The organism is Phenylobacterium sp. GW823-FHT02A09 (assembly GCF_058797775.1).
The window spans coordinates 274,968-386,390 of record NZ_JBXAJZ010000004.1; the positions used below are offsets into that span (position 1 = coordinate 274,968).

At 69.1% G+C, this 111,423-nt stretch carries 104 protein-coding genes (2 of these 104 running past the window's edge); 52 read left to right on the forward strand and 52 right to left on the reverse strand.

Annotated elements, in window-relative coordinates; genetic code table 11:
- The 6 genes from AC1Q87_RS17950 to AC1Q87_RS17975 all read right to left on the reverse strand — a co-directional run.
- A protein-coding gene (locus tag AC1Q87_RS17950; RefSeq protein WP_492610196.1) for a DUF2336 domain-containing protein crosses the window boundary here: on the reverse strand, positions 1-971 show its 5' portion. The gene continues 127 nt to the left of window position 1, outside the view; the window shows 971 of its 1,098 coding nt (coding positions 1-971); it begins with the start codon at positions 969-971; its stop codon lies beyond the left edge, outside the window.
- Between the two features lie 13 nt (positions 972-984).
- A complete protein-coding gene (locus tag AC1Q87_RS17955; protein ID WP_492610197.1) occupies positions 985-1,722 on the reverse strand; it encodes a hypothetical protein in 738 nt (245 codons plus the stop codon).
- A 49-nt stretch (positions 1,723-1,771) separates the two neighbouring features.
- Positions 1,772-2,530 (reverse strand): ABC transporter permease, encoded by a 759-nt coding sequence (locus tag AC1Q87_RS17960; protein ID WP_492610198.1) that lies wholly within the window; start codon positions 2,528-2,530, stop codon positions 1,772-1,774.
- Positions 2,527-3,273, reverse strand: coding sequence for an ABC transporter ATP-binding protein (locus tag AC1Q87_RS17965; protein WP_492610199.1), 747 nt, complete (start codon positions 3,271-3,273; stop codon positions 2,527-2,529). Before AC1Q87_RS17965 ends, AC1Q87_RS17960 begins: the two co-directional genes overlap by 4 nt.
- Complete coding sequence (locus AC1Q87_RS17970; RefSeq protein ID WP_492610200.1) at positions 3,270-4,280, reverse strand: ABC transporter substrate-binding protein; 1,011 nt, start codon at positions 4,278-4,280, stop codon at positions 3,270-3,272. The genes AC1Q87_RS17965 and AC1Q87_RS17970 overlap by 4 nt, the downstream gene beginning before the upstream one ends.
- Before the next feature lie 74 nt (positions 4,281-4,354).
- Positions 4,355-6,424, reverse strand: a complete 2,070-nt coding sequence (locus AC1Q87_RS17975) for an ATP-binding protein (RefSeq protein WP_492610201.1) — start codon at positions 6,422-6,424, stop codon at positions 4,355-4,357.
- A gap of 600 nt (positions 6,425-7,024) precedes the next feature.
- On the opposite strand from AC1Q87_RS17975, the gene AC1Q87_RS17980 reads away from it, so the two are divergent.
- Complete coding sequence (locus AC1Q87_RS17980) at positions 7,025-8,095, forward strand: SPOR domain-containing protein (RefSeq protein ID WP_492610202.1); 1,071 nt, start codon at positions 7,025-7,027, stop codon at positions 8,093-8,095.
- On the opposite strand, the gene AC1Q87_RS17985 is transcribed toward AC1Q87_RS17980, so the two are convergent.
- Together AC1Q87_RS17985 and pbpC are read right to left on the reverse strand one after the other, a co-directional pair.
- Complete coding sequence (locus tag AC1Q87_RS17985) at positions 8,092-9,891, reverse strand: ABC-F family ATP-binding cassette domain-containing protein (protein ID WP_492610203.1); 1,800 nt, start codon at positions 9,889-9,891, stop codon at positions 8,092-8,094. The two genes, AC1Q87_RS17980 and AC1Q87_RS17985, sit on opposite strands and share 4 nt — an antisense overlap.
- Positions 9,892-9,933: 42 nt before the next feature.
- Entirely contained in the window at positions 9,934-12,036 is a 2,103-nt protein-coding gene (gene pbpC / locus AC1Q87_RS17990) for a multimodular transpeptidase-transglycosylase PbpC (RefSeq protein ID WP_492610204.1), read from the reverse strand.
- Between the two features lie 47 nt (positions 12,037-12,083).
- On the opposite strand from pbpC, the gene AC1Q87_RS17995 reads away from it, so the two are divergent.
- From AC1Q87_RS17995 to AC1Q87_RS18075, 17 genes are all read left to right on the forward strand, one after another.
- A complete protein-coding gene (locus tag AC1Q87_RS17995) occupies positions 12,084-12,548 on the forward strand; it encodes a YcgN family cysteine cluster protein (RefSeq protein ID WP_492610205.1) in 465 nt (154 codons plus the stop codon).
- A gap of 112 nt (positions 12,549-12,660) precedes the next feature.
- Entirely contained in the window at positions 12,661-13,578 is a 918-nt protein-coding gene (locus AC1Q87_RS18000; RefSeq protein WP_492610206.1) for a DnaJ C-terminal domain-containing protein, read from the forward strand.
- Positions 13,579-13,670: 92 nt separating this feature from the next.
- On the forward strand, positions 13,671-13,997 hold the full coding sequence (locus tag AC1Q87_RS18005) for a PepSY domain-containing protein (protein WP_492610207.1): 327 nt from the start codon (positions 13,671-13,673) through the stop codon (positions 13,995-13,997).
- An 8-nt stretch (positions 13,998-14,005) separates the two neighbouring features.
- Entirely contained in the window at positions 14,006-14,698 is a 693-nt protein-coding gene (locus AC1Q87_RS18010) for a response regulator transcription factor (protein WP_056015905.1), read from the forward strand.
- A gap of 2 nt (positions 14,699-14,700) precedes the next feature.
- On the forward strand, positions 14,701-16,083 hold the full coding sequence (locus AC1Q87_RS18015; protein WP_492610615.1) for a sensor histidine kinase: 1,383 nt from the start codon (positions 14,701-14,703) through the stop codon (positions 16,081-16,083).
- Between the two features lie 90 nt (positions 16,084-16,173).
- Positions 16,174-17,568, forward strand: coding sequence for a hypothetical protein (locus tag AC1Q87_RS18020; RefSeq protein ID WP_492610208.1), 1,395 nt, complete (start codon positions 16,174-16,176; stop codon positions 17,566-17,568).
- 72 nt (positions 17,569-17,640) lie between these two features.
- Complete coding sequence (ccmI, locus tag AC1Q87_RS18025; protein ID WP_492610209.1) at positions 17,641-18,717, forward strand: c-type cytochrome biogenesis protein CcmI; 1,077 nt, start codon at positions 17,641-17,643, stop codon at positions 18,715-18,717.
- Entirely contained in the window at positions 18,714-19,211 is a 498-nt protein-coding gene (gene ccmE / locus AC1Q87_RS18030; protein WP_492610210.1) for a cytochrome c maturation protein CcmE, read from the forward strand. Before ccmI ends, ccmE begins: the two co-directional genes overlap by 4 nt.
- Positions 19,208-21,184, forward strand: coding sequence for a heme lyase CcmF/NrfE family subunit (locus AC1Q87_RS18035; RefSeq protein WP_492610616.1), 1,977 nt, complete (start codon positions 19,208-19,210; stop codon positions 21,182-21,184). Before ccmE ends, AC1Q87_RS18035 begins: the two co-directional genes overlap by 4 nt.
- On the forward strand, positions 21,181-21,618 hold the full coding sequence (locus AC1Q87_RS18040; RefSeq protein ID WP_492610211.1) for a cytochrome c-type biogenesis protein: 438 nt from the start codon (positions 21,181-21,183) through the stop codon (positions 21,616-21,618). The genes AC1Q87_RS18035 and AC1Q87_RS18040 overlap by 4 nt, the downstream gene beginning before the upstream one ends.
- A 160-nt stretch (positions 21,619-21,778) precedes the next feature.
- On the forward strand, positions 21,779-23,386 hold the full coding sequence (locus tag AC1Q87_RS18045) for a Do family serine endopeptidase (protein ID WP_492610212.1): 1,608 nt from the start codon (positions 21,779-21,781) through the stop codon (positions 23,384-23,386).
- 27 nt (positions 23,387-23,413) lie between these two features.
- Entirely contained in the window at positions 23,414-24,085 is a 672-nt protein-coding gene (locus tag AC1Q87_RS18050) for a response regulator transcription factor (RefSeq protein WP_183774580.1), read from the forward strand.
- 15 nt (positions 24,086-24,100) lie between these two features.
- The gene (locus AC1Q87_RS18055) at positions 24,101-25,513 is read left to right on the forward strand and encodes a sensor histidine kinase (RefSeq protein WP_492610213.1); all 1,413 of its coding nucleotides are present in this window, start codon (positions 24,101-24,103) and stop codon (positions 25,511-25,513) included.
- Positions 25,514-25,567: 54 nt separating this feature from the next.
- Positions 25,568-28,459 (forward strand): bifunctional [glutamine synthetase] adenylyltransferase/[glutamine synthetase]-adenylyl-L-tyrosine phosphorylase, encoded by a 2,892-nt coding sequence (locus tag AC1Q87_RS18060; protein ID WP_492610214.1) that lies wholly within the window; start codon positions 25,568-25,570, stop codon positions 28,457-28,459.
- A 129-nt stretch (positions 28,460-28,588) separates the two neighbouring features.
- Complete coding sequence (locus tag AC1Q87_RS18065) at positions 28,589-29,131, forward strand: RNA polymerase sigma factor (protein WP_492610215.1); 543 nt, start codon at positions 28,589-28,591, stop codon at positions 29,129-29,131.
- A gap of 4 nt (positions 29,132-29,135) precedes the next feature.
- Positions 29,136-29,561, forward strand: a complete 426-nt coding sequence (locus AC1Q87_RS18070; protein WP_492610216.1) for a hypothetical protein — start codon at positions 29,136-29,138, stop codon at positions 29,559-29,561.
- The gene (locus AC1Q87_RS18075) at positions 29,562-30,041 is read left to right on the forward strand and encodes a periplasmic heavy metal sensor (RefSeq protein WP_492610217.1); all 480 of its coding nucleotides are present in this window, start codon (positions 29,562-29,564) and stop codon (positions 30,039-30,041) included.
- On the opposite strand, the gene AC1Q87_RS18080 is transcribed toward AC1Q87_RS18075, so the two are convergent.
- From AC1Q87_RS18080 to pepN, 3 genes are all read right to left on the reverse strand, one after another.
- On the reverse strand, positions 30,038-32,572 hold the full coding sequence (locus AC1Q87_RS18080; RefSeq protein WP_492610218.1) for a sensor histidine kinase: 2,535 nt from the start codon (positions 32,570-32,572) through the stop codon (positions 30,038-30,040). The two genes, AC1Q87_RS18075 and AC1Q87_RS18080, sit on opposite strands and share 4 nt — an antisense overlap.
- Before the next feature lie 89 nt (positions 32,573-32,661).
- Positions 32,662-33,162: a response regulator gene (locus tag AC1Q87_RS18085; RefSeq protein WP_492610219.1), complete on the reverse strand. Its 501-nt coding sequence runs from the start codon at positions 33,160-33,162 to the stop codon at positions 32,662-32,664.
- A gap of 85 nt (positions 33,163-33,247) precedes the next feature.
- A complete protein-coding gene (gene pepN, locus AC1Q87_RS18090; RefSeq protein WP_492610220.1) occupies positions 33,248-35,866 on the reverse strand; it encodes an aminopeptidase N in 2,619 nt (872 codons plus the stop codon).
- 123 nt (positions 35,867-35,989) lie between these two features.
- On the opposite strand from pepN, the gene AC1Q87_RS18095 reads away from it, so the two are divergent.
- Positions 35,990-36,637: an OmpW/AlkL family protein gene (locus AC1Q87_RS18095; protein ID WP_492610221.1), complete on the forward strand. Its 648-nt coding sequence runs from the start codon at positions 35,990-35,992 to the stop codon at positions 36,635-36,637.
- Here the strand turns inward: AC1Q87_RS18095 and AC1Q87_RS18100 are convergent.
- Together AC1Q87_RS18100 and AC1Q87_RS18105 are read right to left on the reverse strand one after the other, a co-directional pair.
- Positions 36,634-37,635 carry a helix-turn-helix transcriptional regulator gene (locus AC1Q87_RS18100; RefSeq protein WP_492610222.1) on the reverse strand — a complete coding sequence of 334 codons (1,002 nt, stop codon included), beginning with the start codon at positions 37,633-37,635 and terminating at the stop codon, positions 36,634-36,636. The two genes, AC1Q87_RS18095 and AC1Q87_RS18100, sit on opposite strands and share 4 nt — an antisense overlap.
- 265 nt (positions 37,636-37,900) lie before the next feature.
- Positions 37,901-38,470: a hypothetical protein gene (locus AC1Q87_RS18105; RefSeq protein WP_492610223.1), complete on the reverse strand. Its 570-nt coding sequence runs from the start codon at positions 38,468-38,470 to the stop codon at positions 37,901-37,903.
- Between the two features lie 143 nt (positions 38,471-38,613).
- Between AC1Q87_RS18105 and AC1Q87_RS18110 the strand changes: the two genes are divergently transcribed.
- Together AC1Q87_RS18110 and AC1Q87_RS18115 are read left to right on the forward strand one after the other, a co-directional pair.
- Positions 38,614-39,735: an acyl-CoA dehydrogenase family protein gene (locus AC1Q87_RS18110; protein ID WP_492610224.1), complete on the forward strand. Its 1,122-nt coding sequence runs from the start codon at positions 38,614-38,616 to the stop codon at positions 39,733-39,735.
- Positions 39,736-39,749: 14 nt separating this feature from the next.
- The gene (locus tag AC1Q87_RS18115; RefSeq protein WP_492610225.1) at positions 39,750-40,979 is read left to right on the forward strand and encodes an acyl-CoA dehydrogenase family protein; all 1,230 of its coding nucleotides are present in this window, start codon (positions 39,750-39,752) and stop codon (positions 40,977-40,979) included.
- A gap of 79 nt (positions 40,980-41,058) precedes the next feature.
- Here AC1Q87_RS18115 and AC1Q87_RS18120 read toward each other — a convergent pair whose 3' ends face one another.
- Positions 41,059-42,195 (reverse strand): glycosyltransferase, encoded by a 1,137-nt coding sequence (locus tag AC1Q87_RS18120; protein WP_492610226.1) that lies wholly within the window; start codon positions 42,193-42,195, stop codon positions 41,059-41,061.
- A 214-nt stretch (positions 42,196-42,409) separates the two neighbouring features.
- A complete protein-coding gene (locus AC1Q87_RS18125) occupies positions 42,410-44,170 on the reverse strand; it encodes a vWA domain-containing protein (protein ID WP_492610227.1) in 1,761 nt (586 codons plus the stop codon).
- Positions 44,171-44,403: 233 nt separating this feature from the next.
- Here AC1Q87_RS18125 and AC1Q87_RS18130 point away from each other — a divergent pair, with 233 nt between their 5' ends.
- Positions 44,404-46,572 carry a TonB-dependent receptor domain-containing protein gene (locus AC1Q87_RS18130; protein ID WP_492610228.1) on the forward strand — a complete coding sequence of 723 codons (2,169 nt, stop codon included), beginning with the start codon at positions 44,404-44,406 and terminating at the stop codon, positions 46,570-46,572.
- 69 nt (positions 46,573-46,641) lie between these two features.
- Here AC1Q87_RS18130 and AC1Q87_RS18135 read toward each other — a convergent pair whose 3' ends face one another.
- Positions 46,642-46,824: a CsbD family protein gene (locus AC1Q87_RS18135; RefSeq protein WP_492610229.1), complete on the reverse strand. Its 183-nt coding sequence runs from the start codon at positions 46,822-46,824 to the stop codon at positions 46,642-46,644.
- Positions 46,825-46,880: 56 nt separating this feature from the next.
- Positions 46,881-47,468: a TetR/AcrR family transcriptional regulator gene (locus tag AC1Q87_RS18140; protein WP_492610230.1), complete on the reverse strand. Its 588-nt coding sequence runs from the start codon at positions 47,466-47,468 to the stop codon at positions 46,881-46,883.
- A gap of 93 nt (positions 47,469-47,561) precedes the next feature.
- Between AC1Q87_RS18140 and AC1Q87_RS18145 the strand changes: the two genes are divergently transcribed.
- Positions 47,562-47,921 carry a DUF8200 family protein gene (locus tag AC1Q87_RS18145; protein ID WP_492610231.1) on the forward strand — a complete coding sequence of 120 codons (360 nt, stop codon included), beginning with the start codon at positions 47,562-47,564 and terminating at the stop codon, positions 47,919-47,921.
- Positions 47,922-47,988: 67 nt separating this feature from the next.
- Here AC1Q87_RS18145 and AC1Q87_RS18150 read toward each other — a convergent pair whose 3' ends face one another.
- A complete protein-coding gene (locus AC1Q87_RS18150) occupies positions 47,989-48,432 on the reverse strand; it encodes a hypothetical protein (RefSeq protein WP_492610232.1) in 444 nt (147 codons plus the stop codon).
- 172 nt (positions 48,433-48,604) lie between these two features.
- Here AC1Q87_RS18150 and ettA point away from each other — a divergent pair, with 172 nt between their 5' ends.
- Positions 48,605-50,272, forward strand: coding sequence for an energy-dependent translational throttle protein EttA (ettA, locus tag AC1Q87_RS18155; protein ID WP_492610233.1), 1,668 nt, complete (start codon positions 48,605-48,607; stop codon positions 50,270-50,272).
- A gap of 112 nt (positions 50,273-50,384) precedes the next feature.
- Positions 50,385-51,656 carry a calcium-binding protein gene (locus AC1Q87_RS18160; RefSeq protein ID WP_492610234.1) on the forward strand — a complete coding sequence of 424 codons (1,272 nt, stop codon included), beginning with the start codon at positions 50,385-50,387 and terminating at the stop codon, positions 51,654-51,656.
- Here AC1Q87_RS18160 and ygiD read toward each other — a convergent pair.
- The 3 genes from ygiD to AC1Q87_RS18175 are packed head-to-tail and all read right to left on the reverse strand — an operon-like array spanning position 51,653 to position 54,206.
- A complete protein-coding gene (gene ygiD / locus AC1Q87_RS18165; RefSeq protein WP_492610235.1) occupies positions 51,653-52,444 on the reverse strand; it encodes a 4,5-DOPA-extradiol-dioxygenase in 792 nt (263 codons plus the stop codon). The two genes, AC1Q87_RS18160 and ygiD, sit on opposite strands and share 4 nt — an antisense overlap.
- Before the next feature lie 35 nt (positions 52,445-52,479).
- Positions 52,480-53,697: an MFS transporter gene (locus AC1Q87_RS18170; RefSeq protein WP_492610236.1), complete on the reverse strand. Its 1,218-nt coding sequence runs from the start codon at positions 53,695-53,697 to the stop codon at positions 52,480-52,482.
- Entirely contained in the window at positions 53,694-54,206 is a 513-nt protein-coding gene (locus tag AC1Q87_RS18175; protein ID WP_492610237.1) for a P-loop NTPase family protein, read from the reverse strand. Before AC1Q87_RS18175 ends, AC1Q87_RS18170 begins: the two co-directional genes overlap by 4 nt.
- A gap of 51 nt (positions 54,207-54,257) precedes the next feature.
- Between AC1Q87_RS18175 and AC1Q87_RS18180 the strand changes: the two genes are divergently transcribed.
- From AC1Q87_RS18180 to AC1Q87_RS18240, 13 genes are all read left to right on the forward strand, one after another.
- On the forward strand, positions 54,258-55,193 hold the full coding sequence (locus AC1Q87_RS18180) for a 2-hydroxyacid dehydrogenase (RefSeq protein ID WP_492610238.1): 936 nt from the start codon (positions 54,258-54,260) through the stop codon (positions 55,191-55,193).
- Positions 55,194-55,291: 98 nt separating this feature from the next.
- Positions 55,292-56,263: an ArsR/SmtB family transcription factor gene (locus AC1Q87_RS18185; protein ID WP_492610239.1), complete on the forward strand. Its 972-nt coding sequence runs from the start codon at positions 55,292-55,294 to the stop codon at positions 56,261-56,263.
- Positions 56,260-57,192: a methylenetetrahydrofolate reductase [NAD(P)H] gene (gene metF, locus AC1Q87_RS18190; RefSeq protein ID WP_492610240.1), complete on the forward strand. Its 933-nt coding sequence runs from the start codon at positions 56,260-56,262 to the stop codon at positions 57,190-57,192. The genes AC1Q87_RS18185 and metF overlap by 4 nt, the downstream gene beginning before the upstream one ends.
- Complete coding sequence (gene bla / locus AC1Q87_RS18195; protein WP_492610241.1) at positions 57,189-58,049, forward strand: subclass B3 metallo-beta-lactamase; 861 nt, start codon at positions 57,189-57,191, stop codon at positions 58,047-58,049. The genes metF and bla overlap by 4 nt, the downstream gene beginning before the upstream one ends.
- Positions 58,046-59,107, forward strand: a complete 1,062-nt coding sequence (locus tag AC1Q87_RS18200) for a homocysteine S-methyltransferase family protein (protein ID WP_492610242.1) — start codon at positions 58,046-58,048, stop codon at positions 59,105-59,107. Before bla ends, AC1Q87_RS18200 begins: the two co-directional genes overlap by 4 nt.
- A 175-nt stretch (positions 59,108-59,282) precedes the next feature.
- The gene (metH, locus tag AC1Q87_RS18205) at positions 59,283-61,943 is read left to right on the forward strand and encodes a methionine synthase (RefSeq protein ID WP_492610243.1); all 2,661 of its coding nucleotides are present in this window, start codon (positions 59,283-59,285) and stop codon (positions 61,941-61,943) included.
- 225 nt (positions 61,944-62,168) lie between these two features.
- The gene (locus tag AC1Q87_RS18210; RefSeq protein WP_492610244.1) at positions 62,169-64,649 is read left to right on the forward strand and encodes a helicase C-terminal domain-containing protein; all 2,481 of its coding nucleotides are present in this window, start codon (positions 62,169-62,171) and stop codon (positions 64,647-64,649) included.
- 84 nt (positions 64,650-64,733) lie between these two features.
- Positions 64,734-65,144, forward strand: coding sequence for a very short patch repair endonuclease (locus AC1Q87_RS18215; RefSeq protein WP_492610245.1), 411 nt, complete (start codon positions 64,734-64,736; stop codon positions 65,142-65,144).
- Positions 65,145-65,237: 93 nt separating this feature from the next.
- Complete coding sequence (locus AC1Q87_RS18220) at positions 65,238-66,572, forward strand: DNA cytosine methyltransferase (protein WP_492610246.1); 1,335 nt, start codon at positions 65,238-65,240, stop codon at positions 66,570-66,572.
- The gene (locus tag AC1Q87_RS18225; protein WP_492610247.1) at positions 66,569-67,384 is read left to right on the forward strand and encodes a hypothetical protein; all 816 of its coding nucleotides are present in this window, start codon (positions 66,569-66,571) and stop codon (positions 67,382-67,384) included. The genes AC1Q87_RS18220 and AC1Q87_RS18225 overlap by 4 nt, the downstream gene beginning before the upstream one ends.
- A gap of 231 nt (positions 67,385-67,615) precedes the next feature.
- Complete coding sequence (locus AC1Q87_RS18230; RefSeq protein ID WP_492610248.1) at positions 67,616-68,320, forward strand: terminase small subunit-like protein; 705 nt, start codon at positions 67,616-67,618, stop codon at positions 68,318-68,320.
- A gap of 443 nt (positions 68,321-68,763) precedes the next feature.
- Positions 68,764-69,534 carry a TIM barrel protein gene (locus tag AC1Q87_RS18235; protein ID WP_492610249.1) on the forward strand — a complete coding sequence of 257 codons (771 nt, stop codon included), beginning with the start codon at positions 68,764-68,766 and terminating at the stop codon, positions 69,532-69,534.
- A gap of 9 nt (positions 69,535-69,543) precedes the next feature.
- Complete coding sequence (locus AC1Q87_RS18240) at positions 69,544-71,205, forward strand: GMC oxidoreductase (protein WP_492610250.1); 1,662 nt, start codon at positions 69,544-69,546, stop codon at positions 71,203-71,205.
- Here the strand turns inward: AC1Q87_RS18240 and AC1Q87_RS18245 are convergent.
- The 3 genes from AC1Q87_RS18245 to AC1Q87_RS18255 all read right to left on the reverse strand — a co-directional run bounded on the left by AC1Q87_RS18245 (position 71,202) and on the right by AC1Q87_RS18255 (position 72,936).
- Positions 71,202-71,807 (reverse strand): peptidylprolyl isomerase, encoded by a 606-nt coding sequence (locus tag AC1Q87_RS18245; RefSeq protein WP_492610251.1) that lies wholly within the window; start codon positions 71,805-71,807, stop codon positions 71,202-71,204. The two genes, AC1Q87_RS18240 and AC1Q87_RS18245, sit on opposite strands and share 4 nt — an antisense overlap.
- A gap of 34 nt (positions 71,808-71,841) precedes the next feature.
- Positions 71,842-72,288, reverse strand: a complete 447-nt coding sequence (locus AC1Q87_RS18250) for a c-type cytochrome (protein ID WP_492610252.1) — start codon at positions 72,286-72,288, stop codon at positions 71,842-71,844.
- A gap of 75 nt (positions 72,289-72,363) precedes the next feature.
- A complete protein-coding gene (locus AC1Q87_RS18255) occupies positions 72,364-72,936 on the reverse strand; it encodes a CAP domain-containing protein (RefSeq protein ID WP_492610253.1) in 573 nt (190 codons plus the stop codon).
- Positions 72,937-73,082: 146 nt separating this feature from the next.
- Between AC1Q87_RS18255 and AC1Q87_RS18260 the strand changes: the two genes are divergently transcribed.
- Positions 73,083-73,736, forward strand: coding sequence for a glutathione S-transferase family protein (locus AC1Q87_RS18260; protein WP_492610254.1), 654 nt, complete (start codon positions 73,083-73,085; stop codon positions 73,734-73,736).
- Here AC1Q87_RS18260 and AC1Q87_RS18265 read toward each other — a convergent pair.
- From AC1Q87_RS18265 to AC1Q87_RS18300, 8 genes are all read right to left on the reverse strand, one after another.
- Positions 73,733-74,410 (reverse strand): nitroreductase, encoded by a 678-nt coding sequence (locus AC1Q87_RS18265; RefSeq protein WP_492610255.1) that lies wholly within the window; start codon positions 74,408-74,410, stop codon positions 73,733-73,735. The two genes, AC1Q87_RS18260 and AC1Q87_RS18265, sit on opposite strands and share 4 nt — an antisense overlap.
- 84 nt (positions 74,411-74,494) lie before the next feature.
- Complete coding sequence (locus AC1Q87_RS18270) at positions 74,495-75,523, reverse strand: NAD-dependent epimerase/dehydratase family protein (protein WP_492610256.1); 1,029 nt, start codon at positions 75,521-75,523, stop codon at positions 74,495-74,497.
- 24 nt (positions 75,524-75,547) lie between these two features.
- On the reverse strand, positions 75,548-76,114 hold the full coding sequence (locus AC1Q87_RS18275; RefSeq protein WP_492610257.1) for a TetR/AcrR family transcriptional regulator: 567 nt from the start codon (positions 76,112-76,114) through the stop codon (positions 75,548-75,550).
- Between the two features lie 94 nt (positions 76,115-76,208).
- Complete coding sequence (locus AC1Q87_RS18280; RefSeq protein WP_492610258.1) at positions 76,209-76,382, reverse strand: hypothetical protein; 174 nt, start codon at positions 76,380-76,382, stop codon at positions 76,209-76,211.
- 10 nt (positions 76,383-76,392) lie between these two features.
- Positions 76,393-76,764, reverse strand: coding sequence for a hypothetical protein (locus tag AC1Q87_RS18285; RefSeq protein ID WP_492610259.1), 372 nt, complete (start codon positions 76,762-76,764; stop codon positions 76,393-76,395).
- A 96-nt stretch (positions 76,765-76,860) separates the two neighbouring features.
- Positions 76,861-79,464 carry an AMP-binding protein gene (locus tag AC1Q87_RS18290; RefSeq protein WP_492610260.1) on the reverse strand — a complete coding sequence of 868 codons (2,604 nt, stop codon included), beginning with the start codon at positions 79,462-79,464 and terminating at the stop codon, positions 76,861-76,863.
- 154 nt (positions 79,465-79,618) lie between these two features.
- A complete protein-coding gene (katG, locus tag AC1Q87_RS18295) occupies positions 79,619-81,814 on the reverse strand; it encodes a catalase/peroxidase HPI (RefSeq protein ID WP_492610261.1) in 2,196 nt (731 codons plus the stop codon).
- Between the two features lie 166 nt (positions 81,815-81,980).
- Complete coding sequence (locus AC1Q87_RS18300; RefSeq protein WP_492610262.1) at positions 81,981-83,324, reverse strand: pyridoxal phosphate-dependent aminotransferase; 1,344 nt, start codon at positions 83,322-83,324, stop codon at positions 81,981-81,983.
- A gap of 168 nt (positions 83,325-83,492) precedes the next feature.
- On the opposite strand from AC1Q87_RS18300, the gene AC1Q87_RS18305 reads away from it, so the two are divergent.
- A complete protein-coding gene (locus AC1Q87_RS18305) occupies positions 83,493-84,311 on the forward strand; it encodes a MipA/OmpV family protein (protein WP_492610263.1) in 819 nt (272 codons plus the stop codon).
- Positions 84,312-84,368: 57 nt separating this feature from the next.
- On the opposite strand, the gene AC1Q87_RS18310 is transcribed toward AC1Q87_RS18305, so the two are convergent.
- From AC1Q87_RS18310 to AC1Q87_RS18320, 3 genes are all read right to left on the reverse strand, one after another.
- On the reverse strand, positions 84,369-84,530 hold the full coding sequence (locus AC1Q87_RS18310; RefSeq protein ID WP_492610264.1) for a hypothetical protein: 162 nt from the start codon (positions 84,528-84,530) through the stop codon (positions 84,369-84,371).
- 54 nt (positions 84,531-84,584) lie between these two features.
- Positions 84,585-85,997 carry an aldehyde dehydrogenase family protein gene (locus AC1Q87_RS18315; RefSeq protein ID WP_492610265.1) on the reverse strand — a complete coding sequence of 471 codons (1,413 nt, stop codon included), beginning with the start codon at positions 85,995-85,997 and terminating at the stop codon, positions 84,585-84,587.
- Positions 85,998-86,066: 69 nt separating this feature from the next.
- A complete protein-coding gene (locus AC1Q87_RS18320) occupies positions 86,067-87,995 on the reverse strand; it encodes a pyrroloquinoline quinone-dependent dehydrogenase (RefSeq protein ID WP_492610266.1) in 1,929 nt (642 codons plus the stop codon).
- A 187-nt stretch (positions 87,996-88,182) separates the two neighbouring features.
- Between AC1Q87_RS18320 and AC1Q87_RS18325 the strand changes: the two genes are divergently transcribed.
- From AC1Q87_RS18325 to AC1Q87_RS18335, 3 genes are read left to right on the forward strand one after another with little or no spacing between them, the layout of a single operon-like run.
- Complete coding sequence (locus AC1Q87_RS18325) at positions 88,183-88,947, forward strand: DUF2092 domain-containing protein (protein WP_492610267.1); 765 nt, start codon at positions 88,183-88,185, stop codon at positions 88,945-88,947.
- Positions 88,948-88,959: 12 nt separating this feature from the next.
- The gene (locus AC1Q87_RS18330; protein ID WP_492610268.1) at positions 88,960-89,736 is read left to right on the forward strand and encodes a hypothetical protein; all 777 of its coding nucleotides are present in this window, start codon (positions 88,960-88,962) and stop codon (positions 89,734-89,736) included.
- Positions 89,737-89,747: 11 nt separating this feature from the next.
- On the forward strand, positions 89,748-90,914 hold the full coding sequence (locus AC1Q87_RS18335) for an amidohydrolase family protein (RefSeq protein WP_492610269.1): 1,167 nt from the start codon (positions 89,748-89,750) through the stop codon (positions 90,912-90,914).
- On the opposite strand, the gene AC1Q87_RS18340 is transcribed toward AC1Q87_RS18335, so the two are convergent.
- The 10 genes from AC1Q87_RS18340 to AC1Q87_RS18385 all read right to left on the reverse strand — a co-directional run bounded on the left by AC1Q87_RS18340 (position 90,889) and on the right by AC1Q87_RS18385 (position 102,138).
- Positions 90,889-92,394 (reverse strand): hypothetical protein, encoded by a 1,506-nt coding sequence (locus AC1Q87_RS18340; RefSeq protein ID WP_492610270.1) that lies wholly within the window; start codon positions 92,392-92,394, stop codon positions 90,889-90,891. The two genes, AC1Q87_RS18335 and AC1Q87_RS18340, sit on opposite strands and share 26 nt — an antisense overlap.
- Positions 92,395-92,457: 63 nt before the next feature.
- Positions 92,458-93,492: a glutaminase A gene (glsA, locus tag AC1Q87_RS18345; RefSeq protein WP_492610271.1), complete on the reverse strand. Its 1,035-nt coding sequence runs from the start codon at positions 93,490-93,492 to the stop codon at positions 92,458-92,460.
- Between the two features lie 17 nt (positions 93,493-93,509).
- On the reverse strand, positions 93,510-94,706 hold the full coding sequence (locus AC1Q87_RS18350) for a DcaP family trimeric outer membrane transporter (protein ID WP_492610272.1): 1,197 nt from the start codon (positions 94,704-94,706) through the stop codon (positions 93,510-93,512).
- A 154-nt stretch (positions 94,707-94,860) separates the two neighbouring features.
- A complete protein-coding gene (locus AC1Q87_RS18355) occupies positions 94,861-95,244 on the reverse strand; it encodes a DUF202 domain-containing protein (RefSeq protein ID WP_492610273.1) in 384 nt (127 codons plus the stop codon).
- 54 nt (positions 95,245-95,298) lie between these two features.
- Entirely contained in the window at positions 95,299-96,723 is a 1,425-nt protein-coding gene (locus AC1Q87_RS18360; protein ID WP_492610274.1) for an OprO/OprP family phosphate-selective porin, read from the reverse strand.
- A 133-nt stretch (positions 96,724-96,856) separates the two neighbouring features.
- Entirely contained in the window at positions 96,857-97,783 is a 927-nt protein-coding gene (locus tag AC1Q87_RS18365) for a transporter (protein WP_492610275.1), read from the reverse strand.
- 5 nt (positions 97,784-97,788) lie between these two features.
- Positions 97,789-99,213, reverse strand: a complete 1,425-nt coding sequence (locus AC1Q87_RS18370) for a dihydrolipoyl dehydrogenase family protein (protein WP_492610276.1) — start codon at positions 99,211-99,213, stop codon at positions 97,789-97,791.
- Complete coding sequence (locus tag AC1Q87_RS18375) at positions 99,210-100,553, reverse strand: Dyp-type peroxidase (protein ID WP_492610277.1); 1,344 nt, start codon at positions 100,551-100,553, stop codon at positions 99,210-99,212. Before AC1Q87_RS18375 ends, AC1Q87_RS18370 begins: the two co-directional genes overlap by 4 nt.
- 7 nt (positions 100,554-100,560) lie before the next feature.
- Positions 100,561-101,571, reverse strand: a complete 1,011-nt coding sequence (locus AC1Q87_RS18380) for a hypothetical protein (protein WP_492610278.1) — start codon at positions 101,569-101,571, stop codon at positions 100,561-100,563.
- A 12-nt stretch (positions 101,572-101,583) separates the two neighbouring features.
- Entirely contained in the window at positions 101,584-102,138 is a 555-nt protein-coding gene (locus tag AC1Q87_RS18385) for a hypothetical protein (protein WP_492610279.1), read from the reverse strand.
- A 256-nt stretch (positions 102,139-102,394) separates the two neighbouring features.
- Here AC1Q87_RS18385 and AC1Q87_RS18390 point away from each other — a divergent pair, with 256 nt between their 5' ends.
- The 5 genes from AC1Q87_RS18390 (at position 102,395) to AC1Q87_RS18410 (ending at position 105,857) form a co-directional block, all read left to right on the forward strand.
- Positions 102,395-102,850, forward strand: a complete 456-nt coding sequence (locus tag AC1Q87_RS18390; protein WP_492610280.1) for a surface-adhesin E family protein — start codon at positions 102,395-102,397, stop codon at positions 102,848-102,850.
- A gap of 90 nt (positions 102,851-102,940) precedes the next feature.
- Positions 102,941-103,927 carry a helix-turn-helix domain-containing protein gene (locus tag AC1Q87_RS18395; RefSeq protein WP_492610281.1) on the forward strand — a complete coding sequence of 329 codons (987 nt, stop codon included), beginning with the start codon at positions 102,941-102,943 and terminating at the stop codon, positions 103,925-103,927.
- A 14-nt stretch (positions 103,928-103,941) separates the two neighbouring features.
- Entirely contained in the window at positions 103,942-105,183 is a 1,242-nt protein-coding gene (locus AC1Q87_RS18400; RefSeq protein ID WP_492610282.1) for a metal-dependent hydrolase family protein, read from the forward strand.
- 5 nt (positions 105,184-105,188) lie between these two features.
- Positions 105,189-105,488 carry an antibiotic biosynthesis monooxygenase family protein gene (locus AC1Q87_RS18405; protein WP_492610283.1) on the forward strand — a complete coding sequence of 100 codons (300 nt, stop codon included), beginning with the start codon at positions 105,189-105,191 and terminating at the stop codon, positions 105,486-105,488.
- A gap of 39 nt (positions 105,489-105,527) precedes the next feature.
- On the forward strand, positions 105,528-105,857 hold the full coding sequence (locus AC1Q87_RS18410) for a hypothetical protein (protein ID WP_492610284.1): 330 nt from the start codon (positions 105,528-105,530) through the stop codon (positions 105,855-105,857).
- A gap of 39 nt (positions 105,858-105,896) precedes the next feature.
- Here the strand turns inward: AC1Q87_RS18410 and AC1Q87_RS18415 are convergent, their stop codons facing one another.
- Positions 105,897-106,211, reverse strand: a complete 315-nt coding sequence (locus AC1Q87_RS18415) for a hypothetical protein (RefSeq protein WP_492610285.1) — start codon at positions 106,209-106,211, stop codon at positions 105,897-105,899.
- An 89-nt stretch (positions 106,212-106,300) separates the two neighbouring features.
- On the opposite strand from AC1Q87_RS18415, the gene AC1Q87_RS18420 reads away from it, so the two are divergent.
- A complete protein-coding gene (locus AC1Q87_RS18420) occupies positions 106,301-106,687 on the forward strand; it encodes a hypothetical protein (protein ID WP_492610286.1) in 387 nt (128 codons plus the stop codon).
- Here AC1Q87_RS18420 and AC1Q87_RS18425 read toward each other — a convergent pair.
- Positions 106,684-107,106 (reverse strand): hypothetical protein, encoded by a 423-nt coding sequence (locus AC1Q87_RS18425; RefSeq protein WP_492610287.1) that lies wholly within the window; start codon positions 107,104-107,106, stop codon positions 106,684-106,686. The genes AC1Q87_RS18420 and AC1Q87_RS18425 overlap by 4 nt on opposite strands.
- Positions 107,107-107,196: 90 nt before the next feature.
- On the reverse strand, positions 107,197-107,415 hold the full coding sequence (locus AC1Q87_RS18430; protein WP_492610288.1) for a hypothetical protein: 219 nt from the start codon (positions 107,413-107,415) through the stop codon (positions 107,197-107,199).
- A gap of 286 nt (positions 107,416-107,701) precedes the next feature.
- Between AC1Q87_RS18430 and AC1Q87_RS18435 the strand changes: the two genes are divergently transcribed.
- On the forward strand, positions 107,702-108,112 hold the full coding sequence (locus AC1Q87_RS18435; protein ID WP_492610289.1) for a hypothetical protein: 411 nt from the start codon (positions 107,702-107,704) through the stop codon (positions 108,110-108,112).
- Here AC1Q87_RS18435 and AC1Q87_RS18440 read toward each other — a convergent pair.
- Positions 108,109-109,038 (reverse strand): LysR substrate-binding domain-containing protein, encoded by a 930-nt coding sequence (locus tag AC1Q87_RS18440; protein ID WP_492610290.1) that lies wholly within the window; start codon positions 109,036-109,038, stop codon positions 108,109-108,111. The genes AC1Q87_RS18435 and AC1Q87_RS18440 overlap by 4 nt on opposite strands.
- A gap of 99 nt (positions 109,039-109,137) precedes the next feature.
- Here AC1Q87_RS18440 and AC1Q87_RS18445 point away from each other — a divergent pair, with 99 nt between their 5' ends.
- On the forward strand, positions 109,138-109,314 hold the full coding sequence (locus tag AC1Q87_RS18445; RefSeq protein WP_492610291.1) for a hypothetical protein: 177 nt from the start codon (positions 109,138-109,140) through the stop codon (positions 109,312-109,314).
- Positions 109,315-109,376: 62 nt separating this feature from the next.
- Here AC1Q87_RS18445 and AC1Q87_RS18450 read toward each other — a convergent pair whose 3' ends face one another.
- Both AC1Q87_RS18450 and AC1Q87_RS18455 read right to left on the reverse strand, forming a co-directional pair.
- Positions 109,377-109,631, reverse strand: coding sequence for a DUF3297 family protein (locus AC1Q87_RS18450; RefSeq protein WP_492610292.1), 255 nt, complete (start codon positions 109,629-109,631; stop codon positions 109,377-109,379).
- Between the two features lie 32 nt (positions 109,632-109,663).
- The gene (locus AC1Q87_RS18455; RefSeq protein ID WP_492610293.1) at positions 109,664-110,581 is read right to left on the reverse strand and encodes an HAD family hydrolase; all 918 of its coding nucleotides are present in this window, start codon (positions 110,579-110,581) and stop codon (positions 109,664-109,666) included.
- A 165-nt stretch (positions 110,582-110,746) separates the two neighbouring features.
- Here AC1Q87_RS18455 and AC1Q87_RS18460 point away from each other — a divergent pair, with 165 nt between their 5' ends.
- Entirely contained in the window at positions 110,747-111,133 is a 387-nt protein-coding gene (locus AC1Q87_RS18460; protein ID WP_492610294.1) for a hypothetical protein, read from the forward strand.
- A 5-nt stretch (positions 111,134-111,138) separates the two neighbouring features.
- Here the strand turns inward: AC1Q87_RS18460 and AC1Q87_RS18465 are convergent, their stop codons facing one another.
- A protein-coding gene (locus AC1Q87_RS18465; protein ID WP_492610295.1) for an aminotransferase-like domain-containing protein crosses the window boundary here: on the reverse strand, positions 111,139-111,423 show its 3' end. The gene runs 1,089 nt beyond the window's last position; only the last 285 of its 1,374 coding nucleotides appear in the window; its start codon lies off the right edge, out of view — the gene reads right to left on this strand; it ends in the stop codon at positions 111,139-111,141.

Below are 111,423 nucleotides of genomic sequence, written 5' to 3' on the forward strand. Positions count from 1 at the left end.
TCGCGGTCGAGGATCAGCACCGCGAAGGTCAGGTAGAGCGAGCGCTCGAACCCGGCCGCCTTGCAGACAATCGACAGGGCGTCGAGTTCGCGACGTTCCAGGATCCGGCGGGCGGTGTGGAAGTCGATGTCGGCCAGTTCGCTCAGCGCCACCAGGAACTTGGTGGTCTCCCGTGCGCGCAGGAAGCCGGCGAGCACCTGGGGCGTGATCGCCGCGCGCAGCCGCAGGACGCGGATCTGCTTTTCGGCTTCGGCATAGTCGGAGGGCAGGGCCCCGTCGCGGAACGCCAGCTGCTTGCGGCCGGCGGCGAGGGCGGCGTCCAGCTGGGCCGGATCGACAGCCTCGTTGCGGGCCAGGATTTCGCCGCGCAGCCGGGCCTCGACCACGAAATACATCTCGTTCAGCAGGTCGACAGGCAGCGACTTCCGGGTGACCACCGCCTCATGCAGCGCCGGGTTTTCGACCGCGCGGTCGACCACCATTTCCTGGACCTCGCGCGACATCGCCGCGCCTTCGTTGGCCAGCAGCACGCCCAGGGTGGCGTCGTCGCCCCGCTCGACGATGGCCTCGGACACCGCCTCGGACACGGTCGGCCGCTGCGAGATGGCGCGCAGATGGTCCTGGCCGCGGGTTCGGGCCACTGACAGCAGGTCGTCGTCGGTCAACGCCCGGGAGTTCTCCAGCACCGGCCGGGCGACGTCGATCGAGACGTCGCGGGCCAGGTCGCGCAGCAGCCCCCGCGGCGGGCTGGCGGCGGTCGACATGCGCGCCGCCAGTTCGCCGCGCACGGCCTCTTCCATCTCGCCGGCCAGCTGGCTGAGCACGTCGTCGAACAGCTCGAGCTCCTCGCCGCCGCGCACGTCGTCGCTGGTGAAGAACAGGTCCGTGACCCCGCGCAGCAGCTCGCGCCGGCGCTCGCTGGATGGCTCCTTGGCCATCTCGATCAGGTCGTGAAGCTTGCTGCGGGCCATGTAAGCGTCTTCTTCAGAAGGCGCCCGGACGGGCGTCCGGCGCATCGTCGTCGTCGGTCTTGGCGCTCGGCGGCGCGTCGGGCGGTCCGATCAGCACATAGCGCCCGCCGGCCGGCGGTTCGGGAATCGCGTCCGGGGTCATGCCGTAGCCGCGGTGCACCGAGTAGAGCCGGGGCGCGCCGGCCATGCCGGGCTGGACCATGGCGGCCACCCGTTGCGGCTGGGCCTGCGGTCGGGCCTGCTGCGATTGCGATTGCGATTGCGATTGCGGTTGCGGTTGAGCTTGCGCCGCGGCTGCGGGCTGAGACCATCGCTGCTGCTGCTGCTGCTGCTGCTGCTGCTGCTGCTGCTGCTGCGGCGGCGAGAAGCGCGTTGGTTGCGCGGGGGGCGGCGTGTAGATGCTCGCCGCCGGCTGCACCTTGGCTTGCACTGGAGGCTGCTGCACTTGGACTTGCACTGGCGGCTGCTGAGCGCCGGTGGCGCGCGCCTGCAGCGGCAGCGGAACCTGCGGCTGGAAGGGGGCGTAGGTCGGCTGCTGGCGATAGGGGGCCGGCGACTGCGGCAACGTCACGCCCGCGGTCTGGACGACGGCCTGCTTGTTCGCCCAGCTTAGCGCGCGGCCTTGATAGGCCTCCGCAGAGACCTGGTTGAGGCGGGCGGCGGGGGCCGGCCCATAGCGGTCGCCGGCGGTCTGAGCCGCGGCGGTCAGCGGGCAGGCGAGGCCGACGACGATGGCGAGAACGGCGCGCATGGCGTCAGCGTTAACCGCAAGCCGCTTAAAGCTCGCCTAACGGCTGAGCTTAACGCCCGCGCCACCATGTCAGCCCGACGCGCTCGGCGCGGTCGAGCAGCGCGTGCAGCGCCACCCCCATCAGCCCCAGCACCACCAGGGCCGCGATCATCCGCGCGGTCTGCAGCTTGTTGCCGGCGTCGAGGATCTGCCAGGCCAGGCCCCGCACGCCGCCCGACCCGGCGCCGAACTCGGCGACCACCGCCCCGATGATCGCCAGGCCGGCGCCGACCTTGTGGCCTTCGAGCAGGAACGGCACAGCCGAGGGCAGGCGCAGCCGCATGACCCGCTGCCATCGGCCGGCCCCATAGAGGTCGAACAGGCGCTCGAGGTCCGGATCGGCCGCCCGCAGGCCGGTCACTGCGCCGGAGAAGATCGGGAAGAACGCCACCAGCACCGCCAGGGCGATGATCGCGCGCTCGGGATGGTCGATGCCGGCCCAGATCAGCACCAACGGCGCGATGGCCACGACCGGGGTCACCTGCAGCACGGACGCCAGCGGCCGCACGGCGGCCTCCAGCAGCGGATTGAGGCCCACGATCACCGCCAGGCCGACGGCGATCAGGCTGGCGACGACGAGGGCGATCAGCGCGGTGGACAGCGTGACCCAGGCCGCGGCCGCCAGACTGGGCAGGTTCTCGACCAGAGCGATCGCGACGCCGGACGGCGGCGGCAGGAAGTAGGCCGGAATCCCCATCGCCCGCACGGCGATCTCCCAGGCCGCCAGCAGCGCGGCGACGAGCGCCAGGGGAGCGAGAATGCGGCTCATCGGGCCGCCTCCATGCCTTGGGCCAGCAGTCCTGACACCTGCTCCACCGCGGCGCGGAAGACTTCCGAGGTGCGGAAGCCCTGGGGGCGCGGCAGCGGCGCGTCGATCTTGGCGACGCCAGCGAGGCGCCCCGGGCCGCGGGTCAGCACCGCCACGCGGTCGGCCATGTAGACGGCCTCCTCGACGTTGTGCGTCACGAAGACGATCGCCGGTCGCGAGGCGTCCCACAGGCTCAGCACGTCATCGGCCAGGGTGCGGCGGGTGATCTCGTCCAGGGCGGCGAAGGGTTCATCCAGCAGCAGCAGGCGCGGTTCGGTGACCATGGCGCGGGCCAGCGAAGCGCGCATCGCCATGCCGCCCGACAGCGTCGCCGGCCGCGCGGTCTCGGCGCCCGACAGCCCCACGCGCCCCAGCGCTTCGCGTGAGCGCCGACGGGCCTCCTCGGTCGGGGTCCCGCTCAGCTCGAGCGGCAGCGCGACGTTCGCCTGCGCCGTCAGCCAGGGGGCCAGCGTGGGGGCCTGGAACACCACCGCGGTCTCGCCGCGGCCGGGCGTGCGCTCGAGCGTGCCGCGCGTGGGGCCCTCCAGACCGGCCAGCAGCCGCAGCGCCGTGGACTTGCCGCATCCCGACGGCCCGACCAACGCCAGGATCTCGCCGGTCTCCACGCTCAAGTCGATCGGACCCAGCGCCCGACCGCGCCCCGGATAGTCGACCTCGACGTCCTTCAGCGCCGCGAGGGTCACTTCGCGGCCGGCGTCACGAACTGCAGCGTGTAGGCGCTCTTGAAGTCCATGTCCTTGGGATAGACCCCCTGGCTGGACGCGACGTTGAAGAACTCGGCCCAGCGGGCGTCGGTCATGACGCCGACGCCGCCGGCCTGAGCGTCGCCCGAGTCGACGATGCCGTACGACTTCAGCTTCTCGCGGGCCTGGTCGAGGACGTCCTGGGTCATTTCCGGGTTGTCCTTGCGGATCAGCGCGTCGCCGGGCGCGGCGTCGCCGTAGAGATAGCTCTTCCAACCGGCGGCCGAGCCCTCGACGAAGGCTTTCACGGCGGCCGGGTTCTTGGCGATCAGGCTGTCGGGAACCATCACCATGGTCGCGTAGCCAGGATAGCCTTCGTCGGCGAGCAGGAAGACCTTGGGCTTCAGGCCGGCCTGCTTCTCGATGGTGTAGGGCTCGGAGGTGACGTAGCCCTGCTGAACGACGCGCTTGTCGGCCAGGAACGGCGCGGCGTTGAAGGTGTACTTGCGCACCTGGTCGTCGGTGAAGCCGTACTTCGACTTCAGCCACACCCAGAAGGCGGTGACCGAGGCGTCCGACAGCAGGATCGGGCGGCCCTTGAGGTCGGCGATCTTTTCCAGGCCCTGGTCGGGATGAGCGATCAGGACCTGCGGGTCCTTTTGCATCATCGCCGCGACGGCCTTCACCGGGATCTTTTCCTTGGCGAGGTTCATGACAATGAAGCTGTTGGAGCCCATGCCCGCCTCGACCGCGCCGGAGGCCAGCAGTTGCGGCACGTTCACGCCCGGACCGCCCTGGACGATCTGCACGTCCAGGCCGCGCTTGGCGTACTCGCCGGTCGCCACGGCCTGATAGAAGCCGCCCTGTTCGGCCTGGGCGCGCCAGTCGGTTGCGAAACGGATGGTGGTGCGCCCGTCAGGGGCCTTGGCCGCCTCGTCCTTCTGGCTCGGAGAACAGGCGCAGACGAGGGCCGCGAGCGCGGCGGCGGCGAGGCGCAGGAGTTTCATCGACTTCCCCAACTTTCAGCGCGGGGAGCCTAAGCGCAGGCGCGCGCCGTTCCAAGGCCGCGCGACGCTAAAGTTCAGGCCGCGGCGACGCCGCTGATTTCGCCCAGCCAGCGGGTGAGGACGTCGTGCAGGGCCTGGATCTGGATGGGCTTGCCGACCGCTGCGTTCATGCCGGCGCGCAGGCAGGCGGCTTCCATCTCCGGCATCACGTCGGCGCTCATAGCGATGATCGGCACCCCGGCGCAGACGCCGCCCAGGGCGCGGATGGCGCGCGTCGCCTCCAGTCCGTCCATGCGCGGCATGTGTACGTCCATGAGGATCAGGTCGCAGCCGCTGGTCTGAGCGGCGGCCACCGCCTCCTCGCCGTTTTCCGCCAGGATCACCTCGCAGCCGAGCAGGCCGAGGACAGTGGCGCCGAGCTCGCGGTTCATCGGATGGTCGTCGACCAGCAGCACGCGGGCGGCGAGCGGGGCGGCGCTCTGCGCCTCGGCGACTTCGCGCACTGCGCCGGCCGCGCGTGGGGCCGGGAGTTCGAACCAGAAGGTCGCGCCGGCGCCTGGTTTGCTCTCGACGCCGATCTTGCCGCCCATAAGTTCAGTCAGGCCGCGGCAGATCGCCAGGCCCAGACCGGTGCCGCCGTGGGTGCGGCTGACCGAGGAGTCGCCCTGGCTGAAGCGCTTGAACAGCCGCACGGCCTGTTCCGAGGGGACGCCGGGGCCGGTGTCGGTGACGCGAAAGCGCAACAGCAGGCCATCGGCCGTCTCGATAGCCTGGAGGTCGAGCCGCACGCGCCCCTGGTCGGTGAACTTGATGGCGTTGGAGAGCAGGTTGAGCAGGATCTGCCGCACCCGCAGGTCGTCGAGCATCACCGGCGCCTCGACCGGGCCGATGAAGCCGAGCTGAAGATCCAGGCCCTTGCGGCGGGCGGCCTCGGCGACGATGGCCAGGGCGTCCTGGGCGACGCTGCGCGGATTGACCGGCGCGGGCGACAGTTCGACCTCGCCGGCCTCGACTTTCGAGAAGTCGAGGATGTCGTTGACGACGGTCAGCAGCGAGGCGCCGGCGCGGTCGATCAGCGCCAGCTGGCGGCGGGCCGGTTCGGGCAGGTCGTCGCGCTTGAGCAGCACCTCGGTGAAGCCGACGATCGAGCTCATCGGGGTACGGATTTCGTGGCTCATGGTGGCCAGGAATTCGGTCTTCGCCTGACCGGCCGCCATGGCGCGGCCCTGGGCGGCGCGGGCGATGCGCGTGCGGCTGGCCCAGAGCCGCTTCATCCGCTTCTGGTCGGCGATCACCATCGCGGTGGCCAGGCTGGTGAAGAAGTTGATGGCGATCAGGAACTGCAAGCTGCGCGTGCGTTCGGCCAGGCTCCAGGTCGCGCCGTTGATCGGCGCGGGCAGGGTGACGATCAGGCTGGAGAGGACGACGGCCATGATCATCGCGCCGACCGCCGCGCCGCGCGGTCCAAGCCGGAAGGCGAGCAGGGCCATGAGCGGGAAGAGCAGCAGCGACAGCGGGAAACGCACGGGGAGGAGCGTGACGAAGCTCATCGCCGCGACCAGGCTGTAGAGGCAGAGCTGTTCGGCCGGCGACCGGCGGAAGTCGCGGATCATGTCCGGGCGCACGACCATCAGGCAGGCCGGCAGCATGATCGCCATGCCCAGGGCGTGGCCGTAGAACCAGCCAGATAGCACCGTGTTGAAGCTGCGGCCGTACAGCGTGAAGACGTCGGCGGCGAGGATTGCGGTCAGGCCGGTGGCCGGGGCGACGGCCAGCAGCAGCAGGCGCGTCACCCGGGCCATGCTGGTCAGCCGCATGGTCTCGCCGCAGAATTTTCGCGCCAGCCAGGCGGTGGCGGCGGCTTCGCCGATGGTCAGCGCCGGAAACGTGGCTGCGGCCACCGGCGGATTGCCGACGACCAAGTTGTAGGCGAACTGCACGGCGAAGCAGGCGAAGGCGGCGGCCAAGCCCCAGCGCCGCGGCAGCAACAGGAAGCCCGCCGCCAGAATGCCGCCGGCCAGCCAGATCGTGGCGATGCCGCCGCCCTCGCGGGTCAGGTTCAGGCTGAACGCCATGCTCGCGCCGTAGGCCACAGCCACGCCGCTGGCGAGCGCCAGATTGTAGAACCAGGTCCGAGCCGTCATGGGTTTCCCGCGCGTCTCGGCGATGCTGCGCCCGCTGTGGACACCAAACGCTTAAGGCGTGGGCGGAACGGGACGGTATGTCGCAGGCGCCCGGAAAATGGGCGAGGTCGATAGCAAGAGGGCGACGCTGCGGTCACCCGCAGCATCGCCCCCTCATCCAGATCCCCTGGGATCCATGCCTCGAGCTCGACCCCGGGACGACGTGGCGTGGGGGTTCCCCACCGGGTTCCGTCGTTGTCCAGGCGCCGTCTGGAGGAGGGGTTCCAGGTCGCCCTGGTTCCTATCCTCGCCGTCCGCCCGCTCGGCGAACCGGTCCCCCGTTCGCCCGCGCCGCAGCTCCCCTCGGCCTCTTGACGGTCTCACCGGCGTTGCCGTGACGCAACTTCCGCGCGCTGCGGGCCTGTGCGCGACCTTGGGTGAAATGGTTAACAAGTTGTGCGCAACCTGGGAGTCGACGTGCGCCCGGCCCTTTCCGGAGCAAGGGTTGCTCGACGGTCCACAGAATTGGGCTGCGGAAGGCGCCCTAGCGCTAACCCTGTTGCCGGACGACGAACTATGCGACCTCCTGCAGGTCGAGGTTGCGAAGCAAGGAGCGGTTCGGTGCACGCGCGGTTCGGATGGGGAGTGACGCTGGCGGCGCTGGCGCTGGCCCAGGGCGCGCACGCCGACATGAGCGATGGCGCGCTCAACCCGCGCGAACGCCGCGCGGTCGCCGCCAGCGGTCTCCCGGCGGCCTCGGTGGTCTATGCCAAGTCCGACCTCGTGGTGGCGATCCGCAACCGCGGGACGCCGAGCGACGGCGGCGGCGTGTTCGAAGGCGTCGTCCTGCAAGGGGAGGTCATCTCGGACGAGGCCGAGCGCGTGATCGGCTACCGCTCCATGCGCTCGACCGTGAACGTCGATTGCGTGCGACGTCGGGACATGGTGGTCAAGATGACCGTCTTCACCGAACCGCAGGCCAAGGGCGTGGCGATCAACCGCCATGTTCCCGGCGGCTGGGTGCAGCCCTCGCCGGACGCCTACCTGGCGCAGGTGATCCGCGCGGTCTGCGGACCGGCGCCGCAGATCGCCGCGGCGCCCCCCGTGTCGGAAAAGCCCGTCCCCTCCAAGCCCGCGCCGAAGGCCGCGCCGGCCAAATCCGCCAAGCCTGCGAAGAGCGCGCCGGCGGCGGTCGTCGAGGTTCCGCCAAGCCCGCCGGCCGGACCGCCGGTTCCCAGCGAAGAGGCGCCGATGCGCACGGCGGTCGAGGCGCGCCGGATTCGGCCCGCGAGCGCGGCGCTCGCGGCCGTGCCGGCGACTCCGCCCGTAGCGGCCGCATCGGCGGAAGCGGCGTCGCGGCCGGCGCTCGACCTGCGCCCCTTGACCCCGGCGGCGGTGCGCGAAGGGAGCGCCCGGCCCGCGCCGACCCCGGCTCGCGCAACGGCCCCGGCTTCAAAGCCCAAGACCGCCGGCAAGGTCGCCGTGCAGATCGCCGCCGCAGCCAGCGAGCCGCAGGCGCGCGAGGCCCTGGCCAAGATCAAGGGCAAGGTGACGCCGCCGCTCGCCAGCGCCGTGCGCAGCGTCGTGGTCGACGGTAAGACCTTCCATCGGGCGCTGGTGACCGGGTTCCAGACCCGGGCTGAAGCTCAGGCGTTCTGCAACGGCCTCAAGGGCGACTGCTTCATCCGCTAGCGGGCCAGGGCCTCGCGGCGCTCTTCCAGCTCCAGCCACTCTTCCTCGGACGCGGAGAGCTCTTGTCGCGCGGCCTCCAGGGCGGCGTTGAGCTTGGCGAATCCGGCCGGATCGCGGGTGTAGAGGTTCGGATCGGCCATGTCGGCTTCGAGCTTGGCGATCTTGCCGGGCAGGGCGGCGATGGCCGCGTCCAGTTCCTGCAGACGGCGCTGGTCCTTGTAGGACAGCTTGCTGGGCTTCGGCGGCTCGGCGCGCGGGGCGGCCGGCTTCGGCGCGGCGGGCGCCTGGGCCGCGCCATCGGCGACGGATTTGAAGAAGCCCGGGTTCTGCGAGAGGAAGTCCTGCCAGCCGCCGGGGGTCTCGACGACCTTGCCGTGACCGTCGAGCGCGATGGTCGAGGTCGCCAAGCGGTCGACGAAGTCGCGGTCGTGGCTGACCAGGATCAGGGTGCCCTCGTAGTCGGCCAGCAGGTCCTCCAGCAGGTCCAGCGTGTCCATGTCGAGGTCGTTGGTCGGCTCGTCCAGCACCAGCAGGTTGGCGGGCGTGGCCAGGGCGCGGGCAAGCAGCAGGCGGTTGCGCTCGCCGCCCGACAGACTGCGGACCGGTTGGCGCAGCTGGTTGTCGGTGAACAGGAACTCCTTGGCGTAGGCCGCCACGTGCTTGGGCTGCCCGCGAACCATGACCTGGTCGCCGCCCAGCGGCGTCAGCACGTCGCGCAGCGTCATCTCGGGCTTCAGATCGACGCGGCCCTGATCGATGTAGGCGATCTCCAGGTTCACCCCGAGGTTCACCGAGCCGGTGTCGGGCGGCAGTTCGCCCAGCAGCAGCTTGACCAGGGTGGTCTTGCCTGCGCCGTTCGGCCCGACGATGGCGACGCGGTCGCCGCGCAGGATTCGGGTCGAGAAATCCTTGACCAGGGTGCGGTCGCCGAACGCCTTGGCGATGTTCTTGACCTCGGCGACGCGCTGGCCCGAAAGGCCCGACGAGGCCAGGCCCATCGAGAGGTCGCCGCGCACCTCGCGCATGCGCTCGACCTTGGTCTTGCGCAGCTCCATCAGCGCCCGGCGGCGGCCCTCGTTGCGAGCCCGGCGGCCGGTGACGCCCCGGCGCAGCCAGTATTCTTCCTTCTCCAGCTGCTTATCGAGCCGGCGGCCCTCTTCGGCTTCGGCGGCCAGGATGCGCTCGACCCACTCGTCGAAGGCGGCGAACCCCTTTTCAAGACGGCGGACGCGGCGGTGTTCCAGCCAGAAGCAGCGGTTGGTGACGCGCTCCAGGAAGGCGCGGTCGTGGCTGACGATGACGAGCGCCGACCGCGTGGCGGCGAGTTCCGCCTCCAGCGTCTCGATCGCCAGGATGTCGAGGTGGTTGGTCGGCTCGTCCAGCAGGATGACGTCCGGCTCTTCGGCGAAGGCGCGGGCGAGCGCGGTGCGGCGGATCTCGCCTCCCGACAGGCCCTTGGCGGGCTTGGCCGGGTCGATGCCGAACAGCTCGAGCGCCGCTTCGCCGCGGTGCGGCTCGGCCCCGCCGGCGATCACGTAGTCGAGCAGCGTCTCGCCGACGATGTCCGGCTCCTGCGGCACGTAGGCGATGCGGATCGACGGCTGGACCGTGCGCTCGCCCTCGTCGGCGGCGATCAGGCCGGCCAGGATCTTCAGCAGCGTCGACTTGCCCGCGCCGTTGCGGCCGACCAGGCAGGCGCGCGAGCGCGGCTCGACGGCAAGGTCGACGCCGTCGAACAGCATCTTCGGACCGTCGGCGAGGCGGACGTCCTTGAGGGCGAGAACGGGGGGCTTCATGGGCGCCTGCACATATAGGGAGCCGCGCGCCGAGGCGACCCCTCAGTTCGGCGCAGGCTCGATGTCCGGCTCGACGACGTCCGGTATCGGCAATTGCGGGATCGGCTGCGGCGGCGGGGCGACGTCGCGCTCGGTCGTCTCGAAATCGTAGGCCAGGCCCTCGTAGAAGCCGTTGCGGGGGTCGTCCTCGTACACCGGCTCGGGGTCGGGCAGCAGCCATTCGAACTCGCGGCTCGGCAGGTTCATGTGGGCCGTGACCATGTAATCCTTCCAGATGGCGGCGGCGACCTGGCCGCCCGTCACCTGGTTCATGGGCCGGTCGTCGTCGTTGCCGACCCAGACCCCGGCGACATAATCCGGCGTGAAACCGATGAACCAGGCGTCGCGGAAGTTCTGGCTGGTCCCCGTCTTGCCCGCCGCCGGCCGCCCGAAGTTGGCCCGCGTCCCGGTCCCGTTAGTCACCACCTTCTGCATCATCTTCACCATCATGCTGGCCCAGTGGATGTCGTAGGCCGGCACGGGCGACGAGGTCTGGTGGGTGTAGATCACCTGACCGTCGGCGGCCTGGATCTGCGCCACGATGTACGGCCGCAGTCGGTTCCCGCCCGTCTGGAAGACCTGGTAGGCCGAGGTCATCTCGATGAGCGGCACCTCGTAGGCGCCCAGCGACACCGAGAGGTTCGGGTTCGGCGGCAGGGTGCTGATGCCGAAACGACCGGCCAGATTGGCGATCGCAGCCGGGCCGACTTCCTGGCCGAGCTGGACGGCCACGGTGTTGAGCGAGCGGGCGAGGGCGGACTCGACAGTCACGGTTCCCGCGTACTTGCCGCCGTAGTTCTTGGGCTCCCAGTCGCCGATCTTCACGGGCTCGTCGACGCGAGTGTCGGTGGGCAGCACGCCCTTTTCCAGCGCCGCAGCGTAGATGAACGGTTTGAAGCTGGAGCCTGGCTGGCGCTTGGCCTGGACGGCGCGGTTGAAGACGCTCTTGGTGTAGTCGACGCCGCCGACCATGGTCCGGATCGCGCCGGTCGAATCCAGGGCGATCATCGCGCCCTGGCTGGCGCCGCTGGACTTGCCGTCGACCTCGATGATCCGCCGCAGCACCTGGGCGCCGGCCGACTGCAGGCGCGGATCGATGGTCAAGGTCACGTTGAGGTCCGGCGAGTTCTCGCCGACCATCCGCAGCACCTCAGCCTGGGCGTAATCGATGAGGTAGCCGTTGTCGCCTTCGTTGGCCAAGGCGGTGGCGGCGAGCTTCGGAGGCGCGGCTAGGGCGGCGCGCATCTCGGCCTCGCTGATCCAGTTCTCGCCGCGCATCCGCTCGAGCACCAGACGCTGGCGTTGCAGCGCCTTGTCCATGTTGCGGTGGAGCGCCATCCGCGACGGGGCCTTGGGCAGCGAGGCCAGCAGCGCGGCTTCCGAGAGGTTCAGCTGCGTGGCGGGCTTGCCGAAATAGGTGCGCGAGGCGCCGTCGAGGCCAAAGGTGTTGGCTCCGAAGTAGATGCGGTCGAGATAGAGCTCGAGCACCTCGTCCTTGGTCAGCATCTGCTCCAGCTTGTAGGCGAGCGCCGCCTCCTGGATCTTGCGCTTCAGGTTCTGCTCGGGGCTGAGGAACATGCCCTTGGCGAGCTGCTGGGTGATGGTCGAGCCGCCTTCGACGACGCGGCCGGCCTTCTGGTTGGCGCGCGCGGCCCGGGCGATGGCCCAGGGATCGACAGCGCCATGCTGGTAGAAGCGCCGGTCCTCGGCCGCCAGGAACGCCTTGGGGACATAGTCGGGCAGGGCCGCCAGCCGCACGTTCTCGCCGTACTGCGGGCCGCGCGAGGCGATGAACTGGCCGTTCATGTCATAGAACTTGATCGCCGGCGCCCGGGTGGTGGCGTAGATTTCCTGGCGGGTCGGGACCTGCGGCAGGTCCTGCAGGTAGGTCTTGTTGATATGGTTCCAGGCCACGCCGGCGGCGATCAGGCCGGCGACGACCAGCACCAGCATCGCGACGGCGGTCCACTTGAGCACCGCCCACAACAGCGACCGCCCGCCACGCTTGCCTTTAGGCGACGAACCGGTCAGGTCAGCCTCAGGCGGCTCCCGGCGCTGGCCGAAAGGCGTCTTTGCGCGGTTAGGGTCGTTGTTGTCGTCGGTCACGGGTAATCTGGGGCGGCTGAATTTGGATTGTGTAGGGCGCCTGTAGCATGGCTTCGAGGCCTTTCTGGGAAACGAAGTCCCTCGAGCAGATGACGGTGCGCGAGTGGGAGAGCCTGTGCGACGGCTGCGGGCTCTGCTGTCTGGTGCGCTTCGAGGACGAGGACACCGGCGAGGTCTTTCCCACCCGGGTGCACTGCAAGCTCTTCGACTCCGAGCGCTGCACGTGCACGAACTATCCCGAGCGCAAGAAGTACGTGCCCGACTGCATCAAGTTGACGCCGCAAAACATCGACGCGCTGCAGTGGATGCCGCTCAGCTGCGCCTATCGTCGCATCAACGAAGGACGAGGCCTGGCGTCGTGGCACCCGCTCGTGTCGGGCGATCCGGAGAGCGTGCACACGGCCGGCGTTTCGATCCGTGGCGAAACCATCAGCGAGGAAACGTTGGAGGATCCGGAGGACGCCATCCAATATGCGGCGTGGGATCTTCTGGAGGAGCGCGGCGGAGACTAGTTGCGGCTCCCTGGTTGTGGTAAATATGTCACAATGAGGCTTGCGCCGTCCGCCAAACGGCCTAATTGAGTGCCCCGTAGTTATCTCCCCGAAGTTTTGAGAGGTCCCTTCCTTGGCGCGCGACCCCTATCAGGAGCTGGGCGTCTCTCGCGGCGCGAGCGCTGACGAGATCCGCAAGGCGTTCCGAAAGCTCGCCAAGCAGCACCACCCTGACACCAACCCCGGCGACAAGGCCGCCGAAGAGCGCTTCAAGCAGGTCAGCGCCGCCTTCGACATCCTGGGCGACGCCGAGAAGCGCAAGAAGTTCGACGCCGGCGAGATCGACGCCGATGGCCGCGAGACCATGCGCGGCTTCGGCGGCGGCGGGGGGCCGTTCGGCCAGCAAGGCAGCCCGTGGGGCGGCCAGGGCCGCTACTCCGAGACCATGGAGGGCGGCGACCTCGGCGACCTGTTCAGCGAGATCCTCGGTCGGCGCGGGGGCGGCGGAGGCGGCTTCGGCGGGTTCTCCCAACGCGGCTCCGACGTACGGGCCAAGCTGGAGATCGACCTGGAGGAGGCGATCCACGGCGCCAAGAAGCGCATCGCCTTCTCGGACGCCCGAACGATCGACGTCACCATTCCGAAGGGCGCCGAAGAAGGCCAGACCCTGCGCCTGAAAGGCCAGGGCTCGCCGGGCCGCGGCGGACCGGGCGACGCGTTCATCGAACTGGTCATGCGGCCGCACCCGATCTTCCGCCGTGAGGGCGAGGCGTTGGTGATGGATCTTCTGGTCTCGATCCCCGACGCGGTGCTCGGCGGCAAGGTCGAGGCCCGCACGCCGGACGGCGCGGTCACCCTGACCATTCCGAAGGGCGCCAACAGCGGCCAGTCGCTGCGTTTGAAGGGCAAGGGGCTGTCGGACAGCCGGGGCAAGCGTGGCGATCTGCTGGCGCGCATCGTACTGATGCTGCCGGACAAGCCGGACCAGGAGCTCGAAAGCTTCGCCGAGCGTTGGCGAAAAGAGCGTCCGTACACGCCCAAGAAGAAGTAGTTTTCGCCGCCGCCAGTGACAGCGTCGGCGCGGGCCTTCATAAACCCCGTATTCAGGCCCGGTTCAGTGATCTGGATCTAATGCTGCGGTTCATGAAACGCCTCCTTGTCATCGCCGCGTTGCTGGTCGCCGCACCCGCGGCCGCCCAGCCGTACCCTGACTACGGCCGCCCGTCCTATGGCGGCAGGCATGATCAGGATGCGGCCCGCGACGCGGTGCGCGGCGGGCGGCAGGTGCCGCTGTCGCAGGTGATCGCCAACATCGCTTCGCGCACGCCGGGCCGTCAGCTCAACACGACCCAAGGCGACGCGGGCGGACGCCCCGCCTACTTCGTGCAGTGGCAGACCAACGACGGCCGCGTGATCATCTTCGTGGTCGACGCTCAGAGCGGCCAGATCATCTCGCGCCAGGGCGGCTAAGGAGTTCCATGCGTATTCTATTGGTCGAGGACGATCCGGACCTGTCGCGCCAGCTGAAGGCGGCGCTCGGCGACGCCGGCTATGCGGTGGACCACGCCGCAGACGGCGAGGAGGCCCAGTTCCTCGGCGAGACCGAGCCCTACGACGCGGTGATACTGGATCTCGGCCTGCCCAAGGTCGACGGCGTGTCGGTGCTGGAGCGCTGGCGGCGTGAGAGCATGGCCGTGCCGGTGCTGATCCTGACCGCGCGCGGCGCCTGGAGCGAAAAGGTCGCCGGGTTTGACGCCGGCGCCGACGACTACCTGACCAAGCCGTTCCACACCGAGGAGCTGCTGGCGCGGCTGCGGGCGCTGCTGCGCCGCTCGGCCGGACACGCGGCCCCCAGCCTGTCGCTAGGCGGCCTGCGTCTCGACCCGCGTGCGGCCCGCGCCAGCGTCAATGGTGAACCGCTGCGCCTGACGTCGCTGGAATACCGCCTGCTTCACTACCTGATGATGCATCAGGGCCGGGTGATCAGCCGCACCGAACTGGTCGAGCATCTCTACGACCAGGACTTCGATCGCGACTCCAACACCATCGAGGTGTTCATCGGCCGCCTGCGCAAAAAGATCGGCGCCGACCGGATCGAAACCGTCCGCGGACTGGGCTATCGCCTGACCGCTCCGGCCGAGGAACTGGGGGGCGGGGCGGCCGGCTCGTGACCATGCCGAACCTCGGCCAGCCTTCGCTCGTCCGGCGGCTGGTGATCCTGGCCGCGGGCTGGAGCCTGGCCGTTCTGGTGGTCTGCGCCCTGGTGTTGGCGTTGCTCTTCCAGCAGGCGGCGCTGCGCCGCTTCGACCAGGGCCTTTCGGAGCTGATCGACAACCTGACCGCCGGCACCACCATCGCCGAGAAGGGCGAGGTCGTAGCGCCGGCCCTGACCGACCTGCGGGCCCTACGCGCATTCTCCGGCAAGTATTGGCAGATCGCCGAACCGGGTGAGGGCGGCAAGCTGCGGGTGTTGGTGCGTTCGCGCTCGCTCTGGGACAGCGAGCTGAAGTCGCCGGCGGACATCGTCGGCCGCCTGGACGCCAAGCCTGGCCAGCCGGTCTCCTACGACACGTTCGGTCCGCTCAACGAGCCGCTGCGGGCGATGGCCACCCAGGCCAAGCTGCCGGGCCGCGCCGCGCCGGTGGTGTTCATGGCCGCCGAAGACCGCAGTCCGGTCGACCGCGACGTGCGGGGCTTCGTCACCGCGACCGCCATCGCCTTCGTGCTGCTGGCGGTCGGCATGATCGCCGCGGTGGTCATCCAGGTCCGGGTCGGCCTCAACCCGCTGTTCGCGCTGCGCCGCGAAGTGGCGTCGGTGCGGCGTGGCAAGGCCGAGCGGGTCCAGCGCGCCTATCCGAGCGAACTGTCGCCGCTTGCCGACGAACTCAATGCGCTGATGGCGCACAACCAGGAGGTCGTTGAGCGCCAGCGCACGCACGTCGGCAACCTCGCTCATGCGCTGAAGACCCCGCTGTCGGTGATGTTGACCGAGGCGCGCCAGACCGGCGGTCCGCTCGCCGAGGTCGTCGAGGGCCAGGCGGAGGCGATGCGCATGCAGGTCGATCACCACCTGCGTCGGGCCCGCGCGGCGGCGCGCACCCAGGGATCGGGGGAGCGAACCTCCGTGGCTGACGTCCTCGACGAACTCTCGCGCACCCTGGAGCGGATCTTCGTCGACAAGGGCGTCGAGATCGACTGGGACGCCGACGACGACCTCTATTTCCTCGGCGAGCGTCAGGACCTGCTGGAGCTGGCCGGCAACGCGATGGAGAACGCCGGCAAGTGGTGCAAGGCGAAGGTCCGGGTCCGCGCCGGCGCCGCGCCGGGCGAGCGCCTGCGCCTGACGGTCGAGGACGACGGCGAAGGGCTGACCCCGCAGGAGCGCGAAGCCGTCGTGCGCCGCGGGGCGCGGCTGGACGAAAGCGCGCCGGGTTCGGGCCTGGGGCTGTCGATCGTCGACGAACTGGCGCGGGCTTATGGCGGCTCGCTGAAGTTGGGCGAGGCCCGGCTTGGCGGACTTCTGGTCGAGTTGGACCTGCCGCGGGCTGAGGCCTGATTTTGCAGGACTTTTCGTAAAGCCTTAACTCGCCGGCGCCATGGTCTGGCCGTGCGGGAGAAGTGCGCCTGCAGTGGAGCGTCTTCCCATATGGCCGGCCTGCCCGACGCCAAGATCGACATCGTCCGCACCCTTGTGGCCGGGGCGCCTGACAAGGTGATCAGCGGCCTGCGCAACGCGCTCGCGGCGGCGGAAGGCGACACCGCCCTGGCCGGCGTGCGCCGGGTGGTCGAGGCCGAGGTCGCCGAGCGCACGTTGCGGAACAAGGTCCTGCAGCCCATTGCGCCGCTGTTCGTCGACCGCAGAGGCGATCCCGAGCGTCTGGCCTTCCCGCCACGCGCGCTGTCGATGCTGTGGCGGGGGCTGCGCGACGTCGCGGCCGAGGACGTGGCGGCTGCAGCCCTGGTCATGGCGGACTATGAGCCGGGCGTGACCTCGCATGAGGCCTTCGACCGACTGACCGCACGCTTGGTCGAGGAAATGGATGTCCGCACTCAGCGCGACATCGTCGCGGGGCTGGACGTCGTCGAGGCCGATCGCGCGGGCGGGGAGGCGGCTCTGCGCGCCTGCCTTGTCATGTCGCCGGTCGTTCGCCGGGCGACCGAAAAGCTGCCCGAGTGGATCAGCCGCACCACCCAGGAGCGGGCGGCGGCGGCGCGGCTGGCCTATCGCGACGCCTGCCGGGCGGGTGAAGACGCCGGTCCGCGGTTCTTCGAGATGCTGGGCGCGCAACTCGCCGAGCCCTGGACCATATTGCGGATCGTCTCAGCCGTGATGGATCACCCGACCGAAAGCTATCTCTCTGGGTCGGAGCTCGCGGTGTTCGCGACCCGGCTGATGGAGTCGGTCGACGCCAATCTGAGGGCGGTGGCGGCGTTCGACCTGAATGGAGGCGCGGCGACAGGTGAGGCCGCCGCGGCCACGGTCGAGATTCTGACCCTGCAGGTCACCGAGCTGGAAAACGCCATCGACCTGGCGCGCGAGGGTGGCTGGGGCGGGCGGATTCAGAAGCAGAAGCAGTCGCTGGCCTCGGTCGTCGAAAAGCGCCTGCGAGAGCTGCCGCGGCTGCAGGCGGCGGCGCTGCCGAGCCAGAAGGTGCGGGTGGCGCGGGCCCTGATCTCCGAACCGGAGCTGAGCTCGCCGCCGGATCAAGGCCAAGTCGAGCGTTGCCGAAGCCTGCTCAGCTTCGCCGAGGGCATTCGCGCGAGCGCCAACTACGGCGGGTTCGCCTCCACCCGCGCCAAAGTGATGGAGGCCGCCGGCGAGGCGCTCGACCAATACGTCGAGGACGTGCTGCTCCGTGTGCGGGAGGGCGAGGCGCCGGATCGCGAGATCGCCGCCCTGAAGCTGCAGGTCGCCGCCGAGTTCGCCGGTCTGATCCACGAACCGCGGGCGAGAGAAATCGTACGCCGGCGCGCGGCGAGCGCGTTCGGGGCGGTCACGGCGCCGCGACCGGCCTGGGAAGACCCGGCCCGGCCGCTCTAAACTCTGCTTGAAACTGGGCCTGCGCCGATCGGACCTGTGGAACTGACGGCGTCTTTCGGCTAAAGCCGCGCCATGATCGCGTTCTGGGTGGTTGCGGGCGTGCTTTCTGCGCTCTGCGCTGGTCTCGTCCTCTGGAAATCGGCTCGCGCGGCGGCGCTCGCAGGCGCCGATGATCCGACCGCGGCGGTCTACCGACGCCAATTGCGCGAAATCGATGACCTCGCCGAGCGCGGGCTCATCCCGGCGTCCGAACGCACGATCGCCCATGCCGAGGCGGCGCGCCGCCTGCTGGGGGCCTCCGACGCCAAGAGCGCGCCGTGGTCGGTCGATGTCTCGCAGCGCAAGATCGTGCTGGCGTTCGCCGCCCTGACGCCGCTGCTGGCGCTGGGCCTCTATTTCGCCGTCGGATCGCCGGGAATGGGCGACCAGCCGTTCAAGGCGCGCGTCGCCGCCTGGCGCGCCGCCGATCCCTCGGAACTGACCCCGCCGGAAATGGCGGTGGTGCTGAAGTCGCTGATCGCCGAGCGCGGCGGCGACCCCGACGCCTATGGTTTCCTGGCCCAGGCCGAGATGGCGTCCGACAATCCCGACGCCGCCGCGCGCGCCTTGCGCCGTGCGATCGAGTTGACCCCGAACCGCGCCGATCTCTGGGAAGGGCTCGGCGAGGTGCTGGTCGTCCAGGCGCAAGGAGAGGTCTCGCCCCGGGCGCAGCGCGCCTTCCAGGAAGCGCTGAAGCGTGACCCGAAGTCGGTCAGCGCCCGCTTCCACCTTGCCCGCGCCCAGGTCGCCGGCGGCCAGCGCGCCGAGGGCCTTGCCGCCTGGCGCGCGCTCGCCGCGGACCTGCCGGCGACCGATCCGCGCCGCGCCGCCGTGCAGCAGGTCATCGCCGAGGCGGAAGGCGCGCCGGCGCCGAAGTTCGACAACGACCAGATGGCCGCCGTGCAAGGGATGGTCGCGAGCCTCGCCGCCAAACTCGAAGCCGAGCCGGATGATCCGGAGGGCTGGGTGAGGCTGGTCCGCTCCTACGCCGTGCTCGGCGACGCCGCCAAGCGCGATGCGACTTTGACGGAAGCCAAGGCGCGCTACGCCGGCAAGGCCGATATTCTCAAGGCCCTGGACCTGGCGGCGAAGACGGAACCGATGCGATGAGCGGCTGGCTGCCCAAATCCCCGAAGGCGCGCCGACGCCTCTATCTGGTCGCGGCCATCGCGCCGGTGCTGGCGCTCGCCGTCAGCCTGACGCTGTGGGGCCTCTCGGACTCCATCTCGTTTTTCTATACCCCGGCCCAGGCGGCCGAGGCCAAGCCGCCGGTCGGCCGCTCGATCCAGTTGGGCGGGCTCGTGCAGCCGGGCAGCGTGGTCAAGCATCCGGACGGCCGCGTGGAGTTCGTCGTCGCCGATCAATTGGCCACCACCAAGGTCAGCTATTCGGGCGATCTGCCGGACCTGTTCCGCGAAGGGCAGGGAATCGTCGCCACCGGCGCGTTCCAGGCCGACGGTGGTTTCAAGGCCAAGCAGGTGCTGGCCAAGCACGACGAGAAGTACATGCCGCGCGAGGTCGCCAAGGCGATCAAGGAGCAGGGCGAGTGGCGTGGCGAAGGCGCGCCGCCGCCCAGCTATTCGGCGGAACCGGCCGCGCGATGATCGTCGAGATCGGGGCGTTCTCACTGGCGCTGGCCCTGGCGCTGTCTGTCGCTCAAGCGTTTGTCGGCGGTCTGGCGCGCTGGCGCCGTTCGCCGGTGATGGCCGGCGCCGGGCAAGGCGCGGCGATCGGCGCCTTCGTCGCGCTGCTCGTCGCCTTCGCGGCGCTGATGTACGCGTTCGTGACGTCGGACTTCTCGGTCGCCAACGTCGCGGCCAACTCGCATACCGCCAAGCCGCTGCTCTATCGGGTGGCTGGGACCTGGGGCAGCCACGAGGGCTCGATGTTGCTGTGGTGCCTGGCCCTGACCGGCTGCGGCGCGGCCGTCGCGGTCTATGGCCGCGATCTGCCGGCGGGGCTCAAGACCCTGACCATCTCGGTGCAAGGCCTGCTGGGCGTGGTGTTCCTGGCTTACACAGTCTTCGCCTCCAACCCGTTCAATCGCGTGATCAACGCGCCGGTGGAGGGCCGCTCGCTCAATCCGCTGCTGCAGGACCCGGCGCTCGCCTTCCATCCGCCGGCGCTCTACGTCGGCTATGTCGGCATGTCGGTGGTGTTCTCGTTCGCGGTCGCCGCCCTGATCGAGGGCCGCGTCGATGCGGCCTGGGCGCGCTGGGTGCGCCCCTGGACCCTGGCGGCCTGGAGCGCCCTGACTGTCGGCATCACGCTAGGCTCGTTCTGGGCCTACTACGAGCTCGGTTGGGGCGGCTGGTGGTTCTGGGATCCGGTCGAAAACGCCAGCTTCATGCCCTGGCTGATCGCCGCAGCGCTGCTGCATTCGGCCATCGTCACCGAAAAACGCGGCGCGCTGGCCGGCTGGACCGTGTTTCTGGCGCTGGCGGCCTTCACCTTCTCGATGCTCGGCGCCTTCCTGGTGCGCTCCGGCGTGCTGACCTCGGTGCACGCCTTTGCGGTCGATCCGACCCGCGGCGTGCTGCTGCTGACCATCCTCGGCGTCACGGCCGGCGCCGGTTTTGCGCTGTTCGCCTGGCGCGCGCCGCTGTTCGCGCGCGGCGGCGTGTTCGCCCCGGTCAGCCGCGAGAGCGCGCTGGTGCTGAACAACATCCTGCTGGCGGCGGCCACCGCCACCGTGCTGCTGGGCACGCTCTATCCGCTGATGCGGGAGGCTGCGACCGGCGAGGCGATCTCGGTCGGCCCGCCGTTCTTCAACCTGACCTTCACGCCGCTGATGGCCGCCCTGGCGATCCTGCTGCCGGCCGGGCCGCTGTTGGCCTGGAAGCGCGGCGACCTGAACGGCGTGGTTCAGCGCCTGTGGTTGGCGGCGCTGATCGCGGTCGGCTGCGGCCTGGCCGCCTACGCCCTGATCAGCCCGCGCAAGGCGTTCTCGGCGGCCGGGGTGGCGATGGGCGCCTGGCTCGTGATCGGGGCGCTGGTCGAACTGGCCGAGCGGACCCGCATGTTCCGAGCCTCGGCGGCCGAAACCTGGCGACGCCTTGTCGGCCTGCCGCGTGGGGCGTGGGGCATGACCCTGGCGCATCTGGGCCTCGGCGTCTTCGTGCTCGGGGCCTGCTTCGAGACCGGCTGGAAGCTTGAGGCCGCCGAGACCCTGCCGATCGGCGGGCGTTTGAACATCGGCGAGTACAGCCTGGTGCTCGACGACATACGCGGCGTCGAAGGTCCGAACTACGAGGCCGAGCGCGGCCTGCTGCGCGCCTTCAAGGGCGACACCCAGATCTGCGCGCCCAAGCCCGAGCGCCGCTTCTACCCGGCCGGCGGCCAGACCACGACCGAGGTCGCGATCTGCACGCGCGGTCTCGATCATCTCTATGTCGTGCTCGGCGAGCGTCGCGACGCCGCCGGCGAGCCGGTCTGGCTGGTCCGCGGCTATTGGAACCCCTGGGCGCTGCTGATCTTCATCGGCCCCGGCATCATGGCGCTGGGCGGCGTAGTTTCGCTGTCCGACCGCCGGCTGCGCCTGGGCGCCGGGCGCAAGCAGCAGGCGGTGGCGGCGTGAAGCGGCTGGCGGCGATCCTGGGCGCGGTGCTCTGCATCGCCGCGGCGTCCGACCCGGCCGAGCGGCTGCCCGATCCGGCGCAGGAAGCCCGCGCCCGCGAGTTGTTCCGCGAGGTTCGCTGCCTGGTCTGCCAGAACGAGTCGATCGACGATTCCAACGCCGAGCTGGCGGCCGATCTGCGCCGCCTGGTGCGCGACGAGGTCAAGGCCGGCAAGACCGACGACGAGGTCCGCAAGCACCTGACCGATCGCTACGGTGAGTTCGTGCTGCTCAAGCCGGCCTTCTCGCTGGGCAACGCCGCGCTCTGGGGCGCGCCGCTGGCGGTGGTGCTGCTGGGGCTCTGGCTGCTGTTCCGTACCCTGCGGAACCGGCCGGCCGACGAGGCGCTAGCGCCCGAGGAAGCTGCGCGCCTGGACGACCTGTCGCGCGATTGAGCAGCGTGACAAGATTGCGCCAAACATTGAACGCTATGAAGAGCCGAGCGTGACCTAAACGTAACTTGAGAGACATTGCGCTCTTTGGCATCGAACATAGGTTGTCGGGGACGTGCCCGTGCTATCTGACACCGGGCGCCCACAGGGAAATTGAAGGCTTATGACCTCGAAGAAGACCGGTTATCTCCTCGGCGCCCTGGCGGGCGTCGGCGTCGCGACTGCGGCTCTCGCCGGCGCTAACCTCGCGGATCAACCGCGGGCCGATTCCAGCGTCGACCGCAGCCTGCTGATGCGCACCTCGACCGCGCCGATCTTCGCGCCGCCGCCGGGCGCGCCGCTCTCCTTCGCCGACATCTTCGAGAAGGTTTCGCCCGCCGTCGTTTCGATCAACGTCACCTCCGACGTCGATCCGTCGGCCCTGCGCCGCGTGCCGGGCTTCGAGAACTTCCCGTTCGACATCGTTCCGCGCCAGCCGCCGGGTGGCGGCGGCGGCGATGACGAAGAGGGCCAGGGTCAACAAGGCCAGCAGGGGCAACAGGGCCAGGGCCGCGGTCAGCCGCGCCTGCCCAGCCAGCAGTCGTCGGGCTCAGGCTTCTTCATCTCGGGCGACGGCTACATCGTCACCAACAACCACGTCGTCGAGAACGCCAAGGAGATCAAGGTCGTGCTCAAGGACGAGCGCGAGCTGGACGCCGTGGTCGTCGGCCGCGACGAGGGCACCGATCTGGCTGTGCTCAAGGTCAAGGGCAGCGGCTTTCCGTATGTGAACTTCGAAAACGCCGGCAAGCCGCGCGTCGGCGACTGGGTCATCACCGTCGGCAACCCGTTCGGGCTGGGCGGCACGGCGACCGCCGGCATCATCTCGGCCTATGGCCGCGACATCGGCGAGACCTTCGTCGACTACATCCAGATCGACGCGCCCATCAACCGGGGCAACTCCGGTGGTCCGACCTTTGACGTCTACGGGCGCGTGATCGGCGTCAACACGGCGATCTTCTCGCCGTCGGGCGGCTCGGTCGGCATCGGCTTCGCCATTCCCGCGGACGTCGCCGACTCGATCACCAAGCAGCTGATCGCGGGCGGCAAGATCACACGCGGCTACATCGGCGCCTCGATCCAGAACTTCACCGCCGAGATGGCCGAAGCCCAGGGCATGGGGACGCAGCGCGGCGCCATCGTCGCCAACGTGACCCCGGGCGGCCCGTCCGATCGCGGCGGCCTGCAGTCGGGCGACATCGTCACCTCGGTGAACGGCGTCAACGTCAAGACCTCGTCGGAGCTGACCCGTGAGGTCGCCAAGGCCAAGCCGGGCGACGTGCTGAAGCTGGACGTCCTGCGGGCCGGCAAGCGCAGGAACGTGGAAATCCGCTCGGGCGTGCGTCCGACGGAACGCGAGCTCGCCGCCAACGACAACCAACAGGGCGGCCAGAACCGCGGCGGCGGCGACAAGCCCGAGGCCCAAGCGCAGCGTCCGGTAGTGCTGGGTCTGGCGCTCGCGCCGATCGACGAGGCCTCGCGCCGTCGTCTGAACCTCGAGCCCGGCTTCAAGGGCGTGCTGATCGCCAGCGTCGACCAGTCGTCGGACGCGGCGCTGCGCGGCCTGCGCAAGGACGACATCCTCGTTCAGGCGAATGGCGAGGCGGTGACCACGGCGGCGGAATTCTCGGCGGCTGTGACGGCGGCCAAGAAGGCCGGTCGCCAGAGCATCCTGATCGGGGTGCATCGTGGCGGTCGTACGTCCTTCCTGCCGCTGAAGATCTCCGGCTAGGCTGCGTGGACCTGGGGGCCTGAGTCGATGCGGATACTGATTGTCGAAGACGATCTCGAAGCGGCCGAGGTCATGGACCGCGGCCTCACCGAGGCCGGTCACGAGTGCGTTCGCGCCAGCGACGGGGAGGCGGGCCTCTCCGCCGCCCAGGCCGGCGAGTTCGACGTCATGATCGTCGACCGCATGATGCCGCGGATGGACGGGGTCTCGATGGTCCAGGCGCTGCGGCGCGAGGGCGATCAGACCCCGGTGCTGTTCCTGTCCGCGCTCGGCGAGATCAACGACCGGGTCGAGGGCCTCAAGGCCGGCGGCGACGACTATCTGGTCAAGCCCTACGCCTTCGTCGAGCTGATCGCCCGGGTCGAGGCGCTGTCTCGGCGCCGGGAGACCGGCTCGGTCCAGACCCTGCTGCGGGTCGGCGAGCTGGAGATGGACCTCATCGCCCGCACCGTGCACCGCCAGGGCAAGGAGATCGACCTGCAGCCGCGCGAGTTCCAGCTGCTGGAGTTCATGATGCGCCATGCCGGCCAGTCGGTGACACGCACCATGCTGCTCGAGAAGGTCTGGGAGTATCACTTCGACCCGCAGACCAACGTCATCGACGTGCACGTCTCGCGGCTGCGTTCGAAGATCGACAAGGGCTTCGACCGCGCGATGCTGCAGACCGTCCGTGGGGCGGGTTACCGCCTCGATCCGTAGGGCCGGGCGCGCGCCATGCGCCTGCCGAGACTCTTTCGGACCACGCCGTTCCGGCTGACGCTGCTGTTCTTGGCGCTGTTCGCGGCGGCCGCCAGCGCGTTCCTGGCCTACATCTATCTGGCGACGGCGGGCGAGGCGACGCGGCGCACCGACCAGAACATCACGCGCGAGATGCGCTCGCTGGTGGCGGCCTACGACCGCGCCGGCGTCGATGCGGTGAACCAGTCGCTGATCGAGCGTGCGGCCAGCGAGCGGCCGTTCCTCTACCTGCTGATGAAACCCGACGGCGCGCGGATCTCCGGCTCGATCGCAGAGTCGCCGATCGAGGACGCCGGCGCGGCCGTCGGGGTTTCGACCCGCGCCAGTTTCTCGGTGACCGACGCGGACGCCCAGGGCCGGCTGGTGAAGCATCCGGCCCGCGGCATCCAGGAGCGGCTGAGCGGCGGTGAGATCCTGTTCGTCGGCGCCGACATCAGCGAAGATCAGGCCTATGTCGTGAAGATCACCCGCGCTCTCTGGGGGGCCGGGGCGCTGGTGATCGTGCTCGGCCTGGCCGGCGGCCTGCTGGTCAGCCGTAACGTCTCGCGCAGCATGGGCGCGCTGAACGACGTGGTGGCCGCGGTCCGCAACGGCGACTTCGACGCTCGCGCCGCGGTGCGCGGCGCCCGCGACGAGTTCGACGAGCTCTCCGAAGGCATCAACGAGATGCTGGATCGCCTGCAGCGCTCGATGGCCGGCCATCGTCACGCCGGCGACGCCATCGCCCACGACCTGCGCTCTCCTTTGACCCGCCTGCGCGCGCGGCTGGAGACGGCCTATCTCGACGTCGAGGCCGGCAAGGGCGACGCCGAGGAGGCGCTGGCCCAGGCGCTGGACGACACCGACGGGGTTCTCAAGACCTTCGGCGCGGTTCTGGCCATCGCCCGCCTGCAGGCTGCGGGGCAGGCGCCCGATCAGAGCCTGTTCGATCCCGCCGAACTGGCCGCTGACTTGGCCGAACTCTACGAGCCGACCTGTGAGGACAAGGGACTGGAGTTCGGCGCCGAGTTCGCCAAGAACCTTCAGGTCCGCGGCAACCGCGAGTTCCTGGCCCAGGCGCTGGCCAACCTGCTCGACAACGCGGTGAAATACACGCCGGCCGGCGGGGCGATCATGCTGCGCGTGCGGCGGCGCTCGTCCGGCGAGATCGAGTTCTCGGTCACCGACACCGGTCCCGGCGTCCCCGACGAGGACCGCGCCCGCGTGGTCGAGCGCTTCGTACGGCTGGAGAACAGCCGCAGCGAGCCGGGCTCGGGCCTTGGGCTGTCTCTGGTCGCCGCCGTCGCCGAGGCGCATGGCGGCCGGCTCGAGCTGTCGGAAGGTCCCGGCAAGGTCGGCGAGATGGGGCCGGGGCTGCGGGTGGCGCTGATCCTGCCGCGAGCGGCCTGATCCTCATGCGCCGTGGGTGGCGCGCCGCCGCCGCCCGGCTAATGTCGTTCCCCGATGACTCGATTGATTGACGCCATCCGCCCCTGCGGTCCGATCGCCGACGAGAAGGCCGCCGAGCGCGCCCGAAACGTGCTGGAGGAGGCCGCGGCGCGAGACAGCTGGAGCGCACAGCTTGAGCGGGCCTGGCCGGCGTTGGCGCCGGTGTTCGGCGCTTCGCCCTACCTGACCGGTCTGGCGCGCAGGGATCCGGCCCGGCTACGCGAGCTGCTCGACAGCGAGCCTGAGGCCCGGTTCGACGACCTGCTGGTGCGGACCGCCGCGCTCGCCGACGCCGACTGGGACGCGGCCAAGGCAGGCCTGCGCAAGCTGAAGGCCGAGGCGCACCTACTCATCGCGCTGGCTGATCTCGGCGGCGTCTGGAACCTCGATCAGGTGACGGGCTCACTGACCCGGTTCGCCGATGCGGCCCTGGCCTCGGCTCTGACCGTCGCGGCGCGCGGAGAGCTCGAGGCTGGCCGTCTGACCCGCGTCGGTACGGGCGAGGAGGGGCCGGTTCCAGGCTGGTTCTGCATCGCCATGGGCAAGCACGGCGCCTATGAGCTGAACTATTCCAGCGACATCGACATCTCGGTCTTCTACGAGCCCGACGTGCTGCCGTTGGCCGATGGAGTCGAGACCCAGGCCTTCGCGGTCCGCCTGACCCATCGCCTCGCCGACATGATGCAGGACAAGACGGGCGACGGTTACGTGTTCCGCGTCGACTTGCGGCTGCGGCCCGATCCGTCCTCGACCCCGCCGGCGGTGCCGGCTCCCGCTGCGTTCGACTACTACGAAAGCGTCGGCCAGAACTGGGAGCGGGCGGCCTTCATCAAGGCCCGCGCGGCGGCCGGCGACATCGGCCGCGGCCAGGCGTTCCTGGACGAATTGGCGCCCTTCATCTGGCGCAAGAACCTCGACTTCGCGGCCATCGCCGACATCCATTCGATCAAGCGGCAAATCCATGTCCACAAGGTCGACGACCGGCTGACCGCCAAGGGCGTCGACCTCAAGCTCGGCCGCGGCGGCATTCGCGAGATCGAGTTCTATGTCCAGACTCAACAGCTGATCCTCGGCGGCCGCCATATCGAGCTGCGCTCGCCGCGCACGCTCGATGCGCTGCGCGCGCTGGAGGCGGCGGGCCATGTGTCGCCTCAGGCGGCCGAAGAGCTGACCGACGCCTATCGCCAGCTGCGCAGCGCCGAACACCGGGTGCAGATGCTGGCCGACGAACAGACCCATCGGCTCTCCGAGTCCGACGGCGAGCGAAAGCGGGTCGCCGCGCTCTCGGGCTTCGACCGCGTGCGCAGCTTCGACACCGCCATCGAGCGCATCCTCAAGACGGTCAATGGCCGCTATGGCGAGCTCTTCCCGGACGAGGAGCAACTGTCCTCCCGGTTCGGCAGCCTGATCTTCACCGGCGTCGAGGACGACCCGGAGACGCTGGCGACCTTGGCGCGGATGGGCTTTTCCCATCCGGCCACCATTTCGCAGACGATCCGCAGCTGGCACCACGGCCACATCCAGGCGACGCGCACGGCCCGCGGCCGCGAGCTGTTTACGCGGTTGGCGCCGCGGCTGCTCGACGCCGCCCAGGCCAGCGGCGCGCCGGACGCGGCCTTCACCCGGTTCGAGGCGTTCTTCTCCAAGCTGTCGTCGGGCGTGCAACTGCAGTCTCTGTTCCTGGCCCAGCCGAAGCTGTTCGAACTGATGGTCCAGGTGATGGCGTTCGCGCCGCGGCTTGCCAGCACTCTGGCGAGGCGGCCGGCCGCGCTCGACGCGCTGCTCGACGGGGCATTCTTCGCCAGCATCGACAGCGAGGAGGACCGCAGCGTCATGGCCCATGCGGTCAGCCGCGCTGACGGCTTCGAAGAGGTGATGGACGCCGTGCGCCGCGTCCACCGCGAGCAGGCGTTCCGGGTCGGCGTGCAGGTGATGAGCGGCGCGGCCAGCGCGGAGCTCGCCGGCCGCGCCTTCGCCGATCTCGCCGACATCTGCATGGAGGCGCTTGCGCCCGCGGCGCTGGCCGAGGCCGAACGACTGGGCGGACATTTTCCGGGCGAGGTGGCGGTGATCGCGCTCGGCAAGTGCGGCTCGCGCGAGATGAGCGCGGGATCGGACCTCGACCTGATGACCCTCTATCGCGCCGCCGAGCCGGGCGCGGCCTCGTCCGTGAAGGAATGGAGCGCCGACGTCTTCTACGGCCGCTTCACCCAGCGCCTGATCGCCGCGCTCTCGACGCCGACGGGCGAGGGCGAGCTCTACGAAGTCGACATGCAGTTGCGCCCCTCCGGCACCAAGGGACCGGTCGCGGTCAGTTTCACGGCCTTCGAGGACTACTACGAGCGCGAGGCCGAGACCTGGGAACTGTTGGCGCTGACCCGGGCCCGCGTGGTCTGGGCCAGCTCGCCTGAGTTCGCCGAGGCCGCCGCTGGGGCTGTCGAAGCCGCCCTGCGCCGCCCGCGCGACCGGGCCCGCACCGCGACCGATGTGCGCGACATGCGCACGCTGCTGGAGCAAGAGCGGCCGCCGAAGGGGGAGTGGGACCTGAAGCTCTCGCCAGGCGGCCTGGTCGATATCGAGTTCGCCGCCCAGTTCCTGCAACTGGCCCATGCGGCGGACGGCGGGCCGCTGCGCCAGAACACCGCCGAGGCGCTCGCCGCTTTCGACGGCCTGGCGCCCGCCGACGCGCTGGCGGCGCTGCGCAAGGCGTGGACGCTGCAGCAGAACCTCACTCAGCTGCTGAAGGTGGCGCTGGGCGACAACGCTGACCCGACCGACGAACCGAAGGCGTTCCGCACGCTGCTGGCCCGCGCCGGGGACGTCCGTGACTTCCGGGCGCTCCGCACGAAGCTGGAGACGGCCCGAAGGGGCGCGCGGACCGCCTACGAAACGATTGTCGGGGCTTGAGCGACGGATCGGACGTGGCGGCGCGTTGAACGGTCGGCAGGGCGCGAGATGCGACCTTCGACAGAACAGAGGCCGTGACGGCGATTGAACGACATTGCAGGCTCCCATCCCTCGCAGGCGAGGTGACGTTTGAGCGACCCGGACGAGGAGCTGCTGACGCGTGTGGGCGACGGCGACCCGGCGGCAGTGCGCGCGCTCGTCGCCCGCAAGCTGCCGCGGCTGCTCGCCTTGGCGGGGCGGATGCTGGGCGATCCCGCCGAAGCCGAGGACGTGGCCCAGGAGACTTTCGTGCGGGCATGGAAGCAGGCGCCCAGCTGGCGTCCGGGCGGCGCGCGCTTCGACACCTGGCTGCACCGTGTGGCGCTCAACCTCTGTTACGACCGGCTGCGCCGCCGCAGAGAAGTCGTGACCGACAACCCGCCGGAGCAGGCCGACGAGGGGCCAGCGCCGGACCGCGGCCTGGAGGCCAAGGATGTCGGGGACCGTGTCGCCGCCGCCATGCAGCGCCTGCCGGACAGGCAGCGCGAGGCCATCGTGCTGTGTCATTACCAGGAGCTCTCGAACATCGAGGCGGCGGGTCTGATGGGCGTCAGCGTCGAGGCCCTGGAAAGTCTATTGGGGCGGGGGCGGCGCGCCTTGCGCGCGGCGTTGGCGGATATGGTGGGAGGTTGATCGCATGACCCACGAACGGTTTGAGATCCTGGCCCAGGCCTATGGCGGCGACGTCGCCCGCTGGCCGGCCGCCGAACGTGACGCTGCTGCGATGCTCATGGCGGCGGAGCCGGAATTTGCGCGCATCGTGCTGAGCGACGCGGGCGAACTCGACGCGACGCTCGATCTCTGGGCGCCGCTGGCTGTCTCCCCCGCGCTGCGCGAGGCGGTGGTCGCTTCCGCGCCGGCCCCGCGCCGCCGCTGGGGACCGAGCGCCTGGTTCCTGCGCGCGGGGGTCGGCGCCGGCCTGGCCGCCGCCTGCGCGGCCGGTCTCGTCGTCGGTGTGATGCTCTCGGACCTGACCCAGGCGCCGGCCTCCGAGGACACGGTGAGCGCTGCAGTCAGCAACTATGACGACCTGTCGGGTCTGGTGACGTTGGAGGGCGCATAGATGAGCCGCAAAACCCTGCTGATCGCGCTCTTCGGGTCGCTGGCGCTGAACCTGTTCCTGGTCGGCGCAGTGGCCGGCGGGCTGGTCGTCGGCCAGAAGGTGCGGGCTGAGCGGCCGCATATGGCCCAGCGTCCGAACCCGCCGTTGTGGCGGGCCGGCGACGCCTTGCCGCCAGATCGGGCGCAGGCCTATCGCCGGGCCCTGCGCGACCAAAGCCCGGAGGTGCGTGAGGCCATGCGGGCGGCCCGGACCGCGCGCATGGAGACCTGGCATTCGATCGGCCAGGAGCCGTTCGATCCGGCGGCCGCCAAGCGCCGTCTGGCCGATATTCGAGCACAGGAAGCCGACGCCCGCGGTCAGATCGAGAACGACACGATAGACTTCGCCGCTGGGCTGTCGCCGGAGGAGCGGAAGGTGCTGGCGCGTGGCCTGACCGAGCGGCCGCGGGGACCGCAGCCGCCGGCGGACCGGCCCCGCTAGGCTGCGGCGAACCCGCCGACCGGCTGCACGGCGTCAACCCGGCGCAGGGGGATGGTGAACGACACCATGGTGCCCTCGCCTGGAGCGCTCTGCATGTCGAGCATGCCGCCGTGCATCTCGACCAGCGACTTGGTCAGGGCCAGGCCCAGCCCCGTGCCCTGGGTGGTCTTGGAATGCTGGCTCTCGACCTGTTCGAACGGCCGCGCCAGGCGCGCCAGATCATCCTGGGCGATGCCGATCCCGGTGTCCTGAACACTGACCCGGATGCTCTCGCCGGTCGGGTCGCGCCGGCCCTCGGCGCGCACGGTCACGCGCCCGCCGCGCGGCGTGAACTTGATGGCGTTCGACAGGAGGTTCAGCAGCACCTGCTTGACCGCCCGATAGTCGGCTTCGACCTCGGGCAGGTGCGGGAAGTCGATGGTCAGCGTCAGGCCAGCGGCCTCGGCCCGATTGCGCACCAGGCGTGCGGCGTCCTCGGCCACCTCCTCGAGCGCCAGCGGCTCGAGCTTCAGGCTCATCTTGCCGGCCTCGATCTTCGACATGTCGAGGATGTCGTTGATCAGCGCCAGAAGATGCTGGCCCGACGACAGAATGTCCTGGGCGTAGCCCCGGTATCGGGCGTCGCCGAGCGTGCCGAACATCTCGCCGACCATGATTTCGGAGAAGCCGTTGATGGCGTTCAGCGGCGTGCGCAGTTCGTGGCTCATATTGGCCAGGAACTCGCTCTTGGCCTTGTTGGCTCCCTCGGCGCGAACCTTCTCCATCTCGTACTTGCGGGCCAGTTCCGAGAGCTGCTCCTGGCTGCGTTCCAGGTTCTCGACAGCGCGCTGCAGTTGCTCCTCGTTGAGCCGGCGAGCCGCTTCCTGGGTCTTGATCGCGGTGATGTCGGCGGCGGTCATGACCAAGCCGCCTTCGGCGGTGCGGCGCTCGGAGATCTGGATCCAGCGGCCGTCGGCCAGCTGGGCCTCACGCACGCCCTTGCGGCCATCCGGGCTCGGGCCTTCCTGCTGGATCGCCAGCTGGGCGAAGCGGCTGACCTCGTCGCGCGTGGCGCCGGGCTTCAGCAGCCGCGGCTCCAGCGAGAAGACGCTGCGGAAGTTCTGGTTACAGAGCAGCAGCCGGCCATTGCGGTCCCACAGCACGAAGGCTTCCGAGACGCTCTCGATGGCGTCACGCAGCCGGCCCTCGGCGGCTTGGGCCCGGGCCTGCGCCATCCGCTCCTCGGTGACGTCGAGCGCCACCCCGATGATCCGGGAGTAGCCTTCATGGCCCGGGCGGGCGAAGGCCTGACCGCGGGCGTCGATCCAGATCGGCCGGCCGCCCTGTAGCGAGGGCACGCGGAACGAGACGTCGAAGCCGCCGTACATGGCCGCCGTCGACAGCGCCTGGCGGACCCGTTCGCGATGGTCGGGCGACACCCGGTCCAGCACCTCCTGGCCTGAGACCACGCCGCCGCCGCCCCAGCCCAGGATCGCGCCGGTGACGTCGGACATGAACATCTGGTCGGTGGTCAGGTCCCACTCCCAGATCCCGCAGCGGGCGGCCTCAACCGCCAAGCGGAAGCGCTGTTCGGAGTCGATGACCGCCTGTTGGGCGCTCTCGATGCGGCGGCTCTGATTCAGCAGCAGCAGGCCGAGCGCGAAGGCGACCACCAACGGGGCGGTGAGCCAGGCGAGCTCGCGGCTGACCGACAGACCTTCGTGGGCGCTCGAGGGCGTCGCCGCGACGGTCAGCAGCGCGCCGCCCATCGACGGGCGGGCCACGATGTCGAGCGGCGCGCCGTCGGGCTTGGCGCCTTTTAGCAGGCCGCTGGCGCGGTTGAGGTCGGCGGCGGAAACGCCGAAGCCCTGGCTGACGTCCAGGGCCTGCGACAGTCCGCCCGCGCCGAGCGCCGCGATGATCCGACCATCGGCCGCAGCGAGCGCCTGGTCCGGCGACAAGGCCGCGCCCAAGCGTGTCGGATCGCCGATGACGACGATGCGGCGTCGGCCCTTCGGGGTCATCGCTTCGATCGAGGCGGCCATCGCCGGCGAGGCCTGGGCGGAGCCGCCGAACCAGATCGCCGTCTTGCCGCGCTCGATCTCGGTCGTCAGGGCGCGCCAGTCTACGCCTGCCGCCTTGCCGGCCAGCGCGATCACCCCCTGATCGTCGAAGATGGCCACGGCGGTGGCGGCGCCTGCCGCGGCGGTCAGGCCGGATTCGGCTGCGTCCAGCGGCGGGTCGGCGCGGCGTTGCAGGGTTTCTCGCGCCGCCAACAGACCGCCGCGCAGGGCTGCGCCTTCGGCCTCGATGCGTCCGGCCAGCGCCTCGGCGCGGCTGGGCAGGGCGGCGTTTTCAAGCGTCTGGGCCTGGGGTTCGCGGCTGATCCGCACCACGGCGACGGCCGTGTAGACGGCCAGCAGCAGCAGCGTCGACAGGATGGCGATGCGCACGAAGCCCTGGTGCGCAAGTAGCCCCGCGCCCGGCGCGGGGGCGCCGCGCAGGCGGCCGGGCCGACCTTCGGCCTTGTCCTTGCCCCCGCGTTTGGCCAAAGCCCAGCCGCTCCTCTGCGCGCCGATTCACCTTAACGATGAGTCTACGCAAGCCGGCTGGTCGCGTCACGGGCCGTCTAGCTTAACCTTCAGGGTTTCGCGCGCCGATCGGCACGACGTTCGGGACCTGTGTATTTCGGGTCATCATGCCGGCGGCGATCGGGTCCGAAATAGCTGTCGCAGCGGACGAAGGGCCGGCTTTTGTCGATCACCCAGGCGATGCGCTTGAGCAGGTCGGCAGGTGTGATCGGCTTGACGCAGAACTCGTTCACGCCGGCGTCCCGCGCGGCCATGATCCGCGGCCGGTCGGCATGGCCTGTGAGCAGGATGATCGGCGTATAGGGCGCTGGGCTTTCGGGGGCGGTGCGCAGCCAGCGCGCGAAGTCGACGCCTTCCTCGGTCCCCAGCATATAGTCGAGGATGACGATGTCGCTCGGCGAGGCGCGCATCTGCGCCTTGGCCGTCGCGATGGTCTGGGCGTCGTGAAGCTGGCTGGCGCCGAACCCGCGCAGCATCGCCTTCACCAGATTCACCGCGTGGGTGCTGTCATCGACGATTAGGAACCGCAGCCGATGCAGAGACACGGACATGACGGGCGCTCCAAGCCTGCCCCGACGTTCCGGAATTCACGTAAACATTCCGTTCGTTGCGGCGCGTAGGGGCAGGCAGGTCGCGTTAGTCGGCCAGCGCCTTGCTGGCCAGTTCGTAGACGTTCTTCGACAGGCCTTCCGTCGCGGCGATGCGAGCCAGTTGCTCCTTCATCAGGGCGCCGAGCTCGGGTTTGTAGCGCCGCCAGCCGCCGAGAGGTTCGACCAGACGCGCGGCGGTCATCGGGTTGAAGCCGTCGACGGCCAGAATCTGGTCGGCCAGGAACCGGTAGCCCGCGCCGCTCGGGTCGTGGAACCGCGCCGGGTTGAAGTTGGCGAACGTCGAGACCAGCGCCCGCAGGCGGTTCGGATTCTTCTGGTCGAAGGCCGGATGGGCGGTCAGCCCCATGACGCGGCCCAGCGCCGTTTCGTCCGGATCGCGGGCCTGCAGGGCGAACCACTTGTCGATCACCAGCGGCTCGGACTTCCAGCGCTCGAAGAAGTCGGTCAGCGCGTTCTCGTAGAGCTCGCCGCCGACCAGCATCAGCGCCGACAGGCCGCCGATTGCGTCGGTCATGTTGACCGCCGCGCGATAGTGACCGTCCGCCAGCTCGCCGATCTCGGCCCGCGGATTAGCGGCCATCAGGTCCAGGGCCGCGTTCCGCAGCGCCCGGCGCCCCGCGCTGGCCGCGTCCGGCGAGAACTCGCCGAGCTCCTGCAGCCCGATGTGCAGGCGCTTGAGGTCGTCGGTCAGGTGCAAGGCCAGGCGCGTGCGCAACGCCTCGCGCGCTTCGTGGATGGCGGCCGGGTCGGCCGGCTGAATGGCCAGGGCGAGGTCGGATTCGCTCGGCAGCGACAGCAGCAGGGCCTTGAAGGCCGGATCCGAGGCCTGATCGGACAGCGCGCGGCCCAGGGCCTCAGCAAAGCGTTCCTCGCCGACCTCGTCTGGCGCGCCCTGGGCGCGGGCGATGATCAGGGCGCGGGCCAGTTCTTGGCCGGACTCCCAGCGATTGAACAGGTCGGGGTCGCCGGCCAGTTGCACATAGCGGTCGGCGGCGCGCGCGTCGGTGCGGAGCGTCACCGGCGAGGAGAACCCGCGCAGCGCTGAAACCACCGGCGCGGTGTCGACGCCGGTCAGGGTCACGGTCTTGGCGGCGCCGTCGAGGACGATCAGCGTCTCGTCGACCGCCCGTCCGTCACGCTCGAAGGCCAAGGTGCGGCCCTCGCCGTCGAGCAGGCCGAGGATCACCGGCACCGGCAGCGGCCGCTTGTCGGGCTGTCCCGGCGTCGGCGACGTCGCTTGGCTGAGCTCCACCGTCAGGGTGCGCGCGGCCGCATCGTAGCGGTGGGCGAGGGACACTTTCGGCGTGCCGGCCTGTTCGTACCAGGTGAAGAAGTCGCTCAGGTCCTGGCCGCTGACCTCGGCGAAACAGCGGATGAACTCCTCGACCGTGGTGGCGTGGCCGTCCCAGCGTTCGAAATAGAGGTCCATGCCCTGCCGGAAGGCCTCGGCCCCGATCAAGGTCTTGAGCATCCGGATGACCTCGGCGCCCTTCTCGTAGATCGTCGCCGTGTAGAAGTTGTCGATCTTCATGTAGCTCGACGGCCGGACCGGGTGGGCGAGGGGGCCCTGGTCCTCGGGGAACTGACGGGCGCGCAGCGCCTTGACGTCCTTGATCCGTTGGACCGCGTGGCCGCGCATGTCGGCCGAGAAGCTCTGGTCGCGGAACACCGTCAGGCCTTCCTTCAGGCACAGCTGGAACCAGTCGCGGCAGGTGATCCGGTCGCCGGTCCAGTTGTGGAAGTACTCGTGGGCCACGACGCTCTCGATGCGCTCGTAGTCGAGGTCGGTGGCAGTGGCCGGATCGGCCAGCAGCAGCGAGGAGTTGAAGATGTTCAACCCCTTGTTCTCCATGGCCCCGAAGTTGAAGTCGCGGACGGCGACGATCATGAAGAGGTCGAGGTCGTACTCACGTCCGAACGCGTCCTCGTCCCACTTCATCGAGCGCTTGAGCGCGTCCATGGCGTAGGCCGCGCGCGGGGCCATGCCGGTGTCGACGAAGATGCGCAGATCCACCGTGCGGCCGGTCATCGTGACCAACTTGTCTTCCAGCACGTCGAGTTCGCCGCCGACCAGCGCGAACAGATAGGCCGGCTTGGGGAAGGGGTCGTTCCACACCGCGAAGTGGCGCTCGCCGGGCAGTTCGCCGGCCTCCAGCAGGTTGCCGTTCGAGAGCAGGTGGCGGAACGCCTTGTCGGCGACGATCCGCACCGTGAAGCGCGACAGCACGTCGGGGCGGTCCGGATACCAGGTGATCTTGCGGAAGCCCTCGGCCTCGCACTGGGTGCAGAAGCGGCCGCCGGACATGTAGAGCCCTTCGAGGGCCTTGTTGTTCTCCGGGTCGATCTCGACCTCGGTCTCCAGCACGAAGACGTCCGGAACGTTCGGCACGGTCAGGAACTCGGCGTCGATCGTGCGTTCGCCCTCGGCCAGCACGCGGCCGTCCAGCACCACCGAGACCGGCTTCAGCCGCTCGCCGTTCAGCACCAGGGGATCGGCGTGTTCACCGTTGCGCCGGATGCTCAGGCGGGCCTTCACCCGCGTGGTGTTCGGCGCGAGGTCGAAGTCGAGGCGGACCTCGTCGATCAGGAAGGCGGGCGGGGTGTAGTCGGCGAGCCGGATCGCCTGGGGCGTGTCTGTGCGCATGAGCCGCATTTAGCCACGCGCGGCGCGGTCCGCCAGTACGCCGATTTGAGGTTGATCAAGGCGCAGCTTCCCGATCGGCGAGATGTCTCCCCAGAGATAGCCATAAGAGAAATGGGGATATTCATGACCTCCGCCCGCTTCGCCCTGGTCCTGGGCGCCGCCCTCGCCATCGCCGCGCCCGCCGCAGCACAGGACTTCCGTCCGAAGGAAAAGGGATTGCTGATGCTGAACGTCCGCGTGAGCGGCGTTCTGACCGACGCGGAGGACCCGATCCTGACCGCCGGCGGCGCCGACAGCGGCCTGAAGGCCAAGGTCGGCGACGATGTGATGCCGACGCTGGGCCTGACCTATTTCCTGACCGACAACCTCGCCATCGAGGCCATCGCCGGGACCACCCAACACGAGGTCAAGGCGGTCGGGCCGGGGACGGACGTCGCGGTTCACGAGACCTGGGTGCTGCCGCCGGTCGTATCGCTGCAGTACCACTTCGCGCCGCAGGCCAAGGTGAGCCCCTATGTCGGCGCCGGGATCAACTACATGATCTTCTACGGCGGCGAGGACGAGAACGGCTTCAAGGTCGATATCGACAACGGCATCGGCTACGCGCTGCAGGCCGGGGTCGATGTCGCCCTGAACGGCCCTTGGAGCGCTAACCTCGACGTCAAGAAGGTGTTCTTCGAGACCGACGCGTCGGTCAACGGCGGAGCGCTCAAGAGCAAGGTGAAGCTCGATCCGTGGGTCGTCTCGGCCGGGTTCGGCTACAAGTTCTAGCCGCTGGACGGCGGGAAGCGTCGCGCAAGCTCGGCCTTCGAATGGATGTCGAGCTTGCGGTAGATCGAGGTGAGCTGGTTACGGACGGTCGCGGGGCGAACGCCCAGCTTGGCGGCCACCTCGCCATGCGAGGCGCCGTCGGCGAACAGCCGGGCGACCCGCATCTCGGCCGGCGTCAGGCCCTGATCATCGCGGCGGCCCGCTGACAGCACGCTGCGGCCTGGGCTGCGCAAGAGGTGGAAGTCCAGGCCGGCAGCGGTCAGGTCCGACCTTCCCGGCTGCAGGATCATGCGGACCTCGGCCGGCAAGAGCGGCCCGGTCCAATCCGGGAAGGCGCTGCGCAAGAGCCCGCTGAACCCGGAGTCGGCCGCTTGCAGCCTGCCGTCTTCATCGATCACCGCGTGGCTGCGGCCTGGCAGAACGGCGCTGGTCTCATGGACGGCCAACGCCTGGCGCTGACGCCAGGCGGTCGCCAGGTGCGGCATCAGCAGCTGCAGGCGATCGCGCTCGGCGTCCGAGTAGGCGGCGGCCGGATTGGCGCGGAACAGGAACAGCATTTCGCCGAGATCCGCGCTCGGATCGGCATGAACCAAGCCCAGCGCGTGCTCGATGCCGGCGGGACTGGAGAACTCACGATAGATCGCGGTGCGGTGATAGTCGGCCAGCGCCATGACGTCCTCGTTGCGGAACGCCACGCCTGGCTCGGCGACGGCCGCGGCGCGCACGAAGTCGTGCGCCTGCCAGTTCAGCGCGTAATTCATCAGCATGTCGGGTGCGTGGTCGATCAGAGCGACGCTGTGGATGGTGTTGGTCGAGTGCGCGCCGGACGCCCAGACGCCGGAATCGAAGGGCAGCACCTCGCGCAGCTGGCGAAGGGTAAGCTCCTTGAACTCAGCGTACGGGAGGGTGAGGACGCCCTCGTAGATCCGGGTGATCGCCCCGTTGAGCACGCCCTCGGGGGACGGTCGGGATGACTTCGGCTGAATATCGTCGGGCACGGCCGCCTTTCAGTCGCTCATAGGGCATTTGCACTATTGAGGGGTGTACGCGCGGGCGGCAATACTGGTTGCGAACAAGCAACGAGCGCACTTGCTCAGGCGGCGCCAGTTGCGGGTTTGCGGAGTTCGGGCGGGGCGTCTCAGATGACGCGGGTTGGCGCCGCGCCGGATCGCCGAAAGGGGAGGGGCTGTGTCGGGGGACACGGCCCCTCTCGAATTCAGGGTCCGTCGTCCTGGCGCTCAGCCTGTCCCCGAGGATCTGCGCTTAGGCCACGGCCGCCCTGGCGGGAGTCGGGCTCGCCGTCGGCGCTTCTCGGAAGTGCCGGTCCAGCTTGGCGATCTCCTCGGCGATGCGCTGCAGCTCGGGCGGCGCATCGCCGGCGCTCTCGTCCACCAGCCGCACGACTTCACGGGCCAGAGCCAGCAGGTGCGGAGAGCGCGCGATAAGACGCGCCTGGAACTCGATCTTGTGCGGATCGCGGTCGTACTCGGCGCCCGGCACCCGCCAGCCGCCCCAGTCGGCCGCATCGGTCACCACCACCGGATAGGTTCCCGGATAGGGATGATGCGCCGCGTCTTCTTCGGTCTGCCACTTGTTGCGGGCGCGCATGAGCCGCCAAGGCGGTGCGCCGGCCCCCAGCGCTTCGGCGCCGCTTTCCTGTTCGGGCTTCAACTCGTGCGCCTGGAACTCGCGGTTTAACCCGACGTCGTAGGTGACCCGGACCGGCTCGTCGAAACCCTTGGCCCAGACCGGCACGATCTTCTCGATCGTCGCCCAGACGCCGACGCTCTCAACCCAGACCTTCTGGTTACGCTGGTAGATCGCCTTGGCCATGCGCGCCTTCCGGAGCTCTTGTTCAGCGGGCCATAAAACCCTGAATTTCTTGACGCGAGGTCAATCTTTTCAAGGCGCGTGCGGTGCGTATGGTGGCCGCCAGCAAGCATCAACCGGCCGCACAGACGGCGGAATGGGCGGAAATGAATTTCGATTTCTCCGACGACCAGAAGTTCCTGAAGAACGAGGCGCGCAAGTTTCTCGACGCCAACTGCCCGACATCCCGGGTGCGCAAGGTGCTCGACGACGACGCCAAGGCCTATGACGCCGACCTCTGGAAGGCGGTCGCTGGACAGGGCTGGCTCGGCGCGGCGATCCCCGAGGCGCATGGCGGGCTTGGTCTTGGCCATCTCGAGCTCTGCGTGATCGCCGAGGAACTGGGCCGCGCCGTCGCGCCGATCCCGTTCGCCTCGACGGTCTACTTCCTGGCTGAGGCGGTCATGCTGGCCGGCGACGACCAGCAGAAGGCCGAGCTGCTGCCGAAGATCGCGGCCGGCGAGATCATCGGCGCGGTCGCCACGTCGGAAGGCCCCGGCGTCGTCACCGCCTCGAACCTGCAGGCCGTCGTCGCCGACGGCAAGCTCAGCGGCGTGAAGGTGCCGGTGACCGACGGCGACATCGCCGACGTCGCCCTGGTGCTGGCCAAAGAGAACGGCAAGCCGGGCCTCTACCTCGTCGACCTCAACGACGCGGCGGTGACGCGAGAGGCGGTCAAGACGCTCGACCCGACCCGCGACGCCGCCAAGCTGAGCTTCAACGGCGCGGCCGCGCGACGGCTGGGCGGCGCCGGCGAGGGCATTGAGCTGCTAGAGCGGATCTTCGATCGCGCCGCGGTGCTGCTGGCCTTCGAACAGACCGGCGGCGCCGACCGCTGCCTGGATATGGCCAAGGAATACGCCATGGAGCGCTACGCCTTCGGCCGGGTCATCGCCTCCTACCAGGCGATCAAGCACAAGCTCGCCGACATGTATGTCAAGAACGAGCTCTCGCGCTCCAACGCCTACTACGGCGCGTGGGCGCTGAACACGAACGCGCCGGAACTGCCGGTCGCGGCCAGCGCTGCGCGGATCGCCGCCAGCGAGGCCTATTGGTTCGGCTCGAAGGAGAACATCCAGACCCACGGCGGCATCGGCTTCACCTGGGAGATGGACTGCCATCTGCACTATCGGCGCTCGCGCCAGCTCTCGCTCGTGGCCGGGGCGCCGCGCGTCTGGAAGGAGCGTCTCGTCAGCCACCTCGAACGCCGCAACGTCGAAGCCGCCTAAGGGAGAGCAGGATCATGGATTTCAACGACACTCCCGAAGAAGCCGCCTACCGCAAGCAGGTCCGCGACTGGCTCGACGCCAACGCCCCGAAGAAGCAGGAAGGCTCGGCCGATCCTGAAGGCGGCGACGGCATGGCCGCTTCCAAGGCCTGGCAGGCCAAGAAAGCCGCCGCCGGCTACGCCTGCATCACCTGGCCCAAGGAATGGGGCGGGCAGGGCGGCACGCCGGTGCAGCAGGTCATCTTCAACCAGGAAGAGGCCAAGCACCCGATCCCGGGTAATCCGTTCCAGATCGGCCTGGGCATGTGCGTGCCGACGGTGATGACCTTCGCCGACGAAGAGACCAAGAAGCGCTTCGTGGGCCCCGCGCTCCGCGGCGAGGAGATCTGGAGCCAGCTGTTCTCCGAACCGTCCGGCGGCTCGGATGTGGCGGCCTCGCGCACCAAGGCCGAGCGCGTCGACGACGGCTCGGGCGACTGGGTGATCAACGGCCAGAAGGTGTGGACGACCGGCGCCCAGTTTTCGGACTATGGGATTGTAATCGTTCGGACAAATCCGGACGTGCCGAAGCATAAGGGCCTGACGATGTTCTGGCTCGACCTCAAGGATCCGGGGGTCGAGGTCAAGCCGATCCACCAGATGTCGGGCGGGTCGGGCTTCAACGAAGTGTTCTTCACCAACGTCCGGGTCAAGGACAGCCAGCGGCTGGGCGCGGAGGGCGACGGCTGGAAGGTCAGCCTCGTCACCCTGATGAACGAGCGCCTGGCCGTGGGCGGCGCGACCGGCGCCGGCTGGAGCCAGTTCATGGAGACGGCGCGCAAGACGCCCGGCCTCGACGGCGCCTCGGCGCTGCAGGACCAGGCCCTGCGCGAGAAGCTGGCCGACTGGTACGTCCAGGCCGAGGGGCTGAAGCACACCCGCAACCGCACCATGACGGCGCTGTCGCGCGGCCAGACGCCGGGACCCGAGAGCTCGATCGGCAAGATCATCTCGGCCGTGCAGATGCAGGAGCTGGCCAACACCGCGGTCGAGATGCTCGACCAGTATGGGATCATCAATGACGAGGACCTGGCCCCGCTCAGCGCGGCGTTCCACTGGTCGCTGATGTTCGCGCCGGGCCTGCGGATCGCCGGCGGCACCGACGAGATCCTGCGCAACATCATCGCCGAGCGCGTGCTCGGCCTGCCCGGCGATATCCGCGTCGACAAGGACGTGGCGTTCAAGGACATGCCGACCGGCCGCTGAAGCCACTGGGCGCCGACGAGTTGGGAGGCGCTCCGGCCTTGAAGGCTCCCCGCGAGGGGAGCCTTTCTTTTTGCGGAAATCAGGCCCGCAGGGGGACGATCTCGACGGCGCTGCGGCGGGCGACCAGCTCGCCGTAGATCCGGGTCAGGCCCTCGAAGGTGTTGTCCCAGCGGTGGCGTTGCTCGGCGCGTCGCCGCGCGGCGCGCTTCACCTGGGCGAGGTCGCGCTCGAACAGCGCCTCGATCGCCTCGGCCATGCCGGCCGGATCGACGCTTGTGGCGCGCTGGCCGACGCGCTCGTCGATCAGCTCGGAGATGCCGCCGCGCGAGGGGCCGACCACCGGCAGGCCGGCCGCCAGGGCCTCCAGCACCACCAGGCCGAACGGCTCGTTCTCATTGGCGTGCACCAGGGCGTCGCAACTGGCGATGACGCCGGCCAGCTTCACCGGGTCGCGCTCATAGCCCATCGGGATCACCCGCGGGGAGTAGTGGGCGTCCTTGGCCGCGCCGACCAGCAGAAGGTAGTAGGGCGCGCCCAGCCGCTCGACCGCGCAAATCAGGCTCTCGATGTTCTTCTCGCGGGCCGGACGCCCGGCGAACACCAGCAGCCGCGCATTGGCCGGCAGGCTCAGGCGGCGCTTCAGCCGTTCGCCGTCCGCCCGGCTGGGATGGAAGAGCTCGGTGTCGACGCCCAGCATCTGGACGCTGACCTTCTCGACCCCGGCCTCGGACAGGCGCTGGGCGATGTGGCGGCTCGGCGCGATGACGCGGTCGAAGCGCTGGAAGGTCGCGGCCCAGTGCTTCATCGCCGGCGCCTCGGCCCACTCGCCGAAATGCAGCGCCGCCAGGGCCGCCGCGTCGGTATGGCAAAAGCCGACCACGGGGACGCCCAAGGCCTCGCCGGCGTCGAGCGCCGCGTGACCTGGCACGAACATGTCGCCGGCCTCGATGATGTCGGGCTCCAGCATCCGGATCACGGTTTCCCACTTCGCGGTCGAGGCGGGCATCCGGTAGCCGTCGCCGAACGGCAGTCGGGCTGCGGCGACGCTGACGATCCCGTGCGCGGCAAGGCCCGTGGTCGCGCCCGGGACCACCATCGTATGGCTGATGTCGGGGCGGCGCTCGGCCAGCCAGTCACGCTTCTGATGCAGGTAGCGTTTCACGCCGCCGGAGCGGGGCGCGTACATCATGGTGGTGTCGATCAGGTGGAAACCCATGCGACCCGGTGCACCAAAATGCGGAGCTTCTGTCGGGTCGAGTCTTATCAGATTCTCAGAGCGCGAGTCGGTGACGTCGAACACTCGCCGCCTCCCTCATGTTTGGACCCTGGGCTAACGAACGGGCGAGGGATTTGGTTTCTTACAGTTTTCGCGCCGGAGGCGAACTTGCGCAGGCCCGCCCCCGTCAGGCAGCGGACCTGCGCTGAGACAGTCAGTCAGCGCGCGGCTGGCTCTCCCCCGCCGCTCGGACCAGCTGCACGAATTCGGCGCGGATCCCGTAGGGATCGTCCCCGCGGGCGCTCTGGGCCAGGGCGGTGACGTCGTTCCAGCCGTAGGCAGCGTCGACGCGCGGATCGGCCTTCAGCATCTGACCGAAGGCGGCGACGGCAAGGGCCCAACGTGTCGCCTCGGGCGCGGCCTGCACGGTCGCGAACGTGTCGCGAGCGCCGATCGGCCGTTCGATCAGCTTTGACGTCGCGCCGCCCGGAAGCTTGTAGCGGATCTTCAGGAAGGCGAGCTCCCGGGCCGCGCCCGGCGCCGCCGACGGCCGGGCCGAGCCGTAGCGCAGGGGATCGCTGGAGCCGCGGGCGCCGGCCGGGGTGATCTCGTAGAGCGCGGTGACCGAAGCGCGGGATCCGACCTCGCCGGCGTCGACCTGGTCGTTGTTGAAGTCCTCGCGCTGGAGCATCCGCGTCTCGTAGCCGATCAGCCGGTACTCGCTGACGCTCGCAGGATTGAACTCGACCTGGATCTTCACGTCGTCGGCGATCGGGAAGAGCGAGCTGGCGAAGTCGTCGCGCAGGAGCTTGCGGGCCTCGTTCAGCGTGTCGATGTAGGCTGCGGTCCCGTTTCCGTTCTGGGCCAGGGTCTGCATCATCACGTCGTTGTAGTTGCCGCGGCCAAAGCCGTAGACCGACAGATAAGTGCCTTCCTTGCGCTTCGCGGCGACCAGGTCCTTGAGCTTGGCGGGATCGGCCACGCCGACATTGAAGTCGCCGTCGGTCATTAGGATCACGCGGTTGACCGCCTTCGGGTCGAAGTTCTGCTTGGCCAGATCGTAGGCGAGTTTCAGGCCCTGGCCGCCTGCCGTGGAGCCGCCGGCGCGCAAGGCTCCGAGCGCGCAGCGCACCTTCAGCTTGTTGCGACCGTCGGTGGGGGAGAGCACCGCCCCGGCCGATCCGGCATAGGCGACGATGGCCACGCGGTCTTGGGGGCGAAGTTGATCGACCAGCAAGTTCAGGGACTTGATCGCCAGCGGCAGCCGGTCCTCGCTCCACATCGAGCCCGAGGTGTCGACCAGGAACACCAGGTTGAGCGGCGGCTCGCTGTTGCGCGGCAGATCGTAGCCCTGCAAGCCGATGTGCACGATCTGGCGATCCGTGGCCCAGGGCGACGGGGTGACCGCCACGTAGGGGCGGAAGGGCGTCGCCCGGTCGGCGGGCTGGTCGTAGCCGTAGTCGAAGTAGTTGATCATCTCCTCCACGCGGACGGCGTCGGCCGGCGGCCGCGAGCCGTCGTTCAGGAACCGCCGCACGTTGGCGTAGGAGGCGGTGTCGACATCGACCGAGAAGGTGGAGACTGGCTCCTCGGCGACACGCTTGATCGGGTTGGCCTGGGCGCCGGGATAGCGTTCGGTGTCCACGCGCGAGCGGGTCGCTGATCCGCTGACCACCATCTCCTCGATCTGCGGCGATGCGATTCTCCCTTGGACGGGCGGTACCGGCAGCGGGGGGATCTGAGGCATCGCCTGAACCGGCGAAGGCGCAGGCGGCGGGGCCGGCATCGGCGCGGCGCGATACGCCTGCCGCGGCAGCGCGCCGCCATATCCGGTCGGCTGCTGCGAAAAGCCCAGCGCCTCGCAGGCGGCCGGCGTGGGCGCGCCGTCGCGGACCGCCGGCTGGGCTTGCGGCGTGGCCGGGGCGGAGAGCGCAGTCAACGCCGCCAGGCTGGTGACGGAGGCGCTACGCAACATCTTTTGCACTGTCATGGCGAACCTCTCGATTGATCCATGGCCGAGCTTGGCGCGCCGGCTGCGGCGAAATGTCGGCGTCATCACGACGCGGGCGAGGCATCACAACCGCGTCAGATGGTTGAGAATGGGTATCAGGAGCGATTGCATCTGAGCTTGAGCGTGTTAGTGCGACTAAATTGCATATAGCTTAAGTGTAGGGGATAGCTTTGTTAGCGCCGATTACCCGTGCCCTCATGAGGACCAGCGCGGGCGTTTGTCTCGCCTTCTCGGGCGGAGCCGCTTTCGCGGAGGTCGAGACCGAAGATCGACGCAAGGCTCCAGCCGCCCGTGCGGTCAGCGCCGACAGCGCGGCCACTGACGTCAACGACATCGAGGGCGTGGTCGTCACCGCCGCGGGCTTCGAGCAGAAGATTGTCGATGCGCCGGCCAGCGTGACCGTCGTTTCCCGCGCCGAACTGCAGCAGATGCGCGCGACCAATCTGGCCGAGGTGCTCTCGACCATCGAGGGCGTCGACGTCGGCGGTTCGGTCGGCAAGACCGGCGGCCTCAACATCAACATCCGTGGCATGGGCAGCGAGTACACGCTGATCCTCATCGACGGTCGTCGGCAGAACACCGCCGGCAGCGTGACGCCGAACGGCTTTGGCGAAACCTCGACCAGCTTCATGCCGCCGGTGAGCGCGATCGAGCGCATCGAGGTGGTGCGCGGCCCGGTCTCGACCCTCTACGGCTCGGACGCCATGGGCGGCGTCGTCAACATCATCACCCGCAAGGTCGGCGAGACCTGGGGCGGCTCGGTCACGCTCGACGGCACGATCCAGACCGACGACGAGTTCGGCGACATCTACGGCGGCAACGTCTACGCCAGCGGGCCGCTGGTTCCGGGCTTGCTCGGCCTGACCCTGCGCGGCTCCTTCGTCGATCGGCAGGCCTCCAGCCTGACGTTCGAGAACGTGAACGGCGTGGCTGCGCCGGTCACCGGCTTTGGCCGCAGCTCGACGAAGAGCGAGATCCGCGGCTACGGCGCGCGGCTCAGCTGGACGCCGACCGACGACATGGACTTCTGGCTGGACGCCGACGTGGGCACCCAGTGGTACGACAACTCCAAAGGCCAGATGGGCACCAACACCGTGGCCGGCGGCTATGCGAACGCCCTGGAGTTCAATCGTCAGCAGTACGCCCTGGCGCACAATTGGCGGCTGCCGTTCGGGGTGCTCGAGAGCAACCTGTCGCGCGGGATCACCGAGACCAAGGGCCGGATCATTCCGCCCGGCGTCGCCGGCGCCGGCGGCGCGCGCACGCTGGAATCGACCAACACCATTTTCGACACCAAGTTCTACTCGCAGTGGCGCAACCACACCTTCACGGTGGGCGGCCAGTACTGGGACGCCGAGATGGTCGACGGCGTCGCGCCCGGCGCCTTCGAGCACCAGCAGTGGGCGATCTACGCCGAGGACGAGTGGCGCTTCACCGAGACCCTCGCCCTGACCGTCGGTGCGCGCCATGACGACCACAGCAAGTTCGGCGGTCACTTCAGTCCGCGCGCCTACCTCGTCTGGAACCCGAACGAGCACTGGACGGTGAAGGGCGGCGTCAGCCAGGGCTTCAAGACCCCGCGCCTGGAGCAACTGGCCAGCGGCATCAACGGCTTCGGCAACCAGGGGCGTCTGCCGCTGCTGGGCACCCCGACCCTGACGCCGGAAACCAGCACCAGCAGCGAGATCGGCGTCTATTTCGACAACCTGCAGGGCTTCTCGGCGAACGTCACGGTCTTCGACAACCAGTTCAAGGACAAGATCGCCACCGGCGTTCCGGTCGCCAACTGCAGCTCCGGGATGACCCAGGCGCAGTACAACTCCGGCGCCGGACGCCCGGCCGGCTGCATCGACGTCGGCTTCTTCCCCGGCTTTGCGACCTTCGGCCAGAGCGTGAACATCGACGAGGCGGTCACCCGCGGCGTCGAGACGGCCATGCGCCTGCGGTTCCTGGAGACCTGGACCCTCAACGCCAATTACACCTACACCGACAGCGAGCAGAAGAGCGGCGCCTCGGCGGGCCAGAAGCTGACCGACACGCCCGAGCATATGGCCAACGCCGAGCTACGCTGGAACGCCACCGAGCGTCTGGCCGCCTGGCTGCGCGGCGAGTACCGCAGCGAGCGGTTCCGCAGCGATCCGCCGTCGCGCGCCGCCCTTGGCGACTTCAAGGCCTACAGCCTGTTCCATGTGGGCGGCTCGTTCCAGGTCACCGAGCGCGTGACGGTCAACGCCACGATCTACAACCTGCTGAACAAGGACTTCGTGCGCTTGCTGCCGTACGGCTCGCCGGTCGCCTACGCGCCCGAGTACACCAACAACCAGGAGCCGCGGCGCCTGTGGCTGTCGGTGAAGGTCGACTTCTAGCCCGCCGTCTTCCGGGCATGAGAAAGGCCGCGCCTTTGGGGCGCGGCCTTTTTTCGTTCTGGTGCGTCGCTAGTGCTTCAGCGCGTCGCGCGCGGCGTCCTTGATGTCGCCGACGCCCTTTTGAATCTTGCCTTCGGTCTTCTCGACGGCGCCTTCCGCCTCGAGCTGACGGTTGCCGGTCGCCTTGCCGGCGGCCTGCTTGATGGAGCCGGTGGCTTCCTTGGCGGCGCCTTTGATCTGATCCTTGTGCATCACGTACTCCTCACAACTGGTGCGAAGGAGTACGCGGCGCGGCGGCGATCGTTCCCTCAGGCGTGACCGAGGCGATCCAGCAGCGCGCCGAACGCGGCCCGCGCCGCCTTGCGGGCGGTCGCGTCTTCCAGCATCCGCCGCGCATCGTTGTGGCCGAGCACATAGCTCTTCATCTGGAACACGGCCATCGCGACCTCCTCGTCGGACAGGGGAGGGTCGTGCAGGGCCTGCATCTCCCGCGACAGCGTGCGCCGCCATTGCCGGACGCGCTTCTGCAGCAGGTCGCGCAGCGGGCCGGGCTGGTCGTCCAGCTCGATGCTTGCGGCCATGATCAGGCAGCCGCCGGCGGCCTTCTCGACCTCAGACCAGTCGAGCCAGCGCTCGAAGATCGTCTCGAGCCGCGCCCGGCCGGCCGGAAGGGCCTCGGCCGGCGTCCAGACGAACTCGACGAAGCGGTCGAACTCCTGCTCCAGGGCGACCAGCTCCATCGCCTCCTTGGATTCGAAATGCTTGAAGAGGCCGCTCTTCGACAGGCCGACGGCTTCGGCCACGTCGTTCAGACTGACCGCGCCGAACCCCTTGAGCGCGGCCTGACGCGCCGTCTCCTCCAGGATCCTCGCCCGTGTGGCGTCGCCCTTGCGCAAGTCCGGCCTCCCGCCGCTTGACAAAAAGTGACCGACCGTGCTCTTTTGGCGTTAGTGACCGATCGTGCCTTTTCTACGTCGTCAGGACGCAACATGCAATTTCAAGCTCTCTCCCTTGCCGCCGCTGCGGCGGCCCTTCTGATCGCCAGCCCGGCCGCTGCGGCCGGCGCCGGCTTCTCCGCCAACGCCAAGCTCCAGGCGCCGGTGTCGACCCCGACCAAGACCGTGGTCGGCGACCTCGAGTGGACCTGTGACGGCGACACCTGCAAGGGCGTCTCCGAGCGCCGCGCCGGCCTCGACTCGCTGATGAAGGAGTGCCGCAAGGTCTCGGCCGCCATCGGCCCGCTCGCCAGCTACAACAGCCGCGGCCGCGTGATGACCGAGCGGAACGTCGCCGCCTGCAACCGCCTGGCCGACCAAAGCCGGGCAGATGAAGAACTCGCCGCGAAATAGGGCGGCCTCGCCGCCCGCCTCTTTTCCTGCTCGGGGCGGGCGGCGTTTTTCTCGCTGGGTGTCAGGCTTAGTCGCGCACCTTCGCGTAGGTGTCCGTCATGAAGACGTTGGCGACGATCCACCGCTTTCCGTTGTTGTAGAACTGAAATTTGAAGAACACGGGCACCTCGGCGGTGCGCAGCATGTAGGTCCGCAGCAGGAAGTGCTCCGAGACCCTTTCCTCCTTGACCATCTCCCAATCCACCACCGCGCCATAGAAGCGGAGGATGGCCTCGGTCTGACCGACTAGGACTTCCAGATCGGCCTGCTTCTTGCTCATCAGCGCGCTGGCGAACACGTCGTTGTAGGCCTGCATGACCTTGCCATCCTTCAGGGCGCCGAAGAACGCATCGACTCTCGCCTCCGGGCTGGATGAGGCGGCTGGGCTTCCATTGTTCGCCGCGGGCGCGGCGAAAGCGCCGACCGCGCTAAGGCTCAACGCCAGTCCGACGGCAAGGGCTCTGATGCTCATGTTTCGAATCTCCAAACTTGGGCGGAGGGTATTACGGCCAAGCTTGATGTGGTCGAATTTGGCGCTCGTGCAGCCGGGGTCGCGGCCGCTTCGCATTGCGCCGGCCGCTCCTGGCGGCTATCTCCCTCGTCGAATTCCCTGATCTATTCGGCAGAGCGAGCGCGGACGCCTCATGGCGCAGCAGTATATTTTCCAGATGCAAGGCCTGACCAAGGCCTATCCCGGCGGCAAGAAGGTGTTCGAGAACATCTGGCTGTCGTTCTACTCGGACGCCAAGATCGGCGTCGTCGGGGTCAACGGCTCGGGCAAGTCGACCCTGCTGAAGATCATGGCCGGGATCGACAAGGAATTTAACGGCGAGGCCAAGGCGGCCGACGGCGTGAAGATGGGCTACCTGCAGCAGGAGCCCCACCTCGACGAACAGCTGAACGTCTGGGGCAACGTCATCGCCTGGTGCGAAGAGAAGAAGATCTTCGACCGCTACAACGAGATCGCCGCCAAGCTTGGCGAGGATTACTCGGACGAGCTCATGGAGGAGATGACCGCCCTCCAGGAGAAGATCGACGCCGGCGATCTGTGGGACATCGACAGCCGCGTCGAGATGGCCATGGATGCCCTGCGCTGCCCGCCGAACGACTGGCCGGTGGACAAGCTGTCGGGCGGTGAGAAGCGCCGCGTGGCGCTGGCCCGCCTGCTGCTCTCCAAGCCGGACATGCTGCTGCTCGATGAACCGACCAACCACCTGGACGCCGAGTCCGTGGCCTGGCTGCAGCATCACCTGGAAGCCTTCCCGGGCTGCGTGATCCTCGTCACCCACGACCGCTACTTCCTGGATCAGGTCACCAAGTGGACGCTGGAACTCGACCGCGGCAAGGGCCACCCGCACGAGGGCAACTATTCCAGCTGGCTGGAAGCCAAGACCAAGCGGATCGTGCAGGAGCAGTCGGAGTCCGAGGCTCGTCAGCGCGCCATGACCCGCGAACTGGAGTGGGTCCGCTCGGGCGCCAAGGCCCGCCAAGCCAAGTCCAAGGCCCGTCTGGCCGCCTATGAGGACATGGTGCGTGAACAGGAGAACTCGCGTCAGGCGCAGACCTTCTCGACCATCCAGATCCCGCCCGGCCCGCGCCTCGGCAACCTGGTCATCGAGGCCAAGGATCTGTCGAAGGCCTATGGCGACAAGGTGCTGTTCGAGAACCTCTCGTTCAGCCTGCCGCCGAACGGCATCGTCGGCGTCATCGGCCCGAACGGCGCCGGCAAGTCGACCCTGTTCCGGATCATCACCGGCCAGGAGCAGCCGGATTCGGGGACCTTCCGTCTCGGCGAAACGGTGAAGCTGTCCTATGTGGACCAGAGCCGTGACGCGCTGGATCCCAACAAGACCATCTGGCAGGAGGTCTCCCAGGGCCTCGACATCCTCACGGTCGGCAAGCGCGAGATCAACACGCGCTCGTATGTCGGCTCGTTCAACTTCAAGGGCGGAGACCAGCAGAAGAAGGTCGGCCTGCTGTCGGGCGGTGAGCGCAACCGCGTCCACCTGGCCAAGACCCTGACCACCGGCGGCAACGTCATCCTGCTCGACGAACCGACCAACGACCTGGACATCGAGACCCTGCAGAACCTCGAAGAGGCGCTGGAGGAATTCGCCGGCTGCGCCGTGGTCATCTCCCACGACCGCTGGTTCCTGGACCGTCTGGCCACCCACATCCTGGCCTTCGAGGGCGACAGCCACGTCGAGTGGTTCGAAGGCAACTTCGAAGCCTACGAAGAAGACAAGAAGCGCCGCCTGGGCGCCGACAGCCTGATCCCGCACCGGATCAAGTTCCAGAAGTTCACGCGCTGACCTTGCGTCAAGGTTGCATGGCGCATCCTTGACGTGCGACGTTACCCCCGCGTGACCTGTCTAAGGGGCGGCCTTGTCGTGGGGCCGGGGCAGGTCGCTGGGGGGATGCGGCATGACCGTCGCCTATATTACGACCGCCGACAACGAGACGCTGAGCGGCACGCTGGGCAATGACAGTCTGGCCGGCGGCAGCGGCAGCGATTCCCTGGAGGGTCTGGCCGGCGACGACACCCTGTTTGGCGGCGACGGCGACGACCTGATCGTCGACGGCGCGGGCCTCGACCGTATCGACGGCGGCGCCGGCACGGACATCGTGTCGCTCGAGGATGCCACCGCTCCGCTCGAGGTCTGGGTCAACCAGGAAGGCCTGCCGGGCGGCGCGCGGGTCTTCAACGCCGAAGCGATCTTCCTCGGCCACTATGGAACGCGGGTCTACGCCACCTTCGGCGAGGACATCATCATCGGCGGCCGCGGCGGCGACTATATCGACGGCGGCTTCGACGACGACGCCCTGGCCGGGCAGGGCGGCAACGACACCCTGCTTGGCGGCTTCGGGATGGACGTCCTGGACGGCGGCGCCGGCGACGACATCCTCGACGGCGGCGCCGACGACGACCTGGCCGACTTCTCGGCCGCGCCGGGCGTCGTGAACATCGATCTCAACATCGCCGGGCCGCAGTTCACCGGCCACGGCCTGGATCAACTGATCCGCATCGAGGCGCTGATGGGCTCGCGGCACGGCGGCGTGCTGCGCGGCGACGCCGCCGACAACGTCTTCTTCGGCCTGACCGGTTCGGACACCATGTACGGCGGCGCGGGCGACGATTACCTCGTCGACGACGGCGGCCGCAACATGATGCGGGGCGAAGAGGGCAACGACTACCTCGAAGGCGGCAACGAGTTCGACGACCTGCACGGCAACACCGGCGACGACACCGTCGTGGGCTATGGCGGCGACGACTGGGTGGTCGGCGGCCAGGGGCGCGACGTGCTCTCCGGCGACGGCGGCAACGACCTCGTCTACGGCAACATGGGCGACGACACCTGCTACGGAGGCACCGGCGCCGACACGATCCGCGGCGGCCAGGACAACGACACCATGATCGGCGGGGCCGGCGACGACTGGCTGTTCGGCGACCGCGGAGCCGACACCATGAGCGGCGGGCTCGGCGCCGACACCTTCACGATCTTCGACGGGGCCGGGATCGACCGCGTGATCGACTTTTCGTCGGCCGAGGGCGACCGCGTGCGGATCGAGGGCGGAACGGCCTACACCGTCGCCCAGGTGGGCGCCGACACGGTGGTCACGGTCGGCGAGGCGCAGATGACCCTGGTCGGCGTGCAGGCCTCGAGCCTGCCGGCGGGGTGGATCTTCGCCGCCTAGGCGGCGCGGCCCACCACCACCCCGGTCATGCTGATCGCGCCCAGGTCGATGGCGTCGTTGAAGAAACGCACTTCGTCGTTCCGGCTCTGGGCGCCCAGCACGTAGAGCAGCGGCAGGTAGTGCTCGTCGGTCGGGATCGACAGGCGGGCGTCCTGGCCCAGGCTCATCCAATCGATCAGCGGGGCGTGGTCGTGGGCGGCGATCAGGTCTTTGACGGTCTCGTTGAAGCGGTCAGCCCAGTCGAGCGGCTCGGCGCTCTGGGCGCGGATCGCCAGGCGCAGGTTGTGCACCCAATCGCCCGAGCCGACGATCAGCACGCCCTCGTCGCGCAGTTCGGCCAGCTTGCGTCCCAGGTCGTAGTGAAACTGAGCCGGCTGGCGCAGGTCGATGGCCAGTTGCAGAACCGGGATGTCGGCCTGCGGGAACATGTGCATCAGCACCGACCAGGTCCCGTGGTCGAGCCCCCAGTCGTGGTCGAGCCGCACCGGGACCGGCGCGAGCAGGTCGCTGACCCGTTCGACCAGCCAGGCGTCGCCGGGCGCAGGATACTGGATGTCGTAGAGCGGTTTGGGGAAGCCGTAGAAGTCGTGGATCGTCCGCGGCTGACTCATCGCCGTGATCGCCGTTTCCTCGACGTACCAATGCGCCGAGACGCATAGGATCGCCTTCGGGCGCGGCAGGCTGTCGCCCAGTTCGCGCCAGGTTCGCGCATAGTCGCCGCCGAGGGCGTTCATCGGACTGCCGTGGCCGACGAAGATCGCCGGCATGTGGGGGACGCGTTCGCTCATGACGCCCTTCAAGATCGGTAGCGCTTGGCCGAAGGTCAATCGACCGCGTCAATCTCGCGCAAATCGCGCAGCGGCGACAGCGCCCCGATCAGCGGCAGGGCGACGAAGCCGAGGGCGGCGATCAGCAAGGCGGTGCGCGGACCGATGGCGGCGCCCAGCACCCCGCCGCCCAGGGCGCCGACGACGGCCATCGCCCCCGGGCCGGCCAGGAAGGCGCCCGAAACGCGGGCGAGGGCGGTTTGCGGAACCAGCGCCTGGCGCAGGCTCGCGGCCAGGATGGCGCCGGCCACGGCCAGCGCGTCGCCGATCAGCTGCGAGACCACCAGTGTAGCCAGCCCCGCGGTCGGACTAGCGGGCGCGAACGGCGTGATCAGCACGGCGAGCCCGGCGCCGGTCATCGCCGTCAGGATCGCCGGCCCATGGCCGAGCTGGCGCGCCAGGCGGGGCGCGACGGCGGCTCCGGCCAACGCGCCTGCGCCGCCCGCCGCGATCGCCAGGCCCAGCATGGACGGCGAGAGGCCGAGCGTCCGGATGGCGAACAGCACGTAGAGCGCGCTGAACACGCCGCCGAACAGCCCCTGCGCCGATTCCATGGCCAGCAGCGGTCGCACGCGCGGGTCGGTCCAGGCCGCGCGCAAGCCGGCCGTGAATTCGCGGCCCCAGTTTTCCCGGGGTCCTTTGACGGGCGCGGGCTCAGGCGTCTGGATCGTCGCCAGCCACAGCGCCGAAGCGCCGTAGGTCGCCGCGTTGACCGTCACGGCGATCGGCGCGCTGAGCCACTGGAACAGCAGCCCGGCCAGGGCCGGGCCGCCGACCTCGGCGGTCGCGTCGGTCGCCGCCAGGCGGGAATTGGCCGCGACTAGCCCGCCGCGTTCGATCAGGGTCGGCAGGTAGGCGTGGCTGGCCATCTCGAAGATCGCGCTGATCGCAGCCGTCAGGGCCGCGACCACGAACAGCTGCGGCAGATCGAGAACGCCGAGCACGGCGGCGATTGGAATGGAGACCAGCAGCGCCGCGCGCAGCAGGTCCGCCCAGATCAGCACCGGCCGGCGGCGGGCGCGATCCACGTATGGACCGCCCGCCAGCGCCGCCAGCAGGGCCGCGCCGCTGGCGACGGCGGCCAGCGGCCCCAAGGCCGAGGCCTGCGCGCCCAGTGCGATCACCGCCATGATCGGCAGGCCCTCGCGGGTGATCCGTGCGCCAAAGGCCGAGATCGCCTGCGCCGCCCAAAGCCGTTGGAAGGCCGAGTTCACGGCCTTAGCCCCGCCAGGAAGGCCTCGACCGCGCGGTCGCCTGCCAGCCGGCGTACAGGCGCTGACGGGGCGAGCTGCGCCAGGCGACGCTCGATCTCGGGGCGAGCGTGGCGATCATAGCTCCAGATGTCGGCCAGCATCTCGCGACTGGGCGTATCGCGGCAGCCCCCAGGCAGATCGGCGCGCCCGGCGTCGGCGGGCGCGAGGCATCGGCTGAGCGCCCGGGTCATGGCGAGCCAGCGGGGCTGATCCAGCCAGACGATCAATTCGGCGCGGGGCAGGGTGATGTCGCCGACGAGCGCCAGGAAGCCGCCGTCCACGATCCACGTCTCGCCGGTCAGCGCCTCGCCGACGCGCTGGCGGAACACCGTCGGATCACCAGGGGTCCAGCCGGGGCCGTAGTAGAGCGGGTCGAGGTGAACGACCGGCAGGTCGAGGGCGCGGCCGAGCCGGCGCGCCAGGCGGGACTTGCCGCTGCCCGAATTGCCAAGGATCACCACGCGACGCATGACGGCCTCCCTGGACCCTGGCTATAGGACGTCCACACCTCGGAGAACCCCATGACCGACGCCGCCAAGCCGCTTGTCCTGATTTCCCACCAGATGCTGTCGCCGGTGCAACAGGCGCTGGAAGCGGCGGGCTACGACGTGGCGCGTCGGTGGGAGCTGATCCCGGGCCAGGCCGAGCAGGTGCGGGCGATCGTGCATGCCGGCGAAATCCCGCTGAGCCATGAATTCCTCGAAAGCCTGCCGCGTCTGGGTCTCATCGCCAATGTCAGCGTCGGTTATGACGGCATCGACGTTCCGTGGTGCCGGGCGCGGGGGATCGAGGTCACCCACGCCAAGGGGCTCAATGCCGACGACGTCGCCGATCATGCCATCGGCTTGCTGATCTCCGGCTGGCGCAACATCGTCGCCGGGGACGCGGTAGTGCGCGCCGGCGGCTGGCGCGACGATCCGCGGGTCGGCAATCGGCCGGGCCTGCGCGGCCGCAAGCTAGGGGTCATGGGGCTCGGCGCGATCGGCGAGGCGGTCGCCGTGCGCGGCGCGGCGATGGGCATGGAGATCCTGTGGTGGGGCCCGCGCGAGAAACCGGAAGCGCAGTGGCCGCGGGCCGAGAGCCTGTCGGCGCTGGCGCAGGCCAGCGACATCCTGGTCGTCGCCTGCCGCGCTGACGACACCAACCGCAAGGCGGTCAATCGCGAGGTGCTCGACGCGCTGGGCGCTCGCGGCATGCTGGTGAACGTCGCGCGCGGTTCGATCGTCGACGAGGACGCCCTGATCGCCGCGCTGAAGGAGGGGCGGCTGGGCCGCGCGGCGCTGGACGTGTTCGAAACCGAGCCGACGCCCGCTGCGCGATGGGCCGACGTTCCGAACACGGTGCTGACGCCGCACAGCGCCGGGGGGACGGTCGATTCCATTCCGCGAATGGTCGGTCAGGCGCTTGAGAACGTTCGGCTGTTCATCGCTGGCGAACCGGTGATGAGCGCGGTCTAACTGCGCCCCGCCGACGCATGCTATAAGCAGCTTGTTCGGGCGGGTTCGCTGACTGTGCGCAGCTTGACATAAAGACATAAAGATATCTTTATGTGCCTATGACGCTCACCACGAGTCAGGCGGTGGAGATTTTGCGCGCGGCGGGCGAACCGACGCGGCTGAGGATTCTTGCGCTGCTGGCGGGCGAGGAGTTGGCGGTCCTGGAGCTGTGCCGGGTGCTGGACCAGAGCCAGCCGCGCGTCTCGCGTCACCTCAAGCTGCTGGCCGAGGCCGGGCTGGTGGAGCGGTTCCCCGACGGAGCCTGGGTGTTCTACCGTCTCGTGACCTCGGGCGACGCCCGGCGCTTGGCCGACGAGGCGCTGCGGCTGATCGATCCGACCGACGCGATCATCATCCGCGACGCCGAGCGGCTCCAGGCCGTGCGCGGCGAACGCTCGGCGGAAGCCGGCGAGTACTTCGCGCGCAACGCCGCGCGCTGGGACGAGATCCGCTCGCTCTACGTCTCGGAGAACGACGTCGAGACGGCGATCCTCGACGCCGTCGGGCCGGGGCCGTTCAAGCGGCTCGTGGACCTGGGCTCGGGGACGGGCCGCATGCTGACCCTGCTGGGGCCGCACGCCGAGGCGGCGGTCGGTCTCGACCTCTCCCAGCAGATGCTCAACATCGCGCGCAACCACGTCGCCGAGGCCGGCCTCGAAGGTTTCGAGCTGCGCCATGGCGACATCTTCGGCACGCGCCTGCCGGGACAGAGCGCCGATCTCGTCGTCGTCCACCAGGTCCTGCACTACCTGGCCGATCCCGCCGCCGCCGTGCGCGAGGCCGCACGCCTGGTGGCCGAGGGCGGACGGCTGCTGATCATCGATTTCGCCCCGCACCACCTCGAGTTCCTGCGCGAGCAGCACCAGCACCGCCGCCTCGGCTTCGCCGAGCCGGAAATGGCGCGCTGGTTGGAGGATGCCGGGCTGACCGACATCCGCGTGACTGCGCTGCCGCCCGCCCGGGCTGAAGGGCTCACCGTGAAAATCTGGGTCGCCGAACGCGCCCGTCTGCCGCAAAGGAGCGCCGCATGAGCCCTCATGAAACCGCGCTCGGACCCGTCGCCCGCGCCGCCGCTGGAAACACGCGCCGCCCGTCCGTGTCGTTCGAGTTTTCGCCGCCCAAGACGCCCGAGGCCGAAGAGAGCCTGTGGGAGGCGATCCGCCGTCTCGAGCCGCTGAATCCGTCCTTCGTCTCGGTGACCTACGGCGCCGGCGGCTCCACCCGTGACCGCACGCACCGCACGGTCGTCAGGATGCTGAAAGAAACGACCCTGAAACCTGCCGCTCACCTGACCTGCGTCGAAGCTTCGCGCGCCGAGGTCGACGAGGTCGTGCAGGCCTATTGGGACGCCGGCATCCGCCACATCGTCGCCCTGCGCGGCGACCCGCCGGGCAATATCGGCGGCGTCTACGCGCCGCGCGCCGACGGCTATCTGAACGCCACCGAACTTACCGCCGGCATCAAGGCCGTGGCCCCGTTCGAGGTCAGCGTCAGCCTCTATCCGCAGATCCACCCGGAAAGCCCGTCGATCGACCACGACATCGATGTGCTGAAGGCCAAGATCGATGCTGGCGCGACCCGCGCCATCACCCAGTTCTTCTACGACATCGACGCCTACCTGTTCTTCATGGACAAGCTGCGCAAGGCGGGGGTCACGATCCCGGTCTCGCCGGGAATCATGCCGGTGTCGAACTACAAGGGCCTGAAGAAGATGGCCGGGCCGGTGGGCATTCCGCTGCCGGCGTGGCTGGGCAACCTGTTCGACGGCCTCGACAAGGATCCGGAGACCCGCAAGCTGATCGCCGCCTCGGTGGCCTCGGAAATGTGCGTGCGCCTGGCCGAAGAAGGCTATTCGGACTTCCACTTCTACACGCTCAATCGGGCCGATCTCGTCTATGCGATCTGCCGGGTGCTGGGCGTGCGCGAGACCCCGACCGAGCCGGCCGAGGCCGCGGCATGAAGCGCCTCGCCTTCGCGCTGGGCCTGCTCACCTGCGCCAGCGCGGCGCAGGCTCAGTCGCCGGCCAACTGGACCCAGCCGACCGAGCCGTTCCAGATCGCCGACAACCTCTACTACGTGGGGACGGCGGGCCTGTCGGCGTTCCTGATCACGACGCCGCAGGGCCACATCCTGATCGACGGCGCCATGCCGACCAGCGCCAAGCCGATCGAGGCGAGCATCACCAAGCTGGGCTTCAAGCCTACGGACGTGAAGGTGCTCTTGAACACCCACGCCCACTTCGACCATGCCGGGGGCCTGGCCGAGCTGAAGAAGGACACCGGTGCGAAGCTCGCCGCCGCGGCCGGCGATCGGCAGGCGCTGGAGAGCGGCAAGTACATCGGCTCCGAGGACGTGAAGGCGTTCGACTTCGCGCCGGTGAAGGTCGATCGCGTCCTCAAGGACGGCGACAAGGTCGCGCTCGGCGGCGAGACCCTGACCGCGCACATGACGCCGGGACATACCGCGGGCTGCACAACCTGGACCTTTCCGGTGACCATCGGCGGCCAGCGCCATGAGGCGGTGCTCTATTGCAGCACCTCGGTCGCCGCCAACCGTCTGGTCTCCAAGACCAAGGGGCCGCAGTACCCGGGCATCGTGGCCGACTACGAGCAGAGCTTCGTCAAGCTGCGCGGGCTGAAGGCCGACGTCTTCCTGGCCCCGCACGCCGAGCAGTTCGGCATGCCGGCCAAGCGCGCCAGGCTGGCGGACGGCGGTCCCAATCCCTTTATTGATCCGGGCATGCTGCAGGCGACGATCGCCGCCAGCGAAAAGGCCTTCCGCCAGGATCTCGCCAAGCAACAGGAAGCCGCGAAATGACCCGCCAGGACCGTATCGCCGCGCTCAAGCAGATCGCCAAGGAGCGCATCCTCATCCTCGACGGCTCCTGGGGCGTGATGATCCAGAAGCGCGGCCTGGCCGAGGCCGACTATCGCGGCGAGCGCTTCGCCGGCCACGCCCTGGAGCTCAAGGGCAACAACGACCTGCTGTGCATCACCCGGCCCGACATCATCGGTGACCTGCACGACCAGTATTACGCGGCCGGCGCCGACATCTCCGAGACCAACACCTTCTCGGCGACGACCATCGCCCAGGCCGAGTACGACTGCGGCGAGGCGGTCTACGACATCAACTTCCTGGGCGCGAAGATCGCTCGCGAGCGGGCCGACGCCTGGACCGCCAAGGAGCCGCACAAGCCGCGCTTCGTCGCCGGCTCGATCGGCCCGCTGCCCAAGATGCTGTCGATGTCGTCCGACGTGAACGATCCGGGTGCGCGGCTCGTCACCTTCGACGAGGTCTACCAGTCCTATCGCGAGCAGATGATCGCGCTGCATGACGGCGGCGTGGACATGTATCTGATCGAGACCATCACCGACACGCTGAACTGCAAGGCGGCGATCAAGGCCATCCTCGACCTCGAGGACGAGGGCTACGAGCCGCTGCCGATCTGGATCTCCGGCACCATCACCGACCGGTCGGGCCGCACGCTGTCGGGCCAGACCGTCGAGGCGTTCTGGAACTCGGTGAAGCACGCCAAGCCGTTCGCCATCGGCCTCAACTGCGCGCTGGGCGCGGACCTGATGCGGCCGCACATCGCCGAGCTGGCGCGCGTCGCCGACACCCTGGTCTCGGCCTATCCGAATGCGGGCCTGCCCAACGCCATGGGCGAATACGACGAGCAGCCGCACCAGACCGGCCACCAGCTGCACGAGTGGGCCGAGCAGGGCCTGGTCAACATCCTCGGCGGCTGCTGCGGCACCACGCCCGACCACATCAAGCACGTCGCCGACGCCGTCGCCGGCCTGACCCCGCGCCAGCCGCCCGAGCGGCCCACCGCGATGCGGCTGGCCGGCCTGGAGCCGTTCGAGTTGGTTTAGGACCCTTCTCCCCTTGTGGGAGAAGGTGGCCCTGCGTAGCAGGGTCGGATGAGGGGTTGAGGGGCCTCTCAAATCTCGCCGCCGGCGGCCGGCGCCCGAGACCCCTCATCCGTCGTCCTCGCGGACGACACCTTCTCCCGCAAGGGGAGAAGGGCGGTCATACGAACGGAATACGATGCGCCCCACCTTCATCAACGTCGGCGAACGGACCAACGTCACCGGCTCGGCCAAGTTCAAGAAGCTGATCGTCGAGGGCGACTACAGCTCGGCGCTGTCGGTCGCGCGCCAGCAGGTCGAGGCCGGGGCGCAGGTCATCGACATCAATATGGATGAAGGTCTGCTCGACTCCGTCGTCGCCATGCGGACCTTCCTCAACCTGCTGGCCGCCGAGCCCGACATCGCCCGCGTGCCGGTCATGGTCGACAGCTCGAAGTGGGAGGTGATCGAGGCCGGGCTGAAGTGCGTCCAGGGCAAGTGCATCGTCAACTCCATCTCGATGAAGGAAGGCGAGGCCAAGTTCATCGAGCAGGCCAAGGCCTGCCTGCGCTACGGCGCGGCCGTCGTCGTCATGGCCTTCGACGAGGTCGGCCAGGCCGACACCGCCGAGCGCAAGTACGAGATCTGCGCCCGCGCCTACAAGATCCTGACCGAGCAGGTCGGCTTCCCGCCCGAAGACATCATCTTCGACCCCAACATCTTCGCCGTCGCCACCGGCATCGAGGAGCACGACAACTACGCCGTCGACTTCATCGAGGGCACGCGGCGCATCAAAGAGAACCTGCCGCACGCGCGGGTCTCGGGCGGCGTCTCCAACGTCTCGTTCTCATTCCGCGGCAACGAGCCGGTCCGCCGGGCGATCCACTCGGTGTTCCTCTACCACGCCATCGCCGCGGGCATGGACATGGGCATCGTCAACGCCGGCGACCTGCCGGTCTATGACGACATCGACCCTGAGCTGCGCGAAGCCGTCGAGGACGTGATCCTCAACCGGCCCCAGCGCACCAACGTCTCCAACACCGAGCGGCTGGTCGACCTGGCCCCCAAGTACAAGGGCCAGAAGGGCGAGGCCAAGGTCGTCGACCTGGCCTGGCGTCAGGCCAGCGTCGGCTCGCGCCTGGCCCACGCCCTGGTCCACGGCATCACCGACTACATCGACGCCGACACCGAGGAAGCCCGCCAGGCCGCCGAGCGCCCGCTGCACGTCATCGAAGGTCCGCTGATGGACGGCATGAACGTGGTCGGCGACCTGTTCGGCTCGGGCAAGATGTTCCTGCCCCAGGTGGTCAAGTCGGCCCGGGTGATGAAGCAGGCCGTCGCCTACCTGATGCCGTTCATGGAGGCCGAGAAGGAAGGCCAGCCGCGCACCAGCGCCGGCAAGATCCTGATGGCCACGGTGAAGGGCGACGTCCACGACATCGGCAAGAATATCGTCGGCGTGGTCCTGCAGTGCAACAACTACGAGGTCATCGACCTCGGGGTCATGGTCTCGGCCGACCGCATCCTCGACGCGGCCAAGGAGCACGCGGTCGACATCGTCGGCCTCTCGGGCCTGATCACGCCGAGCCTCGACGAGATGGTCTATGTCGCCGGCGAGATGGAGCGCCGCGGCTTTACCATCCCGCTGCTGATCGGCGGCGCCACCACCAGCAAAACCCACACCGCGGTCAAGATCGAGCCCGCCTACAAGGCCGGCGGCACCACCTATGTGCTCGACGCCAGCCGCGCGGTCGGCGTCGTCGCCGGCCTGCTCTCGCCCACGGAAAAGGACCGCATCGGCGCGGAGACGAGAGCCGACTACGCCAAGGTCCGCGAGAGCTACGCCCGCGGGCAGGGGAACCGCGCCCGCGCCACCCTGGCCGAGGCCCGCGAGAACGCCTTCCAGCCGGACTTCGAGGCCTATGTTCCGCCCAAGCCCAGCTTCCTGGGCACGCGCAGCTTCGTCGCCTACGACCTGGCCGAACTCGCCCGCCACATCGACTGGTCGCCGTTCTTCGCCTCCTGGGAGCTGATCGGCCGCTTCCCGCAGATCCTCGAGGACGACGTGGTCGGCGAGGCGGCCCGCGACCTCTATCGTGACGCCCAGGCGATGCTGAAGAAGATCATCGACGAGAAGTGGTTCGAAGCCCGCGGTGTGGTCGGCTTCTGGCCGGCCGCCGCCGACGGCGACGACATCGTGCTCTATGCCGACGAGACGCGGACCGCCGAGCTGACCCGCCTGCACAGCCTTCGCCAGCAGATGCCCAAGGACAAGAGCCGCGACGACGGCGGCCGCGCCAACGTCGCCCTGGCCGACTTCGTGGCCCCGGTCGGCGGCCCGGCGGACTATGTCGGCGGCTTTGCAGTCACCGCCGGCCACGGCGAGATCGAGGTCGCCCAGCGCTTCAAGGAAGCCGGCGACGACTATTCGGCCATCCTCGCCACCGCCCTGGCCGACCGGCTGGCCGAAGCCTTCGCCGAAGCCATGCACCGCAAGGTCCGCACCGAGCTCTGGGGCTACGCGCCGGACGAGCTGTTCGACATCGACGCCCTGGTCGCCGAGCAGTACCGCGGCGTGCGCCCGGCCCCCGGCTACCCGGCCCAGCCCGACCACACCGAAAAGGCGACCCTGTTCAAGATCCTGGACGCCGAGGCGGCCACCGGCATGGAGTTGACCGAAAGCTTCGCCATGAACCCGCCGGCCAGCGTCTCGGGGCTCTACTTCGCCCACCCGGAGGCGCACTATTTCGGCGTCGGCCGGATCGAGAAGGACCAGGTCGAGGACTACGCCAGGCGCAAGGGCTGGGAGCTGCGGACGGCGGAGCGGTGGTTGGCGCCGATCCTCAATTACGAGCCGTAGGGGCCTCCATCGCGCTGCTGCGTCGCCGCGGGGGCGCGCTGTCGGCGACGAGCTCTTGCCTGATCGCCCGGCGAAGTTCGCAAATCCGCTTTACGTGGCCAGCGCGTGCAATGTTCGCCGTAAACAAGCGGCACCATCTGGAAGTCGTCGTCGGTTCCATCTTCTTTCTTCCGGTTGCATATCGGGCTGCCTGCCCGTCATGAGATTGCATGGAAGATTCGGCGGATGAGCTACTTTTCAAGCCTCGATGAGGGGCCTACGGCTGACACGGTTACTGATCCGCAGAAGCTCTTCCACGCGCTTCCCGCGAAGGCGTCGAAATACGAATACCTTCGTGATGTTCAAGGCGAGGTGCTCGGCCGCTGGCACGAGGTGAGGTCCCAGCGCGACACTGTGATCAAGATGAATACTGGAGGTGGAAAGACCGTCGTTGGTCTTCTAGCCCTTAAGTCGTGTCTCAACGAGGGGGTTGGCCCCGCCGTCTACCTCGCCCCAGATCACTACCTTTGTGGTCAAGTCCTGGCCGAAGCCAAGGACTTGGGTATCGAGACCACAATCGATCCGCGCTCACCCCATTTCCTGAGCGGCCGCGCCATCTTGGTCGTGCCGATCCACACCTTGTTTAATGGGAGATCCAAGTTTGGAGTGGGCGCGGAAGGCGCTCGCCTGCCGATTGGGAGTCTTGTCGTTGATGACGCGCACGCTTGCCTTGGCATCGCCGAAGGGCAGTTCACCATATCGCTGCCTAACGGGCATGCTGCTTACGACGAACTTCTGAAGCTGTTCCGGCCCGATATCGCCGCTCAATCGACCACCGTGATGACGGAGATCCAGAGCGGAGACCCCAGAGCCATGGCCCTAGTTCCCTATTGGGCATGGAAGGACAAGCAGGAGAAAGTCGCTAGCATTCTTGTTCCGTATCGTGATGACAAGGAACTTGAGTGGGCTTGGCCACTACTCAAAGACAGCCTTGCAGTCTGCCAGTGCGCCATAACGACCCACGGCGCAGAGATTGGACCGCGATGCCTGCCAGTCGAAATGTTGCCAGCATTCATTCAGGCGAAGCGGCGCATCTACATGACGGCGACTCTCGCCGATGACAGCATCCTGGTGACGGACTTCGATGCAGATCCAAAATCGGTCGCGATGCCGATTTCGCCAAAGGGGGGGTCTGACATTGGCGAGCGACTGATCCTTGTGCCCCAAGAAATCAATACCTCGCTTAAAGACACGGACATTCGTGAGTTTGTAGCGGCGTACGCTAAGGCCAAGAATGTCGTGGTAATCGTGCCGTCCTTCGAGCGAGCGAAATTCTGGGCTCCCGTAGCCACAGCGACTGTGAGTGCCGAGAATATCGAAGAAGGCGTCTCAAAACTCCGAGCGAGCGCAGGAAATTTGGTCGTCATGGTCAACAAGTACGACGGTGTTGACCTGCCCAATGAAGCTTGCCGGATACTCGTTGTCGATGGCCTTCCAACAGCGCGGCGACTGCTTGAACGCCAGGAACAAACTCTGCTGGAGGCGTCAACTCGCCACCGAGCCAAGCAGGTGCAGCGTATCGAGCAAGGGATGGGCCGGGGTATTCGGGCCAGCCACGACTACTGCGTAGTCCTCTTGATGGGGGCCCAACTTCTCGGTTCGCTTTACGCGAGCGGCTCGGCAGGAATGTTCTCATCGTCGACAAGTAAGCAGCTAGCGCTGTCGCGAAAACTCGCCCGTTTGATCGAGGAGAAGGGCCTTGGTGAAATGGCTAAGGTTGTAGATGGCGCCTTAGGCCGTGATCCTCAGTGGGTGGCAGCTGCAAAGAACACACTCATCGATGTCTCCAACCCCGCATCGGTAACTGTTGATCCGATAGCCATGGCCCAGCGTGAAGCGTTCGATTGTACCCGGCGTGGTCGATATGATCGGGCGGAAACGGCGTTAAGGGCTGTGTTGGACAAGGCAGATTCAGAGGCGGCGGAAGGCTGGTTACTTCAGCAGATTGCTGAAGTAGTCCACCATGTGGATAAGGTGCGCAGTCAGTCGATTTTGGCTGGTGCCCACGACCGCAACATCTCGACGACACGGCCCTTGAATGGGATTGTGTACCCGCGAATTGATACGGCCGGCCTAGATCAGGCTCGCCAATCGGGCGACTACCTCTCGAAGAAGTACGCCGACGCGAACGCCATGATCCTTGGCGTAAATGCCCTACTGGACCGTCTCCATTTCGGCCCCGGAACGGCTGAGACGTTCGAAGAGGCCCTCAAAGACCTCGGCCTTCATCTGGGTTTTCGCGCGCAGCGGCCGGAAAAGCTCGGAATTTCAGGCTTGGATGTGCTTTGGGGGATCGGACAGCTACGATACGCGCTGTTGCCCTGTAAGAGCGAGGCGGTAGTCGCCACCATCTCCAAGAACTATGCGGACCAGGTAAGCGGTTCGGCCGCATGGTTCGCGGGTGCCTACGATCAGACTTGCCAAGCCGTTCCGGTGCTCGTCCACCCTTCGCAGGTGCTAGATGCAATGGCAGCCGTGCCTGACAACACTATGGTGCTTACGGCGGTGAAGCTCGATGGTCTAAAGGACGCGGTTGCGAGCTACACTGCGGCTGTAAAGGACAAGCTAGACAACACTGTGCATGTTCGCGCGAGTCTCGAAGCTAATAGACTCTTAGGAACGCAAATTATCAGCCAACACACGCTACCGGTGAAGAAGGCGACCTAAAGCGCCTCGAGGTCGAAGGGGCGTTGACCCGCGAGAGGAGCCGCCCACGGCCTGGCTCCAGGCGCACTGATCGAGAGCCAGTAAATGGTCGATAATCGAAGCGAAGCTTCTCGAAGCGCGCTGATGTCTCGCATCAGCGGCAAGGATACCGCCCCGGAGCTGATCGTCCGTAAGGTCCTGCATGCCTTGGGTTTCCGCTTCCGCCTCCATCGCCGCGACCTACCGGGCACGCCCGATGTAGTGCTCCCGCGCCTCAAGATTGCTCTCTTCGTGCATGGTTGCTTCTGGCATGGCCACGGCTGCAAGATCGGACAGCCACCGAAGTCGCGTCAGGAGTATTGGCTCCCTAAGATCGAGCGGAACAAGGCGCGCGATGCGGAGAAGGCTGCGGCACTTGAGACGCAAGGGTGGCGAGTGCTTGAGGTCTGGCAGTGCGAGACCCGCGACCGCGAGCGCTTGGCGGAGCGTCTTGCTTACGAGCTTCGCGAGCGGTGAGCGCTGCGGCCGCAATAGACGCAATGCCGCGATATTCCCGATCGACAGGGAGCTCTGGCTTCCCTAAGGTTCAGCTCGATTCTGGAGACTCATATGGTGCGGCCACTCGGCATCGATCTTTTCGCGGGCGCAGGCGGCATGAGCCTCGGGTTCGAACAAGCGGGCTTCGACGTCGTCGCTGCCGTCGAGATCGACCCGGTGCACTGTGCTGTTCACGAGTTCAATTTCCCAAGGTGCGCCGTTATCCCGCAGTCGGTGGTAGGCCTATCGGCGGCCGAAATCCGCTATGCGGCGGGCATCGGCCTCCGTCCCGTCGACGTGGTGTTTGGCGGCGCACCCTGCCAAGGCTTCTCGATGATCGGCCAGCGGGTGCTGGACGATCCGCGTAACCACCTTGTCCGCGAGTTTGTGCGTATTGTCGCCGAACTCCGCGCTTCGTACTTCGTATTTGAGAACGTGAAGGGCTTGACCCTCGGCAAGCACCGCCAGTTTTTGGAGGAGCTGATCGAGGCCTTCGACAAGGTCGGCTATCAGGTGCGTCTGCCCTGGAGGGTGCTCGACGCCGCTGATTACGGCGTGCCGCAGCATCGCGAGCGCTTAATCCTCTTCGGCGCCCGCAAGGGCTATCCGATGCCTGAATACCCGATCGCCACCGTGCGTCCCGCCGACGCCAAGCGCGCTAGTGCTTTGCCCGTCGGGCCGACGGCGAAAGATGCTCTCGGCGACCTGCCGGATGCCGAGGGCTTTGCCGAGCTCCTACGCACCGACGAAGTCAAGGCAAAGAGGGGGTGGGGAACGCCTGGACCCTATGCTCGCGCGCTGCGCGGCCTGGACAACGCCGCTGACGACTTCTCGCACCCTAGGCGCTGGGATCCCGAGTTGCTCACCTCTAGCGCACGGACCGACCATACGCCGATCTCGCGCCGCCGCTTCTCAGAGACAGCGCCCGGCGCAGTGGAGCCGATCTCACGGTTCTTCAAATTGTCACCCGCCGGACTTAGCAACACGTTGCGCGCTGGCACGGACGCAGCGCGTGGCGCTTTCACCAGTCCGCGGCCGATCCACTATGCATTGCCCCGATGCGTGACTGTTCGCGAGATGGCGCGGCTCCATGGGTTTCCCGACTGGTTCCGCTTCAACGAGACCAAATGGCACGGGGCCCGGCAGATCGGAAATTCGGTGCCGCCGCCACTCGCCCGCGCGGTGGCGCAGCAGGTGATCCGAGCCCTTGGCGTCGAACCCGAGCGGCCGAGCGAGCCTCAGGAGCTGGGCGATGTAGGCCTCGTGCGCATGACCGTGTCCCACGCGGCGGCGCACTTCGGCATAGGTGTACCATCCGGCAAGCGCGACCGCCGCAGCGGCGCTAGGAAGCGCAAGCAGGCGGAGATTGAAGCCGAATTGCAGGCCAAGCGCGTGGCCGTCGGATGAGCAGCGCCGTCAAGGTCGACGCCAACCGCTACCGGGCGCTGGTTGAGCATATCTTCTTCGACCCGTCCTTTGGCGGATATCAAGCCGGGACGACGGAGATAGACTTCGAGCGGGAGGACCTAGAGCGCGCTGCGGCGGCGCTCAGCATCAAGTTGCCGAAGAACCTTGGCGACGTCGTCTATTCAATCCGATACCGCATGCCGATGCCCGGCTCGATCCTCGCAACTCAACCCGAGGGCAAGGAGTGGGTAATCGAAGGCGCCGGTCGCGCCCGCTATCGGTTCGCCTTGGTGCCGATCAACCGCATCGTGCCCAACCGCGACCTGATCACCATTAAGATTCCTGACGCGACCCCCGAGATCATTGGTTCGTACGCGCTAAACGACGAGCAGGCCCTGCTAGCCAAGGTCCGCTACAACCGCCTGATCGACACGTTCCTGGGCGTGACGGCCTATTCGCTGCAGAATCACCTCCGCACCACGGTTAAGGGCGTCGGGCAGATCGAGATCGACGAAATCTACGTCGGGATCGACCGCCACGGCGCACAGTATGTGGTGCCCGTGCAGGCTAAGGGCGGCACCGATCAACTTTCGGTCGTCCAGGCTAAGCAGGATATCGCCTGCTGTGCCGAGAAATTTCCCCACCTGATTTGCCGCTCAATCTCGGCTCAGTTTATGGACGACGATCGTATCGCCATTTTCGAGCTCACAGTGCAGGACGATCAGGTAAGGATCGTCCAGGAACGGCACTACAAGCTAGTCAGCGGGATGGTCCCGCTGGACGAACTGGCCGTGTATCGTCGATCCGTCTGAGCTTCCGCTGCTCCTAGGCTAAGTTGAAGCCTCTTGTCGCCCGGCCCGCCGCAGGCCAGGGGGCGGGCCGGGAGGCCGATCCGATGCGGGTTCATTTACTGGCCTGATGTTCTTATTTTGTTCTTGCATTTCCGCGCAGCTGTGAGACACTGAAGCCTTCTCATTTGCTGTCGTGGGGGCGTGATGCCTTCGTCATCGCCGGGCCCGGGGCGGGCCAGGGTTCGGGCGTCTGTGCGCTATACGCCGGAGCTGGGACGGGAGATCTGCGCGCGGGTGGCGGCGGGCGAGAGCCAGCATGCGCTGGCGCGCGAGCCGGGGATGCCGTCGCGGCGGACGTTTCGCGACTGGGCGCTGCGCGAGCCTGAGTTCGGGGCGGCGTTCGAGGCCGCCAAGCTGGAGGGGCGGCGGCGGCAGATATTGGCTGACCGCGAGGCGGACCTGCGGCCAGGCAGCGGCAAGCTCTGGCGGCGGATGATGGCCCAGGCCTCGCCCACGCGGCGGCGCGGGGGCAGCGTCTCGATCCTGACGCCGGAGCTGGCCGAGGCGATCTGCCTGCGGATCGCCGGCGGCGAGAGCGTGCTGGCGCTGTCGGCCGATCCGGACATGCCGTGCGCCGGCTCGATCTTCGGCTGGGCGCGGCGCGAGGACTGGTTCCGCGAGATGTACCTGCGCGCCAAGGAGATCGCCGCCGACCTGCATTTCGACCTGGCCTACGAGGTGGCGATGGAGGCGACCGAGGACTCCGTGCGCGGCGACCGGCTGCGGGTGCAGGTGCTGCGCTGGCGGGTGGCGCTGATCGAGCCGAAGAAATACGGGCTGCGGCGGATGCTGGGGCCGGCGGGGGAGGGCGAGGCTGGGGAGCCGCAGCCGTTCGGGATCGAGCTGGTGAACTTCGTGCAGGAGCCGGGCGGGGGCTGGCGGGAGGCGGGGTCCTAGGGGGCTGGGTTTGTGGGTTTGCCGGTTGGATCAGGTGTTCATGGGTCCCGGTCTTCGGCTTGCAGCCGAAACCGGGATGACACTTGGGGATGTGCGCTGACGCGCTGCGCCTTCGCAACGCGTGTCATCCCGGTTTGCGGAGCAAGACCGGGACCCATTAACGCCGGATGCGGTGGATGGAGCGCGGAGCGGCGCTCTGCCGGGTTGGCGGCTAGTGCGGCGGAGGGGTTGGTCCCCCTCACCCTAGCCCTCTCCCCCAAGGGGCGAGGGAACAGGTCGGGGAGGCGGCGACGCTCTTTTCCTGCCCAAGGGGGCGAGGGGGCGGGACCGGGGAGGCGGAGCGGGCGGTTTGCGGCATCTCGGCTCTTGCCGTGTAATCGATTGTATGGACACTGGCGCGCGATGGCGGCGCCCGACGGGGCGCGGCTGCAGGGAGGTGAGGCGTGCGGCAGAGTTTCGCATGGTGGTCGTTCACGGCGGGGCGCGAGGTCGAGCCGGCGGCGTTCCTGCGCGCGGCGGTCGAGGGCGGGGCGCAGGGAGTGGAGATGCTGCCGGCCGAGCTGTGGCCGCTGGCCCAGGAGCTGGGGCTGTCGATCGTCACCGTCACCGGCCACAAGCTGGAGGAAGGCTTCAACGACCCGGCCCGGCATGCGGGCTTACGCGATCACGTGCGGCGCACGATCGACGCGGCCGCGGCGGGCGGGGCGGAGGCGGTGATCGTGTTCGCGGGCGACCGGTTCGGCGACGGCGACGACGCGCGGGCCGTGGCGGCCTGCGTCGAGGGCCTGGCGCCGGTCGTGGACCATGCGCAGGGCGCCGGGGTGCGGCTGCTGATGGAGCTGCTGAACAGCAAGGTCGACCATCCGGGCCAGCAGTGCGACCGCACCGAATTCGGCGCGCAGGTGGTGCGCGGGGTCGGCTCGCCGGGGCTGAAGCTGCTCTATGACGGCTATCATATGCAGTTGATGGAGGGCGACCTGAGCCGCACCATCAAGGCCAATTTCGAGCTGATCGGCCATGTCCACACGGCCGGGGCGCCCGGGCGGCGCGACCTGGACGACCGCCAGGAGATCAACTGGCGCGGAATCGCCGGTCTGCTGGCTCATCTCGGCTACGACCAGTGGGTCGGCCACGAGTTCATTCCGCGCGGCGAGCCGATCGCCGCGCTCAAAGAGGCCATGGCGCTGTTCGACGCGCCCGGCGGCAAGGCGTAGGGTTTGACCATGCAGTTCGACGCGATCGTGGTGGGATCGGGCATCAGCGGCGGCTGGGTCGCCAAGGAGCTGTGCGAGCGCGGCCTGAAGGTGCTGATGCTCGAGCGCGGGCCGAACATCGAGCACGGGACCGACTACAGCCACGAGGAGGCCGGACGGCTGCGCTGGCGCGACGACCAGATCCCCGACGAGGAGAAGGCGCTGCACTACCCGTACTATGTCGGCGTCAGCTATGCGATGTTCAACTCGAACAAGAAGTTCTGGGCCAGCGACCACGACTATCCCTACGAGCAGGCCGAGGGGAAGCCGTACCGTTGGATCCGCGGCTATCACCTGGGCGGGCGCTCGCTGACCTGGGCGCGGCAGTCCTATCGCTGGGCGCCGGACGACTTCCTATCCAACCTCAAGGACGGGCACGGGACCGACTGGCCGATCCGCTATGAGGATCTTGAGCCGTGGTACGACCACGTCGAGGCGTTCGTCGGGGTCAGCGGCAATTACGACGAGGTCCCGCAGCTGCCGGACGGCGACTTCCTGCCGCCGTTCCCGTTCAACTGCGTCGAGGAGGACGCCCAGGGCCGCATCGAGGCGGCGTTCCCGACGCGGCGCTTCCTGATGGGTCGCTGCGCGAACCTCAGCCGGGTGGCCAAGCCGCAGATGGACCTGGGGCGCAAGCGCTGCGAGGGCTATGTGCGCTGCCACCACGGCTGTCCGCTGGGGGCGGCGTTCTCGACCCAGGCCGCGACGCTGCCGGCGGCGCGGGCGACCGGCAACCTGACGGTGATCACCGACGCCATCGTCGAAAGCGTGGTCTATGACGCCGCGGCCGGGCGGGTCACGGGCGTGCGGGCGATCGACCGGCTGAGCAAGGTCGCGACGACCTACGAAGCCAGGATGGTGTTCCTCAACGCCTCGGCGATCAACTCGGCGGCGCTGCTGCTGAACTCGCGCTCGGAGGCGTTCCCGCGCGGGCTGGCCAACGGCAGCGACCAGGTCGGGCGCAACCTGATGGACCATGTCGGCTGCGGCCAGATCGTCGGGACCTACCCGGCCGGCTTCGAGGACCAGCCCTGGCAGGCCGACCGGCCGACCGGCGTCTACATCCCGCGCTATTCCGGGATCACCGAGACCGACAAGCCCTATCTGCGCGGCTTCGGCATGCAGGGCGGGGCGCGCAAGGTCCGCCGCGCCGACGGCGAGGGCCGCGTCTGGGTGCTGTCGCTGGGGCCGTTCGGCGAGGTGCTGCCCGATCCGGAGAACCGGGTGACGCTGTCGGCCTCGCGGGTCGACAGCTGGGGGATCCCGCTGCCGCGCATCGAGGCCGCGCACGGGGCCAACGAGCAGGCGATGATGCGCGAGGCCGCCCGCGACGCCGCCGCCATGCTGGCCGCCGCCGGCTGCACCGACATCACCCCCTGGGAAGAGGCCGGCGCCAACCTGACGCCGCCGGGCGACCGCATCCACGAGATGGGCACGGCGCGCATGGGCCGCGACCCGGCGACCTCGGTGTTCAACGGCTGGGGCCAGGCGCACGAGGTGGCGAACCTGTTCTGCTCGGACGGGGCGGTGATGGCCTCCAGCGCCTCGATGAACCCGTCGCTGACCTACATGGCGCTGTCGGCGCGGACGGCGAACCACGCCGCCGACCTGCTGGAGCAGGGCGCGATCTAGGCCCGGCGCATGGTCAGGATCGGGACCGGCGGCTTCAGCCACTGGCCGCGCTGGTCCTTGAACTTGGTCTCGCCGTTGGTCGGCAGGGAGAGGATCTTCTCGACGATCGGCATGCCCTGGACCACCTGGCCGAAGGCGGCGTAGCCGAGGTTGTCGCCCGGCGCCTTCGGGTTGGCGTCGAGATAGGGCTGGTCGCCGACGCAGATGAAGAAGTTGCTGGTCGCCGTGCCGGTGGCGAAGCGGCCGAGCGAGATCGTGCCGTTGAGGTGCTTGAGGCCGGTCCTGGTCGTGCTCTCGTGGGCGATCGGCGGGAACGGCCGGACCTTGGCGTCCGGGGCGCCGACGATGGTGCCGTCCTTGGGGACGCCCGGCGTGCGCGCGGCGCGGAAGAAGGTCCCGCCGTCATAGGACTTGGCGTCGACGTAGCGCAGGAAGTTGGCGGTGGTCAGCGGCGCCTTGCGCGGCTCCAGCTCGACGATGATCGATCCGCGCGGGGTCTTGATGACCACCCGCGGCTTGCCCGGCGCGGCCAGCGCCGTGCGCGGCGCGGCGAGGACCAGGCCGCCGGCGGCGATCAGGCTGCGTCGTGGAAGGTCGCTCATGTCCGCTCTCCGGTCAGGCCCTGGCCATAGCAGATCAGCCTTTGGGGCGGGAAGGCGTGCGCGCGGCCTCGCGCATCGGCCCGCGGCCGTCCGTGCCGTGCCAGATCTGCAGGGTGATGTCCTCGGCGTCGGTCGCGTAGCGGAACTGGCCGCGGGTCAGGTCCGGGGTGCCGAGGATCTCCGCCCCTTCGCCGCCGAGGCCGTGACAGGAGGCGCAGTGGGCCTGGTAGAGCGGCACGGCGCGGACGATGGCGGCCTGGTCGCGCGGCGCGCCGGCCAGGGCCAGGACGTACTCGGTGAGGTCGGCGATCTCGGAGGGGCCAAGCTCGCCGCTATCGCCGAAGCCCGGCATGCTGGCGGTCTGCGGCCAGGAGGTCAGACGGGCGCCCTCGGACGCGCGGGGAATCTGCTGAAGCGCTGCGGCGCCGAGCGCCAGGGCGCCGACCAGGCCGGCGCAGAGGAAAGCGGGTACGCGGGACATGGCGCCAGTCTAGGGCGCGCCGGGCGCGCGCGCCTAGACGCTCGTCAAATGCGCCGCATCGGAGGCCGCAGGCGCCTAGCGCGGGGCCAGGGCGCCGGCGAAGTCGATCACGCACATGGCGCCATAGGCCGAGTGCGAGCCGCAGGCGACCCCGGCCAGGCTGTAGCCGGCGCCGAAGATGGTCTTGCGATGGCCGCGGCCGGGCACGCGGCTGTCGACGATCAGCTGGGCCACCACCTCGCGGGCGCTGGCGTAGCCGTAGGAGATGGTCTCGGCGCTCATCCCGGCCCAGACGCCCTGGTTCTTGAGGCGGGCGGCCAGCCCGCCGGCCCCGGCGCCGTGACCCTCGGCCCCGCGCCGGGCCTGGGCGCGGACGTGGGCGCCGGCCGCGGCGGCCAGCCCCGGATGGGCGGCCAGCGGCGGCAGCGGGCGCTGGGACAGCAGGAAGCCGATGGCCTCGTCGACCACGTACGGGTCCTCGTCGCGCAACGCCCAGCCGCCGCGGGCGAGTTCGTCGGCGTAGCGGGCGGGATGGGCGCGGGCGTAGTTCAGTTCGGCCAGCACCTCGGCCTCGAGGCCGCGGGCCTGGGCGGGGACGGGCAGGCAAAGCGCGGCGAGCAGCGCGACAAGGCGCGCGCGAAGGGACATCGTGACCACGCACGAACTCCAGTCATCAGATGTCCCCCGGCCAAGCTCTAGCGGGGTTCGCGCGAGGCTCGCCCTGCGGCAAAGCGCGCAGGATGTCGGAACGCGGGCGGCCCGTTCGTCCTTGAGGAAACTGGAGGAGACGACCGATGCCGCCCACCATCACCGCTTTCGAAGCCTCGCCGGACCGCGGCCGGGGCCTGGCGCGGGACATGCGCGTGCGCTGGGCGTTGGAGGAAGTCGGCCAGCCCTATGACGTGCGGCTGGTGTCGTTCGCGGCGATGAAGCAGCCGGCGCACCTGGCGCTGCATCCGTTCGGACAGATCCCGACCTTCGAGGACGGCGAGCTGGCGCTGTTCGAGTCCGGGGCGATCATCCTGCACCTGGCCGAGCGCCACGAGGGCCTGCTGCCGGCCGATCCGGACGCGCGGGCCCGGGCGATCGGCTGGATGTTCGCGGCGCTGAACACGGTCGAGCCGCCGATCGTCGAGCGCGAGCAGACCCGGCTCGTGGAGCGCGACAAGCCCTGGTTCGGCGCTCGGGCGCCGATGCTGGAGGCCCGCGTGCGCCAGCGGTTGGACGCGCTGTCGCGTCGGCTGGGCGAGGCCGAATGGCTGGACGGGGCGTTCAGCGCCGGCGACCTGATGATGGTCAGCGTGCTGCGCCGGCCGGCCGGCGCCGAGCTGCTGGGCGATTATCCCAACCTCGCCGCCTATGTCGCGCGCGGCGAGGCGCGGCCGGCCCACCAGCGGGCCTTTGCAGACCAGCTGGCGGTGTTCGAGGCTTCCGGCGGGAAGGCCTAGTCGTCGAAGCCGACGAAGACGCTGGCCTCGGCCACCGACTTGCGCTCGGACACCACGGCGTTGGCCGGGAAGTCGTCGTCGGGCCAGCCGAGGGCGACGGCCTTCATGATCACCTGGTCGTCGGCGATGCCGGCGTGCTCGCGGACCACGGGCGACTGCATGATGCCCTGGCTGTTGATCACCGCGCCGAGGCCGCGCGACCAGGCGGCGTTGACCAGGGCGGTGGTCACCGCGCCGCAGTCGAACGGGGTGTCGTCGCTGGTCGCCAGGACGCGGTCATAGGTGATGATCACGCAGACGGGCGCGTCGAATTGGCGGAAGCCGCGCAGCACCCAGTCCTGGCGCATCTCCTTGTCTTCGCGGGCGATGCCCATGGCGGCGAACAGCTGCTTGGCGACGCCGACCTGGCGGTCACGGTGCGGGCCGGTGAACGCCTCGCCGGTGCGGAACTCGCGCGAGTGCGGTACGCCGGCCAGGTTGCGCTCGGTGTTGCCGGCCCGGATCCTGTCCAGCGGTTCGCCGGTGAGAACGTAGAAGTTCCAGGGCTGGGTGTTCATCGACGACGGCGCGCGCATCGCCAGGCCGAGAATCTCCTCGATCAGCTTGCGCGGAACCGGATCGGGCTTGTAGCCGCGGATGCTCCGGCGGCCGAGGATGACGTCGTCAAACAGCATGATGGTGCTCGGGTTCGTTAGCGCAGGCGCAGAGAACTGCCAGCATTCCGCAGCGAAAGCCAATGGGGAGGCTGGAGGCGGCGACTACTGTGATCCGGCCTCGGCCAGCGCCGCCAGGCCCTCGGTGCGGGAGACGACGGGGGCGTAACCGAGCTCGCGGCGGGCCTTGCCGATGTCGAGACTGACTTCGAGCGCGGATGAGGCGAAGGTCTGCAGGGTCAGGGGGACGGGCTTGCGGCCGCCCGTCGCCTTGCTGATCAGATCGCCGACGGCGGCGATGGCGCGCACGACCGGCCGCGGGATCGTCGAGGTCGGGGCCACCTGGCCTTGGGTCTCGAGCAGCGCCGAGATGAAGGTCCGGAAGGCCACCGGCTCGCCGTCGGAGAGGAAGTAGACCTCGCCGCTGCGGCCGCGCCGCAGGGCCAGGCCGACGCCGTGGCAGAGATTGTCGATGTGGGTGGTGGAGGTCAGGTAGCCGCCGCCGCCGATCCAGGCCAGCTGGCCGGCCCGCGCCGCCCGCAGAAGCATCGGCAGGGCGGTGGTGTCGTCGCGGCCCCAGACGAACCGCGGGCGGACGACCACGACCTCGAACGCAGGAGCGACCATCGACAGCGCGACTTTCTCGGCGGCGATCTTGCTGCGGGTGTAGGAGCCGGCCGGACGGGCGGGATAGGGGTGCGTCTCGTCGACGTTCCTGAGCGGGCGGCCGTCGCTGAGCACGGACTCGGTGCTCAGGTGCAGGGCGAGCCCGATCCCGGCCGCCCGGGCGGCGCGCAGGACGTTCTCGGTTCCGCCGGCGTTGGTCCGCATCTGGCCGGCGCCGCCGTGGCCATGGTCGGTGTCCGCCGCAGCGTGGACCACCGTGTCGCAGCCGGCCATCCGCAGGGCGAGGTTCGGATCGAGGATGTCGCCCACGACCGGGACTGCGCCGAGCGCGCGCAGGCGCTCGGCGGCTTCATCCGTGCGGACGAGGGCGGTCACGGCTACGTCGTCGCCGACGAAACTGCGGGCCAGGTTGCGACCGACATAGCCGGCGGCGCCGGTCAGGAAGATGTGGCGCGGGCGCGCGCGGGCGCTCGCCGCCGCGGGGGCGGCGGTGGAGGAATTCGGCATGAATCTAATCCAGTGAAGTGAGGGTCAGGCGCCCTGAACGGCGGGCTGTGCGGTGGCGAGCCACTCGATCTCGCGGACGATCCTGTCGCGTTCGTCCGGGGCGAAATGGTGGAAGTCGAGGAATTCGAGGAACTTCAGCCCCTCGACGGCGAGATAGGCGAGCTGGGCGCCGCGCGGCGAGGCGGCGGTGTCGAGCACGCGGGCGATGACCCTGGCCTGGTTGGCCTGCATCTTCCGGCGCAAGGCGGGGTCGAGCGCAAGGGCGGCGCTGAGGTTCAGGGCGACGGCGCGGAAGTCTTCGGGCGGCGCGTGCGCGCCGCCGCGGATCCGGCCGCGGATGGCCAGGCTGTCCTGACCGTCGAGTTCGGCTTCGAGCGCCGCGTGGCGGGCGTTGTCGGCCAGGAAGGAGCGGTCGACGACGGCTTCGATCAGGGCCTGCTTGGTCTTGAAGTCATAGATCACCGTCGCCTTGCCGACGCCGGCCTCCTTGGCCACGGCGTCGAGGGTGAGGTTGGCCGCGCCGACGCGCGCCACGACGCGCTCGGCGGCGTCGAGAATGACCTGCTGATCGATGACGCGTTTACGGCCCATGGGTAGTTCCTATTTATAACCGACCGGACGGTTATAAATGAAAGCGGCCGTGTGTAAAGGCGTTGGGCCCAGGCGGGCTCCTCAACGTCCTCGGCTAGTCGACGATGTCGACGACGGCTCCGACGGCGCCTCCGATGGCCGCGCCTTTGCCGGCGTTGCCCGACAGGCTGCCGATCCCCGCGCCGACGGCGACGCCGGTGGCGGTGGCGCAGGCGGCGAGCATCGCGCTCAGGGCGATCGCCGCGAGGGTGAAACCGAGCTTCTTCATGTCGGCGGTCCTACTTGGCCGGAGGAAATTGCGGTTTGGCGATCTCGCGCCAGACTACGGAAAGGACGGGCTTGTTCAGCTGGGTCGGGTTGGCGCGGTACCAGCCGTCGACGACGCGGATGGCTTCCTCGAGATCGGTGTGCTTGAGGCCGCGTTGAGCGGTCCGCGAGAATGTCTGCTCGGCCCCCGGCATGTTCTTGGCGTCCCAGGCGGCGCCGACCGAGATCATGTTGGAGACGCCGGCGAGATAGGCGCGCTGCTGTTCGATCGAGGAGCGCTTCCAGTCGTTGCCGTCCGCAAGGTGCGAGACGATGGGCTGGGCGGCGGCGGGCCACGCTGCGAGCAACGCGGCGGCGACGAACAGGGGGATGCGGCGAGACATACGCAGTCCTTCCGACGGCTCTGACCCCGCAGCTGTACGACGGCGTCGGCGGAAGGTGGATCGGGCGAAACCCGAACGCGGTCGTCTTGGGCGGCCCTAGCGCAGGTTGGCGGCTCGGGAGGCGAGGCTCCCGAGCCGCTCGCGCACCACGCCGTCGGCGGCGTTAAAGGTCCTGTAGGCGAGCCAGGCGACGGCGAAGCTCAGCGTCAGGGCGACGACGATATTGGCCGGATCGGAAAGCCCGCGCGGGTCCACGAAGTGGATCACGATCGAATGCAGCAGGTAGACGTAGAGCGTCGCCATGCCGAGCGTGGCGGCCAGCCGTCCGAGCCAGCGCGGGGCCGGGATCGACACCCGCAGCCCCAGGATGGCCAGCGCCGCGGAGGTGAAGCCGAGAACCTGCAGGTTCATGTCGATCCGGTCGAGCAAGGCGAGCGTCAGGATAGCCATGGCGATGGTGGCGGCGATCTGCCGGCGACCGCGCATCGCCTGCAGCATCCAGCCGAGCACGAAGACGCTGAACGCCTCGATCAGGCCGCGCTGGCCGACATAGGGCAGGCCGTTCTCCTGCTGGACCAGCGCCAGCGCCGCCAGCCCCGGCGCCAGCAGCGCCGAGGCGATCAAGCCTGAGCGCCAGGGCCGCGCGGCCGTTTCCCGGCGCAAGGGTCCGATGGCGGTGACCAGCGCCATGACCACGACGATCTGGGCATAGAGACTGACGAACCAGAACGGACCGAGCAGGGAGCCGAACATCAGCGGCTGGTAGTTGCCGACCAGCAGGACGTAGCTGAGCGGCGGCGGCTCCCGCACCAGCCCATAGGCCGCCAGCAGCAGGAAGTAGAGCGGCACGATCGGGTAGAGCAGGCGCCTGGCGAAGGCGAGCGCGTCGCCGTCGGCGATCTGCCGCAGCTGGAAGCGGCTCATGGAAAAGCCCATGACCGCGATCAACGCCCAGGTGCCGCCGCGGATCGGATAGTCGCTGGCGTGCTGGGCGACGACGAGCGAGATCGCCAGCAGCCGCAGCAAGAGGTCGGTGTCGATACGGGCGAGCGGCGGCTTGGCGGCGTCGGCCGGGACGATCGCCTCCAGCTCGGCCAGGGTCATGTTCTCCCAGCCCGTCGGGGCGCGCCCCAGCCGGTCCTCGAGCGCCAGCTGCATGGTCAGGTAGCTCAGCGAGTCGCCGCCGAGACTGGTGAAGCTGTCGTGGGGCGACACCGTCGGACTGCGGGTGGCCTCGCGCAGGATCGCGGCCAGGCTGCCCGTGGCCGCCGCCTGGCGACGGGCGGCCAGCGAGGCCTCCGCCGCCTCGGCGGCGATACGCTCCAGCGCCTGCTGGTCGATCTTGCCCGACGGCAGAAGCGGCGGATCGGCGAGGGGGGCGGCGGCGATCGCGGCCGCCGGCAGGTCGTAGAGCCCGGCGACGAGCGTGCGCGCGGTTTCGACCTGTGCGGCGTCGCGCACCAGCAGGACCAGGCGATCGCCGGCGCCGACGGCGTGGGCGCGAACCCCGGCCTCGCCGAGGGCGAGCTCGATCTGGTCGAGGCTCAGGCGCAGGCCGAAGAGCTTCACGAAGCGCTTCATGCGCCCGACGATGCGGTAGAAATCCTGGGACGTGCGCTCGGCGATGTCGCCGGTCCGCAGTTGCGGCGGGCCGGCCGGCGCGGCGAGTTCGGCGCGCTCGGCGGCGTAGCCCATCATCACGTTCGGGCCTTCGTAGACCAGCTCGCCGGGCAGACCGGCGCCGGGGATCTCGTCGCCGTTCTCGTCCGCCAGCCAGATCCGGCCGCCGGGGATCGGCTGGCCGATGGTGTCGGCGGCGTCTGGCAGCGCCTGTGGCGGCACCCAGGCGATGCGCGGCGCAGCTTCGGTCTGGCCATACATCAGCACGAGATCCCAGCCGGCCTCGCGCCCGAGATCCGAGAACCGCCGCACCATGTCCGGGGCGAGCCGACCGCCCGCCTGGGTGATGTAGCGCAGGCGCGGCAGTTCGGCGCCGGAGAAGCCCGATGCGGCGAGCAGGTCGAACTGGTGCGGCACCAGCGCCAGGCTGGTCACGCCGGCGGCGCGCGCCTCGGGGAAGAACGCCGGATCGCTGACCGAGCGGTCGGTCAGCGCCAGCGCCGCGCCGACCGACAGGTACGAGTTCAGCACCGACATCCCGTAGGAATAGAACAGCGGCAGGGTGGCGGCCGCGCGGTCGTCGGCGGTCAGGCGCAGGTACTGGGCGATGGCGTCGGCGTTGGACGCGACCGCGCCTTGCGACAGGCGGACCATCTTGGGCTCGCCGGTGCTGCCCGAGGTCGACAGCAGCAGCGCCAGGTCGGGGTTCGGCCGCGGCCAGTCGCGGTCCAGCCAGCCGGGACGCGGCTCGACGCGCATGCGCCCTTCGGGGAAGGCCTTAAGGTGGAGGTCGGGCGTCCAGACCTCGTCGATGCGGCTGCCTGGAGGGGACGCGCCGGGCTCCTGCAGGATGACCGGGAAACCGGTGCGCAAGGCGCCGAGATAGGCGGCGATCGCCTCCGGCGTCGCGGCGAAATCGAGCAGCAGCAGCGGCGTATGGCCGGCGGCCAGGGCCTGCAAGTCCTTGGCCCAGCGCTCGGCGCTCTGCGACAGCACGCGATAGCTCGTCTCGTCGCCACTGGCCGCAATCAGCGCCGGCCGGTCAGGATCGACGACGTCCAACGTCCAGAACGGCCGCATCGCTACACCGAATGGTACTTTCCCGCGGCGCAACTCTACATTGGATGTCGGCCGCGTCTATCGGGCAGGCGCCGGCGAGACGCGCGTCGCCCAAAAACACAGCGCCTCCGGACGGGCCGGAGGCGCTGTTTCGTTCATCGCGACGGTTTCGACCTCAGGCGAGGTCGAAGCGGTCGGCGTTCATCACCTTGGTCCAGGCGGCGACGAAGTCCTTGACGAACTTCTCGCCGGCGTCGGCCGAGGCGTAGACCTCGGACAGGGCGCGCAGCTGGGAGTTGGAGCCGAACACCAGGTCAGTGCGGGTCGCGGTCCATAGCTCCTGCTTGCTGACCCGGTCGGTGCCGAGGAACACCTCGTCGGCGTGGCCGTCGATCTCCTTCCAGGCCGTCTTCATGTCGAGCAGGTTGACGAAGAAGTCGTTGGTCAGCTGGCCCGGGCGGTTGGTGAGCACGCCGTGCTTCTCGCCGCCGGTGTTGGCGCCCAGCACCCGCAGGCCGCCGACCAGCACGGTCATCTGCGGCGCCGAGAGGCCGAGCAGTTGGGCGCGGTCGACCAGCAGCTCCTCGGTCGGGACGTTGAAGGCCACCTGCAGGTAGTTGCGGAAGCCGTCGACCCGCGGTTCGAGAACCGCGAAGCCCTCGACGTCGGTCTGGTCCTGCGAGGCGTCGGTGCGGCCCGGCGTGAAAGGAACCTCCACGGTCCGACCGACGGCCTGGGCGGCCTTTTCGATCCCGACCGAGCCGCCCAGCACCACGAGGTCGGCGATGGAGACGGTCTTGTCCCCGTCGAACGCGGCCTTGATGTTCTCGTAGGTCGACAGGACCTTGGCCAGCTTGGCCGGATCGTTGACCTCCCAGTCTTTCTGCGGCGCCAGGCGGATGCGGCCGCCGTTGGCCCCGCCGCGGTGGTCGGAGGCGCGGTAGGTCGAGGCCGAGGCCCAGGCGGTCGAGACCAGCTCAGCGACGGAAAGATCGGAAGCGGCGATCTTTTCCTTCAGCACCTTGACGTCGGCCGCGTCGATGACCGGGCCGCTCTGGGCCGGAATCGGGTCCTGCCAGATGAGGTCTTCGGCCGGGACTTCCGGACCGAGGTAGCGGGCCTTGGGTCCCATGTCGCGGTGGCAGAGCTTGAACCAGGCGCGGGCGAAGGCGTCGGCGAAGTAAGCGGGGTCGGCGCGGAACTTCTCGGAAATCTCGCGGAAGCCCGGGTCGATCTTCAGCGCCATGTCGGCGGTGGTCATCATGGTCGGCACGCGGCGGTCGGGGCTGTGAGCGCCGGGGGCCAGGTCCTCGGGCTTCTGGTCGACCGGCTGCCACTGCTTGGCCCCGGCGGGGCTGCGCACGAGCTCGTACTCGTAGTCGAGCAGCATGTGGAAGAAGGTGTTGTCCCACTTGATCGGCGTGGGGGTCCAGGCGCCTTCCAGGCCCGAGGTGATGGTGTGGTCGCCCATGCCGCTCTCGTGGCCGCTCTGCCAGCCGAGGCCCTGCTGAGCGATGTCGGCGCCTTCCGGAGAGGCGCCGACCTTGGCGGCGTCGCCGGCGCCGTGAGCCTTGCCGAAGGTGTGGCCGCCGGCGGTCAGGGCGACGGTCTCTTCGTCGTTCATGCCCATGCGGTGGAAGGTCTCGCGGATGTCGCGGGCCGAGGCCAGGGCGTCGGCGACGCCGCCGGGACCTTCCGGATTGACGTAGATCAGGCCCATCTGGATCGCCGCCAGCGGGCTTTCCAGGACCATGTTCTTCTCAGGCTGGATGCGGGTCTCGTTGCCTTCCTGGCCGACCCACAGTTCCTCGGTGCCCCAGTAGACGTCGCGCTCGGGCTCCCAGACGTCGGCGCGGCCGCCGCCGAAGCCGAACACCGGGCCGCCCATCGACTCGATGGCGACGTTGCCGGCCAGGATCATCAGGTCGGCCCAGGAGAGGTGGGCGCCGTACTTCTGCTTGATCGGCCAGAGCAGGCGGCGGGCCTTGTCGAGGTTGCCGTTGTCCGGCCACGAGTTCAGCGGCGCGAACCGCTGCTGGCCCGCGCCCGCGCCGCCGCGGCCGTCGCCGGTGCGGTAGGTGCCGGCGCTGTGCCAGGCCATGCGGATGAAGAACGGGCCGTAGTGGCCGTAGTCGGCCGGCCACCAGGGCTGACTGTCGGTCATCAGCGCGGTCAGGTCGCGCTTCACCGCCTGATAGTCGAGCGCCTTGAAGGCCGTGGCGTAGTTGAAGTCCTCGCCCATCGGATCGCCGGTGCGGAGGATTTCGAGCGAGAGATGGTTGGGCCACCAGTCGCGATTGGTGCGTCCGAGCAGCGAACGCAGGGCGCCCCGCTCTTTGCGCGGGTCGTTGAGCGGCGATGCGTCATCCATGTCCAAAGTCCTCCCGTAACGGCGATTTCCGGAAAGCGTAGGCCCAGGAATTCGCGCTGGCTAATGGGAAAACTTTGTCGTCGCCATCGAGACAATCAATGGAACGCTTCGAATGCATAGAAGCGCCCCGCGCGCGGAATGGCGCGGGGCGAAGCCTGGCTTGGCTTTACGCGGCCGAGACGCTCGGGCGCGGGGCGCCTTCGAGCGCCGACCGGGCGCTGTCGAGATAGGCCCGAAGCGCGGCGGCGATGTCGGTGAGGACGGCCTCGAACCTGGCCTCGTCGGCTTCCAGCAGGGTGAAGCGGAAGCCCTGCAGGTCGGAGTTGAAGCCGGTGGAGAGCGGCACCACGCAGACGCCGGTGGCGGCCAGCAGGTGCAGCACGAAGCGCTGGTCCAGCGCCGCGCCCAGGTGCGGGGCGATGATCGCCGCGGCGTTGTCGGGCGCCGGCAGCGACTGCTCGAGGTTCAGGGCCCCGTGCCGGAAGACCGCGGTCATGTAGAAGGCGCCGCGGGCCGGGTGGATGGTGATCTCCGGGATCGCCGACAGCACCTCGGCGGCGCGCCTGGCGCGGCGGTCGTAGGCGCCGACGCGCTGCTCCAGGTAGGGATAGTAGCGCGGGTCGCCCATCACCTGCGGCAGCACGCGTTGCGGCAGGGTGGTGGCGCAGACCTCCAGCATCTTGGTCTCGAGCAGCGAGCGCGCGAAGCGGTCGAAGTCGGCGTCCTGGTCGCGGTTGTAGATCTCGATCCAGCCGCAGCGGGCGCCCGGCCAGGGGAATTCCTTGGAGATGCCGCGCATGGCGATGGCCGGCACCTGGCCGATCACCGAGGCCAGCTTGCGCATGTCCGAGCCCGGGTAGGCGAGGTTGGAATAGATCTCGTCGGAGATCAGGAACAGGCCGTAGCGGCGGGCGATGTCGACGATCGCGGCCAGGGTGTCCTGCGGATAGACGAAGCCGGTCGGGTTGTCGGGATTGATGATCAGGATGGCGGCGATGTGCGGGTTGGCCGCGACCTTGGATTCGAGGTCGGCCAGATCCGGCTTCCAGCCGTTTTGCGGATCGAGGCGATAGGTGATGTGCGGCGCGCCGGCGTGGGCGGCCTCGGCCGAGGAGTGGGTCGGATAGGCCGGGTTCGGGCCGATCACCCGGGCGGACGGATGCAGCGCCCCGTAGATCGTCGAGATCGCGTCGCCGAGCCCGTTGAAGAACAGGATGTCGTCGGCGGTGATCTGGATGCCGCCCTCGAGGTTCCGCTCGTTGGCGATGTAGGCGCGGGTGTCGTCCAGGCCCTTGGTCGGCGAGTAGGCGAAGCTCAGATCGTCCTGAGCGACCTGGCCGACGATCTCCTTGATCCAGGCCGGCGGGCGCTCGCCCTTGGCGACGGGGTCGCCGATGTTCTCCCAGCGGATCGGCTGACCTGCCGCCTCGATAGCCTTGGCGACCTCCACGATCTGGCGGATTTCGTAGCGGAGGTTATCGGCTCCGGGATGGACGATGGAGGTGCGCAAGTGAGTTCCGTTCGATCACTCTGGGTTCGGACGGCTCTGATCCTAGATCGCAGAGATGAACGCAAGCTGCGCATGATCGCACCGGCTATATTCGGCGACGGCGTGGCGCCGGCAACCGAACGTTGAGGCCGTGCGTTGCGTGGAGCGGCAGCGGTAGAGGTTGTGCTCATGGGCGTTCCCGGTTCCGTCGTGTTCCAGCGTTTCGCGTCCGGCCTGGCCGCGGTGATGGCGGTCGGCGCCGCGTCTTCGGCGGCCGCGCAGGAGGCTCCGACCATTCTGGGCTGGACGCTCGACAGCGTCCGGGCCGGGGCCAATTACGCGCCCGATTATCTCGGTTCCGACGACTACCGGCCGTGGTTCACCGGCGCGGTGGTGCTGGTCCGGCGCGACGCCCCCCCGACCCCGAGCGGCGCGCCCGACGACGGGGTGAGCGTCGGCCTGTTCGACACCGGGCCGGTGACCTTCGGGGTGGTCGGCCGCTGGCGCTCCGAGCGGAAGGACGAAGACGACCTGCGCGGGTTCGACAAGATCGATCCGGCCGTGGAGGCCGGAGGCTTCGTGAACTGGTGGGCGGCCGACTGGCTGCGGCTGCGGACCGAGGTGCGCCGCGGGTTCGGCGGCCACGAGGCCTGGGTCGGGAACTTCGCCGCCGACGCCGTCATGCGCGGCGAGCGCTGGACGCTGACCGCCGGGCCGCGGCTCGACTGGGGCGACGAGGATTTCACGAGCACCTACTTCGCGGTCACGCCGCTGGAGGCTTCGCGCAGTCCGCTTGGGATCGTCGCCTATTCGCCGAGCGGCGCGTCCTGGTCGCCCGGCGTGGTCGCCAGCGCCAAGTATCGGGTGACGCCGCGCTGGAGCGTGGAGAGCGTGGCCACCTACTACAAGATCACCGGCGACGCGGCCGACAGTCCGATCGTCGGGCAGCTGGGGTCGGACGATCAGTTCAGCATCAGCCTGAGCGGGCGCTACACCCTGGGTCAGTGAAGCGCCTTGCGATGAGTTCGGCGAGGGCAGGAACGAAGTCCGGCGGCGGGCGGGGCGCTAGAAGACGCCGGCCCGCTGACCGATGAAGACGATCGCCAGGACGATCAGGACCACCTGAATAATCCAGTTCAGGGGCGAGGGGATCGGCATCTTCTGCACCGCGAACAGCGCCAGGGCCAGAAGAACGACGACGACGAGGATCAGGATCAGAATGGACATGAAGCCGAAACCTGCGCCATGGATGGAGGTTCCATCCGCCGGCGCAGGCGGCGCTTAGCGGGCCATGTTCAGGACCTGGACCTGGGTGAACTCCTTGAGCCCCTCTTCGCCCAGCTCGCTGCCGACGCCCGAGAGCTTGGCGCCTCCGAACGGCAGGTGCGGCTGCAGGTCGGCGTGCTTGTTGATCCAGACCGTGCCGGACTCCATGCCGGCGGCCAGGCCCCAGGCGCGCTCGGCGTCCTTGGCCCAGATCGAGCCGCCGAGACCGTAGTCCGAGGCGTTGGCGCGGGCCACGGCGTCGGCGGCGTCCGAGAACTTGATCAGCGGCAGCACCGGGCCGAACTGCTCCTCGTCGACCAGCTTCGAGCCGTCGGTGATGTCGCGCACGATGGTCGGGCGGATGAAGTAGCCGGTGTCGCCGGCCCGTTCGCCGCCGGCGATGACCTTGCCGTCGCGCTTGCCGGCCTCGATGTAGCCCAGCACCTTGTCGAACTGGGCCTTGTTCTGCAGCGGCCCGAACTCGGTGCCCTGCTCCAGCCCGTCGCCGACCACCGCGGCGTTCGCGAGCTTGGCGAGCTCGTCGCACATGGCGTCGTAGATGCTCTCGTGGATGTAGACCCGCTTGGCGGCGATGCAGACCTGGCCCGAGTTCTGGAAGGCGGCGGCGAAGATCTTCGGCGCGGTCTCCACCGGATCGACGTCGTCCAGCACGATGGCCGCGTCGTTGCCGCCGAGCTCGAGGGTCACGCGCTTCAGCGCATCGGCGGCGCCGGCCATGACCCGCTTGCCGGTCTCGGTCGAGCCGGTGAAGCTGATCTTGCGGATGTCCGGGTGGCCGGTGATCGCCGCGCCCAGATCGTTGGCGTCGGCGATGACGTTGAGCACGCCGGGCGGCACCAGATCCTTGACCAGTTCGGCGATCTTCAGGGTCGAGAGCGGGGTGGTGGCGGCCGGCTTCAGGACGATGGTGTTGCCGGCCAGCAGGGCGGCCGGAACCTTGAACGCCATGAGGATCAGCGGGAAGTTCCAGGGCACGATGGCTCCGATCACGCCCAGCGGCTTGCGGCGGATCTCGACGCGGCCCTTGTCGTCGTCCTGCACGGTCTTGGCCGGCAGGTCGAGGGTGGCGAAGTAGCGGAAGAAGGCGGCCGCGCCGAACACCTCGCCCATCGCCGCCTGCAGCGGCTTGCCCTGTTCCTGGGTCAGCAGGCGCGACAGCTCGGGCAGCGCGCCCTGGATGGCGTCGGCCATGGCCAGCAGCGCTTTGCGGCGTTCGTCGATCGAGGTCGCGGCCCAGGCCGGGAACGCGGCCTTGGCGGCGGCGACGGCCTGGTCGAGCTGGGCCTTCGAGGCGCGCGAGCAGACGGCGACCGTCTGTTCGGTGGCCGGGTTGATCACGTCCATCGTCGCGTCGCCGGCGACCAGCTGGCCGCCGATCAGGAGCTTGAAGTCAGGCGTAGCAGTCATGGCGGAGCGTCCTTCCCAATTATTTGGAAGGGACGCTCGACCCGTTACGTCGCGGCGGTCAAGCCGGTTCTACTGCGGCAGCGCGAAGGCCACGACCTGGTCGCCGCGCCTGGTGTCGCCCTTGGCGTGGCCGCCGGCGGCGATGACCACGTACTGGCGGCCCTTCCAGACATAAGTCATCGGGGTGGCCTGGCCGCCGGCCGGCAGGCGGCCCTTCCAGAGCTCCTGGCCGGACTTGGCGTCGAAGGCGCGCAGGTAGTCGTCCATGGCCGCGCCGATGAACACCAGCCCCGAGGCGGTGGCGATCGGCCCGCCCATATTCGGCGTCCCGACCCCGCGCATGACCAGCTGCGAGCCCGGCGCCAGATCCCGGGTCGTGCCCAGCGGCGTGCGCCAGAGCACCTTGCCGGTGGTCATGTCTACGGCGGTCAGCAGGCCCCAGGGCGGCGGGTTGCAGGGCAAGCCGAGCGGCGAGACCAGCAGCTCGCGGCGCATGCCGTAGGGCGCGCCGGCCTGGGGGCTGATCTCCAGGTCGGGATTGGCCTGCTTCTCGCCGGCGACCTTGGCGGCCGGGATCAGCGTCACCCTGTGCAGGGCCGAGGAGGTGTTGAGGAAGGCCACGCCCCGGCGCTGGTCGAAGGCCAGGCCGCCCCAGTTCGAGCCGCCGCCGGTGAACGGGTAGAGGATCGTGCCCTTGGTGCTGGGCGGGGTGTAGAGGCCTTCGTTGCGGGCGCCGGCGATCAGCTTGCGGCAGGCGTCCTTGTCCCAGGGCGTCAGGCCGAAGGCGTCGTCCGGGGTGATGCGGCTCGGGGCCAGCGGCTCGGGCGCGACCGGGAAGGGCTGGGTCGGGGAGAGCACCTCGCCGACCTCGCCGCCCTGGGGCACGGGACGTTCTTCGACCGGGATGATTGGCTGGCCGGTCTCGCGGTCCAGCGTGAAAACCAGGCCCTGCTTGGTGGTCTGGATCACCGCCGGACGGACCGGGCCGCCGCGGTAGCCGAGCATGGCCAGGGTCGGCTGGGCCGGAACGTCATAGTCCCAGACGTCGTGATGGGTCGTCTGGAAGGCCCAGGCGACCTGGCCGGTGGCGGCGTGGACGGCGACGACCGAGTTGGCGTGGGCGGCGTTGCCCGGCCGCGCCGCGCCGTAGAAGTCGGGGCTGGGGCTGGAGGTCGGCAGGAAGACCAGGCCGCGGGCCGGGTCGGCCGACATCGGGGCCCAGACGTTGGCCGCGCCGGCGACGACGCCCGGCCCAGCGGCCTGCAATGGGTCGTAGGTCCAGCGCAGGGCGCCGCTGACCGCGTCGAAGGCGTGGACGGCGCCGGGCGTCTCGCGGACCCGCTGGTTGTCGTCGATCGACGAGCCGACGACGACGATCCCGTCGATCACGATCGGAGCCGAGGTGATCTGGGCGCCGCCCGCCCGCGCCAGCTGCGCGCCGGGCATCGCGTCGACCTGACCGCCTTGGCCGAAGCCCGCGCAGGCCTTGCCGGTGGCGGCGTCGAGCGAGAACAGCCGCCGGTCGTTGGTGGCCATGAAGATGCGCTCGGCGCAGGGCGCGTTGGCCGGGGCGGCGGGATCGCGCCAGTAGGCGACGCCGCGGCAGTTGAAGCTGTTGGGATAGCGCAGCGTCGTGTCGATCTTTGGATCGAAGGTCCAGAGCGCCTTGCCGGCGCCGGGGTCGTGGGCGCTGGCGACGTTGAACGGGCTGCACAGGAAGAGCCGGCCGCCGGCCAGGATCGGGGTGGCCTCGAAGGCGGCGCGCTGCACCGCGTCGGCGTGAGTCTGCATATGGCCGGTCGAGTAGGTCCAGGCGACCTTCAGGCCCTGGACGTTGGCCGGGGTGATCTGGGCGGCGGGCGAGAACCGCTGGCCGCCGGCGTCGCCGCCGTAATAGGGCCAGTCGGCGTCCGCGGCGGGCGCGGGCGGGGCGGCCGCGGGACTGCAGGCGGCGAGGGCGAGGGCGGCGAGGGCCGGGATGGCGAAGCGCTGGATCATGCGGCGATGATCGCGCCGGATACGGCCTGGGGAAGCGTTCTGGGACGAGCGGCGAGCCGGCCGGGCCGAGCGGCGAGCGTAACCAGGCCAGGGTTTCTACCGATGGTCTGCGTCGACCGATGGAGGGACAATCGCCGCAACCAGAAACGGACCGGCGCGCCGGTCCAGCTACATTCAGAGAACGACCATGCGGATCCTTCCGGCCATTGTCAGTTCCGTTGCGTTTCTGCTTGCAGGTCCAGAGATCGTCCACGCGCAGCAAAAGCCCGCTGCGCCGCCGCCGCACGCGGCCGAGGTCGAGGAGGACGCGCTCAAGGCGCTCCAGCGGATGGGCGCCTATCTCGACACCCTGAAGACCTTCGGCCTGACCGCCGACACGACCCTGGAGGTCGTGACCGTCGATGGCCAACGGCTGCAGCTGGACGGCGTCACGACCTACAAGGTGCGGCGTCCCAACGGCTTCGTCATCGACCTTAAGAGCGACATCAAGAACCGGACGTTCGTCTACGACGGCAAGACCTTCACCATCTCCGCGCCCGAGCTGAAGTACTATGCGAGCGTTCCGGCGCCTGCGACCAACATCGCCACCCTGGACGCCATCCATGACCAGTACGGCATCTCGCTGCCGCTTGAGGATCTGTTCCACTGGAACGGGGACAAGACGCGGGAAGCCGAGCTGATCTCAGGCTTCGTGGTCGGGCCGGCCACGATCGACGGGGTCCCGACCGAACAATACGCCTTCCGCGAGAAGGACATGGACTGGCAGGTCTGGATCCAGAAGGGCGACCGACCGCTGCCCAAGAAGCTGGTGATCATCGACCGCACCGACCCGGAAGCGCCGACCTATGTCGCGCGGCTGAAGTGGACCGAGAACCCGCAGCTGACGCAGCAGGACTTCACCTTCACGCCCGCTAGCGACGCCAAGCCGATCCGGCTGATGGCCTCGCGCTGAGGAGGCTCGAGCATGTCCAACGCGTCCCTGTATCGCGCGACCCTCGGGGCCGCGATCTTCTCCATCGTCGCCATGGCGGCGTTCGACAGCTATGCGCGCGGTCGCGGCGGCGGCGGGATCCGGGGCGGCGGCATGTCCAGCATGAGCCGTGGTTCGTCGATGAGCCGCGGCAGCATGGGCGGCGCCTCGCGGAGCATGAGCGGGCCGCCGCGCCAGAGCAGCTCGATGAACCGGTCGAGCTATGGCGGCGGCCGAGCTCAAGGCGCCTACGGCGGCCAGGGCGGATATTCCGGCGCCCGCTCGGCCACGGCGCAGGGCTCGTACGCCAGCGCCCGTCCGGCCGCCGGGCAGGGGGCCTATGCCGGCAGCCGGCCCGCCGCGGGACAAGGCGCCTACGCCGGAAACCGGCCGGGGCAGGGCGGACGGGCCAACGCCGGGCAGTTGCCGGCGCGCGGCGACGGGAACCGCGGCAACAACAACATCAACCGCGGCAACATCAACGCCGGCAACAACATCAATATCGACGCCGACAACGATTGGGGCTGGGGCGGCTGGGACGACCACCCCGTCGGCGCCGGCATCGCCTTCGGCACCGCCGCGGCGGTGACCTCGGCGGCGGTCTATGGCTCGATGTACCACGCGCTGCCATACGGCTGCTCGCCCTACTACACGTCCTACTATTCCTGCGGCGGCATGTACTACGAGCCCCGCTACGAGGGGGACACGGTGGTCTATGTGACGGTGCCCGATCCCGCCCAGGGACCGCCGCCGCCTCCGCCGCCGCAATAGGGCGCGCCGGCGTGCTTTTCCGGCCTATCGCCTTGGCGGCGAGCGTCCTGGTCCTGGCGGCCGCGCCCGGCTTCGCGGCCGCCCAGGCTCCGGTCAAGCCCGACCCGACCCCGCCGGTTCCGGTCTTCAAGCGCAGCCTAGCGTCGTTCGCCAAGTCGAACCCCGACCCGCAGTGTTTCGACCGCAGGAGCGAGTCCTATACCGGGGTCTCGGACGCTCACTTCCATCCACGGCCGTTCGGCGGCCAGGCGATCGAGCCGACCACGCTGTTCCAGTTCTTCGACAAGGCCGGCGTGCGGTTCGTGACCTATATGGGCATCGGCCAGTCGCTCGATATGAAATCGGACTGCACCTACTACCTGAACTGCCCCGGGGTCGCGGCGCAGCCCAGCATCAAGAACGACTTCGTCAACGCCCAGGAGACGAAGGTCTACCCGCACGACAACGTCCACATCACCCTGTCGATGACATTCGTGGACCTGGCCCACCCGGAGGGCGCGGTCGACACCATCGGGCTCTACGACCGCGAGTTTCCGGGCATGTTCGCCTGGATGGGCGAGGCCAACGTCATGAAGCAGGCCCTGCTGAACAACGGCTTCGAGCCGCCGACCATCGAGAGCATCGACCGCTGGGCGCCGTTCATGAAGGTGCTGGAGGAGCGTGGGATCCCGATCACCCTGCACGCCGACCTCGGCAACGACGCCGACCCGACCAAGTTCGTGCCGCTGATGCAGCACGTGCTGAAGACCTATCCGAACAACAAGATCGTCTGGGCGCACATGGGGCTCTCGAAAGAGCTGACCAAGATGGACCCGAAGCTGCACGTGGCGATCATGCGCAAGGCGCTCGACACCTATCCGAACCTGATGCTCGATATATCGTGGGACGTGATCTACAACGCCTACCACCAGTACGGGCAGGACTTCATCGACCTGTTCAACGCCTATCCGACGCGGATCCTGAACGGCACGGATTTCGTCGCCGCCGGCGACAAGCCGTTCGAGCAGTACTGGAAGGAGCTGGAGATCACCAGCAGGGTCAACCGACGGCTGAACGACGAGGCGTTTCGTCAGATCGCCCTGGGCGAGAACTACTTCCGGCTGCTGAACCTGGACTACGTCGCGCCGCCGGTCTGCAGGCCGGCCGCTAGCGTCAGAAGGCCAGCGAGAAGTCGGTGACGAAGGTGAAGCCGTTGCCGCCGACCGGAACGGGATAGGCGGTGTAGCCGACCGGCGAGTTGTCGACCCACAGGCCCATCATGTTGACCCGCAGGTCCCGGCGCTGGAACGGGAAGTAGTTGAGCCCGAGGGCGAGATCCCAGGGATCGCCGTACTGGCCGAAAATCTGCGAGCCGGAGGCGTAGAGCATCAGGGTCTTGGGGATGACCATGGCCGAGGCCTGGAGCGAATAGCCCTGGTCGAAGAAGTCGTCGCGGGGGATGACGCCCTCGACCTTCAGCGGGTCCAGCCAACGGGCGTAGTACTCGCCTTCCAACGCGAAGCCTCGGTATTTGAAGGCCGCGTTCAGGGCCATCATCTGGTAGCGGACCTCGGTGATCCGCCCGGTCCCGAAGGCGGTGGTGTTGAAGATCAAGGTCCCGTCGGACAGCCGGATCTGGGTGTTCTCGATCGACTCCGTGCCCGGCTGCGACTGCGGCGTCTCGGTGCTTTGCGTGTAGTGCGCGCTGAACAGGGTCGCGAGCTTCTGGTGGTCCTCGAAATCGCCCATGCCGTTCGCCGGACCGAACTCCTTGGTCGTCGGCATCCAGGTCAGGGCGCCGGAGAAGGTGTCGATATTGGCGTCGAGCTGGCGGGCCTGGACGCCGAGCGCGCTGAGATTGTTGGCGACCATCACCCGGTACTCCAAGCCGTCGATGATCTTGCCGTCGGCCCAGACGCCTTGCGTATAGGAGCCGCGGAAGAACTCGTCGGCGATGGGGCGGTTGTCGTTGCGCAGCCAGTACGGGAAGGTGCGGTTGGTCGAGCGGGTCGAGGGGACCGACTGGATCCCGAGATAGACCCGCAGGTGTTCGTTGAAGGTCCAGTTGAGGTTGCCGGCGGCGACCACCTGGGCGCCGAGTCCCTGGCTGGCGTTGGATGTCCAGACATAGGCGTTGTAGCCGAACCGCGGATCGAACAACCAACCGCGCAAGGTGATCTGCACCTTGGCCAGCTGGAAGTCCTCGCGGGGGGTGACGTCGAACGGCTGGCCGAAGGTGCTGGTGTACGTGTCGTCCATGCCGTGCTGGTTCAAGTAGCGCAGATAGCTGACCAGGCCGAGGTTCACCTCTCCGGCGTCGGATCGGATCAGGATGACGCCCTTGCCGGGTTCGAAGCCGCCCCACTTGGCGCCCGGCGCCGGGGCTTCCGCGCGTCGCCGGAGTTCGAGGTTCGGCTGGGCGCTCGCAGACGTCAGCTCTGGCGCGGGATTCGGCTGGGCGGGGTCGCCGGCCACGAGGCTGAACTGCCGCGAGAGGGCGTCGATGCGTCGGGCCCGCGCGTCCTCGGCGGCCTTGGCGGCGGCCGACTCCGCCTTCAGAGCCTCGATCTCGCGGCGGATGTCGGCGAGGGCGGCGTCCGAGGCGCCGGGCGCGGGCGGGGGCAGCGCGGTGGTCTGGGCTTCGTTCGCCGCGGCGGCCAGCGGCCATGCCAGAAGCAAGGCGCCGGAGCCCGCCGCTAACGTCCTGCGCAGTTCCCCCCCGCCACGCATCACGTTCTCCAATTAGACCGGCTGCACCGAGTAGGGATTGCCGTCGAGGGCGTTCGAGATCGAGGTGATCGCGCGCTGCCCGCGGACGCTGTTGCCGGCCGCGTCTAGCGGCGGGGCGAAGGTGCCGATGCCGAACTTGCCGGGCGAGACCGCGATGATGCCGCCGCCGACGCCGCTCTTGGCCGGCAGGCCGGTGTGGAACAGCCACTTGCCGCTGTCGTCATAGAGGCCGGCCGTGGCCATCACCGCCAGGATGCCGGGAACGTGGCGCTGGTCGACCACCTGCTTGTGGGTCACCGGGTTCTTGCCGCCGTTGGCCAGCGTCGCGGCCATGACTGCGAGGTCCTTGGCGTTCACGGCGATGGCGCACTGACGGGTGTAGAGGTCGACGGCCTGGGCAGGGTCGCCGGGGAAGCGCTCATAGGCCGACATCAGCTGGCTGATCGCCCGGTTGCGCTGGTTGGTGTCGGCCTCGGACTTGTAGACCACCTGGTCGACGTCGAGCTGGCGGCCGGCGAAGTCGCTGTGGATGCCGAGGATCTTGCGCCAGACCTCGTCGGCGCTCGAACCCTTGACCATGCCGGTGGTGGCGATGGCCCCCGGATTGACGAAGGGGTTCATCTCCTTGCCCTTGAACTGCTCGACGGCGGTGATCGAATTGAACACCTGACCCGTGGCGTCGACGCCGATGCTGTTCTCGATCAGCTCCTCGCCGGATTCCTGGAACACCAGGGCCATGGTGAAGACCTTGGAGATCGACTGGATCGAGAACTTCGGCTCGATGTCGCCGACGAAGGACGACTTGTTGGTCGGGGTGACCAGGCCGATCCCGAAATAATTGGAGGGCACCTGGGCGAGGGCCGGGATGTAGTCGGCGTTCTTGCCTTCGTTCAGGCTCTTGTACTGGGCGTGGGCGGCCTTGACGGCGGCGTCCAAGTTGGCTGGGGCCGCCGGCGCAGACTGGGCGAGCGCCGGGCCCGCGGCGGAGGCGGCGGCCATGAAGGCAAAGGCCTTGGCCAGGTCCCGCCGGGAAGCATTGGCTTGCATGATCGAGTGCTCCCTGATCAGCGGAAGTCGTTGCTGGAAAAGGCGTACTTGAACGAAACCTGGAGGCGGTAATCCTCGCCTTCCTCGCCGTCCTTGTCCTCGCGCGTGCCCCACAGGAACTCGCCGCCCATCATGATCTTGTCGGACGGCGTGTAGAGCAGGTTCACCGACGCGTACTGGGCGGTCTGGAAGGCCGTCCCTTCCTGGAAGTTGGTGTTGTCGACCTGGACGCGACTGTAGCCGATCGACGAACTGAACTGATCGTTCCAGTAGTGGTCGTAGTAGGCCATCAGTCCGAGCAGCGGCACGACGTCGCCGCGCAGGCCGATCGGCGGCGGCTGGCCGGGCGCCGGCGGGGCCGCGTTGAGGCGGTCGGCCTCCGGCGCCAGGTCGGTGCCGCCGTCGTTCATGTAGCTGGCGATGCCCTCGCCATAGACCGCCCCGAGATGGATGACGTCCTTCTCGAGCAGCTTGATGTTCGAGGTGAGGTTGACGCCCCAGCCGGTCTTGCTGTCGGAGGGTTCGTTGTTCGGCGTGCCGGCGGTTTCGAAGCCCACGCGGCGCAGAATGCCGGCCACCTGGACGTGGCCCCAGCCGCCGTCATAGCGCCAGTGGGCGGTGAGGTCGGGCAATTCCTCGTCGCCCTGCAGTCCGGCGGCGATGTCGGAGTCGATGAGGCGGACATTGCCCGGGTCGATGTCGTTGCTGGGCTGCTCGACGGCGACGGCGAACTGGTGCGGGCCGGTCTTGTAGGTGAAGCGGATCTGCGGGTTGCGCAGGAACACCATCCCGTTGGGACCCCAGTAGTCGATGGTGTTGGGGAAGGTGTCGCCGTCCATGAACAGGCTGTTGGTCTGCCCGGCCAGGATCGGGCCCCACTCGCCGTAAACGTGGCGCAGCCGGAACGTCGTCTGCCCAGCGTCGTCGCCGACGCCGTAGAGGTCGAACTCGAAGCGGACGAAGAGGTCGTTTCCGGCGATCGGCTGGCGGGCGCGCACGCCGAGGCGGGACTGGCGGACGCTGATGACGCTCTGGCCGTCGTCGCCGTAGAGGCCGTCGACGGTCGGGATCTTCGAGGGGCGCAGCGTGGCGTCCCAGTCGGGATGGACGCGCTTGAAATCCTGGACATAGTCCAGTTGAGCGAAGCCGTAGACTTCGAAATTGGGTTGTTCCTGGGCCCAGGCCGCGCCGCCGGCGCCTAATCCGAGCCCCAAGGTCGCCGCCCAGGCGAATTGGCGTGCCGGGACGCCCAAATATTGGAACATTACCAACCCTCCAGACGTCGCTCACTCCCCGTCGAGCGTGGCCGGGACTTTGAAGACCTGTCGTCCTGGTTGATATCGGGTTGAATACTGATAGCAGGCCGCCTCACGTACGGGGCGGGCCGAAGGATTGCAGGATCATCGTGCCCCAGGCCGCGGCCCCAAGCGCCAGCAGCAGGCCGGCGACGATGAAGGTGGAGCGGACCTGATACCCGCGCGGCGCGCCGGAGGGCAGCGGGTGGCGGCGGCGCACGATGGTCAGATAGCGCGATTGGTTCCACCAGCCCCAGCCGAGGTTCAGCATGCCCAGCGTCAGCAGCGCCAGCCCGACGCGGCGCGCCACCTGGTCGATGTCGACGCCGAGCGAGGCGCTGGCGTCGGCGTTCTGCAGGAAGGCGTGGATGGTGAAGCCGAAGCCGATCAGCGAGATCGAGGTCTGCACGATCTGGATCATGGTGCGCTCGACGTCTCGCAGGGCGGTGTCCCGCAACGCTCCGATCGCTTCGATGTCTAAGGGGGACGTGGGAGCAGGCATTGGGATCTCTCAGAACGAGTAACGAATTCGGACGGCGAGGATGTCGAAGGTCTGACCGATCTGGGCGCCGGGGGGCGGCGTTGCGGGCGGTGCGCCGAAAGGCTCGGGATCGGCTAGGCCGGCGGGGTTCAGGCGATCGACGTCGACGTGGAGATAGTTGGCCATCAGCCGCACCCGAGGCCGCGGATACCAAAGCAGGGCCGCACTGAGGATCTGCTGGCGACCGCCCCGCACGGCGCCGACGGGCGCCGGCTGGCCGGCAGCGCCCTCGTGATCGTTGAGGTCCATGACGCTGTGGCGGAAGGCCAGCTCCAGGGCGCCCCAGCCGCCCTTGCCGATCGGCGACAGCGGAGTGGGAAAGGAGAAGGCGGCGAGCGATTGGTCGAAGCGCCGCGTCTCGCCGGTCAAAATCCAGCTGCCTTGGACGTAGTAGCCGCCGAAGCGGGGATCGCCGCCCTGTCCGTGGCGATCGACGCCGAACAGAAAGCCCTCGGCCTGGAGGTAGACGTTCCTTCGCTGGACGGCGAATTCGAGACCGAGCACGTGGGCGCGATCGGAGTCGATTTCGCCGGTGTCGATCAGCGGGGTGTCGTCGACGTCGATTTCGGGCGTGTTGAGAAATCGGACCGGGAAGCGTTCGGGACGGTCGGCGTCCTGCTCGCTGGCGGGAGCCAGGACGAAGGTCCCGTTGACGCCGAGATGGACGCGGTAGTCGTTTCGAGATTTGAACGCCCGCGTGTAGCGGCCGAGGATCGCCGCCCGCGGCGCGTAGTCGTCGTCTGCGTCGAGCGGGGGGCCGGTCAGGCTGAGCGTGATCATCGAGCCGGGTACGACGCGCCTGACCGTCACGCCGACGCGGCCGTCGCCGCCGCCGAGCGAGCGGGCGAGGTCCGCGGCGGTCGCCCGCTCAAGGAACAGGTTGCTGTCGGAGCTGGTCGCGCCCTCCATGTTGGTCGGCGGCGAGAAAGCCCCGACGCGGATCGAGTAGGGCTTGCGGATGTAGCTGGCCCAGACTTCGGCGATGCGCGCTTCGCCGGCCTCGTCGGCGTCGCCGAATTCGAACATGGCGCGATAGGCGAAGTGGTCCCCGTGCGAGCCTTCCCAGCCCAGACGCGCGCGTCGCAGGTACGAGCCGTCGTTGAGATGCCGCGCGCCCAGCGGATCGCCAAGATGTACGCCGCCGCGCCGGAAATCGCTTTCCGGCGGGCCCTCGGCGGCCTGATCGTATATCGCGCCGTCGTACTGCAGATAGCCGTGGAAGGTCCAAGGCCCCAGCTGGAAGTCCAGGTCGAGCAAGGAGCGGAGCGAAAAGCCGCCGCTGTCGGCCTGGGTGTCGGCGACGACCGGTGCGGGGCTCTGCTCCGCCGCCGGCGGCGACGGCTCGCCGGACATCGCCGCTGCGAGCGCGGCGCTCGTCGTGGCAATGGCGTACACGTTCGCCGCGCTCCCGATTCGCCGATCGTCACGAGATCAGCGCCTAGGGGCGGTATCGTTCCGGAGCGGCAGCGGCGATGACATTGGGTGAACCCCTGAGGCCGGCCGGCGAATAACCTCCAGCATTCGCGAGTCAGAACGGCACGACCAGGGCGGTGCGGAAGAACCAGCCGTCGGGGCCGCCGTCGTCGCGCTCGACCACGCGCTCGTAGGTGAAGATGGCGCTCGCGCGATCGGCCAGGGGCAGCGCCAGGCTTGCGCCGGCCGACCAGCCGTGGGTGTGGCCGCTGCCGGCCGCCCCGTCGAGGCTGGTTTCGCCGCCCTGTCGGTAGAGAAGATCGGCCGACAGCCAGACGCGGGGCGTGAGGTTGCGGATCAGGTGGGCCTCGACGCTGAACAGGGCGTCCTTGACGCTGCGGCGTCCGCCGAACGGGTCGGTGTTGACCTCGTAGAAGGTGAGGGTCGGCAACACTTCGAGGCCGGTGTAGCCCGCTTGCCGATAGGGTCGGCCGTTGGCGATCAGCGTCGGGAGGCCAAGTTGGTAGGAAACGCGGTTGGCTCCGAGGTTCACCGGCGCGGTCGAGCTGTAGGCCCCGGTCGGGAAGAAGATGCGGCCGAGCAGGGCCAGGCCGAAACGCGGGTGGAAGTCGGCGAACGCCTCCGGACTGAGCGCCGGGGCGCCGACCAGGCCGAGGGTGGCGCCGACCTGGGCGTCGCCGAAGCCGGAGCTGGCCGCAGAGCCGGTGGCGCGTACTTCGCCGACGGGCAGGATCGCGAAAGGCGTCAGGGGGGTGCCGGCGACGTCGAAAGTGCGCGCGTAGCGCAGCACCACGATGTCGGTGTCGATCTCGCTGCCCGGATGGATGTCGCCCGGCTCGGGGCCCTCGTTGCCGCGCTTGATGACGCCGAACCCGGTCAGGGTCTGCGCGCCGACCGGCGCCAACTGGTAGACGCGCGGCCCGTCGTCCTGTGCGCGGGCCGGGGCGGCGGCGAGGGGCAGCAGCACAGCCAGGACGAGACCGGCGATCAGCCTCAGAAGGTTGATGGCCGATCCCCTCATCGCGCCTATCTGAATTCGGCGGCGAACGGCGGCGGCGTGAGCTCGGGGTTCAGTCCGCGCGCGGCCATGGCGGCGGCGCGCCCGAGGACGCCGGCATAGGTCGGATAGGAGAGCGGCAGGCGGGCGAGGTCGTCGACGCGCATGCCCGCGGCGATGGCGACGGCGGCGATCTGGGCGACCTCCACGGCGCGTTCGCCGACCAGATGACAGCCGAGCATGCGGTGGCTGTGGCGGTCGACCACGAGCTTGCACAGGCCGGTCTCGCGCCCGTCGATGATCGCGCGGGCGACGGCGTCAAAGCCGATGGTGACGGCGAGGACGTCGTGCGCGGCGCGGGCCTGCGCCTCGCCCAGCCCGACCTGGGCGTACTCAGGGTCGGTGAAGCTGCCGACTGGATTGACCAGATGGTCGGCGCACTCGCTCGAACCGGTGACGGCGTTGGTGGCGGCGACGAAGCCCGACTGCATCGCCTGGGGCGCCAGCATGCGCGCGCCGACGACGTCGCCGGCGGCGTAGACGTGGGGGACGCTGGTCCGCTGGGCGGCGTCGACCTGGACGAACCCGCGCGGATTGGTCTGAATGCCGGCGGCCGACAGGTTCAGGGCGGCGGTGTCGGCGACCCAACCGACGGCCACGACCACGACCGCCGCCTCGGCGTGACCGCGGCGGCCGTCCTTGGCGTAGGTCATCCGCACCCCGCCGGAGGCGAGCGCCTCGAAGGCCTCGATGTCGCCGAAGCCCTCGTGCAACGCGACGCCGGCGGCGCGGAACGCGGCCGCGACGCAGGCCGAGACCTCGGGCTCTTCGGTTCGCAGGATGCGCTCGCCGGCTTCGAAAAGCTCGACACGGGAGCCGAAGGCGTTGAACACCGAGGCGACCTGGGCGCCGGTCGCGCCGGAGCCGACGACGATCAGCGAAGGCGGGACGGAGGTCAGCGACCAGGCGTCGCTGTGGGTGCAGGTCAGCTCGAAGCCGGGGATCGGCAGTCGGCGGCTGATCCCACCGGTGCAGAGGATGATCCTGTCGGCTTCGAAGCGGTGGCCATCGGCGCTTTCCAGAGTGTGCGGATCGAGGAAGCGGACGGCCCCGGCGCCGGTCTGCAAGGTCACGCCGGCCGCCTTGATCTGGGCCAGCAGGGCGGCGCGCTCGCCGACGCCGCCGACCACCTCATCGGCCCGGGCGAGCAGGCGCGGATAGTCGAGCCGCGGGGCGCCGACCTCGATCCCGTACTGCGGGAGCTGGCGGGCCTCGCGCATCAACCGGGCGGCGTGGGCCAGGGTGCGGACCGGAACCGGCCCGTCGTTGGCCGCCATGCCGCCGAACGCGTCCTTGGTCACCAGTGTCGTGCGGGCTCCCAGGTCGGCGGCGCGCAGAGCCGCCAGGGTTCCGGCCGGACCGGCGCCGACCACCAGCACGTCGCCGGCGCTCACGGCGGTGCGTCCGGCAGGTCGGCCAGCCAGCGCAGGGCGCGCAGGCCGGGCATGAACGCGTACTCGCCGCCGCGGGTGGTGACGAAGCGGGCGAGGCCGTGGACCTTACGCGGCAGCGGGCGGCGCGGGATCGTGTAGGAGCCGGTTCCATCGGCGGATCCGGTTAGGGGGTCGATGGCGTCCTGCAGGCCGAGGAACTCGCCGCCGTTCACCCATTCGGACTGCACGAACTCGAACTGGCGCTTCAGGTGCGCGCCGACGAAGGCGAACATCAGGCCGCGGTCGCCGCCGTCGTCCGCCATCGCGCCGGCCGGCAGCGGTGTCCCATAGACCGTGCCGCGGCGGATCATCCGGTGCAGGCGCACGACGCCGGCCACCTCGGCGTCGCGCGGATTGCAGCGGCGCACGTGCGAGCCGGGCGGGGTCTTGTAGCCGGTCGCGTCGTCGGCTTTGAACAGGAAGGCGTTGTTGCGGGCCGGATCGACGCCGAGGGCCGGGTCGTCGTGCAGCGGGCAGAGCGCCAGCGGCGCGCCGCTGCGCCAGCGGCCCATCATCTTGGCGGCCAGCAGCTCCTCGTCGTCGGCGCCGCTGGCGTTGGCGCGCAGGTAGCGGCGGAAGGCGGCCACGTCCTGGTGCAGCTTGCGGAACACCACGTAGCTGCCGTTGAGGCCGAGGGCCTCGGGTTGCGGCGCTGGCGGCAGGCCGCCCATCTCGTCGAGATAGCCGAGCACCAGTTCGCCGGCCTTCAGCGGGGTTTCGAGCGGGTTGGTTCCGGGGATGCCGCTGCCTTCGATGGCTGGATGGCTGATGCCGTCCTTGAAGCCGAACGGCTCCTTCTCGTCGGGCGGGGCGTGGCAGTCCTGCCGCCAGATCGGCGCGATCCCGGGCAGATCGGCGAAGGCGGCGCGGGCGCGGCCGATCGCCTCGTCGAGCGCGGCCGTGTCGGGCGCGACGCCGACCAGGACGACATGGACGCCGGGCCGGCCGAACGGCGCTTCCCAGTGCTCAGGCGCGCTGGCGCCGACATCGCCGAGGGCTGAGGCCCGCGCGGTCATGCCCTGCCGGAACTCCCAGGCGAAGCTTTCCAGCGAGGCCTGCGGGACGCCGAGCGTCTGCAACCCCTCGAAGGTCAGAGCCACGCTGACCCAGGTGTCGCGTCCGGGCCGGTCGGGCTCGGCGGCGGAGGTCACCACGTCGCTCAGCCGGCGCAGCAGTTCGCGCCCGTCGCGGCGTTCGTCGACGCGCAGCAGGATGTAGGTCGCCGCATAGGGCGAGGGGCGCGGGCGCAGCACGCCGCTCTGGATGTCGGCCAATTCCAGCCCGTTCGGATCGCCCGCCATCGCCGCCTCACGTGCTCACGAGGTTCTTCCAGAAGCGCTCCAGGCTCGCGTCGCCGCCGAACAGGGTGCTGAACACGGTGGAGTCGCAGACCACGACGTCGCCGGCCCGCTCGCCCTCCGGCGGGGCCCAGACCAGGGTATTGAACTCCATTTGGCCGGCCCGGGTCATCGGGTGCGGGTGGGCCAGGTCGATCGGCTGGGTGGCCAGCACCCGCGCGGTCCCGTCGTCGCGGGTCAGGGCGTAGTGCGGCAGATGCATGTGGAAGTTCAGGCTCTCGACCCCCTCCAGCAGCCCGGCGGCGTCGAGGTCGCGGAAGGCGGTGAACGGGGCGATCTTGTCCTTCGTGCCGGCGCGCACGGCGGGGCGCAGCGCCCAGCGGTTCTGGACCGGGATGTCCAGCGCCTTGAGCAGCGCCAGCGCGTACTGGCCGAAGCGCTGCTGGCGCGGGACCAGCAGGTCGCCATGGTGAGCGTACTCCATCGCCCGCTGATCGAGGTCGTCGGTCGCGCCGACGTCGTGGTGCGGGCCGATCACCAGCCGCGTGCCCTCGCGCTTCAGCCAGAGGCGGACCGCCTCGATCTCGGCCGGGGAAGGGGTCTGGCCGGTGACGTTATGGTCGAGGCCGAACAGGAACAGCGTGTCGCAGTCGCCCAGCACCCGCTCGTCCAGCGGCAGGGCGAAGCCGGCCTGGTCAACCCTCTGGAACACCGGGACCGGCTGGCCGGTGACCTCGCCGACCAGGGTCTGGAACGGAACCCAGGCCCAGAAGAACAGCTCCAGCGCCCCGGCGACGCCCTGCTGGAACTGCAACGGGTCGGCGAAGCGCGGGACCTCGTAGGCCGGCCACAGCACCCGGCGCACCTCGGTCATGGTCGAGAAGCGGTTGTCCAGCTCGGCGACGTTGCGGTTGGCTTCGGCCGGATAGCTCCAGGCGATGTAGACGCTGACCCGCCGGCGGCCGGGGGCGTAGGGCCGAGGGACGTGGTTCTGGTTGTAGGTGCGGGCCGGTTCGGTCATGGCCGCGCGCCGCTACTGCAGCTGGTCCAGCGCGTCGCTCAGCGAGGCCTTGAGCCGCAGCGCCTTCTTGATCTCGTCACCGCTCACATAGGGGTACTCGCCGTACTCCAGGAAGCTCGGCACCTGATGCTCGCGCGCGTACTTCACAAAGGCGGCGGGATTGGTCTTCCAGTCGGTCGGAAAGTCCTCGAGGTTCTCGAACACGGTGTCGACGCCGGAGAGCTTGAACAGCTCGACGGCGTCCTCGGTGTACTTGTCGAAGTCGGTGTCGAAGATGCCCTGGTACATGAAGTAGGTGTCGTTCCCGATCGGGAACAGCAGCCAGCGCAGGAAGTGCAGCTTCAAGGGCGCGAGCAGGCCGGGGTTGTCGCGGATCGCGGCCTCGATGGTCCTCCCGTGCGCGCGGATCACCTCCTCGCGGCCGGGCACGATCCTGGCCAGCAACGAAAACCCGTAGTTGGCCGGCGTCTTTGGGAAGGCCGGCCCGTAGGGGCCCTCGATGCGCTCGAAATAGCCTTCCTTGGGGATGGCCATGGCGGCGGGCTGAAGGAAATTCTCAGCGGACATGGGAGCGTTCTCCGGGATCGATGCGGTCTGCGGGTCGGGCCGTCTCGCTCGGCCGCACCCTAGGACTCGGCCGGCGCGGATCACTCAGGCGAAACCCTCGAAGGCTTGGCCTCTGAACCCTGGCCGTGGCCGCGCCGTGGCGGGACGAAGGTGGCGCCGATCCTGAACCGAGGGCGGACGTGGGACGTTAACTGTCCCAGTCGCGCACGGCCCTGCCGCTTGCGGATTGGGCCACGCTCGCTCGGAGGGCTGTGGGATGAGCTATCGCAAGGCGGCGGTCGCCGCGTTGGGTCTGGTGCTGCTGGCCAGCGGCGCGCAGGCCGCGCCGTTCGAGGCCGTCAGCTTCAAGAAGGGCCAGAGCGCCCTGGTCTACGACGTCGGCAGCGTCCGGCGCGAAGGGGCCATGGCCCAGGCCTGGGTCTACCAGATCGTCGCCCATCCGATGGACGGGGCGAGCATGGTGGCGACGTTCCGCGAGTTCTCCTGCGCCATGCGCCGGACCCGCGACCTCGCCCGCCGCTTCGTCTCGCCGGACGGGGAGACCCTGCGTGCGGTGGAGACTCCGGGCGAGTGGCAGGACGTGGCCTCCGGCGACGAGCAGTACGAGCTGATGCAGCAGGTCTGCGCCGGCAAGCCGCAGCGGATCGCCGGCCAGCAGATGTCGGTGTTCGACTTCCAGACCGTAGTCCGCGACGCCCTGGGCGCGCGCTAGGCTTCACAAATCCGCACGGAGCGATAGCCGATCCGCACCGGCGGCGGTCGCGGGCTTGCGCGCGGGCGTGCGGCTGACCACGGTGGCGCGATGACCACGTGGATCGACCAAGCCGAGCTGACGGCCATGGCCCAGCGCCAGTCGGGCCTGGAGATCCTGCGCCAGCTCTATCCGCCCGAACGCACGGCCCATGTCGAGACGCTGGAGTTCCTGCCGGTCGAGGAGGGGCTGTTCTGTTCGCTCAACGCCTGGCGGACGACGGAGCCGACGGCCGACCATACGGTGGTGCGCAACTCCATCGGCCTGCAGTTCGTGCAGACCGGAGCGGTACGCCAGACCCTGGCCGGGCACGGCCGCTATCTGCACGCCGGCGCGCGGGTCTGCCTGACGACGTTTCCGAAGGAGACGCGGCAGGTGCGCCGCTACGGCGCGGGGCTGGACGTCAAGTACATCGGCGCCTGGGTGGCGCCCGACCTGCTGGTCGACAAGTTCGGGCTGGAGGTCGACGCGTTGCCGGAGCCGCTGGCGGCGTTCTTTCGCGGTGAGACCAGCCAGCCGTTCTGCATGAGCCTGCCGCTGCCGCCGCGGCTGTGGCTGGCGCTCGACGAGGTGTTCGCCAGCGGCTTCTCGGGCAAGTTGCGCCAGACCTACATGGCCACCAAGATGACCGAGCTGGTCTGCGAGCTGACCGCATCGCTGGGACGCGCGCCTGCGCCGGCGGCCGGAGCCGTGGGGCAGGACGAGTTGTCGCCGCGCGAGCAGGTGCTGATCGAGACCGCGGCGATGATCTACATGCGCGAGCTGGCCGCGCCGCCGTCGATCGACGCGCTCGCCGCGCGGATCGGCCTGAACCGCAATCGGCTGTCGGCCGGGTTCCGGCAGGTGTTCGGCTGCACGCCGCACGACTATTCGAAGCGCCAGCGCATGGACTGGGCCCGCCGGCTGATCCTGGACGGAACCATGCGGCTGGGCGAGGTCGCACAGGCGGTCGGCTATGCGAGCCCGTCGAGCTTCAGCCGCGCCTTCACCGATCACTTCGGATTTCCCCCGTCGGCGGCGCCGTCCGCCGCCACTTAAGTAAAGGACCTGGCATGGCTGGCTTTGTGATCGTCAACGCGCGGCTGCTCGACCTGGAAGCCGGGGTGCTGCGCGGCGGCGCCTCGCTGCGCACCGAGGGCGACAAGATCGTCGAAGTGGTCGAGGGCGGGCGCGAGATCGCGGCCGGGGAGGGCGTCCAGGTCATCGACGCCGGCGGCCGCACGCTGATGCCGGGGCTGATCGACGCCCACGTGCACGCGGCTCTGACCACCATGGACTTCGCGGCCCTGGCCCGGCGGCAGACCTCGTGGCGGGCGATCGAGACCAAGTACATCTTGGAAGGCATGCTGGCGCGCGGCTTCACGACGGTGCGGGACGCCGGCGGGATGGATCCGGGCATCGCCAACGCCCTGGACCGCGGCCTGGTGAAGGGGCCGCGGGTGTTCCGCTCAGGGAGGGTGCTGAGCCAGACCGGCGGCCACGGCGACAGCGAGCCGGTGGAGGAGCATCCGCAGCTCTGCGCCTGCTCGATCCGCTCTTCGTTCTTCAGCCACGTGGCCGACGGGGTCGACGCCGTGCGCAAGGCGGCGCGCGAGGAGCTGAAGTCCGGCGCCCATCAGATCAAGGTGATGGCCGGCGGCGGAGTCGCCACGCCCTCCGACCCGATCGACATGGTGCAGTACACTGAAGACGAGATCCGCGCGGCGGTGGAGGAGGCGAAGGCGCGCCGCACCTACGCCTTCGCGCACGCCTATATTCCCGAGGCGATCGAGCGGGCGGCGCGGGCGGGCGTGCGCTCGATCGAGCACGGCAACCTGATCGACGCGGCCTCGGCCCGGACCATGGCGCAGGCGGGCTGCTTCCTGGTGCCGACGCTGGTGACCTACGACCAGATCGCCGAGACCGGCAAGCAGCTGCGCTTTCCGAGCGAGAGCCTGCGCAAGCTGGGCGACGTGCTGCACGCGGGCGTCGGGGCGGTGCAGACCGCGCTCGACGCCGGGGTGAAGGTCGGGTTTGGCACCGACCTGCTGGGCGAGACCCATCCGGCCCAGTCCAAGGAGCTGCTGCTGCGCGCCCAGGTGCAGAGCAACGCCGACGTGTTGCGCTCGGCCACCCTGGTCAACGCCGAGCTGCTGCAGCGCCAGGGCCAGCTGGGCGAGCTGGCGCCGGGGGCGTTCGCCGACCTGCTGCTGGTCGACGGCGACCCTCTGGCGGACCTCAACGTGCTGTGCGGCCAGGGCGAACGCATCGACCTGATCATGCGCGGCGGCGTGCTGGCCAAGACCGCGCTGTGAGCGGCGTGCGCAGCCTCATCCGCTTCACGGTCAAGCCAGGTCGGGAAGCCGACTTCGAGGCCGCCTTCGCCGCCTGCGGAATGCTGACCCGGCCACGGGCGATCGAGGGTTTCCTCGAGGCCGAGCTGGTGCGCGGGCTAGAGAACCGGAGCGAGTACCTGGTGATCGGCCGCTGGGCGGACCAGGCCGCCTACGGCGCCTGGCAGGCGCGCTCGCTGGAGGGCGTCACGCCCGAGCAACGCCAGGCGCTACTGGACACCCTGATCGACCCGCGGCCCGGCGCTGCCTACGCGGTGGTGGCGTAACGGGTGGTGTGGAGGCGCTGGTCGGGTTAACTGCCTGCCATGGCGAAGACCAAACAAAGCGACGAGTTCGAGATCGAGGTCGACGGCGAGCCCTATGTCTGGTGGCTCCACCGGCGGCCGCAATGGTCCAGCGACACGGCGAAGTGGCGCGGCATGGCGATCGCCGTGCGGCACCAGGAGGGCAAGCGCGAAGCGGTGGTGGAATTTCCGCCAGGGCCGCAGCCGCGGTTCGGCGCCCCGCAGCTGCAGGCCTCGCAGATTTCGCGGCCGCTGGTGGCCAACGCCATCGCCTCGGCCGTCGCTGCTGGATGGGAGCCGCTGTCGCGCGGCAAGACCGTGACCATCGTCGTGGACGAAGCCGGCGGCTGACGTCGCCCCCCGCGCCATGGCGAAGGGGGCCAACGCGGATCAGACTTCGTGGTGAAGCGTCCGGGCGGCCGGCTGGCCGGCGAGGAGGTCTTCGTGCTCGGCGTCGCGAACGGCGCGCGAGACGTTGAGGCGGGTGAAAAGGTGGCCTTGGGCTTCGGCCAGCGTCGCCTGGGAGAGCTGCTTGGCGCGCGACAGGTCGCTGCACACGCCGAGGCCGACGATGGTCACCTCCGGCCCTTCAACCGCCAGCACGGCGAAATTGCCCGCCGTCGGCGTGTGATGATCGCTCTCCGGCCAGGCCCGGAAGCGGTAGGCGGCGCCCGAAGCGCCCCGGAGTTCAACAAATTCACGCATCAACACTATCCAAGCGCCCAACAGGCGCCAATTTCCAGAACTATCGGACCGGTGAATCACCGATCCACGAACAGGAGCCGAACCGGCGCATGTCGGAGTCTATCGAGCGCTTCCTGCGCCGTCGCCCCACGATCTCCACACATGCGCCACTTGGCCGCGTGTTCAACGTCCTGCGAGAGACCTGGAGACTGGACGACGACCCCAAACGCACGACCCCCGACAGCGGTTTCATCGCCACGGGACGATCTGCGTCCGAGGCTGCGGATTTAGCCCGCGAGTGGACCGCCCGCTACGCCAGGAATGGCTTCGACAAACCCTCCGGCGCCTGGTGGGCGGTGGAAGGTCCGCAGATCCACCGCGTCACCGTCGCGCCGCGCCGCCGCCGGTCGGTGGGGCTGGCGCTGGGCCTCGGCGCGGCCGGCCTGGCGGCCGTGCTCGTCGCCCGCGGCGCTTCGGGGCGCCGCTCCGGCCGCTAGCAGGCGTATCGCCGCTCGATGGTCACCCGGCGGCCGATATATGGGTCGTAGACCCGGTCGCGACTGACGCAGGTGCGCGGGGCGTAGGCATAGGGGCGGGCGTAGCCGCCGCCGTAGTAGCCGTTGTCGTAGCTGCGCGAGCGGTCGCCGTAGTAGCCGTTGTTGTAGTAACCGCTGCTGTAGCCGTTGTTGTAGTAGCCGTTGTCGTAATAGCCGCGGTTCTTGTTGTTCGAGCCGGCGATGGCCGCGCCGAGCGCCAGGCCCAGCACGCCGCCGACGATGGCCGCCGCCGCCGCGTCGTTGTTGTTGTCGCGGTCGCGATAATAACGATAGGGCTCGGCCTGGGCCGAACCGCCGCTCGCGGCGATGGCGCCGGCGGCGGTGACCGCCGCGAGGGTCGCTGTCAGGAGCTTTTTCATGCTCGCCTCCTTCTGGCCTCGCCCTGATGTGGGGATGGCCAGGTTCAGGCGCTAAGGTCGCAAAGTCCCGCTGAACGCAGGCTGAATGGGTTAATCGCCCGTAGGCGCCGGCTCAGAACGCGGCAGAGCCTCAGCGCTCCAGGGATTTCCGCGCGGCGTGACGACGGTGAAGTCCGGGCCACTGATCAGCGCGACCATCGCCCCGGCTTGCGGTTCGGCCGACGGCGTGCGGTTGGCGAACGTCGGCGTCTCGGCGGCGGAGGCCGAGGCGATCGCGACAATAAAGACGGTCGTTGCCAGAACCTTCATCTCAGAACCCCTGCTGTCCCGTCGCCGGGTAGTCATCAAGATTCCGTCCCTACGGCGGGTTGTGCGAGAAGTCGGCGCGGCATTCCAATCAATTCATCTCTGTCACGAAAGTTTATCGCAACTGCGATGCTCTGGAGCGCGCGGTGACTGCTGTTTGGGCGCCGCGGGCCCACGGTGACGGTTGCGGCGGCGATTGTGATTTCACCGTCATCTGCTCGCCATGTTCGCGCAGTTAAGCGTTCCGTCTTTGCGTCGGCGTTTTCGGCGCGTGTTCACGGAGCAGACGGTGAAAGCACTTTCCATGGCGATCCTCGCGGCGACGGCGCTGGGACTGGCGGCCTGCGGCGAGAAGACGGCGGGGGCGCAGAGCGGCGACCCGAACGCCGGCCTGGATGTCGCCATCCGCAGTTGGCACGCCGAGCTGAAGGCCAACGATCCGCAGTGCAAGGGCAAGCCGGACGGCGAGCAGTGCCGTGCGTTCGAGGTGGCCTGCAAGGGGCTGCGCGAGGTGAGCCCCGACGAAGCGGCGCACGGCATGACCGCCAAGATCGGCGCGGCCATCGGTTGGGAGGCCTGGGACGGGGCGCGTTCGGAATACCGCCCGACCTCGGCTGTGGCCGAGTTCCAGAAGGTCGGCGGCGAGTGGAAGCGCGTTGCGACCGGCCCGGTGAACCTGTCGACCTGCGTGGCCTCCTAGGCCTCCTGCCGCGGATAGTCGCGCAGGACGGGATCCTGCGCGACGCAGTCGAGGATCCACTCGCGGAACGCCCTGATCTTGGGCGCGCGGGCGCGGTCGGCGCGGTAGGCCAGCCAATAGGCGCCGCCGTAGTGGGCGACCGTCCTGAACGGCATGACCAGGCGTCCAGACGTGAGTTCGGGCGTGAAGAAGAACGGGCAGGCCAGCGCCACGCCCTGTTCGCCCAGGGCCGAGGCGACTTCCAGCGTCTGGCTGTCGCCGATGATGCGCGGCGTGCGGATGTCGGCGGCGTCCTGCCGCCCGACGCCGACCGCGGCGAACCAGATCGCCCACTCGTCCGGCGAGCCGATCAGCGGCGCGTCGAGCAGGTCCTCCGGGCGGGCGAGGCCGCCCAGCCGTTCGCGCATGGCCGGCGTGCAGAGCGGCGCGTGGATGTGCGGGAACAGGTAGTGGCTTTCGATCCCCGGCCAGTCGCCTTGGCCTGAGCGCAGGGCGACGTCGAAGTTCTCGTGCGCGAGATCGACCAGCCGCGTCGAGGTGTCGAGCCGCACCGCGATCGATGGATGCTGCAATTGGAACGCGCCGATCCGCGGCGCCAGCCACTGGTTGGCGGCGGTGGCCAGCGAGGTGATCGACAGCACGCCTTCGCCGACCTCGGTGATGTCCTGCAGGGCCGTGCGCAGCACGCTGACCGCCTCGCTGGCGGCGCGCGACAGCCGCTCGCCAGCGGTTGTCAGCACGACCTCGCGCGGCAGCCGCTGGAACAGCGTCTGGTCGAGCCGCTTCTCCAGCGCCTTCACCTGCCAGCTGACGGCCGCCTGGGTGATGCCGAGTTCCTGCGCGGCGCGCGTGAAGCTGCGCAGCCGGGCGGCGGCTTCGAACACGCGGATCGCGCTGAGCGGAATGGTGGCGAGGACGTCTGACATAAGCGTTCCTAATGTATAGAGCAGGAGGACGCGTTTGTCATCGATCGCGGTTCGGTCGATTTTCGCTTTGCTGGCAAGCGAAAAGGAAGGAGCCGGGCGATGGAGGAACTACACAGACTGCATAAGGACGTTCCCTTTGGCTGGGTCCTCTGGCTGCAGGAGGTGTTCGGGCAGGCGGCGCGCAAGGCGGCCGTGCGCGAGGCCGCGGCCGGACGCCGGCCGCGCGGGAGCGAGACCGTGCCGGACGACCTGCACTGCCTGTCGGCGCCGCACTAGCGACGCTGGACCAATTTTAAGGAGAAGCGGGCGCGGTCACGCTGACCGCGCCGACGCGAGGCTTACTCAGCGATGTCCTGGAAGTAGGGTTCGACCTCGCCCTGCAGCTTGACGGTCATGGCGTTGCCCTTGCGATCGACGGTCTTGCCGACGCTGAGCCGCACCCAGCCTTCGCTGACGCAGTATTCGTCGACATTGGTCTTCTCGACGCCCTTGAAGCGGACGCCGACGCCGCGCGCCAGGGCCTCCTCGTTGTAGTGCGGGCTGGCGGGATTGACCGAGAGGCGGTCGGGCGGAGTGGTGGGCGTGTCGCTCATCGCGCCCGATTAGCCTTCCTTGGCGAGATTGCCTAGTCCGGGAACACCTTGGCCCAGTCGCGCTTGACGCTGACCAGCTGGATGCCGAACTCGTCGGCGCGGTCGAGGGTCTCGGTCAGCGGGCTGAGTTTGAAGTCGCGATCGTAGGCGGTTTCGCGCGCATCGTCGTCGTGGTGGACCAGCAGCGCCAGGCGCCGGCCGGGGCCGTCCAGGGTGTAGCGCAGCATCGCCTGATCGCCGTCCGAATTGCCGAAGGCCAGGATCGGGCGGCGGCCGATGTGCAGGCCGATGTTGGCCGGCTTGACCGCGCGATCGTCGAAGGTGTCGAGCTGCGCCAGCTTCATCAGCGCGAAGTGGCCGTCGGTTTCCTGAAGCTCAGTCTTCACGCTGGAGCCGATCACCTGCTCGGGCGGGATGCCGTACACCTGCTCGGCGAAGGCGCGCATGAAGTCGACGCCGCCGCCGGAGACGATGAAGGTCTTGAAGCCGTGCTCGCGCAGGTAGGCCAGCAGCTCGAGCTGCGGCTGGTAGACGACCTTCGGATAGGGGCGATCAAGCTTGGGGTGCCGGGCGCTCGCCATCCATTGGCGGACCTCGTCCTGGAAGGCCTCGATGGTCCGGCCGGCGTGCACCGCGAAGGCGAACTCGAAGATGCCTTTTTTCCCGAGCGCGTGGATGGCGGCGAGGTCGCGATCGAGGAAGGCCTTGAACGCCTGGCGCTCGGCGAGCGAGGGGTCGGCCGCCGCCATGGCCGCCGCCCGGTCCTGGGTGAACAGCACCTGGACCTGCAAAGGCTGTTCGCACCAGAGGGTGCCGTCGTTGTCGAACACCGCGATCCGCTCGGGCGAGGGCGTGAAGTCGGGGCCGGCCTCGTCGGTGACGGCGGCGACGAAATCGAGGATGGCGCGGCGGGCGGCGCCGTCGGTCCATGATGGCAGGGCTTGGGTCACGGCGTCCTCCGTAGGCCGCCAGCTTCGCGTGGCGGCCGCGGGCGGCCTATCGGGGTTTTCCCGCGGAGCGGCGTCAGGGAGGCCCGTCAACGCCCTCTTAAGCAGCGGCCCGACAGGATGGCGGGGCCCTTGCGCAACAGGGGTCTTGCGACCTGGGAGGTCGGCATGTCGGTGACCCGGACGGCCAACGTGCGGCGGTCTCACGACCACTTCGAGCCCGACGGCTCGCTCGACCCTCAGGCCCAGAAGCGCCTGCGCGGGCATATCGAGCAGATCGACTACACGGCCTACGCCTCGAACCGAGAGGTGATCGGCCAGATGCTGGGCCAGGCCGACGCGGCGAAGTTCCAGAAGTTGGCGGTCGCCGCGGCGCTGGCCCGCAGCCAGTGGGTGGCCCAGGCCCTGGCCCTGAGCGAGAACCCGCACCCGCTGACCGTGCAGGAGACCGAGCGGCTCGGCTCGCTGCGCAGCGCCTATGAGGAGCTGACCGAGGCTTACGAGGCCATGCGGCGGATGGTCGAACGCGGCTACCTGACGTTTCCGGCCGGTTAGTCCGGCTACACCACCATCCGGCCGGTCGGCTCGCCGCCGAGGATCGCGGCGACGCCGCGCAGGGCTTGGGCGAGGACGACCTGCTTGGCCGGCCCGCCGAGCGAGATCCGCAGGCCGGCGCGCGCGCCGGGCGCGGCGGCGAAGGCGTCGGCGGTGACCAACGACAGGCCGCGGCTCTGGGCGGTGTCGCGCAGGCGCTCGCCCGGCCAGTGGTCGGGGGTGTCGAGCCAGATGTGGATGGCCTCGGGCGCGCCCCGAGCGGCGGGCAGGATCTGGCGGGCCAGGGCCTG

Coding starts and splice junctions, on each gene's coding strand:
- AC1Q87_RS17955 (WP_492610197.1), bottom strand. CDS start 1,722: ATGCGCGCCGTTCTCGCCATCGTCGTCGGCCTCGCCTGCCCGCTGACC.
- AC1Q87_RS17960 (WP_492610198.1), bottom strand. CDS start 2,530: ATGAGCCGCATTCTCGCTCCCCTGGCGCTCGTCGCCGCGCTGCTGGCG.
- AC1Q87_RS17970 (WP_492610200.1), bottom strand. CDS start 4,280: ATGAAACTCCTGCGCCTCGCCGCCGCCGCGCTCGCGGCCCTCGTCTGC.
- AC1Q87_RS17975 (WP_492610201.1), bottom strand. CDS start 6,424: ATGACGGCTCGGACCTGGTTCTACAATCTGGCGCTCGCCAGCGGCGTG.
- AC1Q87_RS17985 (WP_492610203.1), bottom strand. CDS start 9,891: ATGAAGCCCCCCGTTCTCGCCCTCAAGGACGTCCGCCTCGCCGACGGT.
- AC1Q87_RS17995 (WP_492610205.1), top strand. CDS start 12,084: ATGGCTTCGAGGCCTTTCTGGGAAACGAAGTCCCTCGAGCAGATGACG.
- AC1Q87_RS18005 (WP_492610207.1), top strand. CDS start 13,671: ATGAAACGCCTCCTTGTCATCGCCGCGTTGCTGGTCGCCGCACCCGCG.
- AC1Q87_RS18010 (WP_056015905.1), top strand. CDS start 14,006: ATGCGTATTCTATTGGTCGAGGACGATCCGGACCTGTCGCGCCAGCTG.
- AC1Q87_RS18015 (WP_492610615.1), top strand. CDS start 14,701: ATGCCGAACCTCGGCCAGCCTTCGCTCGTCCGGCGGCTGGTGATCCTG.
- AC1Q87_RS18020 (WP_492610208.1), top strand. CDS start 16,174: ATGGCCGGCCTGCCCGACGCCAAGATCGACATCGTCCGCACCCTTGTG.
- ccmI (WP_492610209.1), top strand. CDS start 17,641: ATGATCGCGTTCTGGGTGGTTGCGGGCGTGCTTTCTGCGCTCTGCGCT.
- ccmE (WP_492610210.1), top strand. CDS start 18,714: ATGAGCGGCTGGCTGCCCAAATCCCCGAAGGCGCGCCGACGCCTCTAT.
- AC1Q87_RS18035 (WP_492610616.1), top strand. CDS start 19,208: ATGATCGTCGAGATCGGGGCGTTCTCACTGGCGCTGGCCCTGGCGCTG.
- AC1Q87_RS18045 (WP_492610212.1), top strand. CDS start 21,779: ATGACCTCGAAGAAGACCGGTTATCTCCTCGGCGCCCTGGCGGGCGTC.
- AC1Q87_RS18050 (WP_183774580.1), top strand. CDS start 23,414: ATGCGGATACTGATTGTCGAAGACGATCTCGAAGCGGCCGAGGTCATG.
- AC1Q87_RS18055 (WP_492610213.1), top strand. CDS start 24,101: ATGCGCCTGCCGAGACTCTTTCGGACCACGCCGTTCCGGCTGACGCTG.
- AC1Q87_RS18060 (WP_492610214.1), top strand. CDS start 25,568: ATGACTCGATTGATTGACGCCATCCGCCCCTGCGGTCCGATCGCCGAC.
- AC1Q87_RS18070 (WP_492610216.1), top strand. CDS start 29,136: ATGACCCACGAACGGTTTGAGATCCTGGCCCAGGCCTATGGCGGCGAC.
- AC1Q87_RS18075 (WP_492610217.1), top strand. CDS start 29,562: ATGAGCCGCAAAACCCTGCTGATCGCGCTCTTCGGGTCGCTGGCGCTG.
- AC1Q87_RS18085 (WP_492610219.1), bottom strand. CDS start 33,162: ATGTCCGTGTCTCTGCATCGGCTGCGGTTCCTAATCGTCGATGACAGC.
- pepN (WP_492610220.1), bottom strand. CDS start 35,866: ATGCGCACAGACACGCCCCAGGCGATCCGGCTCGCCGACTACACCCCG.
- AC1Q87_RS18095 (WP_492610221.1), top strand. CDS start 35,990: ATGACCTCCGCCCGCTTCGCCCTGGTCCTGGGCGCCGCCCTCGCCATC.
- AC1Q87_RS18105 (WP_492610223.1), bottom strand. CDS start 38,470: ATGGCCAAGGCGATCTACCAGCGTAACCAGAAGGTCTGGGTTGAGAGC.
- AC1Q87_RS18110 (WP_492610224.1), top strand. CDS start 38,614: ATGAATTTCGATTTCTCCGACGACCAGAAGTTCCTGAAGAACGAGGCG.
- AC1Q87_RS18115 (WP_492610225.1), top strand. CDS start 39,750: ATGGATTTCAACGACACTCCCGAAGAAGCCGCCTACCGCAAGCAGGTC.
- AC1Q87_RS18120 (WP_492610226.1), bottom strand. CDS start 42,195: ATGGGTTTCCACCTGATCGACACCACCATGATGTACGCGCCCCGCTCC.
- AC1Q87_RS18125 (WP_492610227.1), bottom strand. CDS start 44,170: ATGTTGCGTAGCGCCTCCGTCACCAGCCTGGCGGCGTTGACTGCGCTC.
- AC1Q87_RS18130 (WP_492610228.1), top strand. CDS start 44,404: ATGAGGACCAGCGCGGGCGTTTGTCTCGCCTTCTCGGGCGGAGCCGCT.
- AC1Q87_RS18135 (WP_492610229.1), bottom strand. CDS start 46,824: ATGCACAAGGATCAGATCAAAGGCGCCGCCAAGGAAGCCACCGGCTCC.
- AC1Q87_RS18145 (WP_492610231.1), top strand. CDS start 47,562: ATGCAATTTCAAGCTCTCTCCCTTGCCGCCGCTGCGGCGGCCCTTCTG.
- AC1Q87_RS18150 (WP_492610232.1), bottom strand. CDS start 48,432: ATGAGCATCAGAGCCCTTGCCGTCGGACTGGCGTTGAGCCTTAGCGCG.
- ettA (WP_492610233.1), top strand. CDS start 48,605: ATGGCGCAGCAGTATATTTTCCAGATGCAAGGCCTGACCAAGGCCTAT.
- AC1Q87_RS18160 (WP_492610234.1), top strand. CDS start 50,385: ATGACCGTCGCCTATATTACGACCGCCGACAACGAGACGCTGAGCGGC.
- ygiD (WP_492610235.1), bottom strand. CDS start 52,444: ATGAGCGAACGCGTCCCCCACATGCCGGCGATCTTCGTCGGCCACGGC.
- AC1Q87_RS18175 (WP_492610237.1), bottom strand. CDS start 54,206: ATGCGTCGCGTGGTGATCCTTGGCAATTCGGGCAGCGGCAAGTCCCGC.
- AC1Q87_RS18180 (WP_492610238.1), top strand. CDS start 54,258: ATGACCGACGCCGCCAAGCCGCTTGTCCTGATTTCCCACCAGATGCTG.
- AC1Q87_RS18185 (WP_492610239.1), top strand. CDS start 55,292: ATGACGCTCACCACGAGTCAGGCGGTGGAGATTTTGCGCGCGGCGGGC.
- metF (WP_492610240.1), top strand. CDS start 56,260: ATGAGCCCTCATGAAACCGCGCTCGGACCCGTCGCCCGCGCCGCCGCT.
- bla (WP_492610241.1), top strand. CDS start 57,189: ATGAAGCGCCTCGCCTTCGCGCTGGGCCTGCTCACCTGCGCCAGCGCG.
- AC1Q87_RS18200 (WP_492610242.1), top strand. CDS start 58,046: ATGACCCGCCAGGACCGTATCGCCGCGCTCAAGCAGATCGCCAAGGAG.
- metH (WP_492610243.1), top strand. CDS start 59,283: ATGCGCCCCACCTTCATCAACGTCGGCGAACGGACCAACGTCACCGGC.
- AC1Q87_RS18210 (WP_492610244.1), top strand. CDS start 62,169: ATGAGCTACTTTTCAAGCCTCGATGAGGGGCCTACGGCTGACACGGTT.
- AC1Q87_RS18215 (WP_492610245.1), top strand. CDS start 64,734: ATGGTCGATAATCGAAGCGAAGCTTCTCGAAGCGCGCTGATGTCTCGC.
- AC1Q87_RS18220 (WP_492610246.1), top strand. CDS start 65,238: ATGGTGCGGCCACTCGGCATCGATCTTTTCGCGGGCGCAGGCGGCATG.
- AC1Q87_RS18225 (WP_492610247.1), top strand. CDS start 66,569: ATGAGCAGCGCCGTCAAGGTCGACGCCAACCGCTACCGGGCGCTGGTT.
- AC1Q87_RS18240 (WP_492610250.1), top strand. CDS start 69,544: ATGCAGTTCGACGCGATCGTGGTGGGATCGGGCATCAGCGGCGGCTGG.
- AC1Q87_RS18245 (WP_492610251.1), bottom strand. CDS start 71,807: ATGAGCGACCTTCCACGACGCAGCCTGATCGCCGCCGGCGGCCTGGTC.
- AC1Q87_RS18250 (WP_492610252.1), bottom strand. CDS start 72,288: ATGTCCCGCGTACCCGCTTTCCTCTGCGCCGGCCTGGTCGGCGCCCTG.
- AC1Q87_RS18255 (WP_492610253.1), bottom strand. CDS start 72,936: ATGTCCCTTCGCGCGCGCCTTGTCGCGCTGCTCGCCGCGCTTTGCCTG.
- AC1Q87_RS18260 (WP_492610254.1), top strand. CDS start 73,083: ATGCCGCCCACCATCACCGCTTTCGAAGCCTCGCCGGACCGCGGCCGG.
- AC1Q87_RS18265 (WP_492610255.1), bottom strand. CDS start 74,410: ATGCTGTTTGACGACGTCATCCTCGGCCGCCGGAGCATCCGCGGCTAC.
- AC1Q87_RS18270 (WP_492610256.1), bottom strand. CDS start 75,523: ATGCCGAATTCCTCCACCGCCGCCCCCGCGGCGGCGAGCGCCCGCGCG.
- AC1Q87_RS18275 (WP_492610257.1), bottom strand. CDS start 76,114: ATGGGCCGTAAACGCGTCATCGATCAGCAGGTCATTCTCGACGCCGCC.
- AC1Q87_RS18280 (WP_492610258.1), bottom strand. CDS start 76,382: ATGAAGAAGCTCGGTTTCACCCTCGCGGCGATCGCCCTGAGCGCGATG.
- AC1Q87_RS18285 (WP_492610259.1), bottom strand. CDS start 76,764: ATGTCTCGCCGCATCCCCCTGTTCGTCGCCGCCGCGTTGCTCGCAGCG.
- AC1Q87_RS18290 (WP_492610260.1), bottom strand. CDS start 79,464: ATGCGGCCGTTCTGGACGTTGGACGTCGTCGATCCTGACCGGCCGGCG.
- katG (WP_492610261.1), bottom strand. CDS start 81,814: ATGGATGACGCATCGCCGCTCAACGACCCGCGCAAAGAGCGGGGCGCC.
- AC1Q87_RS18305 (WP_492610263.1), top strand. CDS start 83,493: ATGGGCGTTCCCGGTTCCGTCGTGTTCCAGCGTTTCGCGTCCGGCCTG.
- AC1Q87_RS18310 (WP_492610264.1), bottom strand. CDS start 84,530: ATGTCCATTCTGATCCTGATCCTCGTCGTCGTCGTTCTTCTGGCCCTG.
- AC1Q87_RS18315 (WP_492610265.1), bottom strand. CDS start 85,997: ATGACTGCTACGCCTGACTTCAAGCTCCTGATCGGCGGCCAGCTGGTC.
- AC1Q87_RS18320 (WP_492610266.1), bottom strand. CDS start 87,995: ATGATCCAGCGCTTCGCCATCCCGGCCCTCGCCGCCCTCGCCCTCGCC.
- AC1Q87_RS18325 (WP_492610267.1), top strand. CDS start 88,183: ATGCGGATCCTTCCGGCCATTGTCAGTTCCGTTGCGTTTCTGCTTGCA.
- AC1Q87_RS18330 (WP_492610268.1), top strand. CDS start 88,960: ATGTCCAACGCGTCCCTGTATCGCGCGACCCTCGGGGCCGCGATCTTC.
- glsA (WP_492610271.1), bottom strand. CDS start 93,492: ATGCAAGCCAATGCTTCCCGGCGGGACCTGGCCAAGGCCTTTGCCTTC.
- AC1Q87_RS18365 (WP_492610275.1), bottom strand. CDS start 97,783: ATGAGGGGATCGGCCATCAACCTTCTGAGGCTGATCGCCGGTCTCGTC.
- AC1Q87_RS18375 (WP_492610277.1), bottom strand. CDS start 100,553: ATGGCGGGCGATCCGAACGGGCTGGAATTGGCCGACATCCAGAGCGGC.
- AC1Q87_RS18380 (WP_492610278.1), bottom strand. CDS start 101,571: ATGACCGAACCGGCCCGCACCTACAACCAGAACCACGTCCCTCGGCCC.
- AC1Q87_RS18385 (WP_492610279.1), bottom strand. CDS start 102,138: ATGTCCGCTGAGAATTTCCTTCAGCCCGCCGCCATGGCCATCCCCAAG.
- AC1Q87_RS18390 (WP_492610280.1), top strand. CDS start 102,395: ATGAGCTATCGCAAGGCGGCGGTCGCCGCGTTGGGTCTGGTGCTGCTG.
- AC1Q87_RS18395 (WP_492610281.1), top strand. CDS start 102,941: ATGACCACGTGGATCGACCAAGCCGAGCTGACGGCCATGGCCCAGCGC.
- AC1Q87_RS18400 (WP_492610282.1), top strand. CDS start 103,942: ATGGCTGGCTTTGTGATCGTCAACGCGCGGCTGCTCGACCTGGAAGCC.
- AC1Q87_RS18410 (WP_492610284.1), top strand. CDS start 105,528: ATGGCGAAGACCAAACAAAGCGACGAGTTCGAGATCGAGGTCGACGGC.
- AC1Q87_RS18415 (WP_492610285.1), bottom strand. CDS start 106,211: ATGCGTGAATTTGTTGAACTCCGGGGCGCTTCGGGCGCCGCCTACCGC.
- AC1Q87_RS18420 (WP_492610286.1), top strand. CDS start 106,301: ATGTCGGAGTCTATCGAGCGCTTCCTGCGCCGTCGCCCCACGATCTCC.
- AC1Q87_RS18425 (WP_492610287.1), bottom strand. CDS start 107,106: ATGAAAAAGCTCCTGACAGCGACCCTCGCGGCGGTCACCGCCGCCGGC.
- AC1Q87_RS18430 (WP_492610288.1), bottom strand. CDS start 107,415: ATGAAGGTTCTGGCAACGACCGTCTTTATTGTCGCGATCGCCTCGGCC.
- AC1Q87_RS18440 (WP_492610290.1), bottom strand. CDS start 109,038: ATGTCAGACGTCCTCGCCACCATTCCGCTCAGCGCGATCCGCGTGTTC.
- AC1Q87_RS18445 (WP_492610291.1), top strand. CDS start 109,138: ATGGAGGAACTACACAGACTGCATAAGGACGTTCCCTTTGGCTGGGTC.
- AC1Q87_RS18450 (WP_492610292.1), bottom strand. CDS start 109,631: ATGAGCGACACGCCCACCACTCCGCCCGACCGCCTCTCGGTCAATCCC.
- AC1Q87_RS18460 (WP_492610294.1), top strand. CDS start 110,747: ATGTCGGTGACCCGGACGGCCAACGTGCGGCGGTCTCACGACCACTTC.